Annotated in this window: 104 protein-coding genes and 3 tRNA genes (2 of these 107 cut by a window edge); 38 read left to right on the plus strand and 69 right to left on the minus strand. The window is 35.4% G+C overall.

Annotation, left to right across the window (positions count from 1 at the left end):
• The 6 genes from ACFQ1K_RS03880 to ACFQ1K_RS03905 all read right to left on the minus strand — a co-directional run.
• Positions 1–2,526, minus strand: partial view of a sensor histidine kinase gene (locus tag ACFQ1K_RS03880; RefSeq protein WP_320555097.1) — the 5' portion only. 165 nt of this gene lie to the left of the window's left edge; only the first 2,526 of its 2,691 coding nucleotides appear in the window; its start codon is at positions 2,524–2,526; its stop codon lies off the left edge, out of view.
• Between the two features lie 361 nt (positions 2,527–2,887).
• Positions 2,888–4,663: a sodium:solute symporter family protein gene (locus tag ACFQ1K_RS03885; RefSeq protein ID WP_320555098.1), complete on the minus strand. Its 1,776-nt coding sequence runs from the start codon at positions 4,661–4,663 to the stop codon at positions 2,888–2,890.
• 29 nt (positions 4,664–4,692) lie between these two features.
• Positions 4,693–4,953 (minus strand): DUF4212 domain-containing protein, encoded by a 261-nt coding sequence (locus tag ACFQ1K_RS03890; RefSeq protein ID WP_320555099.1) that lies wholly within the window; start codon positions 4,951–4,953, stop codon positions 4,693–4,695.
• A gap of 11 nt (positions 4,954–4,964) precedes the next feature.
• Entirely contained in the window at positions 4,965–6,206 is a 1,242-nt protein-coding gene (locus ACFQ1K_RS03895; protein ID WP_320555100.1) for a hypothetical protein, read from the minus strand.
• Positions 6,207–6,315: 109 nt separating this feature from the next.
• Positions 6,316–6,735 carry an IS1/IS1595 family N-terminal zinc-binding domain-containing protein gene (locus ACFQ1K_RS03900; RefSeq protein ID WP_320555101.1) on the minus strand — a complete coding sequence of 140 codons (420 nt, stop codon included), beginning with the start codon at positions 6,733–6,735 and terminating at the stop codon, positions 6,316–6,318.
• Positions 6,736–6,841: 106 nt separating this feature from the next.
• Positions 6,842–8,209 (minus strand): alanine/glycine:cation symporter family protein, encoded by a 1,368-nt coding sequence (locus ACFQ1K_RS03905; RefSeq protein WP_320555102.1) that lies wholly within the window; start codon positions 8,207–8,209, stop codon positions 6,842–6,844.
• Between the two features lie 116 nt (positions 8,210–8,325).
• On the opposite strand from ACFQ1K_RS03905, the gene ACFQ1K_RS03910 reads away from it, so the two are divergent.
• The 4 genes from ACFQ1K_RS03910 (at position 8,326) to ACFQ1K_RS03925 (ending at position 12,308) form a co-directional block, all read left to right on the plus strand.
• On the plus strand, positions 8,326–9,498 hold the full coding sequence (locus ACFQ1K_RS03910) for an alpha/beta hydrolase-fold protein (protein WP_320555103.1): 1,173 nt from the start codon (positions 8,326–8,328) through the stop codon (positions 9,496–9,498).
• A gap of 86 nt (positions 9,499–9,584) precedes the next feature.
• Positions 9,585–11,033, plus strand: coding sequence for a glycosyl hydrolase 53 family protein (locus ACFQ1K_RS03915; protein ID WP_320555104.1), 1,449 nt, complete (start codon positions 9,585–9,587; stop codon positions 11,031–11,033).
• Positions 11,034–11,569: 536 nt separating this feature from the next.
• Positions 11,570–11,941, plus strand: a complete 372-nt coding sequence (locus ACFQ1K_RS03920; RefSeq protein WP_320556632.1) for a DUF2200 domain-containing protein — start codon at positions 11,570–11,572, stop codon at positions 11,939–11,941.
• Between the two features lie 16 nt (positions 11,942–11,957).
• Positions 11,958–12,308, plus strand: a complete 351-nt coding sequence (locus tag ACFQ1K_RS03925; RefSeq protein WP_320556631.1) for a ribose-5-phosphate isomerase — start codon at positions 11,958–11,960, stop codon at positions 12,306–12,308.
• Here ACFQ1K_RS03925 and bshA read toward each other — a convergent pair.
• The 10 genes from bshA to ACFQ1K_RS03975 all read right to left on the minus strand — a co-directional run bounded on the left by bshA (position 12,301) and on the right by ACFQ1K_RS03975 (position 24,041).
• Positions 12,301–13,440 carry an N-acetyl-alpha-D-glucosaminyl L-malate synthase BshA gene (bshA, locus tag ACFQ1K_RS03930; RefSeq protein WP_320556630.1) on the minus strand — a complete coding sequence of 380 codons (1,140 nt, stop codon included), beginning with the start codon at positions 13,438–13,440 and terminating at the stop codon, positions 12,301–12,303. The genes ACFQ1K_RS03925 and bshA overlap by 8 nt on opposite strands.
• A 141-nt stretch (positions 13,441–13,581) precedes the next feature.
• The gene (locus ACFQ1K_RS03935; RefSeq protein ID WP_320556629.1) at positions 13,582–16,539 is read right to left on the minus strand and encodes a glycoside hydrolase family 3 N-terminal domain-containing protein; all 2,958 of its coding nucleotides are present in this window, start codon (positions 16,537–16,539) and stop codon (positions 13,582–13,584) included.
• Between the two features lie 112 nt (positions 16,540–16,651).
• Positions 16,652–17,872, minus strand: coding sequence for a phosphoserine phosphatase SerB (gene serB, locus ACFQ1K_RS03940; protein ID WP_320556628.1), 1,221 nt, complete (start codon positions 17,870–17,872; stop codon positions 16,652–16,654).
• A gap of 162 nt (positions 17,873–18,034) precedes the next feature.
• Complete coding sequence (locus ACFQ1K_RS03945; RefSeq protein ID WP_320556627.1) at positions 18,035–18,520, minus strand: ABC transporter ATPase; 486 nt, start codon at positions 18,518–18,520, stop codon at positions 18,035–18,037.
• 1 nt (position 18,521) lies between these two features.
• Positions 18,522–19,157 (minus strand): hypothetical protein, encoded by a 636-nt coding sequence (locus ACFQ1K_RS03950; protein ID WP_320556626.1) that lies wholly within the window; start codon positions 19,155–19,157, stop codon positions 18,522–18,524.
• 11 nt (positions 19,158–19,168) lie between these two features.
• A complete protein-coding gene (locus ACFQ1K_RS03955) occupies positions 19,169–19,951 on the minus strand; it encodes a (Fe-S)-binding protein (RefSeq protein ID WP_320556625.1) in 783 nt (260 codons plus the stop codon).
• 1 nt (position 19,952) lies between these two features.
• Positions 19,953–20,600, minus strand: coding sequence for a hypothetical protein (locus ACFQ1K_RS03960; protein WP_320556624.1), 648 nt, complete (start codon positions 20,598–20,600; stop codon positions 19,953–19,955).
• Position 20,601: 1 nt separating this feature from the next.
• Complete coding sequence (locus tag ACFQ1K_RS03965; RefSeq protein ID WP_320556623.1) at positions 20,602–21,915, minus strand: (Fe-S)-binding protein; 1,314 nt, start codon at positions 21,913–21,915, stop codon at positions 20,602–20,604.
• Between the two features lie 5 nt (positions 21,916–21,920).
• A complete protein-coding gene (locus ACFQ1K_RS03970; RefSeq protein ID WP_320556622.1) occupies positions 21,921–22,862 on the minus strand; it encodes an MlaD family protein in 942 nt (313 codons plus the stop codon).
• Positions 22,863–22,916: 54 nt separating this feature from the next.
• Positions 22,917–24,041: an N-acetylmuramoyl-L-alanine amidase family protein gene (locus ACFQ1K_RS03975; protein ID WP_320556621.1), complete on the minus strand. Its 1,125-nt coding sequence runs from the start codon at positions 24,039–24,041 to the stop codon at positions 22,917–22,919.
• A gap of 110 nt (positions 24,042–24,151) precedes the next feature.
• Here ACFQ1K_RS03975 and ACFQ1K_RS03980 point away from each other — a divergent pair, with 110 nt between their 5' ends.
• Positions 24,152–26,956 carry a putative LPS assembly protein LptD gene (locus ACFQ1K_RS03980; RefSeq protein WP_320556620.1) on the plus strand — a complete coding sequence of 935 codons (2,805 nt, stop codon included), beginning with the start codon at positions 24,152–24,154 and terminating at the stop codon, positions 26,954–26,956.
• 28 nt (positions 26,957–26,984) lie between these two features.
• Positions 26,985–27,368 (plus strand): Rid family detoxifying hydrolase, encoded by a 384-nt coding sequence (locus ACFQ1K_RS03985; protein WP_320556619.1) that lies wholly within the window; start codon positions 26,985–26,987, stop codon positions 27,366–27,368.
• 142 nt (positions 27,369–27,510) lie between these two features.
• Here ACFQ1K_RS03985 and ACFQ1K_RS03990 read toward each other — a convergent pair whose 3' ends face one another.
• The 3 genes from ACFQ1K_RS03990 to ACFQ1K_RS04000 all read right to left on the minus strand — a co-directional run bounded on the left by ACFQ1K_RS03990 (position 27,511) and on the right by ACFQ1K_RS04000 (position 29,581).
• The gene (locus tag ACFQ1K_RS03990) at positions 27,511–28,317 is read right to left on the minus strand and encodes an alpha/beta fold hydrolase (RefSeq protein ID WP_320556618.1); all 807 of its coding nucleotides are present in this window, start codon (positions 28,315–28,317) and stop codon (positions 27,511–27,513) included.
• Between the two features lie 191 nt (positions 28,318–28,508).
• Entirely contained in the window at positions 28,509–28,937 is a 429-nt protein-coding gene (locus ACFQ1K_RS03995; RefSeq protein WP_320556617.1) for a hypothetical protein, read from the minus strand.
• Positions 28,938–29,227: 290 nt separating this feature from the next.
• On the minus strand, positions 29,228–29,581 hold the full coding sequence (locus ACFQ1K_RS04000; RefSeq protein ID WP_320556616.1) for a 4Fe-4S dicluster domain-containing protein: 354 nt from the start codon (positions 29,579–29,581) through the stop codon (positions 29,228–29,230).
• Positions 29,582–29,656: 75 nt separating this feature from the next.
• On the opposite strand from ACFQ1K_RS04000, the gene ACFQ1K_RS04005 reads away from it, so the two are divergent.
• The 9 genes from ACFQ1K_RS04005 to ACFQ1K_RS04045 all read left to right on the plus strand — a co-directional run bounded on the left by ACFQ1K_RS04005 (position 29,657) and on the right by ACFQ1K_RS04045 (position 38,156).
• The gene (locus ACFQ1K_RS04005; RefSeq protein WP_320556615.1) at positions 29,657–30,715 is read left to right on the plus strand and encodes an acyl-CoA reductase; all 1,059 of its coding nucleotides are present in this window, start codon (positions 29,657–29,659) and stop codon (positions 30,713–30,715) included.
• A gap of 114 nt (positions 30,716–30,829) precedes the next feature.
• A complete protein-coding gene (serC, locus tag ACFQ1K_RS04010; RefSeq protein ID WP_320556614.1) occupies positions 30,830–31,891 on the plus strand; it encodes a 3-phosphoserine/phosphohydroxythreonine transaminase in 1,062 nt (353 codons plus the stop codon).
• Between the two features lie 29 nt (positions 31,892–31,920).
• Complete coding sequence (locus ACFQ1K_RS04015; RefSeq protein WP_320556613.1) at positions 31,921–32,871, plus strand: D-2-hydroxyacid dehydrogenase; 951 nt, start codon at positions 31,921–31,923, stop codon at positions 32,869–32,871.
• Between the two features lie 101 nt (positions 32,872–32,972).
• Positions 32,973–33,608 (plus strand): DUF937 domain-containing protein, encoded by a 636-nt coding sequence (locus ACFQ1K_RS04020; protein ID WP_320556612.1) that lies wholly within the window; start codon positions 32,973–32,975, stop codon positions 33,606–33,608.
• Between the two features lie 191 nt (positions 33,609–33,799).
• Positions 33,800–34,237: a DUF6146 family protein gene (locus ACFQ1K_RS04025; protein WP_320556611.1), complete on the plus strand. Its 438-nt coding sequence runs from the start codon at positions 33,800–33,802 to the stop codon at positions 34,235–34,237.
• Between the two features lie 28 nt (positions 34,238–34,265).
• Positions 34,266–34,760, plus strand: coding sequence for a DUF6787 family protein (locus tag ACFQ1K_RS04030; protein WP_320556610.1), 495 nt, complete (start codon positions 34,266–34,268; stop codon positions 34,758–34,760).
• On the plus strand, positions 34,757–35,101 hold the full coding sequence (locus tag ACFQ1K_RS04035; RefSeq protein WP_320556609.1) for a hypothetical protein: 345 nt from the start codon (positions 34,757–34,759) through the stop codon (positions 35,099–35,101). Before ACFQ1K_RS04030 ends, ACFQ1K_RS04035 begins: the two co-directional genes overlap by 4 nt.
• A gap of 114 nt (positions 35,102–35,215) precedes the next feature.
• Positions 35,216–37,570, plus strand: a complete 2,355-nt coding sequence (locus ACFQ1K_RS04040) for a TonB-dependent receptor (RefSeq protein WP_320556608.1) — start codon at positions 35,216–35,218, stop codon at positions 37,568–37,570.
• Positions 37,571–37,598: 28 nt separating this feature from the next.
• Positions 37,599–38,156, plus strand: coding sequence for a type 1 periplasmic binding fold superfamily protein (locus tag ACFQ1K_RS04045; RefSeq protein WP_320556607.1), 558 nt, complete (start codon positions 37,599–37,601; stop codon positions 38,154–38,156).
• Positions 38,157–38,201: 45 nt separating this feature from the next.
• Here the strand turns inward: ACFQ1K_RS04045 and ACFQ1K_RS04050 are convergent, their stop codons facing one another.
• The gene (locus tag ACFQ1K_RS04050) at positions 38,202–38,468 is read right to left on the minus strand and encodes a hypothetical protein (RefSeq protein WP_320556606.1); all 267 of its coding nucleotides are present in this window, start codon (positions 38,466–38,468) and stop codon (positions 38,202–38,204) included.
• A 222-nt stretch (positions 38,469–38,690) separates the two neighbouring features.
• Here ACFQ1K_RS04050 and ACFQ1K_RS04055 point away from each other — a divergent pair, with 222 nt between their 5' ends.
• The 4 genes from ACFQ1K_RS04055 to hutI all read left to right on the plus strand — a co-directional run bounded on the left by ACFQ1K_RS04055 (position 38,691) and on the right by hutI (position 45,186).
• A complete protein-coding gene (locus ACFQ1K_RS04055) occupies positions 38,691–41,204 on the plus strand; it encodes a DUF5916 domain-containing protein (RefSeq protein ID WP_320556605.1) in 2,514 nt (837 codons plus the stop codon).
• A 56-nt stretch (positions 41,205–41,260) separates the two neighbouring features.
• Positions 41,261–41,923: an ABC transporter ATP-binding protein gene (locus tag ACFQ1K_RS04060; RefSeq protein WP_320556604.1), complete on the plus strand. Its 663-nt coding sequence runs from the start codon at positions 41,261–41,263 to the stop codon at positions 41,921–41,923.
• 503 nt (positions 41,924–42,426) lie between these two features.
• Positions 42,427–43,824, plus strand: a complete 1,398-nt coding sequence (fumC, locus tag ACFQ1K_RS04065; protein WP_320556603.1) for a class II fumarate hydratase — start codon at positions 42,427–42,429, stop codon at positions 43,822–43,824.
• Between the two features lie 93 nt (positions 43,825–43,917).
• A complete protein-coding gene (gene hutI, locus ACFQ1K_RS04070; protein WP_320556602.1) occupies positions 43,918–45,186 on the plus strand; it encodes an imidazolonepropionase in 1,269 nt (422 codons plus the stop codon).
• Positions 45,187–45,212: 26 nt separating this feature from the next.
• On the opposite strand, the gene ACFQ1K_RS04075 is transcribed toward hutI, so the two are convergent.
• A complete protein-coding gene (locus ACFQ1K_RS04075; RefSeq protein WP_320556601.1) occupies positions 45,213–46,100 on the minus strand; it encodes a chromosome partitioning protein ParA in 888 nt (295 codons plus the stop codon).
• A 109-nt stretch (positions 46,101–46,209) separates the two neighbouring features.
• Between ACFQ1K_RS04075 and ACFQ1K_RS04080 the strand changes: the two genes are divergently transcribed.
• Positions 46,210–47,223, plus strand: coding sequence for a formimidoylglutamase (locus ACFQ1K_RS04080; protein ID WP_320556600.1), 1,014 nt, complete (start codon positions 46,210–46,212; stop codon positions 47,221–47,223).
• Entirely contained in the window at positions 47,213–47,677 is a 465-nt protein-coding gene (locus tag ACFQ1K_RS04085; RefSeq protein WP_320556599.1) for a GNAT family N-acetyltransferase, read from the plus strand. The genes ACFQ1K_RS04080 and ACFQ1K_RS04085 overlap by 11 nt, the downstream gene beginning before the upstream one ends.
• Here the strand turns inward: ACFQ1K_RS04085 and ACFQ1K_RS04090 are convergent.
• From ACFQ1K_RS04090 to ACFQ1K_RS04130, 9 genes are all read right to left on the minus strand, one after another.
• Positions 47,666–48,073: a hypothetical protein gene (locus tag ACFQ1K_RS04090; RefSeq protein WP_320556598.1), complete on the minus strand. Its 408-nt coding sequence runs from the start codon at positions 48,071–48,073 to the stop codon at positions 47,666–47,668. The genes ACFQ1K_RS04085 and ACFQ1K_RS04090 overlap by 12 nt on opposite strands.
• A gap of 114 nt (positions 48,074–48,187) precedes the next feature.
• The gene (locus ACFQ1K_RS04095) at positions 48,188–49,843 is read right to left on the minus strand and encodes a SulP family inorganic anion transporter (protein ID WP_320556597.1); all 1,656 of its coding nucleotides are present in this window, start codon (positions 49,841–49,843) and stop codon (positions 48,188–48,190) included.
• A gap of 14 nt (positions 49,844–49,857) precedes the next feature.
• Positions 49,858–51,558, minus strand: coding sequence for a hypothetical protein (locus ACFQ1K_RS04100; protein ID WP_320556596.1), 1,701 nt, complete (start codon positions 51,556–51,558; stop codon positions 49,858–49,860).
• Between the two features lie 123 nt (positions 51,559–51,681).
• Complete coding sequence (locus ACFQ1K_RS04105; RefSeq protein WP_320556595.1) at positions 51,682–52,230, minus strand: hypothetical protein; 549 nt, start codon at positions 52,228–52,230, stop codon at positions 51,682–51,684.
• 41 nt (positions 52,231–52,271) lie between these two features.
• Positions 52,272–53,528, minus strand: coding sequence for a DUF6638 family protein (locus ACFQ1K_RS04110; protein WP_320556594.1), 1,257 nt, complete (start codon positions 53,526–53,528; stop codon positions 52,272–52,274).
• Between the two features lie 27 nt (positions 53,529–53,555).
• Positions 53,556–54,140, minus strand: a complete 585-nt coding sequence (locus ACFQ1K_RS04115) for an NUDIX domain-containing protein (RefSeq protein WP_320556593.1) — start codon at positions 54,138–54,140, stop codon at positions 53,556–53,558.
• Between the two features lie 2 nt (positions 54,141–54,142).
• Complete coding sequence (locus ACFQ1K_RS04120; protein ID WP_320556592.1) at positions 54,143–56,104, minus strand: AAA family ATPase; 1,962 nt, start codon at positions 56,102–56,104, stop codon at positions 54,143–54,145.
• Positions 56,105–56,174: 70 nt separating this feature from the next.
• Complete coding sequence (locus ACFQ1K_RS04125) at positions 56,175–57,218, minus strand: hypothetical protein (protein WP_320556591.1); 1,044 nt, start codon at positions 57,216–57,218, stop codon at positions 56,175–56,177.
• A 79-nt stretch (positions 57,219–57,297) separates the two neighbouring features.
• Positions 57,298–58,638, minus strand: coding sequence for a microtubule-binding protein (locus ACFQ1K_RS04130; RefSeq protein ID WP_320556590.1), 1,341 nt, complete (start codon positions 58,636–58,638; stop codon positions 57,298–57,300).
• A gap of 174 nt (positions 58,639–58,812) precedes the next feature.
• Between ACFQ1K_RS04130 and ACFQ1K_RS04135 the strand changes: the two genes are divergently transcribed.
• Positions 58,813–59,586 (plus strand): MBL fold metallo-hydrolase, encoded by a 774-nt coding sequence (locus tag ACFQ1K_RS04135; RefSeq protein WP_320556589.1) that lies wholly within the window; start codon positions 58,813–58,815, stop codon positions 59,584–59,586.
• A gap of 204 nt (positions 59,587–59,790) precedes the next feature.
• The gene (locus ACFQ1K_RS04140; RefSeq protein WP_320556588.1) at positions 59,791–60,015 is read left to right on the plus strand and encodes a hypothetical protein; all 225 of its coding nucleotides are present in this window, start codon (positions 59,791–59,793) and stop codon (positions 60,013–60,015) included.
• A gap of 151 nt (positions 60,016–60,166) precedes the next feature.
• On the opposite strand, the gene ettA is transcribed toward ACFQ1K_RS04140, so the two are convergent.
• The 5 genes from ettA to ACFQ1K_RS04165 form a co-directional block, all read right to left on the minus strand.
• The gene (gene ettA / locus ACFQ1K_RS04145; protein ID WP_320556587.1) at positions 60,167–61,858 is read right to left on the minus strand and encodes an energy-dependent translational throttle protein EttA; all 1,692 of its coding nucleotides are present in this window, start codon (positions 61,856–61,858) and stop codon (positions 60,167–60,169) included.
• Positions 61,859–61,888: 30 nt separating this feature from the next.
• Positions 61,889–62,071 (minus strand): CAL67264 family membrane protein, encoded by a 183-nt coding sequence (locus ACFQ1K_RS04150; protein ID WP_243472163.1) that lies wholly within the window; start codon positions 62,069–62,071, stop codon positions 61,889–61,891.
• Between the two features lie 104 nt (positions 62,072–62,175).
• Positions 62,176–62,901 carry a pirin family protein gene (locus ACFQ1K_RS04155; protein WP_320556586.1) on the minus strand — a complete coding sequence of 242 codons (726 nt, stop codon included), beginning with the start codon at positions 62,899–62,901 and terminating at the stop codon, positions 62,176–62,178.
• A 23-nt stretch (positions 62,902–62,924) separates the two neighbouring features.
• Complete coding sequence (locus tag ACFQ1K_RS04160; protein WP_320556585.1) at positions 62,925–63,362, minus strand: MarR family winged helix-turn-helix transcriptional regulator; 438 nt, start codon at positions 63,360–63,362, stop codon at positions 62,925–62,927.
• A gap of 2 nt (positions 63,363–63,364) precedes the next feature.
• Positions 63,365–63,898: an NADPH-dependent FMN reductase gene (locus tag ACFQ1K_RS04165; protein ID WP_320556584.1), complete on the minus strand. Its 534-nt coding sequence runs from the start codon at positions 63,896–63,898 to the stop codon at positions 63,365–63,367.
• A gap of 155 nt (positions 63,899–64,053) precedes the next feature.
• Here ACFQ1K_RS04165 and ACFQ1K_RS04170 point away from each other — a divergent pair, with 155 nt between their 5' ends.
• Complete coding sequence (locus tag ACFQ1K_RS04170) at positions 64,054–65,697, plus strand: acyl-CoA carboxylase subunit beta (protein WP_320556634.1); 1,644 nt, start codon at positions 64,054–64,056, stop codon at positions 65,695–65,697.
• Here ACFQ1K_RS04170 and ACFQ1K_RS04175 read toward each other — a convergent pair.
• The 7 genes from ACFQ1K_RS04175 to ACFQ1K_RS04205 form a co-directional block, all read right to left on the minus strand.
• The gene (locus tag ACFQ1K_RS04175) at positions 65,694–67,037 is read right to left on the minus strand and encodes a M24 family metallopeptidase (protein ID WP_320556583.1); all 1,344 of its coding nucleotides are present in this window, start codon (positions 67,035–67,037) and stop codon (positions 65,694–65,696) included. The two genes, ACFQ1K_RS04170 and ACFQ1K_RS04175, sit on opposite strands and share 4 nt — an antisense overlap.
• A gap of 76 nt (positions 67,038–67,113) precedes the next feature.
• Positions 67,114–67,293, minus strand: coding sequence for a hypothetical protein (locus ACFQ1K_RS04180; RefSeq protein ID WP_320556582.1), 180 nt, complete (start codon positions 67,291–67,293; stop codon positions 67,114–67,116).
• Positions 67,294–67,395: 102 nt separating this feature from the next.
• Positions 67,396–67,758, minus strand: coding sequence for a methylglyoxal synthase (locus tag ACFQ1K_RS04185; protein ID WP_320556581.1), 363 nt, complete (start codon positions 67,756–67,758; stop codon positions 67,396–67,398).
• 2 nt (positions 67,759–67,760) lie between these two features.
• Positions 67,761–68,624 carry a BadF/BadG/BcrA/BcrD ATPase family protein gene (locus ACFQ1K_RS04190; protein ID WP_320556580.1) on the minus strand — a complete coding sequence of 288 codons (864 nt, stop codon included), beginning with the start codon at positions 68,622–68,624 and terminating at the stop codon, positions 67,761–67,763.
• A 78-nt stretch (positions 68,625–68,702) separates the two neighbouring features.
• On the minus strand, positions 68,703–69,704 hold the full coding sequence (gene gap / locus ACFQ1K_RS04195; protein ID WP_320556579.1) for a type I glyceraldehyde-3-phosphate dehydrogenase: 1,002 nt from the start codon (positions 69,702–69,704) through the stop codon (positions 68,703–68,705).
• A 13-nt stretch (positions 69,705–69,717) separates the two neighbouring features.
• On the minus strand, positions 69,718–70,704 hold the full coding sequence (gene pfkA / locus ACFQ1K_RS04200) for a 6-phosphofructokinase (RefSeq protein WP_320556578.1): 987 nt from the start codon (positions 70,702–70,704) through the stop codon (positions 69,718–69,720).
• Positions 70,705–70,841: 137 nt separating this feature from the next.
• A complete protein-coding gene (locus ACFQ1K_RS04205) occupies positions 70,842–75,221 on the minus strand; it encodes a translocation/assembly module TamB domain-containing protein (protein WP_320556577.1) in 4,380 nt (1,459 codons plus the stop codon).
• Positions 75,222–75,415: 194 nt separating this feature from the next.
• Here ACFQ1K_RS04205 and tsaD point away from each other — a divergent pair, with 194 nt between their 5' ends.
• The 7 genes from tsaD (at position 75,416) to ACFQ1K_RS04240 (ending at position 81,663) form a co-directional block, all read left to right on the plus strand.
• Entirely contained in the window at positions 75,416–76,438 is a 1,023-nt protein-coding gene (gene tsaD, locus ACFQ1K_RS04210; RefSeq protein WP_320556576.1) for a tRNA (adenosine(37)-N6)-threonylcarbamoyltransferase complex transferase subunit TsaD, read from the plus strand.
• A gap of 103 nt (positions 76,439–76,541) precedes the next feature.
• Positions 76,542–77,171, plus strand: a complete 630-nt coding sequence (locus tag ACFQ1K_RS04215) for a peptidylprolyl isomerase (RefSeq protein WP_320556575.1) — start codon at positions 76,542–76,544, stop codon at positions 77,169–77,171.
• A complete protein-coding gene (locus ACFQ1K_RS04220; protein ID WP_320556574.1) occupies positions 77,171–77,875 on the plus strand; it encodes a 16S rRNA (uracil(1498)-N(3))-methyltransferase in 705 nt (234 codons plus the stop codon). The genes ACFQ1K_RS04215 and ACFQ1K_RS04220 overlap by 1 nt, the downstream gene beginning before the upstream one ends.
• A gap of 1 nt (position 77,876) precedes the next feature.
• Positions 77,877–78,518 (plus strand): DUF4159 domain-containing protein, encoded by a 642-nt coding sequence (locus ACFQ1K_RS04225; protein WP_320556573.1) that lies wholly within the window; start codon positions 77,877–77,879, stop codon positions 78,516–78,518.
• 224 nt (positions 78,519–78,742) lie between these two features.
• Complete coding sequence (locus tag ACFQ1K_RS04230) at positions 78,743–79,243, plus strand: TrmH family RNA methyltransferase (protein WP_320556572.1); 501 nt, start codon at positions 78,743–78,745, stop codon at positions 79,241–79,243.
• Between the two features lie 142 nt (positions 79,244–79,385).
• Positions 79,386–80,474 (plus strand): AI-2E family transporter, encoded by a 1,089-nt coding sequence (locus ACFQ1K_RS04235; RefSeq protein ID WP_320556571.1) that lies wholly within the window; start codon positions 79,386–79,388, stop codon positions 80,472–80,474.
• A 7-nt stretch (positions 80,475–80,481) separates the two neighbouring features.
• Complete coding sequence (locus ACFQ1K_RS04240; RefSeq protein WP_320556570.1) at positions 80,482–81,663, plus strand: class I SAM-dependent methyltransferase; 1,182 nt, start codon at positions 80,482–80,484, stop codon at positions 81,661–81,663.
• Here the strand turns inward: ACFQ1K_RS04240 and ACFQ1K_RS04245 are convergent.
• The 6 genes from ACFQ1K_RS04245 to ACFQ1K_RS04270 form a co-directional block, all read right to left on the minus strand.
• On the minus strand, positions 81,650–82,063 hold the full coding sequence (locus ACFQ1K_RS04245) for a hypothetical protein (protein ID WP_320556569.1): 414 nt from the start codon (positions 82,061–82,063) through the stop codon (positions 81,650–81,652). The genes ACFQ1K_RS04240 and ACFQ1K_RS04245 overlap by 14 nt on opposite strands.
• A gap of 119 nt (positions 82,064–82,182) precedes the next feature.
• Positions 82,183–82,830, minus strand: a complete 648-nt coding sequence (gene pdeM / locus ACFQ1K_RS04250) for a ligase-associated DNA damage response endonuclease PdeM (protein WP_320556568.1) — start codon at positions 82,828–82,830, stop codon at positions 82,183–82,185.
• Positions 82,831–85,284 carry a ligase-associated DNA damage response DEXH box helicase gene (locus ACFQ1K_RS04255; protein ID WP_320556567.1) on the minus strand — a complete coding sequence of 818 codons (2,454 nt, stop codon included), beginning with the start codon at positions 85,282–85,284 and terminating at the stop codon, positions 82,831–82,833.
• Positions 85,281–86,870 carry an ATP-dependent DNA ligase gene (locus ACFQ1K_RS04260; RefSeq protein WP_320556566.1) on the minus strand — a complete coding sequence of 530 codons (1,590 nt, stop codon included), beginning with the start codon at positions 86,868–86,870 and terminating at the stop codon, positions 85,281–85,283. The genes ACFQ1K_RS04255 and ACFQ1K_RS04260 overlap by 4 nt, the downstream gene beginning before the upstream one ends.
• Positions 86,867–87,904 (minus strand): ligase-associated DNA damage response exonuclease, encoded by a 1,038-nt coding sequence (locus ACFQ1K_RS04265; protein WP_320556565.1) that lies wholly within the window; start codon positions 87,902–87,904, stop codon positions 86,867–86,869. Before ACFQ1K_RS04265 ends, ACFQ1K_RS04260 begins: the two co-directional genes overlap by 4 nt.
• Positions 87,905–87,965: 61 nt before the next feature.
• Positions 87,966–88,559: a hypothetical protein gene (locus ACFQ1K_RS04270; protein WP_320556564.1), complete on the minus strand. Its 594-nt coding sequence runs from the start codon at positions 88,557–88,559 to the stop codon at positions 87,966–87,968.
• 143 nt (positions 88,560–88,702) lie between these two features.
• On the opposite strand from ACFQ1K_RS04270, the gene ACFQ1K_RS04275 reads away from it, so the two are divergent.
• From ACFQ1K_RS04275 to ACFQ1K_RS04300, 6 genes are all read left to right on the plus strand, one after another.
• Positions 88,703–88,786: transfer RNA gene (locus ACFQ1K_RS04275), tRNA-Ser, on the plus strand.
• An 18-nt stretch (positions 88,787–88,804) separates the two neighbouring features.
• Positions 88,805–88,879 (plus strand) — tRNA-Pro (locus tag ACFQ1K_RS04280).
• 6 nt (positions 88,880–88,885) lie between these two features.
• Positions 88,886–88,959, plus strand: a tRNA-Arg gene (locus tag ACFQ1K_RS04285).
• Positions 88,960–89,226: 267 nt separating this feature from the next.
• The gene (locus tag ACFQ1K_RS04290) at positions 89,227–90,459 is read left to right on the plus strand and encodes a tyrosine-type recombinase/integrase (protein ID WP_320556563.1); all 1,233 of its coding nucleotides are present in this window, start codon (positions 89,227–89,229) and stop codon (positions 90,457–90,459) included.
• Positions 90,456–91,292 (plus strand): hypothetical protein, encoded by an 837-nt coding sequence (locus ACFQ1K_RS04295; RefSeq protein ID WP_320556562.1) that lies wholly within the window; start codon positions 90,456–90,458, stop codon positions 91,290–91,292. Before ACFQ1K_RS04290 ends, ACFQ1K_RS04295 begins: the two co-directional genes overlap by 4 nt.
• Positions 91,293–91,353: 61 nt before the next feature.
• On the plus strand, positions 91,354–91,584 hold the full coding sequence (locus ACFQ1K_RS04300) for a hypothetical protein (protein WP_320556561.1): 231 nt from the start codon (positions 91,354–91,356) through the stop codon (positions 91,582–91,584).
• A gap of 33 nt (positions 91,585–91,617) precedes the next feature.
• Here the strand turns inward: ACFQ1K_RS04300 and ACFQ1K_RS04305 are convergent, their stop codons facing one another.
• From ACFQ1K_RS04305 to ACFQ1K_RS04400, 20 genes are all read right to left on the minus strand, one after another.
• Positions 91,618–94,110 carry a UvrD-helicase domain-containing protein gene (locus ACFQ1K_RS04305; protein ID WP_320556560.1) on the minus strand — a complete coding sequence of 831 codons (2,493 nt, stop codon included), beginning with the start codon at positions 94,108–94,110 and terminating at the stop codon, positions 91,618–91,620.
• A gap of 23 nt (positions 94,111–94,133) precedes the next feature.
• Positions 94,134–94,838 carry a ribonuclease HI gene (gene rnhA, locus ACFQ1K_RS04310; RefSeq protein WP_320556559.1) on the minus strand — a complete coding sequence of 235 codons (705 nt, stop codon included), beginning with the start codon at positions 94,836–94,838 and terminating at the stop codon, positions 94,134–94,136.
• 25 nt (positions 94,839–94,863) lie between these two features.
• A complete protein-coding gene (locus ACFQ1K_RS04315) occupies positions 94,864–97,737 on the minus strand; it encodes a type I restriction endonuclease subunit R (RefSeq protein WP_320556558.1) in 2,874 nt (957 codons plus the stop codon).
• The gene (locus ACFQ1K_RS04320) at positions 97,737–98,855 is read right to left on the minus strand and encodes a DUF4268 domain-containing protein (RefSeq protein WP_320556557.1); all 1,119 of its coding nucleotides are present in this window, start codon (positions 98,853–98,855) and stop codon (positions 97,737–97,739) included. The genes ACFQ1K_RS04315 and ACFQ1K_RS04320 overlap by 1 nt, the downstream gene beginning before the upstream one ends.
• A gap of 9 nt (positions 98,856–98,864) precedes the next feature.
• A complete protein-coding gene (locus ACFQ1K_RS04325) occupies positions 98,865–99,071 on the minus strand; it encodes a hypothetical protein (RefSeq protein WP_320556556.1) in 207 nt (68 codons plus the stop codon).
• Positions 99,072–99,192: 121 nt separating this feature from the next.
• The gene (locus tag ACFQ1K_RS04330) at positions 99,193–99,483 is read right to left on the minus strand and encodes a hypothetical protein (protein ID WP_320556555.1); all 291 of its coding nucleotides are present in this window, start codon (positions 99,481–99,483) and stop codon (positions 99,193–99,195) included.
• A 21-nt stretch (positions 99,484–99,504) separates the two neighbouring features.
• On the minus strand, positions 99,505–100,908 hold the full coding sequence (locus tag ACFQ1K_RS04335) for a Shedu anti-phage system protein SduA domain-containing protein (protein ID WP_320556554.1): 1,404 nt from the start codon (positions 100,906–100,908) through the stop codon (positions 99,505–99,507).
• Between the two features lie 14 nt (positions 100,909–100,922).
• The gene (locus ACFQ1K_RS04340) at positions 100,923–101,138 is read right to left on the minus strand and encodes a hypothetical protein (protein WP_320556553.1); all 216 of its coding nucleotides are present in this window, start codon (positions 101,136–101,138) and stop codon (positions 100,923–100,925) included.
• A 10-nt stretch (positions 101,139–101,148) separates the two neighbouring features.
• Entirely contained in the window at positions 101,149–102,390 is a 1,242-nt protein-coding gene (locus tag ACFQ1K_RS04345) for a restriction endonuclease subunit S (RefSeq protein WP_320556552.1), read from the minus strand.
• Positions 102,391–102,446: 56 nt separating this feature from the next.
• Positions 102,447–104,009 (minus strand): type I restriction-modification system subunit M, encoded by a 1,563-nt coding sequence (locus ACFQ1K_RS04350; RefSeq protein WP_320556551.1) that lies wholly within the window; start codon positions 104,007–104,009, stop codon positions 102,447–102,449.
• A 21-nt stretch (positions 104,010–104,030) separates the two neighbouring features.
• The gene (locus ACFQ1K_RS04355) at positions 104,031–104,531 is read right to left on the minus strand and encodes a hypothetical protein (RefSeq protein ID WP_320556550.1); all 501 of its coding nucleotides are present in this window, start codon (positions 104,529–104,531) and stop codon (positions 104,031–104,033) included.
• Between the two features lie 251 nt (positions 104,532–104,782).
• A complete protein-coding gene (gene maoP / locus ACFQ1K_RS04360) occupies positions 104,783–105,151 on the minus strand; it encodes a DUF413 domain-containing protein (protein ID WP_320556549.1) in 369 nt (122 codons plus the stop codon).
• Between the two features lie 42 nt (positions 105,152–105,193).
• Entirely contained in the window at positions 105,194–105,613 is a 420-nt protein-coding gene (locus ACFQ1K_RS04365; protein ID WP_320556548.1) for a hypothetical protein, read from the minus strand.
• Between the two features lie 51 nt (positions 105,614–105,664).
• A complete protein-coding gene (locus ACFQ1K_RS04370; RefSeq protein ID WP_320556547.1) occupies positions 105,665–106,315 on the minus strand; it encodes a hypothetical protein in 651 nt (216 codons plus the stop codon).
• A gap of 319 nt (positions 106,316–106,634) precedes the next feature.
• Positions 106,635–107,117, minus strand: coding sequence for a thermonuclease family protein (locus ACFQ1K_RS04375; RefSeq protein ID WP_320556546.1), 483 nt, complete (start codon positions 107,115–107,117; stop codon positions 106,635–106,637).
• A 22-nt stretch (positions 107,118–107,139) separates the two neighbouring features.
• Positions 107,140–108,150: a DUF4407 domain-containing protein gene (locus ACFQ1K_RS04380; protein ID WP_386133879.1), complete on the minus strand. Its 1,011-nt coding sequence runs from the start codon at positions 108,148–108,150 to the stop codon at positions 107,140–107,142.
• Entirely contained in the window at positions 108,125–108,652 is a 528-nt protein-coding gene (locus tag ACFQ1K_RS04385) for a hypothetical protein (RefSeq protein ID WP_320556545.1), read from the minus strand. Before ACFQ1K_RS04385 ends, ACFQ1K_RS04380 begins: the two co-directional genes overlap by 26 nt.
• A gap of 537 nt (positions 108,653–109,189) precedes the next feature.
• Positions 109,190–109,855 carry a DNA-binding response regulator gene (locus ACFQ1K_RS04390; RefSeq protein WP_320556544.1) on the minus strand — a complete coding sequence of 222 codons (666 nt, stop codon included), beginning with the start codon at positions 109,853–109,855 and terminating at the stop codon, positions 109,190–109,192.
• Between the two features lie 2 nt (positions 109,856–109,857).
• Entirely contained in the window at positions 109,858–111,504 is a 1,647-nt protein-coding gene (locus tag ACFQ1K_RS04395; protein WP_320556543.1) for an ATP-binding protein, read from the minus strand.
• Between the two features lie 26 nt (positions 111,505–111,530).
• Complete coding sequence (locus ACFQ1K_RS04400) at positions 111,531–111,698, minus strand: hypothetical protein (protein ID WP_320556542.1); 168 nt, start codon at positions 111,696–111,698, stop codon at positions 111,531–111,533.
• Positions 111,699–112,060: 362 nt separating this feature from the next.
• On the opposite strand from ACFQ1K_RS04400, the gene ACFQ1K_RS04405 reads away from it, so the two are divergent.
• Positions 112,061–112,738 (plus strand): hypothetical protein, encoded by a 678-nt coding sequence (locus ACFQ1K_RS04405; RefSeq protein WP_320556541.1) that lies wholly within the window; start codon positions 112,061–112,063, stop codon positions 112,736–112,738.
• A gap of 891 nt (positions 112,739–113,629) precedes the next feature.
• Here the strand turns inward: ACFQ1K_RS04405 and ACFQ1K_RS04410 are convergent.
• Positions 113,630–115,343, minus strand: the 3' end of a protein-coding gene (locus ACFQ1K_RS04410; protein WP_320556540.1) for a BspA family leucine-rich repeat surface protein. Its footprint extends 3,152 nt past the window's final position; only the last 1,714 of its 4,866 coding nucleotides appear in the window; its start codon lies off the right edge, out of view; it ends in the stop codon at positions 113,630–113,632.

Here is a 115,343-nt window from a genome sequence, read left to right on the forward strand (position 1 = left end):
GAAAATATATGGTAGATCCTGAGCAGGTATTCCCTTTCCATTGTCATTTACCGTGACTTCTAAATAGCCGTCACCATACTTATAATCTACAACAATTTTACCTCCTTTTGCATCACAAAACTTTATAGCATTAGAAATAAGGTTAGTTAAGACTTGTACTATGCGGTCTTCATCATACTGGGCGTTGAGATCACTTTTATTTGAATTAATAATTTCCACCTGTTTTTTATCGGCAATATGACGCAAACTTTCAACCGTCTTTTCTATAGTTTCCCTGATATTATATTTTTTGATGTTTAACTGTGTCCTACCTTTTGAGAGTTTTTCAAAATCCAGTATATTATGAATAAGCCTTGATAGCCTATCGCTATCTTGAAGCATATTTTTTAAGAACTGCGTTTTTATTTCCAATGGCATATCATCATCGTCGTCCATAAGTAATTCTGTTGTAGCCCGTATCCCAGTAATTGGTGTTTTTAATTCGTGAGCTACGGTGTCTAAAAACTCATCTTTCTGCCTATCCTTTTCTATGAGCTCTTGGTTAGCATCCTTAAGTTTATTTGTAAGTACGGTAAGTTCCTTTGATTTTTCTCGCAGCAGTTTGTTTCTACTTATTGTTTCTTTGGATTCTTCAAGAATTTTAAGGACCTCAACCAAGCTCACTTCATCCTCCTTAACCACACTTGAGATTAGGATTTTCGCAGAAGCACTTCCAATACTTCCTGTTAAAAGCTTTTCTGAAAAATTAATCAATCTGGCATCTGCCATCTGGGTATCCAATGGCAGTTCATATTTCCTAAAGAAAAGTTTTAAAGCACGATCAGTCCTGGCTTCACCTAAAAACTTAACTAAAACCTTCTTAATATCTGCCACATAAGCTTCACCTTTCCACACCAATGCACCATCCTGTAAATCCGTATAATTTTTGCTATCTACAAACATCTCAGCGTAATTTCGTTCTCTATAATTACCCTTCTCCAAAACAGAAAAGGTTACATAGCAAAATAGATTGACTAACATACTCCAAAAAAAAGCGTGTGCTGGTGGACTTAAAAAGTCTATGCCGAATAATGCATATGGTTTTAAAGAGGTTATCCCTGCCAACCCATATTGCACAAGATCATCTGACCCATTTAAGGCATGAAGTGAAAACGGTAATATTAATGTATAGAAGACAATACCCAGACCTGCTATAATTCCAATAATAGTTGCTTTGGATGATCCTCTATTCCAAAACAAACCGATAAAAAATGAAGGTGCTAATTGGGCTATAATTACAAACGCCATTAAACCAATTGAATACAAAGACAACTCAAATGAAAAGTTTACATAAAAGGCATAAGCGATAATGATAATGGAAAAAATTGAAATACGACGGATGTTCTTAATGTATTTCGCATTTCGTTCAGGATGACTTTTTATAAAATAATCTAAAAAACCATAAGGAATTATTAAGTTGTTACTTACCATAGTAGATAATGCTAACGTGGCAACAACCACCATTGAAATTACAGCTGAAAATCCACCTAAAAACACAAGTACTGAAATAAAAGTGTTACCGTTTTGCAGTGGCAATAGCAAGGCATAGTATTCAGCCTGTGAAGGATTACCGATGGTAAGATTACCAGCCCAAGCAATGAAAATGACAAAAATATTAAACAGCAACAAATATAAAGGGAACATCCAAATGGCATTTTTTAAGTGTTTTTCCCTAACATTTTCTACTACTGAAACTTGAAATTGTCTCGGTAGTAAAAATATAGCCATAAACGATAGCATAATAGTAAACAACCAATTAAACCCATCTTCAAAACCATTAATTGTGGTGAGTGCTTCAAAATTATCTGCCATTGACATTTTTGTATAGATTGCTTCTGTCCCATCAAATAATATGTAAGTAACATAGACACCAACAAACAAAAAGAAAACAAGCTTTAAAATAGACTCAAAGGCCACTGAAATCACAATACCCTTGTGCTTTTCGGAAGCATCCGTAGTTTGGGTGCCAAAAAAAGTAGCAAACACAGCTAATAATAGGGCAATATAAAAGGTAGAATCATCATAAACAGAAGTAGAAACATAACTGGTATCATCTGATAAAATCTGAAACGTTTCTGAAACTGCTTTAAGCTGTAGTGAAATGTAAGGCACGATTGCCATAAGACATACAATGGTTACCAAGGCTCCCAGAAAACGATTGTTCCCATAACGCAAAGAAATAAAGTCCGCAATAGAGCTAATCTTCTGTTGCTTAGAAATTCTTATGATTTTTCGCAACAACAGTATCCAGAGTGGCGCAGCAATAACTGGTCCTAAATAAATAGGTAAAAAATTAACACCTGAATTAGCTGCAATGCCTATACTACCATAGTAAGTCCATGCGGTACAATATACTGCCAATGACAAAGTATAGACTACCGAATTGTTTACCCATTTGCTTTTAGCATTCTTTTCGGCTACGTAGGCTATAAAGAATAAGGCTGCCAGATAGGTAACTATTATGATAAATAGAATATAATTACTCATAATGACGCTTTAACACAATATATGACACCAAAATTACCACTAGCCAAATACAAAAAATAGAAAAGTAAAATATGGGAATACCAAATACGTGACCATCACTATTAAAAACCAGTAAAAAAGGTAAATTCAATAATACTAAGGCCGTAAATGAAAGAATAACTAACTTCTGTTCGTGTCGCTTTTTCAAGAGTAAATTTTATAATTGAAAATTAAGAAAAACATTTTAAACTAAGCATTAGATTAATGAAGAACACTTCTTTATTCCAGTTTAATATTTTGTATTAACAAATCTTTACTACATAAAAAACAGTGCTGTAAAAAACAGCACTGTTTTGCTACTAACCAATTAAAACCAATTCAACTAATGATCATGGGCTTCGCCAGCACCTGATGGTATCCTTATGTTTTCAACAATTTCCTGCACGTGTTGTGGTGGTGCTTGAGTCATACGAGACACTACCAACGAAATAACTACATTAACAAGCATTGCGATGGTACCGAAACCTTCTGGTGAAGTACCAAACCACCATTCACTTGCTGGTCTCGGATCGAACGTCCCAATTAACCCTGTTTTATACCTAATCATATAGAACAACATTAAAGAAATTCCAACCACCATACCTGCAATGGCCCCTTGTTTATTCATACGCTTATCAAAAATTCCTAAAATTATGGCAGGAAAGAAGGATGCTGCTGCCAGTCCAAAGGCCAAGGCTACAACTGCAGCAACAAAACCAGGTGGCTTAATACCTGCTAGTCCAGCAATGACAACTGCAAATACGATTGATATTCTTGCCCACATTAACTCACCTTTATCAGAAATATCTGGTTTGATCTGTTTCTTGATTAAGTCGTGAGATATGGATGTAGAAATTACAAGCAACAATCCAGCAGCCGTAGATAATGCAGCCGCTAATCCACCTGCTGCAACTAAGGCAATTACCCAGTTAGGTAACTTGGCGATTTCAGGATTTGCCAATACCATAATATCTCTATCGACATACAATTCATTTTCACTAGCATTTGCATTTGAAATCATTCGCTCTCCAAAAGCACCTCTCGCATCTGTGTAGACCGGTTTTTTCCCATCAATAGCGCTTCCTGCGACATACTGAATTTTACCGTCACCATTTTTATCTGACCAAGCGATTAAACCAGTATCCTCCCAGTTTTTAAACCAATCAGGTACTTCTGTATACTCGGTATTACTTACGGTTTCGATTAAGTTTGTTCTTGCAAATACTGCAATAGCGGGTGCTGTTGTATAAAGGATAGCAATAAATAATAATGCTAATCCAGCAGATTTACGTGCATCCTTTACTTTAGGTACTGTGAAGAACCTGACAATCACATGAGGCAAACCTGCAGTACCAACCATTAAGGCCAAGGTAATGGCGAAAACGTCCCATGTGGACTTACTTCCATCTGTATATTCTTTAAATCCAAGTTTGGTATGTAATTGATCTAAGTGATCTAGTAATGGGACACCTTTCGATATGTCTCCACCCATTCCAATCTGGGGAATGATATTTCCGGTCATTTGCATAGAAATGAAGAATGCAGGTACCATAAATGCAAAGATTAAAACACAATATTGTGCTACTTGCGTATATGTAATACCCTTCATGCCGCCTAAAAAGGCAAATACAAGAACAATAGCCATACCAATGACCACACCAATATTAATATCCACTTGTAAGAACTGGGAAAATACAACTCCTACTCCACGCATTTGCCCTGCAACGTATGTAAACGACACCAATAAAGCGCAGATTACAGCTACTGTTCTTGCTGTATTAGAATAGTATCGGTCACCAATAAAGTCTGGTACTGTAAATTTTCCAAATTTCCTCAAGTAAGGTGCGAGTAGCAAGGCGAGTAAAACGTATCCGCCTGTCCATCCCATAAGATAAACCGAACCATCATAGCCCGTAAAGGATATAATACCAGCCATTGAAATAAACGATGCCGCACTCATCCAGTCTGCAGCTGTTGCCATACCATTTGCAAGTGGAGATACACCACCACCAGCAACATAAAAGTCTTTAGTTGAGCCTGCTCTAGCCCAAATTGCTATTCCGAAATATAGTGCGAACGTGACGCCTACTAATATCCATGTCCAAGTTTGTACACTCATAATTTTATTTTTTTGGTTATTAGTTAAGACTATTCGTCGTAACCATATTTTTTATCTAGTTTATTCATAATGCGAACGTAAACGAATATTAAAATCACGAATACGTAAATGGAGCCCTGCTGCGCAAACCAAAACCCTAGTTTAAAGCCGCCAAGTCTTATTTCGTTTAAAGCATCCTTAAACAAAATCCCACAGCCATAGGACACTATAAACCAAATGGCTAGTAATATGGAAAGGTACTTTACATTCTCTTTCCAGTACGCTGTTGCGTTTTTTTGTTGATCTGACATAGTTTTAAGTTTTAAAGGAAAATATGTGTTTGAAGTCTAAAAATATTGGAAGACTCAGCACCTGTAGCACCTCGAGTACCCGTAGTAAATTCAGCTGTTATTTTAGCAAAATGACCATTGATAAAATAGTTAAGTCCTAAACCAAATTCATTACTTGTCTCTGGCGTGAATTCTAAGTCTGCAGTATTATAGGTTACATAGGGCATTAGTTTCAAGTTCTGAAACAGTACGCCTACCTGACCATGAATCACACTTCCTGATGAAGGCACTAAGCCACCAGAGGCAAAGCCATCGGTACTTCCGTAATTATAGTTGTAATAGGCTGTCAAAGCACTAACTGCAATGTTATCATTGATTGGTGCATCATAAAACGCATCGAGGGCAAAGTGCGTTACAGATTCTCTATCGTTCAAATTATTAACAGCCAATGCATCAGGATGATATAAAAAGCCAGCACCAACGCTAAACACCTTCTTTTTACCTAAATATGAACCTACGAAATAAGGCAGCTTATCGGATTCCTTATCAAAAAAGTCATATTTAAAATAACCTGCATAATTCCAAAGACCTGTCCCAATTGAGTTGTCTACTTGATATGATGGTACTGAACCAAGAGCACCAATATTATTTCTGGCATTATTTGCAGATACGCGGTAATGAAAATTACCCAAAGATCCTTTTGCGTAAATCCCCAAGTGGCGCGCAAACTGGTCGCTGGTGGTAATATTGTTCCATGGAAATAATCGAACATCTGAATTACCAGCACCAGGGTTATCTAGAGTCATCATATTAAGCGTACTCTGGTTGGTTAATCGTGATATTCCATTCCAGTAATGCAACCCTGTACCAACATGAAATTTTTCAGGAATTACTGCAAATTCACCCCAAGCATCATGAAGAAAAAGCAAACTGCTTTGATTGTCTGATTGTGTGTTAGGGTTGGCACTTAAATTACCCGCATTTAAATTGTTTAAACCAAAATGTGTTAGTATTAAAAATCGTGGTGAAATTTGAGCATATGCCAGTAGACGTGATCTTCGTATAGAATATCTCAAACTTTTTTGGTTAGAATTTGCCTCTAGCCAAAGTTGATGCCAAGTAATAAACCTTATATACTTACTCCCATCCTCATTCAGCTTCACTTGCATTGGTTTGTAAGAATGATCGGGTTCTGCATCTTCCTGTTGACTCCAGGATGTTATAGGTATAAAACCTAAAGCCAAAAGACATAAAAAAAGACGTGTTTTTTTCATAAAGATTAGTTGTTTAGTTAGTTATACATCTGTTTTGTGTGCGATACTAAGCTCTAAAAAACTATCTCTAAAAAAAAAGTTAATATAGTTTATTGGTAATTATATATATTTAATCCCTAAAACGTTCCCATTTTATTAGCATAAACTTATCTCCTAATTCAGTAACAAGTGTTCCGGCACCTGATAAATTTTGGGCATTTGAAAAATAATTTGAAAGTTCTTGGGCATTGAGAATTTTATAGGTAGGATGGTATTTTGAGTTGTAAGGTCTTTTGATGTTATACTTCTTTACCCAGTTCATAATACTTACGTGAGATATACCTAATATGCGTTCTATTTCCCTATAGGTCAAACCCTCTAAATATAACTGCAACGCCTTGTTCACATAATAGTCATCAATCTTTTTACCCAGTTTATTTACAGTAAAATAGTAATTGCAAGACTTACATTTATAACGCTGTCTGTTATTAATAACTCCGCTTTTAATATAACGGTCAGAACCACAATTTGGACAAAGATCTATTTTCATATATACTTATTTAGCATAAATATACTAATTTAGCACAATATATCCGATTTTAATCATTTTGTTATAGCAATGGTAAACAAAAGATTAACAATTTATTATCTAGATTTTACCTTAACGACTTAAAATAACGTTTGGATTCCTCGAGAACTTTTGGTGCTAAAAGAATTGTAGCAATCATCGTTGGAAATGCCATGAATGCAAACACACCATCGATAAAATTAATCATAGCTTCAAATGGTGTGGTTGCCGCAAGAATAATACTCAGAATGTAAAAATAATTGTAGTAGTGTTTGTTATCAGCACCAATTAAAAAAGATAAACATTTTGTACCATAGTACGAATAGCTAAATAAGGATGAAACACTGAAGAAAAACACGCAAACCATCAATAAATACTGTCCATATGGTAATGCTTGTTCAAAAGCCGAAGCTGTAAGACTCACACCATTATCCGTTGTTGTTTCCCAAACTCCAGTAACCAAAATTGCCAGCGCCGTAAGCGTGCAAACAATCAAGGTATCAATTACGGGACCTAACATAGCAACTAAACCTTCACGAACAGGTTCATCCGTTTTTGCTGCACCATGTGCCATAGGAGCAGTTCCTAAGCCCGCCTCGTTAGAAAACGCTCCGCGCTTAATTCCATGCAAAATTAAAGCCCCTAAAACACCACCTAAAAAGGGTTGGTCCTTTGGAAAATAATCCGCTGCAAAAGCATCAGTAACGATCATTGATAAATATTTTGGTACTTCATCTATATATACACCAAGAATCATTAATACCAAAACAAAATACAGCATCACCATAGCTGGTACCATTTTGGAAGCCCAATGACTTATACGTTGTATGCCTCCAAGAATCACTATACTAGTCACTATCACTAAAATTGCAGCAATAATCAAATTACTTCCAAGGGATACTTCTACTCCATTTGGGATTAATACAATATCATTAATGGCTTGTTTGAGCTGATTGACATTCACCACAGGTAAAGCTCCCAGCATACCGAACAGACTGAATAATACCGCCAAGAATTTCCATGGTTTACCAAGACCCTCTGTAATAAAATACATAGGTCCACCTTGTATGTCACCATTACTATCCTTACCTCTATATAAAATAGCTAAAGTGGAGGTAAAATATTTAGTGCTCATCCCAACGATTGCACTCACCCACATCCAAAACATGGCACCAGGTCCACCAACCGAAATCGCCAATGCGACACCTGCAATATTTCCCATACCAATGGTGGAAGATAAAGCCGTTGTTAAAGCTTTAAAATGCGAAATCTCACCAGCATCATCAGGATTATCGTACTTACCTCTGAGCACACTAATGGCGTGGCCTAAATACCGAAATGGTAAAAATTTCGACCGTATTAATAAATATATCCCACCTCCTACCAATAAAATCAGTAGCGGTAAACCCCAAGCAAAGGAAGAAAAGGCAGCTGTTAAATCCTCAAGTGTTTTCATGAGGTTAAAAATAACGAATCCTTCACAGTGTTAATAATCTATTGAAAGTATTAAACCTAATCCGCTTATTTTACTAACTTCGCTCACCTACTACTAGTCATACAGAAACTAACAGAATGAACAAGAGTATATTTATAGCACTATTTTTTCTAATCGGACTTCATACCTTAAAGTCCCAAAATATTGGAAACATAGTCATTGGCACCAAACACCAAATCCATTCCGATATTTTAAATGAAAAAAGAGCATATTGGATTAGCCTACCTGATTCCTATTATGACAAATCATCATCCTACAAGAGCTATCCCGTACTTGTTGTTCTTGATGGAAATATACACTTTAAAGTTATTTCCAGTATGGTTAACTACATGAGTTCCGATTTATACCGAAATCGTAAAATTCCAGAGATGATAGTCGTTGGCATTCAAAATGTTGACAGAAGGCGCGACTACACACCAGACAAAATCATTACGGTTAGGGAAAATAACACTGGTGGTGGAGAAATGTTTCTGGACTTTTTGGAAAATGAGCTTTTAACTACGTTAGACCAAACGTATAGAACAACTTCATATCGAATACTTTATGGGCATTCCTTGGGAGGGTTATTGGCCACTCACACTTATATGAAAGAAAAGACAAATTTTAATGCATTTATTGCGGTTGATCCAAGTTTTGGAACATGGGATTCAGAAACCATGGATAAAAAATTAGATGCACTGACCGAACATTCATTTAACCGTTTTATTTATATCGCCACGGCCAATTGGAGAAAACGTAATATCAGAAATCGTGACCGTCATGTAAGGCTATACGAAGCATTGAATAGTAAATGTAAAAATGAATTACCTGCAAAATTAGAATACTTCGAAAATGAAGACCATAGCTCAGTTCCAATCATTGCTTTTCATAATGGTATATCAGAAATTTTTAAAGGTTACGGAATCTCCTATCGTGATATTGAAAGTATAGAACAGCTCACTCAGCACTATAAAAAACTTTCAGAACGGTTGTCATGGGATTTTCGACCTCCTGAATATCTCGTCAATCAACTAGGTTATCGTATGCTACAAAGCAGCGATCCCAAAGATCAATCCAAGGCATTGGAATTCTTTATATTAAATGTAAAAAATTATCCAAAATCTTATAATTCCTATGATAGTTTGGGTGAGGCTTATGAATTATTGGGTGATTCCAAAAAAGCAATCGAGAACTACGCAACATCTCTTGAACACAACCCAAATAATGAACATGCCAAAATGAAATTAAAAGAATTGAACAAAAACGAGTAGCCGACTGGAAAAGACCTAAATTACTATGAAAACAGTTATCACACATCGCTAAAAACGATTAATACAACTCACAAATGCCAATAACAATGAATCACAATATATGTCTTAGCCTTTTAATTCTTCTAGTTTTTTCCTCATGCACCGATAAGGCGAAAGAAGCTACAAACGTCACTGAACTTCCTGTTAAAGATTACAAATCATGGTATCAGGTCGAGACTGGTAGACCTAATGCGCTTATATTTGCCAGTTACAAAACCACGATGATTGCCAATGGCAAAGACCAATCCTTATTACGGATAAGTACCGTAGATAGTATAGGAATGGAAATAAAAGACGCATCCTTGCCTTTTGAGATTAGCGTTAAAGGTGATGCTACTATTATTGATATTGATAGTTCTGAAATTGAGCCTGTATTAGAATCCGATACCCTTTCTATCTGGAAATCCAACATCAATAATGGTGTAAAACAATTATGGCTTAGAGCTGGTAATACAACTGACAAAATTACGGTTAAGGTATCCACTGATAGTTTTTGGCCTGCCTCTCATGAGATACATACTATTCCTGCTGATATAAAATTGCTTCAACCAACAAAAGAACAAATCACACCAGGACCAAAAATTGAACCAGAAATGTTGGGCGCCGATATTTCCTTTTTACCACAATTGGAAGCCAGAGGAGCTAAATTTCACGATGATGGTTTAGAAAAGGATGTCATAGAAATTTTAAAAGATCACGGTTTTAATTACATACGCTTACGCGTTTTTGTTAACCCTGAAAATGAACAGGGTTACTCGCCCAATAAAGGCTTTTGTGGACTCGATTACACCTTGCAAATGGCAAAACGCATTAAAGATGCAGGACTCAATCTCTTACTTGATTTTCATTACAGTGATACATGGGCAGATCCTCAAAAGCAATTTAAACCCAAAGCTTGGGAAGGCTTAACATTTAATGAACTCACCAGCACCTTAAAAGAATACACAAAATCCGTGCTTACACAACTAAAAGACCAAGGCACCATGCCAGATATGGTACAAATTGGTAATGAAGTTAATCATGGTATTGTATGGCCAGAAGGCCATGTTTCTAATTTAGACAATCTCGCTGCCTTGTTAAAAGCAGGCACTGAAGCCGTTAGGGAAGTCGATGCCAACACCTCGGTAATGATGCATTTGGCACTTGGTGGCCAAAATGAGGAAACTACTTTTTGGTTTGATAATATGATAGCTCGTGGTGTGGACTTTGATATTATAGGTCTCTCCTATTATCCTATTTGGCACTGTACCTTAGACGACCTTAACCACAATATGCTAGACTTAATTCAACGCTATCAAAAAGATGTAAACGTTGTAGAATATAGTGCGTTTAAAAAAGCAGTGAACGATATGGTTTTTAATTTACCAAATGACAGAGGCAATGGCACTTGTATTTGGGAACCATTGAACACCTGGAGCAAAGTCTTTGATGAGAATGGTCAGCCGTTAAAGGAACTCGATTACTACGACGAGATACAAAAAGAGTTTTTAGAATAAGTTGAAACGTTTTACTTAAATACTAAATTGTAACATTTAAGAAATGTTGATAACATCTTGAAGGTAAAACACTTAAACAATTGATTTTCAAAAATTAAAATCCTAACTTCGCTTATCGGTGAATATAAATCATTACAACGGATTCATATTCTTAACATTAGAGCACATTCAGCTGAAGCTGACTTGTGTTGCTACGTTCTTCGAACTCTCACCCCACAAGAATATGTGCTCTAACGCCCTGCTAAACCAAATTGCTTGATCATTCCTTGCCAAACACAGCTCCAGCTGACGGACTCAAGTCCTTATCGTGCCATAACAATCGCTAAAAGCAATTTGGTACTGGTTCTTGAATTCCCAATCTAATAAATTCCACAATCTATCCTTCGCTTACGCGAAGCCGATTGACGATCAATAATTAGAGAGTATAAGGAAGTTCCCTTCTCTAATTATTGATAGGGAATTTATTATCTTTCCATTCGCAAACCAGAACTGCGTTTAGCAGGGCGATAAGCGTAATTCAAATAAACTAAACCAAAATGAGCAAATCCGATACCAGCCATCATGATGAGCGCATTGCCAATATGAGCTTTGCGTCCGTATATCCGCATTATGTCACCAAAGTAGAAAAGAAAGGTAGAACCAAAGAAGAACTACACCAGGTAATTGAGTGGCTCACAGGTTATGACGAATCTAAAATTAATGCACTTATTGCACAAAAAGTGAACTTTAAGGACTTTTTTGCCAGTGCCAAGCTTAATAAAAACGCCCATCTTATAAAGGGTGTAATTTGTGGCTATCGCGTTGAAGATATCACCAATCCTACGACCCAACAATGTAGATATTTAGACAAACTTATAGACGAGTTGGCCAAAGGTAAAAAGATGGAAAAGATTCTGCGCCAACCTTAAATATTATCTTTGGAAAATGCCTAAAACGCTATACCGTATTTATGTTGTAGAACTCTCAAAACGCGTTTATACTGATAACACAAAGTTCAGGACGGCAAATCCACAATATAATGGTGTTTTAGAATGTTTATACGTGGGTATGACGAGTAAAAACCCTAAAGAACGATTTGAGCAACATAAAACTGGTTATAGAAATAAAAAAGGACACAAATTATCCTCAAATATTGTAGAAAAATATGGCTTGTATTTAAGACCAAGCCTTTATAATCATATCGATCCTTTTTTAACACGAAAGGAAGCACTAATTGCCGAAAAAGAAATTGCATTAGAGTTACGCAGAGCGCGCTACGCCGTTTGGTTTAATTAGATACCATTAGTTTATCCAAGGTTTCTTCATAGATGGCTTCGTATAAGGGAACGATGTTATGAATATCAAACTTTTTGGACTGTGCTTTTGCGTTTGCCTTAAAAGTCTTCAAGGTATCCGAATCCTTAAGAATTTTAATGGCATTGGCAGACATATCTGCAACCGCATTGACATCACTTAAATATCCTGAATACCCATCTATGTTTACTTCTGGCAAGCCACCTGTATTAGTAGATATTACCGGTACTCCACTGGCCATGGCTTCTAAAGCCGCTAAACCAAAACTTTCGGTCTGTGAAGGCAATAAAAACAAGTCGCTAAAACATAATATTCGATCTATTTCATTACTATTCCCAAAGAATATAACCTTTTCACTTATACCCAACTCCTCGACCATCATTTCAGCACCTTCTTTTTCTGGTCCCTCTCCTACTAACATCAGTTTAGCTGGTAGTTCCTTCTGAATATTATAAAAAATCTTAATCACATCGGGAATTTGTTTTACTTCACGCATATTACTGATGTGGGTAATGATGAACTCATCATCATTGGCCATCATGGCACGTTGACAATCCGTAAAATTATTCACATGCTTGTCCAAATCAATAAAATTAGGGACCACATGGATATCTTTTTTAATATTAAAAAGTCGTAAGGTATCCTTCTTTAAACTCTCTGAAACCGAAGTTACTGCATCAGATTTATTAATACTAAAGCTAACAGCTGGCTTGTAAAACGGATGGCTACCAACTAAGGTTATGTCCGTACCATGTAGCGTGGTGACTATAGGAACAAGTATACCTTTTTCTAATAGCATTTGTTGTGCCATATAAGCCGCATAGGCATGAGGGATGGCATAATGCACATGTAAAAGCTCAATCCCATATAGCTGAACCATATCAACCAACTTACTGGATAATGCCAACTCGTAAGGCTGGTAATGAAACAATGGATATTCCGGTACGTGCACTTCGTGAAAATGGACATTGTTACTCAACAATTCCAAACGTACAGGCTGGCTGTAGGTTATAAAGTGAATCTCATGTCCACGTCTAGATAGTTCTAAACCTAATTCCGTGGCCACCACACCACTACCTCCAAACGTTGGGTAACAAACGATTCCTATTTTCATCTAAAGCCTAAGACTATTTAAAGTTAATACGTATAAAGTCCTTAATTGCTTAAAAACCTTACAACTTCCATACAAATGTTAAAATTAATGAATTAGAAAAGTCCCGACCTACTTTTAGCATTTTTTAACGTAAATGAAAAATCAATCAACAATGGCTTCGTAGATCAATCTCTGGATTTCTGTTCTGATATTTTCTCGTAATAACAAGTTTTTACCAGCTTCTGGATAGGTCCTGTTTGCTAAAAATACATAAACGATGCCTTCTTCAGGATCTGCCCAAGCGTACGTACCCGTAAATCCTGAATGCCCAAAACTTGTCATGGAAATACAACCACAGGTTGGACCTTCTTCACCAAGTTGTGGTTTATCAAAACCTATACCTCTTCTATTGTCACTTTCACAATAATAACAGGTGTTAAATCTATCTATAGTTTCTGCTTTAAAATAGCGTTTACCTCCATAAAAACCTTTTTGCAAAAACATCTGCATGATCTTGGCGACATCATTGGCATTACTAAAAACACCTGCATGGCCTCCGATACCACCTTGCATGGCTGCTCCCATATCGTGTACATATCCATGGACTTTTTTATATCTGTAGTAATTATCTTCCTCAGTAGGTACAATGTCCTTTAAACTAAATGATTTTCGAGGGTTGTAAGTGGTGTAGTTGGCACCAAGCGATTTGTAAAAACGGTCTTGGGTAATCTCATGTAAAGATTTATCATAGAATCCTTCCAGATATTTTTTAAGAATATAATAAGGCAAATCACTGTAGCGGTAACGTAAACTGGATAATAGCTCACTTTCTTTTATAATCTCTTGAATTGAATCTTGATAATCGTTTCGCATAAAAAGTGTATTGGTCACTTCTACGTTAAACGCTTTAGAAGGCTTACTTCTGTAATATTTAGAATCTGGCTTTTTTGTCACCGAATCCAGTGTTGCATAATAAAATGGTATCCAAGGTTTTAACTGGGCGTAATGGGAAAGCATCTTTTTTAAGGTGATGTTTTTCTTATTCGATTTTTTGTACTCTGGTAATAAATCTCCTAGTTTAGAATCTAAAGACAAGGATCCCTGTTGCTCCAATTCCATCAATACTGGCAACGTGGCAATAATTTTTGTTAAAGATGCCACATCATAAATATCATCAAAATCTACTTTATTCTTCTTGGCATAGGTATGGTAACCAAAGTTCTTATTATAAATTACTTTTCCATGTCTTGCTACCAAAAGTTGTATTCCTGGTGTCATCTTATTTTTAACAGCATAATTGGCTACGGAGTCTATTCTGCTTAAAAGTTTCGAATCCATTCCTACGCGCTCTGGTAAACCGTAGCTAAGATTTGAAAGAGCGTTAAACATTATTCCTGTTCCCTCTGGAAAAAATTCACCAGCACTAACAGGTAATTTTCCTTTTGCATCAATACCTCCAAATACCAATTGAGCAGATTTCTGTTGCGCAATATCACTGTTTTGATAACTCATTACTATCGCCTCTATATTCTCTATTGAACGCAAATCATTTAAAGCATAGGGCCTCGCAAACACATCTAAAATAACGGTATTACTTCTTGCAATCTCATATAACCATGCCAATTCCTTTTGAGAGAATTTATAGTCTTTCCAAGGATTATCATTGGACTTATGAAACCCAACTACTACGGTATTGTAGTTGTGAATTTTGGTCATAATTTCGTCAAGTTTTTCGCCTTTAATATGATGAACCTTAGTGTACTTTTTTAATTCCTTGTAGAAAGTAGACCCACTATCATCCCCTAATTGAATATAAGCTACCTTTTTGGTTTGTAAATCTCTAAGAGGCAACAAATTGTTTTCGTTTTTAATAACTGTGATAGCATTCTCCATAAGACTTTCATAAAGGACATCATCTTTAATTCTGTTTAAGTCGCTATCTAATCCATATAGGCCAACTGGTGAGTAGTTATGCAACCCAACCTTGTATTTAGCCATAAGGATTTTCTTAACGGAATGCGATAGCCGTTCTTCAGTTATTTTTTGGTCTTCAAAAGCTTCAATAATTCTATCAATACCCTTCTCAGGATCTTCAGACATTAGCAGCACATCATTACCAGCAAAAAACGCCATTAAATCAATTTCACCACCTTTACTGAAAGTATTTGTTGAAATACCATCGAGATTCTTTTCAACATAATCTGCTGCTCCTTTCATGGTGAGGGCATCTGTAAAAATCAGCCCTTTAAAACCTAATTCCCCTTTTAGAATATCAGTAACAATGTGTTTGGACAATGACGAAGGAAAGCCTCTGCGCTTTTCTAAGCTAGGAATATTGAGATGAGCCACCATAACACTGGATAAGCCATTCTTTATCAGTTTACGATAAGGGTATAACTCTATGGAATCAATTCGTTGCTCACTAAAAGATACCGTCGGTAATGTTTTATGGGAATCATCTTCAGTATCTCCATGGCCTGGAAAATGTTTGGCGTTTGCTAAAACACCGGCACTTTGCATACCTCTCATAAATGCCAAGCCTTTTGCGGTTACATTATCTCTATCTTCGCCAAAGGAACGGTTCCCGATGATAGGGTTTTTGGGATTTGTATTAATGTCTACCACTGGAGCAAAATTAAAGTGCACACCTAAACGTTTGCAATGCTCCCCTATGAGACGTCCGGTTTGTTCAACGAGACTATCGTTACTAATGGCACCAAGGGTCATATTCCATGGGAATGCATATGTTGAGTCTAAGCGCATACTCAAACCCCATTCTGCATCCATACCAACCAATAATGGCACTCGTGATGTAGCTTGCAATAAATTATTTAATTTGGCTTGCCTATTAGGTCCACCAGTTGAATAAATGACACCACCTATATGCTGATTTTGGATTAAATCTACGATCTCCCTATTAGCCTTTTCGTTATTTTTTGAAAATACCTGAACCATAAACAACTGACCCACACGCTCTTTTAAGGTCATGCCGTTGTAAATACTGTCTACCCACTTTTGTTGTTCGGTAGCATCTTTGGTTAACAAGGGATGAGGAGTTGCTTCTTGGGCAAAATAAAATTGAGTACAGAAAGCTATAAGAATAAGGGACAAATATCTCATGAACGACCTTTTCGCGTTTATTAATTAATTAACGAATACTATGCCAAAATAGCATATTTAATATGAAGTTAAAAGACTTTAGGATAGATTTATAAACTGTCTAATTAACAGTTTAGACTAAATCGATATGACGATCGTGGTAACCTAACAAATATAAGACTCCATCTAACCCAATACTGGAAATTGAATTTTGGGCATTATCCTTAACCTTTGGTTTTGCATGAAAAGCAATACCCAAACCTGCTAAATTAAGCATTTGCAAATCATTGGCACCATCACCAACGGCAATGGTTTGCTGAATGTCTATACCCATATCATCGGCCAATAATTGAAGGTATTCTGCTTTTTTATTACCATCTACAATAGGACCAATATAACCACCTGTTAAGACTCCATCCTTAATTTCTAACTCATTGGCGTACACAAAATCAATATCCAACTTTTGCTGCAAATAGTTACCAAAATAGGTAAAACCACCTGAGAGTATCGCTGTTTTGTAACCATAATTATGCAAGGTATCTATAAGACGTCTGGCACCTTTAGTGATGGGTAAGTTCTCGGCAATTTCCTTTAAAACATTCTCACTTAAACCCTTTAAAAGTTTCATGCGCTTTTTAAAGCTCTCCTGAAAATCGATTTCACCCTGCATGGCAGATTCCGTAATGGCCTTAACTTGAGCTCCCACTCCAGCACGTTCTGCGAGTTCATCTATGACTTCCGTTTGAATTAATGTAGAATCCATATCAAAGCACACCAGACGTCGATTTCGTCTAAACAAGGTATCTTCTTGAAAAGCAATGTCTACATCAAGTTCATGGGATATGTCCATAAACCGAGATGTGAATTCGGATTTATCTGTTAATTTGCCTCTTATGGATAATTGCACCGATGCCCTTGGATATTCTTCGGTTTTAATTAAAGAAGTACGACCTGTTAATCGCTTTATGGAATCAATATTGAGGTTTTTCTCTGATATAATTTTAGTAACTTCTGAAATTTGTTCGGCTTTAAGCTTTTCTCCCAAAATGGTAACAATATATCGGTCCTTACCTTGCATACTCACCCAATGCTCATAATTTTCTAAGGATATAGGCGTGAATTTAGCCGTAATACCCAACTCATAAGCTTTAAACAGTAGGTCTTTAAGAACAGCTGCCGACTTCTTCCCGGATTTTATTTCGAACATCATTCCTAGGGATAAGGTATCGTGAATATTGGCCTGACCTATGTCTAAAATTTTAGCATCATACTCAGCCAAAACACTAGTTAATGAAGAGGTTAAACCAGGTTTATCCTGTCCGGAAATATTCAATAAAAAGATATCAGTGCCCAATTTTAATGACGATTTAAGAATTGAGAATGTTTTACAGAGGGTAAAACATCTATAAATTTCTCACTGTAAAAATGAACATTCTTTCTTAGAAATGAAAATAATTGAATGCTCAAATACTACAATTTTTCAACGGTTTTTATGAGAATTTTTCAATAGGAAAGACTACTTAACAAAACGACTATGCCAACTCTCACTGGCAGGAACTTCCCAATTTTCTTTAAATTCTGCAATATTGGTTACCAGATTATTAAAGACAATGGTATTTTTAGAGACCGACTTATTTTTTGCCATTTGTTTAAAATCAACCAATGGTTTGTAGGCAATAAATTCTCCTTGTTTGAAAGACACATTCATTTTATCCATTAAGTCGACGTTATAAGCATTCTCTAATTCTTGGATAAAACGTACCGAAGCATCAATAGAGCAACCTGTAGCCATATTAAGGTTTTGATTTAAAGCGATAACAATAAATCTTTTATAAACAATTTTAAAACCCGCTTGCAAATCTTTGCCATGAGCCGTCCAAGCTTCAATAAATGTTTTGAGTTTAGACTTTATTTCATTGGTTTCATCTTCGGTAAACGACCGATTGGCTTGGTATATCCAAACTCTTGATTCTTCCGGTAAGGTTTCAAAATCTACTAGCATACTAAAGTGTTTCTAGTTTGGTAATGACTTTCTTTGTCACATATTGCTTTTCACTCAGGTCAAACAATTCTACTTCCTTAAATGTCACTGTAAAGAATTTTTTGAAGTTGGATCGTTTAAGGAGTTCATAGCCTTCAAACTCTTCTGTGATTAAGAACACATGTGTTTTGTCAAAATCGTCTTTGGTTTCAATGTAGGAAATAACATCATTATTCATAGCTATCAATTCTACCTCAATTGTCAATACCGTTTCAACGGCATTTTCTAAACCAATGTCATCGTCCTCATCACTTACAATGTCTACCAATTCTTCTGAAGAAAAAATTGATAAAAAATCATCAGCACACATACCTGTCATGGCCACACCCACATCCTGACCGATTTCCTCAATATCATCTAATGACTTTTTACTGTAATACCTGGACTTATTTTTGTGTTTATTAAAATTCTCAATTAAACAAAGCCCTAAAGCCATTTCTTTTTCTTCAGTTTTATCACTTTTGCTGATTTTTTTGTTTGAGATACACTTACAGGTATCTTCAGCAATAAGATCAACAACTTCTTGTTTAGATTTGTTTTGGGCATAAGCACTTATACCAAGGAATAATGCTAAAATCAGCAGGGTGCTATTTTTCATCTATAATTTTGTTAAGAATTGGCAATAAGTTCAGCGATATCCATAACTGAAATTTCACTTTCCTTTTCTTTGGCTTTGACGCCATCTGTCATCATGGTATTGCAGTATGGACAACCCGTAGCAATGATATCTGGTTGGGTTTCAAGAGCGTCCTGGGTTCTTAAGATATTGATGTCCATATTCCCTTTTTCTGGCTCTTTAAACATTTGAGCACCACCAGCACCACAACATAATGCCGTAGATTTGTGGCGTTTCATTTCAACCAAATTTGCATTGGTTTTTTTAAGCACCTCTCTTGGTGCGTCATATTCACTATTGGCGCGGCCTAAGTAACACGGATCATGAAAGGTAATACGCTTTCCTTTATAAGTATTGCCTTCTAAGGTAAGGCGACCAGAACTTATAAGTTCTTTGATGAATTGCGTATGGTGTACCACATCGTAATTACCTCCAAGACTTGGATATTCGTTTTTTAAACAATTGAAGGAATGCGGATCGCAAGTCACAATGCGCTTCACTTCGTAAGCATTCAGGACCTCAATATTCATCATGGCCTGCATCTGAAACAAAAACTCATTTCCGGCACGCTTTGCCACGTCTCCGGTATTGCTTTCTTCTGTTCCTAGAACCGCAAAATCTACCTTGGCTTTGTTTAATATCCTAACAAAGGCTTTGGTTATTTTTTTTGCCCTATCATCATAACTTCCAGCAGAACCTACCCAAAACAAAATTTCGGGCTGTTTCCCTTCTGCCATATATTCTGCCATGGTTGGCACTTTAAGTTCTTCGCTCATGTTATTCCTTTTTCTTTTGCGCTATCATTAAATCTTGATAATACGATTTTGCTTTTTCAATTACAGGTGCTGACAATAACTGAAAAAACAATGGCGAATCTGGATCATAATTAATCATAGCCCATCTATTTTCTGTCGACTCATCCTTAATAAGAACTGTCATTCTATTTAACATTTTGAGGTTTACGGTATTATCTGACTCAAAAGTCGCTTCCATACCTTGCATTTTCATCATTTTTATCATGGTATCCTTTCCCGCTTCATCAAAACTTTCATTTTTAAAAGTCATAGCCATTTCCATATCATAAGTTACAAAAGCAAAATCGGATTTCTCTTCGTCATCTTTAAATACTTCTGAAATATTGAATTCAGGAACTTCATCAGGAATTTCAACCGAAAACTCATCATTTCCTTCTAACATAGATTTAAAGGCAGAAATCATTGTTTCCTTTGGAACCAAGTCAAAAACTTTTGGATGAGTCATATCCATAATCGCCGCATAATCACGATTATTCATATCGACGAACATTTTCGTTGCCAAACTATCAATCATTTTTTTGCTATCATTGGAATCTTGAGAGAAACCTAATGATGAAAAAAAGATAATTGTGAGTACTGCGGATATGATTCTAAATGTAAATGCTTTCATTCTATTCTTCGTTAGCCCAGTTTAAACGGTCCATTTGATTGTAAGGCCAAGGTGCCCCATTGTTTTCGATATTGGTCATCATGTTATTAAGCTCCATTGGTGCAGCACTCTGCTCCATAACCAAATAACGACGCATATCTAAAATAATGGATAATGGATTGATACTTACAGGACATTCTTCTACGCAGGCATTACAGGTTGTACATGCCCATAGTTCTTCATGGGTTATATAATCACCCAATAACTGTTTGCTATCGTCTTTAAATTCACCTCCATTGGCATCGATATTTTTACCAACTTCCTCCAAACGATCACGAGTATCCATCATAATCTTTCGTGGTGACAATTTCTTGCCCGTAAGATTCGCAGGACATGCAGATGTGCATCGTCCACATTCTGTACATGTGTAAGCGTTGAGTAATTGAATTTGGTTTAAATCCATGACATCACTCGCACCAAACTTAGCGGGTTCCTCATCTTCAGCTCCTTCTGGTGCCGCCGCAAACGGATCGGCACTAGGATCCATCATTAACTTTACTTCGTTGGTAACGGCTTCTAAATTGTTGAATTTCCCTTTGGGTTCAACACTACCAAAATAGGTGTTTGGGAATGCTAAAAGAATATGTAAATGCTTTGAGAAATACAGATAATTTAAAAACACCAAAATACCTACAATGTGCAACCACCAGGCGGTGCGCTCTATGATATGCAATGTCTCAGGATTATCTCCAAACCATGGTGCAATGAATTGCGATATTATGTTACCATGACCTAAATTCTGAAATGTTGTATCCGTTGCGTTCATTATTAAGAACAAACACATTAAAACTACTTCAAAATATAAAATAATGTTACCATCGTTCTTTGGCCAACCTTTCATTTCTGCACTTAAGAAACGTTTTAACTTAATCACATTTCTTCGAAGCCAAAACACGACAACAGCTGCTAAAACCAAAACAGCCAAAATTTCGAATGCACCAATTAGAAAACCGTAAACAGACTCTGGTAAAACTTTAAGTCCTATACGATGTGTACCAAAAATACCATCTATGATGATTTCCAATACTTCAATATTAATAATGATAAAACCAATGTAAACAACAATATGCATGATACCTGCAATTGGTCGTTTTACCATTTTGCTTTGTCCCAAAGCTATTCTGGCCATATTTCGCCAGCGCTCACCCTTATGATCGCTTGTGTCTACTGCTTTACCAAGTTTAATATTGCGAATAAGTTTCTTAATATTTCTTGCAAAATACCCGATACCTAATACTAGGATGGCAGCAAAAAGTAAATTTGGTATATATTCCATAAAAATTAATTCTTTTGGTCTTCGGTTGGTGGTTGGTACGGAATCTCTTTCTTGGACAGAATTCTTCTGTAACGCGCAGGATGCAATTTGATATCTAACAACAGTTCTTCCATTTCTTTTGAGGCTGCTTCCAAATTATTGTAAAGCGCGTCATCATTAAGCAGTTTGCCAATGGTCCCATCGTTATTGTTAAGACTTGCCAGCAAATCATTGATGGACGTCAATGATTCATCAAATTTTGCAACGGTTTTGGCCAACTCTATATCCTTAATGTCCTCAGACAATTTTGTTAAGTTTTGGCTGGTTGTATTAAAATTGTTCAGTATTGAATCTATTTTATTGTCATTAGCCTTAATCACGTCCTGTACCGAATAGGACAATGATTTAAAGGATTTTAGTGTAAGATTTAACTCTTCAATGGTACTTTTTAAACCAGCCTCAGACTCATCAACTACCAACTTATTAATATTGGTCATTAAGGTATCAGCTGAGCGAATAGTACTATCCAAATCTGAACTGATTCCTGAAAAATTACTTTTAAGAGAGGTGATCAACCCTGGCTGGACTTCGGAAGCAATAAAATCTCCTGGTTCAGCAAGTTCACCTTTATTTGAGTTAACAATCGCCAGTGCATTTCCACCCATTAAACCTGTTTCGTACAACCTGATAACACTACTTTTTGAAAACTTTAAATTTGGGTTTACAGAAAAATAAACCTTGGTTTTCCCTGTTTCAAAATCGTACTTTATCTCTTCAACCTTACCCACCTTATTACCACGTATGGTTACCGAAGAAGATGGACTTAGTGCGTTGTAGTCAAATTCTGTATAATAAGTATTGGTATTAGAGAAAAGGTCATCTCCCTTTAAATACGAAAACAAATAAACGAAAAGTGCAATACCAGATAATACCAATACTGCTGTTTTAACTTCTCTTGTAACTTTCAATGGGCTAAGTTTTGATTGAAAACAAAATTAGGAATAAAATTATTAATAATGTTTCTAATTAGTGGCAGATTTTAAAGCCTCAGCGACGTCTATCTGTTCACCATTTTTATAAGCCACTACAAAGCTAGAAGTATACCCTTTGGATTTCGCTTCCTCTTGAAGTTGTTTTACCTTGTTGTAATCTGAGGTGCTTCCGTAAAAATACTTGTATAGCTTACCAACTTTTGCTTTGCTTATATCAGACAAGCCTTTGAAGTTATAGGGCTTCGCCGCTAGGTCTCTCGAACTTGCGGCTATTTGTACTTTAAAGGTCACATCCTCATAAATTAAAGGCATGGTCTCTAATACTTCTACCGTGTCGTCATCAACTTTTTCAATGCCCATTATACTTTTACCCACGTTCTGATCAATCTCTTCCTTGTAAGCTAAAATGGCGTCTTTAATAGCCTTTGCCATTTTGGATTGACCTGATTTACTGTTGAGATAAGGTCCTTCTTTATTATTGGATAAAAACCCTAATTCTACCAAAACACTTGGCATATAGGTGTTTCTTATGACCAGGAGGCTGGCTTGTTTGAGACCTCTACTCTTACGCTTGGCGTTATTAATAAAGTTATCTTCTATTTTTCTGGCGAGGACGATGCTTTGCTCTACATAAACTTCTTGCTCAATACCAATGGCAATAGTAGATTCAGGGGAACTTGGGTTAAACCCTTCATAATGTTGTTCGTAATTGTCCTCCAGAAATATTACCTCGTTTTCACGCTTGGCCACTTCAAAATTCCGTCCTGTGTTTTTTTCACCTAATACAAAGGTCTCTGTTCCTGAAGCTTGCGAGTGATGTGCGTTACAGTGAATAGACACAAACAAGTCCGCATCGGCCTTATTGGCAATATTGGCACGTTCGTGAAGTTCTATAAAAACATCCGTTTTTCGTGTGTATATAACTTTAATATCCTTGATTTTTTCCAACTCCTTACCAACTTCCAAAGTCACTTTTAAGGCAATATTCTTTTCCTTAAAACCATTACCCATATTTCCGGGATCTCCTCCTCCATGACCAGCATCCAATACCACCACAAACTTTTCGTCTTGTGCCTGCAGCGGACTTACCCATGTTAAAGAAGTGATAAAAGTGAGAACTAAGAATACTATTATATAATTTCGCTTCGTTTGCATATGTAATTTAACGGTTTATCAACTCGAATTATTACGCCTTACGGCACGTAATTTCTATTTTTAAACTATTAGAAATTTAATAAGATAATCACAAAAAAATATCTGTACTTTTGGCGTTTCAAAAACCGAGCCATACTTTTACAAAAATACATCTAAAAGGATTGCGTACAAATAGCTTACACATACTTTTTGCCTTGAGTTTTACAGTGCTTATCAACACTTTTAGCTTGGCTCAGGAATTACCAAAAAAAAACGAACGGATTCCTTCTGAGCAAAAGAGCGATACTACTATTGTAGCTCGAGACCAAGTAGAAATTATAACCGACTCCATACTCAATCCTCCTACCAATACTAAAGTTGTAGATTCGGTCAATAATGATTCCGTAAAAAAAGAAGGGTTTTTAAAAGACATTGTGACATACAAGGCTAAGGATTACGTCGCCGTAAATCAACGAAAGCAACAGATTAGATTATTTAACGAGGCCGAAGTACAGTATGAGGATATGGAAATTACCGCTGGAGTCATTGTTATTGACTACAGTAAAAATTTGGTCTACGCTGGACGCTTAAAAGATTCGACTGGTTATTCTCAAAAGCCGGTCTTTAAGCAAGGTGCCAATGTGATTGAGCCGGATTCCATCATTTTTAATACCGACTCCAGAAAAGCCCTGATCTTTAACTCGGTGACCGAGCAAAGTGGTGGTACTGTCATTGCAGAACGCACCAAACGCGAAAACGATTCGGTTTACTTTATATCACGAGGTAAGTTTACCACCTCAGAAAACCTCGATGACCCCGAATATTACATCTTAATGAACAAGGCAAAGATTGTTCCTAATAAGAAAATCGTCACTGGGATGAGCCAAATGTACATCTACGATGTGCCGACGCCTATCGCTATTCCGTTTGCCTACTTCCCTATGTCAAAGAAGCAAACCTCAGGGATTATTTTTCCGTCCTTTGGTGAGGATACGGGTAACGACAGAGGGTATTTTTTACAAAACGGAGGGTATTATTTTGCCATTAGCGATTATGTAGATTTAGCCGTGCTTGGTGATTATTATACCAACGGTAGTTATGGTGTACGCGTTCAAAGTAATTATGCCTATCGTTATAAGTTTAGAGGTAATTTTGGGTTTAGATATGAAAACCTTCTCAATAGTGAACGTGGGTTTCCTGATTTTAGGCAAAGTACCATTTACAACATCAGATGGTCGCACACACAGGATGCCAAAGCCAATCCTAACTCTAGATTTTCGGCATCAGTTAACCTGGGTAGTAGTCAGTTCTTTTCACAGTCCATTAACCAGGCTAATTTAGCCAATACCCTAACCAATACCTTAGCATCATCGGTATCGTACTCAAAGACCTTTCAAGGGGAACCACAGGTTAATTTAAGCTTATCGGCAACCCACAACCAAAACACCAATACGGAAGCCATTAACCTCACCTTGCCAACCATGCAGGCCTCTATGACAAGGGTATTTCCGTTTGCTCCAAAATCTGGAGCTAAAAAGGGAGCCATTCAAAACATTAACTTTCAGGTGAATACCAGAGGTGAGTATCGTATTAACACGACGGACTCGCTATTTGGTAGAAGCGAAATGTTTGATGATGCCCTAGCCGGTATGCGCCATTCTATTCCTGTTACAACAAATTTTAAGGTGTTTAATCATTTCAGTGCGAGTGTTAATGCCAATTTTGAGGAAACCTGGACGCTCAAAACCATAAGACGCTTTTTTGACCAGAGCACGCAGGAGGTGGTGACTATAGACCAAAACGGTTTTGATCGGTTTTTAACCTATAATTTTGGAGGAAGTATAGGTACCACACTTTATGGTATGTATAATTTCCAGAAGAAAGGTAAGAACCCAAAAATACAGGCCATACGGCATGTGATGCGACCGAGCATTAGCTACAGTGTTGCTCCGGCTTTTGACCAATATTACGAAACCTATGATGTGATTGATGCCGATGGCACCACAAGCGATCAGGTGGAATATACACGGTTTGAAAATTCGCTATTCGGAAGACCTGGCAACCGTTATTCCAGTAACATTGGTATTGCCATTGGTAATAATTTTGAAGCCAAAGTCAGAGCCAAGGATTCCACGGATACCGAACCCAAAAAGGTCTTTTTATTAAACAACCTTAACCTTTCAACGGGCTATGATTTAGCGGCCGATTCCTTAAACTGGAGTCCATTGCGTGTTAATGGTGGAACGCAAATCCTCAATAAAAAGATGAACATTAACTTTGGGATGACCCTCAACCCATATGCCCTAGACAATAACAATAATATCATCAATACCTTTAACATCAATAATGGTGGCAGTCTATTTAGATTGACTTCTGCCAATTTAAATATTAGTTATAGCTTAAATAATGATAGTTTCTCCAGCAATGACAAGGAAGAGAAACGCGATGAGGAAGCCGAACGACGCTCGGCAACGGCCAATGCAAGGGCCGATGATCTCTTTGGTATCTCACAGGATTTTGCAGACCAGCGTCTAGGAGACCGACAAAAAGATAAAAGCAAGGAAGAGGAAGAAGAAAACAACGATTTTTACAATTACAAAATGCCGTGGAGTCTCAGGCTCTCCTATGCGGCCAATTATACCAATACCAGACGACAAGACCAGATTACCTCCCACTCTCTCATGTTTTCTGGAGATGTAGAGCTCTCGCCACGTTGGTCTATTGGTGCCTCTTCGGGTTACGATTTTTTAAACCAAGGCTTTACCTTTACCCAATTGCGTTTTGAGCGTGATTTATTGAGTTGGAGAATGAATTTTACCTGGATTCCCTTTGGAAGAAACCAATCCTGGAACTTCTTTGTGGGTATTAAATCCAACCTGTTAAAAGACTTAAAATACGACCAGCGTCGCCAACCCGACCGCCAGTTGGGCAACTAGACGACTTCATACAATACACATAGCCATCATGAAACAAATCATCAACACACCAAACGCACCAGCACCTATTGGCCCTTATAACCAAGCCGTTTTAATTGGCAATACCTTATACACCTCTGGACAAATCGCTTTAGATCCCAAAACGATGGACTTGGTCATGGATAGCATTGAAGCCGAAACCAAACAAGTAATGGACAACCTCAAAGCCGTTTTAGCAACCGCAGACATGACCTTTGAACATGTGGTTAAAACCTCTATTTTTATTAGCGATATGCACAATTTTGCTAAGATTAATGCGGTGTATGCGACGTATTTTAATGAAGACACGGCACCAGCAAGAGAAACCGTAGAAGTGGCCAACTTACCTAAGTTTGTAAATGTAGAGATTAGTATGATTGCGGTAAAGGCATAACCATTGCGCTTATCGGTTTAGGCTATGATTTCGTTGTGGAATCATCCGCAGGATTATTCCGCCGAAATCCAGCCGTTTGATTTATACATTTATTTTGGTGTGGCTAAAAACCACAATGAATTATAGCCATTGTTGGCCACAGTTATTTTTCGTCAAGAAATTCAACAATCGATTCCGCGAAGTCCAATGAGTTAAATGTACTCATATGGTCTCCACTTACGAGACTCAATCTGCTATTTGGTAATTGTTCTTGTAATTCTCTCGGATTTCCATTGTCCAAATCCTTATCTCCACAAATTACCAAAGTTTCTATGTCAATATTATTAAGTTCTGCAATTGTTGTTTCAGGTTGATAGTCTTGTAAGAATCCCATGATTTTGAAGTCAACATCAAGATTTTTCGCAAATTCTACAGCTCCTTTTGTCATTTCGTTAGGTTCAGTGCGTCCAGAAAAAACATTTCCAAATTCAATTCGATTGTACCAATTTGGATTTGTAAATCCAATGCCCATTCCTCCTAATACGGCTTTGGTTATTCGTTTATCTTTAGTAAGTAAATTTGCAAGTACAATTGCACCTCTCGAGTATCCAACAGCCATATAGTCGTCAGCTTCTAAATGGTCAATTAGGGCCATTAAATCTTTCACTTCCGCATTATTTTTATAGGCATCTTCATTTTGTGGTTTATCAGAATTACCGTTACCTCTCAAATCTGGTATAATGACTCTGTATCCTTGATTAACTAACTGTTTTTTTAATTCCGATTTTCCCCAATTTGCATTTCCATCTACTATAAATCCGTGAATCAGCAAAACAACTTTGCCATTGCCATTATCAGAATAAACAATTTTTGTTCCGTCAAACGAGATGAAATCTTTCTTGCTTTCTTCTTGTGATTTGCAAGAGATTAAGAATAAACTGACTATTAATATTAATTTAAATATTTTCATTTTCTTAATTGTGGCCAACGTTAAGGATATGAATTCGTTTTAATAATTTATATCCACCGATAAGCGAAGGTCGGGTTTTTCATACAAAAAGTCAATACGTAACTTTACGTAGTTTTCAAAAAAAATCCCAAGCGCTAGTCTTGGGATTATCTATAGTTATTTGTGTTTTGTAATTAAAAAATAATCATTTTCTAATTTCCTGCACTTAAAGAATAACTTCCATTGCCATCAAAGGCTTCCAAAATTATAGTAACTGTCCAGTTTCCAGGCTCTCCTGTAGCAGTAACACCTCCGATAGTATCTGGCTCAGTTCCACCGTTAATAGTTCTGTCAAGGACCACATTACCACTGGCATCTGAAATTACAATCTGAAAAGTACCAGATGACGCGCTAGTAATATCAGCATTATAATCGGCTGTGGTTAAACCATTTGTCCAATTAATAGTTCTTGAACCGTTACCACCATCGCCAGTAAAATCACCTCCTATATCTCCATTTGGCCCTTCATTGACAGTTATATTTACCGTTGGACCATCGTCATCCGAACAAGATGTAAATGTGCCTATGAAAATTGTAAACGCAGTTAAAATTGTAAGTAGTTTGAAATTTGGGGTTTTCATTTTAAAAAATTTAATTATTAATCTAATTATACAACAACAAACCCATTGAAACTCCTTAAAAATTTATGCTTTTTTTAAAAAATAATATTTAAAGTACTTGAAATCAGCATGAAATAGGCATTTTATTAATCAATAAATTTTAGGTATTTAATCCAATTAATACTTTAAATACACTTGGAAATGGTGTTCAGGTTTTGATTCACCTATTGCATTACCAAATCAGTATATAAAAAATCCCAAGCGAGCGCTCAGGATTCTTAGTTTTTATTTAAATGGGATGTGTTCCGTTGTTAGTCTTCAGGATGCATAAAGCGTTGCTTACCCAATAACTCTTCTTCGGTTTCTACATGGTTGTCGTCCGGCACACAACAGTCTACTGGGCATACGGCCGCACATTGTGGCTCTTCGTGAAAGCCCATACATTCCGTACACTTATCTGGGGCGATGTAATACACCTCATCGCTGATGGGTTCTTGGGTTTCATCAGCATCGACTTCCTTTCCGTTGGGTAAAACTATTTTTCCTTTTAGACTTGTACCATCAGAATAGCGCCAATCATCTGCACCCTCGTAAATAGCGGTATTAGGGCATTCTGGTTCGCAAGCTCCACAGTTGATGCATTCGTCAGTGATTATAATGGCCATGGTAATTTTTCTTTTTTATTATGTAATTTTGCGTGAGCAAAAATAAAGCCTAAAAGGCGTTTTACCAAACACTACATGGATTTACAACAAAGAATTAACGCTTTCGCAAAATTAGGTCAGTTTATTCGTCAATTTAGCACCAAAGGCCTTCAAAACGATCCTAAGGTTGAAGCTAATGACCTCTTTTTTGATGGGTTTAAGCATCAAATAAAACTGGCTAAGGAACACAACGGATGGTTTACGGAAGCCAATGTACTGTTTAGTTTAGAGTCTTGGGCAAACGCTTTAACCGAAGCCAAACTCAACCAATGGGTCCAACCGTATAACTTTAAGGATCTAGAGCCAAAAACCGTAGGTATTATCATGGCTGGTAATATTCCTTTGGTAGGCTTTCACGATTTTTTGTCTGTGCTTATTTCTGGGCATCAGGTTTTAGTAAAGCAATCCTCAAACGACAAGCACCTACTCCCCTTTTTGGCCAAATATCTTGAAATTGTAGAACCTGGTTTTAAGGGAAAAATAAGCTTTACAGAAGATAAGCTGGAGCATTTTGATGCGGTTATTGCTACGGGTAGCGATAATACGGCACGCTATTTTGAATACTATTTTAAAAACAAGCCGTCTATCATTAGAAAGAATCGGAATTCCATCGCAATTCTAACTGGGAAAGAATCACCAGAACAACTTGAAGCCTTATCTGATGATATTTTTAGATACTATGGCCTGGGCTGTAGAAATGTGTCCAAGCTCTTTGTCCCTAAGGATTACAATTTTGATGCATTTTTTAATGCGGTTTACAAATGGCATCCGATCATCCATGAAAACAAATACGCTAACAACTACGACTATAATAAAGCCGTTTATCTCATGAGCGAATTTGATATGCTCGAAAATGGGTTTTTGATGATTAAGGAAGATGAGAATTACGCCTCACCCATTGCGACGGTATTTTACGAGTTTTACAATTCTGAGGACGAGATCAAACAAAAAATTAAAACGGATAGCGAGAAGATACAATGTGTCGTGGCCAATGGCTTTACTGCTAACGAAGTGGCGTTTGGGTATACCCAGAAACCAGAATTATGGGATTATGCAGATGATGTGGATACTGTTGACTTCCTGTTAAAAATTTGATTCAAAAATTAGCAATTAATTAATGCTTTATAGGCAATTAATTAGCACCTTTGTAATCGCTCGAACTGAAAAACAACAAATTTCTGAGCCATCGGAAATAAAACTATATTCTTCATGAAAAAACATAATTTTAGTGCCGGACCATGTGTACTACCTAAATCCGTTATACAAAAAGCCTCTGAAGCCCTTTTAGACTTTGACGAAGGATTATCACTGATTGAAATCTCGCATCGTAGTAAGCCTTTTGTAGACGTGATGGAAAAAGCAAGAGCTTTAGCTTTAGAACTATTAGGTTTAGAAGGTAAAGGCTACAAGGCGCTATTTTTACAAGGTGGCGCCAGTACACAGTTTTTAATGGTGGCATTAAACCTTCTTGAAAAACGAGCAGGTTACCTGAATACGGGAACCTGGAGTGATAAGGCCATTAAGGAAGCTAAGATTTATGACGATATTTATGAAGTCGGCTCTTCTAAAAGTGCCAACTTTAATTACATTCCTAAAGGCTACGATATCCCAGAGGATTACGATTATTTTCACTGCACCTCTAACAATACCATTTTTGGAACACAGATGAAAAGCTTCCCAGACTCACCAATACCTATGGTTTGTGATATGAGTAGTGATATTTTTTCGAGACAGTTGGATTTTTCAAAGTTTGATTTGATCTATGCTGGCGCTCAAAAAAATATGGGTCCTGCAGGTGCAACGCTTGTAGTGGTTAAAGAAGATATTCTGGGTAAGGTATCACGTAAAATTCCATCCATGATGGACTATAAAGTGCACATTAGCAAAAGCAGTATGTTTAATACACCTCCTGTTTTTGCAGTTTACGTATCCATGCTTACCATGCAGTGGCTTAAAGATTTAGGTGGTATTAAAGCCATTGAAGAAGAAAATGAAAAAAAAGCACGTTTAATCTATTCAGAAATAGATTTAAATCCGCTCTTTAAAGGCTATGCCGTTAAGGAAGACCGCTCAAATATGAACGCTACTTTTACATTAGAAAACGAAAACCTAAAAGAGACGTTTGATGCCATGTGGAAGGAAGCCGGAATCAACGGTCTTAATGGACACAGAAGTGTTGGTGGTTACAGAGCCTCCATGTACAACGCCTTAACCTTGGACAGTGTGAAAGCGCTTGTTGAAGTGATGAGCGAATTAGAACGAAAAGCTTAAATTATAAAAATCCAAAGAATTCCTATTTCATGAAAGTACTAGCAAACGATGGTGTTTCTCAAAGTGGTATTGATGCTTTAGAAGCAGCTGGTTACGAAGTGTTAACAACTACCGTTGCACAAGAACAATTACAAAACTATATCAATGATAACAACATATCCGTACTTCTAGTTAGAAGTGCGACCAAGGTTAGAAAAGACCTTATTGACAATTGCCCTGGCTTAAAGATTATTGGTCGTGGAGGTGTTGGTATGGATAATATCGATGTGGAGTATGCACGCGAAAAAGGACTTCATGTAATAAATACACCTGCAGCCTCATCCCATTCTGTAGCCGAATTGGTATTTGGCCATTTTTATGGATTGGCGCGTTTTCTTCATAACTCTAATCGCGATATGCCGTTAGAAGGTGACACCAATTTTAAAAGTCTTAAAAAAGCGTATGCCAAAGGTGTAGAATTAAAAGGAAAGACCTTGGGTGTTATTGGTTTTGGTAGAATTGGACAAGCCACGGCCAAAATTGGTATTGGCGCTGGCATGACAGTCGTTGCTTATGATCCTTATATAGAAGAAGCTACTTTAGACCTGGACTTTTTTGATGGTCAAAAAGTGAGTTTTAATATTAAAACGGTTTCTAAGGAAGAGGTTTTAAAACAAGCCGATTTCTTAACGCTTCACGTACCTGCTCAAAAAAATTACGTGATTGATGAGGGTGATTTTAAATTGATGAAAGATGGAGTCATCATTGCCAATGCTGCCCGTGGTGGTGTGGTTAATGAGATAGCCTTGGTTAAAGCTATAGAAAGCGGTAAAGTCGCCAGAGCAGCATTAGACGTATTTGAAAAAGAACCACAACCTGAAGTGCAGTTGCTTATGAACCCTTCGTTATCGCTGACTCCTCATACCGGTGCTGCAACTAATGAAGCACAAGATAGAATTGGTGTGGAACTTGCAGATCAAATCATAAAAATACTGGGTTAATAAAACTAATGTGACCTAATGATTAAAACGGAGTCCTGTATCATATATAGGGCTTTTTTTGTACCTTACTAAATGAAACATATAACCTTAATTTTATACTCATGGAAGGAATTTTAGACTTATTAAATAGTGATCTTGGTAAAACCATCGTTAGTGGAGTGTCTGGCTCTACAGGAACCGATCAAAACAAAACAAGTAGTGTATTAACCATGGCGTTGCCAGTACTCATGAAAGCCATGGAGCGCAATGCCTCAACACCAGAAGGTGCGCAAGGGCTTATGGGAGCACTCAATAATAAGCACGATGGTAGTATTTTAGATAATTTAGGCGGTTTGTTTGGTGGCGGAGTTGATGATGCCGTTAAAACGGATGGAGACAAAATTCTTGGCCATGTTTTAGGACAAAAAAGGCAAGGTGTTGAACAGATTATTGGTCAAAAATCTGGCTTGGATGCAAGCTCAGTTAGCAATATTTTAAAAGTGGCTGCACCTATACTTATGGGTGTTTTAGGAAAACAAACGCGACAAAGTAATGTGAGTTCCCAAAACGATTTAACCAGTATGTTAGGCGGATTACTTGGCGGTAGCAGTGCAAGGCAAGAACAAAGCTTTTTGGAGAGCATATTGGATGCTGATGGTGATGGCAGCGTTATAGACGATGTAGCAGGAATGGTTCTTGGTGGCTCCAAGAAAAAAGGAGGCCTTGGCGGTCTTTTAGGAGGTCTTTTTGGAAAATAAACAGCTTATCATTTTATAGTAGATCAAGCAGCTCAAATGAGCTGCTTTTTTTATTATCGTGTAATGGCATATTCACTCATTCAACACTTAGGATTACTCATTACTTGTTTAACGATGCAGTACTTATTCTTAATTTTGAATTAACTAATCATCATAACAGATTGACTAAAATTATTTATACCTTTAGTATCATGAAAAAGATCATTCCATTTATAGTCTTAATCGTTTTAATTGCAAGTTGTAAATCTTACAATACGAGTCCTACCATTAACAATGGTAATGATAGTGCTCTTGTGGAAAACGATACGGTATCTATTAGCAGTGACGAAACGGATTACGAAATCATTATTATAGAACCAGGTTTTAACGCTTGGTTGGCAAGCACTGCAAGACCAAGAGGATTTCATTCTCAGCGTTGGCTAGAAAATAGAAATGCCATGTTGGTGCAAGCATGGAACCAAAGAAACCTTCAACCCTACACTTACGACCCTAACCTCTATGAAGTCAGGATAGATTACGACACACGGACGGATTATGGTTACGAGGTTAACTATAAGCTCTACAACTACTTCCTATACTTTCAGTTAAAATATAAACAGCAACTGACTTCCATCATTCCTAGAATTTAACGTAAATTTGCAGCACTTTAAAAGTGCTATGGAAAAGTTTAAAGAACGTTGGGAAATTCAACAGAATTGGCAATTATTGTTCCCGCTTTTAGGTCTAATAGTCCTTGGGTATTCGTCCTATAAGCTATCGGTTGCCTTATTTCAAAAATTCGATATTGTCATAGTCTTGATTTTTACAATCTTATGCTTTATAAGTTTACTGGCAATTACACTCAAGCTATTCAAATTTCTTGAAAAACGTTGGGTACTTCAATACCGCTGGGAAATGATTAGAGTGTTTATGGTTTTTGCCGTTACGGGATCGTCATCGCTATATGTTGGCAGACCAATTATCAAGCTGTTGGGAATTACTAAAGAAAACTTAAATCCTATACTTTACTGGATATTATTTATTATCATTGGGCTCATTTTTTATCAAATTCTACTGGTATTCTTTGGCTGGTTATTTGGTCAGTTTCAATTCTTTTGGGAATTTGAGAAAAAAATGCTCAAACGATTTGGCCTAAAGCGATTTTTGGATTGAACTTAAAATCTATCATATCATCCGTTTTTAAAGTACTATCATTAGTACTGGTGCTTGCCGTGTTATTGCCTTCGGCAATTAAATTAACACACGTATTTAATCACCATAACCATGAGGTTTGTGAAAATGACGCAACTGATAATGCGACGCATTTCCACCAATTGGATGTAGATTGTGAGTTTTACAAGTTCAAGCTCAACACCAACTATTATTCTGGTGTCTACACTATTGAGACACCAAGTGAAGATAACTTTTGCAAGAATGACACTTGCTTATATTTATTCTTAAGAACCCATCAGCAAAATACAACCCATCTCAGAGGACCACCAACTCTAGCCTAATCTCCATTACACACACTTAACGATTGCCACCATTAATATAATGCTGGTAAAAACACGTAATACGTCATAGTTATGAGGCTTAGGGCTTTCTATATGTTTTTAACTTTATTTAATTTGACTTTAGCTCAGGAATGTGGTTATACCTTTCTAGGCGAAGTGAAAGACTTTCACGACAATACTCCTATTGTTGGTGCGACTATATTTATGCAAAATTTGAATAAATATACGACCACTGATGTCGATGGAAAATTCAAAATCGAAAACCTTTGTAAAGGTGAATTGACCTTAGTGATATCTCATATTGGTTGCGAAACAAAAACCATAGTGTTTGATATTACTGGTGACCTATTTAAGAGCATAGCTTTAGAACACCATATCGAAGAACTCGATGAAGTCTCGTTAAAAGCAAAGGAAAAGAAAACAACGGCCACAGCACAAGAAACAGTTATTAAAGAAGATATTTTAAGACAATACAGCAGCTTTAGTTTAGGCGATGCCCTGAAAGAGGTGCCTGGTGTCTCTTCCATTAATACTGGTAATGCCATTGTAAAGCCCATGATTAATGGTTTACATAGCAGCCGACTTTTAATACTTAATAATAATGTGCGCTTACAGGATCAGGAATGGGGTATTGAACATGCTCCAAACATTGATATCAATAGTGCCAACAATATATCAGTGATAAAAGGCTCAGGTGCTTTAGCTTTTGGTGGTGATGCTGTTGGTGGTGTTATCGTTTTAAACCCAACTCGCGTGTTTAGAATAGACACGCTGTATGGTAAAACCATTGTGAGTGGTCAAACCAATGGAAGAGGTTATAGTATTTCCTCTTCGCTGCATAAAGGGTTTTCTTCAGGTTGGTATGCTAATGTTCAGGGTACATTAAAACAAAATGGTGATTTTAGAGCCCCTGATTATTATTTGACCAATACGGGATTAAAATCCAATAGTTTTTCGGTAAGTGGTGGACGCAAAAATTTTGAAAGCGGTTTTGAAGTTTTTTATAGCTATGTAGATAATGAAATTGGTATTTTACGTTCCTCACATATCGGTAATGTGAATGATTTAGTGAACGCTATTAATTCGCAGCAACCAGCCGTAATAGAGGACTTTAGTTATGATATTAACGCGCCACGACAAGATGTGACGCATCATCTGGTTAAAGCCTCCTATTATAAGCGATTCAAAAACTTTGGAAAGTTAAGTCTACAATACGATTATCAAAACAACCATCGTTTGGAATTTGACATCCGTGTGGGAGATGATAGAAATAAGGCGGCTTTGGATTTGAATCTTCAGACCCATACTCTTATGGCCGATCTTAATCTAGATGCTAGTGCAGACCGAAAAATAAATATTGGTGTACTTGGGCGTTATCAAGATAATTTTGCCAATCCAGATACAGGAGTACGACGACTCATCCCAGATTATGAAAAGTTTGATTTTGGGACGTACGTCACCATGGAATGGAATTTAAATGACAATACCACCTTGGATGCTGGCTTACGTTACGATTACAATAAAATTGATGCGAAGAAATTTTATCGTACCTCGCGTTGGGAAGAACGTGGTTATGATGTAGACTTTTCCGATATTATTATCGAAGATTTGGGCACACAGTTATTGACGAATCCCATTTTTACCTACCATAATATTTCAGCGTCAGCAGGTATTAACTACCAAATCAATGACAAGAGTTCGATTATTGGTAATTATGCCTTGTCCAGTAGACCTCCAAATCCTTCAGAATTGTTTAGTGACGGCTTACACCATTCGGCGGCCAGAATTGAGCTTGGGGATTTGAGGCTAGATCAGGAAATATCCAATCGTATTGCCGCCACCTATAGTTATAGCCAATCTAATTTTAATGTTTTGGTAGATGTCTTTTATAATCACATAAATGATTTTATGTATTTAAGACCTACTGGTATTGAGCAAACGATAAGAGGTGCATTTCCAGTTTGGGAATACCAACAAACCAATGCAGCGCTTTATGGTATTGATATTTCCTCAAATTTTAGGTTTACAGACCATTTAGAGTGGCAACACACATCATCGTACACCAAGGGAAATGACATTAGTGAAGGTATCGATTTAATTGATATTCCTGCGTTTAATACCAATAACACCATAACGTTTAAAAAAACAGAGTGGAAAAACTTTAAGGCAAGCTTAAAGTCGGAATGGGTGTTTGAGCAAACAGAGTATCCTGATTTTAACTTTGAGACTTTTATAGCCTCATCACAAGAAAATGTATTGGTAGATATCAGTACACCTCCTGATGCCTTCCATTTATTACATTTTTATAGTGAAGTGACCTTGCCATTGAACAATAACAATAATTTAAATATTGCATTGAGTGTTAACAATATTTTCGATACAAGCTACAGAGCTTATCTAAACCGACTACGTTATTTTGCTGATGACTTAGGAAGAAATATCATGTTACAAATTCAACTCAATTATTAATAAACTTTTTTTAAAAAAAACAAATCAAATGAAAACAATAAAACACATTTTAATTTTATTTTTAACTCTAGGCTTAATCACTTCATGTTCAGATGATGACACTCCGACAAGTGTTAACGAAGAAGAAGTTATCACCACATTAACTTTAACCCTTACACCTTCAGGAGGTGGCACTGCAGTTGAATTTAAATCGCAGGATTTAGATGGTGATGGCCCTAATGCACCAGTGGTTACAGTAAGTGGTGCTCTAATGGCTAATACCCAATACAGTGGAGTTGCAAAGTTTGAAAATGAGCTTGAAGACCCTGCTGAGGACATCACTTTAGAAGTTATAGAAGAAGATGTTGAGCACCAAGTATTTTATGGTTTAACAGGTACGTCGGGTAGCACAATTACTTATAACGATCAAGACGCTGATGGTAATCCATTAGGTGTAAGTATTGTTTTAGATGCGGGAACTGTGTCTGTAGGAAATACGTTAACCGTGGTATTAAAGCATGAGCCAACGAAACCAAATGATGGAACCATTGCCAATGCAGATGGTGAGACTGATGTTGAAGCTACCTTTACGTTTGACATTAACTAATAAAAGTATCTTTAGTAAAAAAAGCACTCTATCGGAGTGCTTTTTTTATGCTTTTTTTGGTGTTGTTTTGGGCTTAAATATAAACGTATAGATCCACATTAATGTAAATGTTGGTATAACGTCAAAATATGGTAATGCCTCTTCTACAAAGGCTATAATTGCGGCAACTTTACCTTCCCTACCTTTGTATAGCTTAGTCATTAAATAGGCCGATAATGGTGCCCAAATAAAATCGAAAGGAGGAAAAACAAATGACACATAACCCAACGCATCACATATTAAACTTAAGACCAGTTTTTTATAGATATTCATATAATGGTTTTAGTATTAATTCCTTAACTAATGAACAATAAGCGTTCCAAAATTAAAACATGCCACTTCGTCCATATTTCATTTCTTAACATCCCTTAAGTCTTTTTAACGTTTAGTTAAGAGCCTTGTTGGGCTTGGCAACTTAGCTTTGCAATGCTTCAATGCAACTATCATAAACTAAACATATTTTAAACCTTACTAAGCGTTATCATTCTACCGTTCATGAACCTACGTTTTGTCATCATTCTATGTCTTGTTTGTTGTTGCAGTATTGCATGGTCACAAGATAATTCCGTTTTAACCAAACCAAAAAAAACACTTCAAGTCACCAGAGCTTCGGTAAAACCTAAAATTGATGGTGTTTTGGATGATGAAGTCTGGCAAAATGCAGAAATCGCCACAGGCTTTATTCAATTCAGACCAGATATTGGTAACACACTTCCACAAGAACAGAGTACGGAAGTGAAAATGACCTACGACGACAACGCACTTTACGTGGCCGCTTACTTATATGATGATACTTCAAAAATTCTAAAACAACTCACCAGTCGGGATAATTTTGGTCAGAGCGATTTTTTTGCTGTGGTCTTAAATCCTAATAATGATGCCCAAAACGATACACAGTTTTTCGTATTTAGCTCAGGACAACAAGCAGATGCTATTGCTAACCCAAGTATTGGTGAAGATTTTAGTTGGAATGCCGTTTGGCAAAGTGCGGTACAAATTATGGATGATGGTTGGATTGTAGAAATGGAAATACCCTATAGAACATTGCGTTTTCCAGAACAAGAGGAACCAACTTGGGGACTTCAATTTCACAGACAATTTAGACGAAGTCGAGCACAATACACTTGGAATGAATTAGACCCAACCCAAGGAAATGTAGGTCTGTACCATGGAGAATTAAAGGGGTTAAAAAATTTAAAGCCGCCCATAAGACTCAACCTGTATCCATTTTCAACGGGAATTGTAAACAGTTTTGATGGTGATGTAGAAACCGATTTAACCTTTGGAATGGATGTTAAGTATGGTATTACTGATAATTTCACCCTAGATGCTACCCTCGTTCCCGATTTTAGTCAAGCTGGTTTTGACAGAGTGGTTCTTAATCTTGGTCCTTTTGAACAAACCTTTTCGGAACAGCGCCAATTTTTTACCGAAGGAGTTGATTTGTTTTCAAAAGGAAACCTCTTTTTTTCAAGACGTGTAGGTAATGCGCCCAGTGGTGAATTGGATTTAGCAGAAAATGAGGAAGCCGATATCCCAAATGAGGTAAAAGTATTGAACGCCGTTAAGGTATCTGGTAGAACCAAAAAAGGGCTAGGTGTAGGTGTGTTTAATGCCTTCACCGAAAAAACCTATGCTACTATTACCAATATGGCCACCAACGAAAAGCGCGAAGAATTGGTCGAACCGTTTACCAATTACAATATTTTAGTTGTAGACCAGCAATTCAATGGCAACTCTTCTATTAGTTTAATCAATACTAATGTTATGCGTGAGGGGGACTTTAGGGATGGAAACGCCACGGCATTAGTTACAAATCTTCAGAATAAAAGAAACACCTATGTAATTAATGCAGAAGCTAAAATGAGTAATGTTAATTACCAAAATACTGATAGTGAGACAGGATTTAGCTCATCATTTTATATTGGCAAAACACATGGTAATTTGCGTTATAGTTTTGATCACAGTTTTGCCGACACTAAATTTGAAATCAACGACTTAGGACTTAACTTCAGAAATAACTTCAATAATTTCGGAGCCGATATTTCGTATCAGATTTTTGAACCCAAAGGCAATCTCAACCGCTATCGCATCAATGCTTGGATAAATTATCGAAACCTAGCTAATCCTGGTGTATTTACTGGAATGAATATTGGTGGACGTTATTTCGCTGAAACCAAACAATTAAATGCATACGGTTTCAATTTCAATATAGAACCTGGCAAACAGTATGATTATTTTGAATCTAGAGATGGCAGACCCTTTATTTATGAAGATATTGTAAGTATTGGTGCATTTTATTCTTCTAATTATAACAAGACCTTCGCCTTAGATATCGATGGTGGTCTTTTTAAGATTTTTGAAGATGGACGAGACCTCTTTGGTTATAATTTTTCATTCAGACCAAGAGTAAGACCTAATGATAAATTGCTTTTGGTTTATAGTTTTAATCTAAATATGGCGAATGGTCAACGTGGGTATGCCACTTTTGTAGATGACCAACCTATTCTTGGTGAACGTAACCGAAAAATTATTACCAATACCATTTCTGCCAACTATACCTTTAATCCTTTTAATTCCGTAGCACTTAGTTTTAGACATTATTGGGATACCGTGAACTACGATGATGAATTATTTACACTTCTCGATAATGGTCGTCTCACCACGGAAGCAGGCTACACTGTTAATAACATCGGAGATTCTCCAAATATTAATTTTAGTACCTGGAACATCGATCTCAGTTACTCCTGGCAGTTTGCGCCAGGAAGTTTTTTAACAGCACTCTACAGAAATCAGCTGTTTAATTTTGACAGCTTGTCTGAAGATAATTTTTCTCAAAGTTTAGGTACTTTATTTGATCAGCCAATACAGCATACCATTTCAGTGAGATTGCAGTATTTCCTTGATTTTAAAGGCTTAAAATCCATCTTTAAAAAGAAGGATCAACCACAGGACAGACATGCCAACCATTTTATTGCTCCACGACATAGATTTGGAATCAACTCTTAGTAATGTTAAGTATAAGTGGCTTAAAATTTAATAAAATATAGTATTTTCGCTTTGCTATGATAAAAGCCACCAATATACATAAATCCTATGGAGACCTGCACGTTTTAAAAGGCGTGAACATCCATATTACAGAAAGTGAAATCATCTCTATTGTGGGTGCGTCTGGCGCTGGAAAAACGACCTTATTGCAAATCTTAGGCACACTCGATAAGCCTGATTTTAAATATGATACGACCTTAGAAATTAATGGTCAATCCATTACAGCATTAAACGATAAAGCCTTGGCAAAGTTCAGAAACCAACATATTGGCTTTATATTTCAATTTCACCAACTGTTGCCAGAGTTTACTGCTTTAGAAAATGTCTGTATTCCTGCATTTATCAACAACACACCAAAAATAGAAGCTGAAAAACGAGCTAAGGATCTATTGGATTATCTAGGTCTAAAGGATCGTATACATCATAAACCAAATAGCCTGTCAGGAGGTGAGCAACAACGTGTGGCCGTGGCCAGGGCTCTAATTAATCAACCTAATATTATTTTTGCAGATGAACCTTCTGGTAATCTAGATAGCGAATCTGCAGAACAGCTGCACCAGCTCTTTTTTAAGCTTCGAGATGAGTTTAAACAAACCTTCGTCATCGTAACCCATAATCAGGAATTGGCCAATATGGCCGACCGTAAATTAACTATGGTCGATGGGAAGATTTTGGAATAATTTATAGAGACAATTATCTATTTTGACAATGTTTTTTTCTTGATATGTGAATATAATTCTGCTGTAAGGAACTATAGTCGTCGTTTTAAACTGTTTTTATATATTAATTTTTATTTCGGTAATGGATCTCCTTCTCCAGGTTTGACCATTGAAAATGTCCAATCTGCCGATTTTGGTACATTTAATTTTTGAAACCATTCTCTACCCAATCCAGCTACTTGAATTTTATTGTTAATTACATCTAACCCTTCTGTTTCCTAATAAAACAACTGAACTCCGTTGTCAAGCGCAATACCCTTGATGTCAAACATTTTAAACAAATAGCTCTCGTTTGGCTAAGTTTGCGGTTGTGATTTACATTGGAAAAAGAAAGGTTTTGGCTTTTTTGTTTTGAAAGCTGAGAGTTGTTTGGCTATACAAACCGATAGACAAAACCACAATTTTAATAGCAATAGACCTTCAAAATCTGTAATTTTGCATAGCGTAAAAAATCATACAATATCATGACATACAGAATAGAAAAAGACACCATGGGTGAGGTTAAAGTACCTGCCGACAAACTTTGGGGAGCACAAACAGAGCGTTCTCGAAATAATTTTAAAATTGGTGCACCAGCCTCTATGCCTTTAGAAATTGTTTATGGCTTTGCCTATCTTAAAAAGGCGGCGGCCTATGCCAATTGTGAGTTGGGCGTTTTAGATGAAGGAAAGCGTGATCTTATTGCCCAAGTCTGTGATGAGATTTTAGAAGGTAAACATAACGATCAATTTCCTCTTGTCATATGGCAAACAGGCTCTGGTACACAAAGTAACATGAACGTGAATGAGGTCATCGCCAATAGAGCACATCAAATTGCTGGTAAGGTCATTGGTGAGGGCGAAAAAACCATACAGCCTAACGATGATGTAAACAAATCGCAATCCTCTAACGATACCTTTCCCACCGGAATGCATATTGCAGCCTATAAAAAGGTAGTAGAGACCACAATTCCTGGTGTGATTCAATTAAGAAACACCCTGCATAACAAGTCTTTGGAGTTTAAAGATGTGGTAAAAATTGGTCGTACGCATTTAATGGATGCTACTCCCCTAACCTTGGGTCAGGAATTTTCAGGTTATGTTTCACAATTAGACCATGGCTTAAAAGCCTTAGAAAATACCTTAGCACATTTGAGTGAATTGGCTTTAGGAGGTACTGCTGTAGGTACCGGTTTAAATACACCAGAAGGGTATGATGTGTTAGTTGCGAAATACATTGCTGAATTCAGTGATTTACCATTTGTTACGGCTAAAAATAAGTTTGAAGCTTTGGCGGCTCATGACGCTATTGTTGAAACGCATGGAGCCTTAAAACAATTGGCTGTATCTCTTAATAAAATTGCTAATGATATTAGAATGATGGCCTCTGGTCCACGTTCTGGTATTGGTGAGATTATAATTCCAGCAAATGAGCCAGGAAGTTCTATTATGCCAGGAAAAGTAAACCCAACACAATGTGAAGCATTGACAATGGTATGCGCGCAGGTAATGGGTAACGATGTAGCTGTAAGTGTGGGTGGCACACAAGGGCATTACGAACTTAATGTGTTTAAACCCATGATGGCGGCTAATATTCTGCAATCGGCACAATTACTTGGTGATGCCTGTGTGAGTTTTGAAGAGCATTGTGCGAGAGGTATCGAACCTAACCATGGGGTTATTAAACAATTATTGAATAATTCCTTGATGTTAGTAACTGCTTTAAACACCAAGATCGGTTACTATAAAGCTGCTGAAATTGCTAATACCGCCCATAAAAATGGCACCACACTTAAAGAAGAAGCTATTAATTTAGGCTACGTTACTGCTGAAGACTATGACGAATGGGTAAAACCAGAAGATATGGTTGGCAGTTTAAAATAATATAATTTACATCTTAAAAAAGCAAACGCTAGTTGGGTAACTAGCGTTTTTTTTATTCAAAAAAAATAAGCAACTTTACAAAAAGCCAACCTTATGTCAATTCTTATAAAAAACATCAAACAACTCGTACAGGTTTATGATCACAACGTTATGATTGTTAAGGGTGAAGCTATGAAAACGCTTCCCGTACTTAAAAATGCCTATCTCTACATAGAACATGATACCATTATAGAATACGGAGAAATGGAATACTGTGAAGGTATTGAAGCCGAAACGATTGTTGATGCTACTGGCAAATTAGTCCTTCCGTCATGGTGCGACTCACATACACATATCGTTTATGCTGGTAACCGAACATCTGAGTTTGTGGATAGAATAAATGGGTTGAGTTATGAGGATATTGCAAATCGCGGTGGAGGTATTTTAAACTCTGCCAAACTATTGCAAGAGACCTCTGAAGAGGACTTGTATAATCAATCAATCAATCGCCTTGAAGAGCTCATACGAATGGGCACGGGTGCTTTTGAAATAAAAACGGGATACGGCCTTACTGTTGAAGCAGAACTAAAAATGCTAAAAGTTATAAAACGTATTAAACAAGAAAGTTTGGCCAAAATCACACCCACACTTTTGGCAGCACATGCTATTCCTGCAGATTATAAAACCAAAAAAGAAGACTACATAAAACTTATTACAGAAAAACTTATTCCCAAAGCTGCTAAGCTAAATGTAAGCCATTATATTGATGTGTTTTGTGAAGAAGGCTATTTTGACCTTGAAGACACGGAAACCATCCTAAAAGCTGCTGCGAAATATAAAATGCAACCAAAGATTCATGTCAACCAGTTTAATATTCTAGGGGGAGTTGGTCTTGGTGTAAAATATAATGCGTTATCTGTTGACCATCTTGAAGAGCTGAATAACGATGATATTGAAGCTCTAAAGAAAAGTGAAACCATGCCTGTAGCATTACCTGGTTGCTCATATTTTCTAAGTATTCCTTATACTCCTGCTCGACAAATTATTGATGCAGGTTTACCTATAGCCATTGCTACCGACTATAATCCTGGCTCTGCGCCTAGTGGGAATATGAATTTTATTGTAAGTGCCGCTTGTATTAAGCTTAAAATGACACCAGAAGAGGCGATTAATGCCGCCACCATAAATGGTGCTTATGCTATGGGTATTAGTAGTATGTACGGAAGCATTACAAGAGGTAAAAAAGCAAACCTTATCATCACCAAACCTCTTAATGATTATAGTGAAATTCCTTACGCATTTGCTCATAACCCGGTGGATCAGGTTATTATTAATGGTCAATTAAAGGACATAAAAAATCCGGAAGAAAACTTCCGGATTTAGCTATCAATCAATCAAATTACGGACTCTTATTTCAGTGTAAATTCTGAAGTAGAAATCAATTCTTTGTCGTTAAATACGTTCACTTGGTAGCGTCCTTTTTCAAAATCTGAATCTTCAGGTTGTGATATATACTCACAAATGTTCAAGTTTCTGTTCTCGTAGTTAAAACGGCTGATTAAACTATAGTTTAATACCTGATCTTCAAACTGTACTTGGTTATTAGCACCTAATACGTTGTTTTTTGGATCTATCACTTGCACATACAGTTCTTTATCACCTGCTTCAGTCAATGTATTTTTTGCAACCGTAAAACATACTTTTATCTTATCGCTACGTCTCGCTCTTTCTGTAGGTATCTGTCTTCCACTTCGTCTTTCTATTACTCCCATACCTTTTAAACCAACGGTTTGTAATGCAGCAGCATCTTCTACAACATTAGCTAATTCTGTATTTTGCACTAATAGAGAATCCGTAAATACAGTACGCTCTGCCAATTGTACTTGGGTACTATCTAAAGACGTTGCTAGGTACTCGTTCTCTACTTTTAAACGATCGTTTTCAGCTAACAATTCGTCCATCTCCTCTTGTAGTGCTAAAAATTTCTTTTTGTATCTCCATAAGCTATTTACACTGTTTTGAGATACTTTTAAAGAATCCATAAGCCCTTGGATACGCTCTCTTGCTTCGATCAGTTCTTGATCCTTAACCTCGCTGGCTGCAATGGCTTCATCGTATTGTTTTGCCATATTGCTAAGATCGTTCATGACTTGTTCTTTCTCCGAGATTAACTCTTTTTCTGTTTCTTTACCATCTGAATATAATTTAGACGCATAAAAAGCGGTACCTAAAAATAGTACTAAAAGGATACCTAATCCTACTTTTAGTCCGATGTTTGATTTTTGTGAACCTTCCATAAAATTTGTGTTTAAGTTATTTGTTAATTCTTGTTTTTTTAATCTTGTCGTTAAGGTAAATAATTAAATAAAATGTACTTTTATTTCTATCTTTCAAATAAACATCCAAATGCAAAACCTCACAGTATTCACTTCAAAAGATCGCGATACACTTTTAAAGCCTCGTAAAGGAGAATCAAAATTTGGAGAACATGTTCAGTTAATATCTAACCTCACTACCATATACGATGATATTGTTAATTTAGACGTTGACTATGTGATTTTTGGTATCTGTGAAGATATTGGTGTTTATGCAAATTACGGACAAACAGGTACTTACAAGGCATGGGAAGCTACAATAAAAGTTTTGTTAAATATACAGAGTAACCAGGCTACTAAGGCAAATCGCGTTTTAATTTTGGGTCATCTAGACTATTCTGAGATAAGAGACCTAGTGAATAAAAAGCCTTCAAAAAAAAATATTGCCAAAGCGAGAGCTTATGTTGAGGATATAGATAAGGATGTCACCTATGTAGTTGCATCAATCGTTAAAGCTGGTAAAATACCTATTGTTATTGGTGGAGGACATAATAATGCTTACGGTAATATAAAAGGATTGGCACTAGCAAAGAATGATAAGGTTAACGTCGTCAATTTTGATGCACATTCTGATTTTAGACCTGAAGAAGGTAGACATAGTGGCAACGGTTTTAGTTACGCCTATGCTGAAGGATTTTTAAAAAATTATTTCATTTTTGGATTGCACGAAAATTATACTTCAGATAATATTTTTAAAACAATCAATAAGGTGAAGGCCATAAAATATGTCACTTACGAATCACTAGAGGTGAGAAAAGAAGTGAAATTTAAAACTGAACTGGAGCACGGCCTTGATCATATCAATTCAAAATATTTTGGCATTGAGATAGATTGTGACACCATTGAAAATATTCCAAGCAGTGCTGCTACACCAAGTGGATTTAGTACTAAACAAGCCAGGCAATTTATCCATTTCTTTGCTAAACATGGTAATGCAAGCTATCTACATATTTGTGAAGCATCGCCTACAAAGAAATCTGAGACTAAAATTGGTAAACTGATCACTTATTTAATCACCGACTTTATTAGAGCAAATGCCCATTAAAATTGTAGGTTATAAAACTGAATATGCTAAAAATTTCTATGATTTGAATATAGAATGGTTAAAACACTTTTTCTATGTTGAACCCTTTGATGAAGAAGTTTTAAGTCAGCCAGAAAAATACATAATCAACAATGGTGGTTTTATTTTCTTTGCGCTTAAAAATAACGCTATCGTAGGTACCGTTGCGCTTATGCCAACACATCATTCCAATATATTAGAACTCACCAAAATGGCCGTTTTACCAAAAGAGCGTGGCCATAAAATTGGACAACAGCTACTTCAATATTGTATTGATATTGCCAAAACCAAACAACTTAGTGCACTTTTGCTCTATTCTAACACCAAATTAGAAAATGCCATTTATCTTTATAGAAAGTATGGTTTTAAAGAATTAGCTTTAGAAGCTAACAGTCCGTATAAGCGGTCGAACATAAAAATGATATTAGAATTTTAAAGTATCGTATTCTTGACAATAGCTTATATTTTCCTCACATAGCATTCCAATAACTTCTAATAACAATTGATTAATTTCTTTTGAATTTGGTCTAATATTTCTGGCAAGTTTAAATTCTGATAAGGCCTTTTCATAATTACCAAGTACAAACTGTTTTTCTCCTGATTTCTTTAAAAAAGCATAAAATTGATTATCTCTCGTGGTCGTATGAGTGACTTCTTGTTTATGTCTTACTCTAGCATATTCCATCCATTGTGGTATTATGGTCAGAAGTATAAAAACAATAACGATGAATACTATACTGCCAATATGTAAATGATCTTTATGCTTTGACGGCTGAATTTTAAAGGTTCTCTCATATTTAGGAACGACCGTAAAAGCCTTCTTTCTTTTCATAGAAAAAGGCTGTCGTGGTCTCATGGTGTAGATCCACTTTTGCATTCCCAAACCCATATAGCCCATAATAAATCTTTATTTATGGGTATAGAATAATGCCTAAATGTTACAGTTTTAGAGTTTAAAACGCTTTTTTAAATGATCAAAAGCTTGCTGAATATTATCGAAAATATGTGCTTCTTGGATTAAATCCGGTACAATATCAATAGAAACCAACTTATCTTTTGGTTGTTCCTGAACTGCTGTTAACAATACCTGCACTCCACGTTGCTCAAGGTCTAGCACTGCATTTTCTAGAGCGTATAAACCTGATTGATCTATATAGGGCACGCGGTCCATTCTTATGATGAGTGCCTTAACTTGTTCTGGAATATTCTTTATTTCGTCTTGAAAGTGAGAAGTAAATCCGAAAAATAAGGGCCCATATAAGTGTTTGATGTACACTTTGTCTTTGTACTCTTCATAAAATTCAACCTCATCCTGCCAAGGTTTTTCGCCATCAAACCCAGCTATTGTTCCTACTTCTAATCCCTTTTCACCAATATCACCAGCACGTTTCATAAATAATAAAGATGCTAACAACAAGCCTATACCAACCGCTTGTATCAAACTACCAAACGTTGTTATTAATAAAACAATAATTAATACAACGGCATCAGCTCTAGGAACCACGAGTAAATGTTTTAGTCCTTTTACATCAATTATTTTAAAAGCGATAGGAATTAATAAACCAGCTAATACTGACAGAGGAATATAAGCTGCCAATTTTCCTAAACCGAGTAACACAGCCAATAGAAATAAACCATGAATGGCACCTGACACTCTTGTTCTCCCACCAGAATTGATATTAATAACCGTTCCCTTGGTTGCACCAGCACCTGGAATACCTCCAAAAATGGCGGCTATGGAATTTCCTATACCTTGACCAATTAGTTCTCTATTACTGTTGTGCTTGGTTTTGGTCATATTGTCGGCAATTACCGAAGTTAATAGGGAATCAATAGATCCTAAAACGGCCAAGACTAAGGCGTATTCTAAAATTAAAGAATAGGTGCTTGCATCTACAGAAAATAATCCGGAGACTTGTAGACTAGGTAATCCTGAAGGAATCTCTCCAATAATCGGCACATCCCAATTTAAAAAGTAACTGGCTACTGAAGCCAAGATCAATGCGACTAAAGCACTAGGAATAGCTTTGGTGATATATGGGAATACCACATATATCAGAACAGTTAGTATACCTAGCACTAGGGCCTGCCAATTAAAATCTGTAAATAATCTCGGTAAATCCTGAATGACCAACCATGTCGATTTTTCTGAACCCAAACCTGCAAAAGGAAATAATTGCAGAATAATGATGATAAGCCCTACTCCACTCATAAAACCTGAAACCACAGGATAGGGAAAATACTTGACATAGCCTGCGATATTAATCAATCCAAAAATAATTTGAAATACTCCACCTAATAGAAAGGTTAGAATCACTATAGGCATTGCAGCTTCTAAACTACCTGTTATTTCAATAGAAGCTGCCACCAATGCTGCAGAAACAACCGTCATGGGACCTGTTGGTCCACTAGCTTGTGTTGCAGTACCTCCAAAAATAGCCGCAAAAATCCCTACGGCAATGGCACCATAAAGACCTGAAATAGCTCCTAATCCAGATTGTACCCCAAAAGCTAATGCTAATGGCAAGGCCACAACTCCTGCGACTAAACCACCTGTTAAATCCCCTTTTAAATTTTTAAAATCGTAGAATTTTGAACTCATATATCTTGAATTTGTTATGGTTTAGTTTGAAGTGCTTTTAAGGAATCTATCTGACGTTGCAGTGCATCTATCATTTCAGAATTCTCATCAACCTGCGGAATGATTTTTAGAGAATCGATTTGCATTTGCATTAAATCTTCGTCCTTGGGCTGTTCTTGATAGTAATACCCAATACCCTCACTAGCTCTCCAAGCTTCATTAAGTTGGTTGTAAACTGTTTCGTCCCAAGAACTCGGATGTTTAACATCTATCCAAATCACATCACGATATTCGCTATCAATAAGCACTAAATCAGGTGTTGCAGAACCATCAAACTGTTGAGAATTAGTTGCACTTATTGATGAAATTGTTCCCAAGAAGAACATGCGCTTTCTACCTGCAATATCTTTAATATACGGTCTAAACTCAACTGGTGTGCTGGCATTCCAATCGTATTCCTTTCTGGATTCTTTCACTTTTAATGGCATCGCCGATACACCTGCATAGCCTTGTTTTTTTGTGGCATGATCATAATAATACAATCTATCCGTACCATCTGCAGGCACAAATACACTATAGCTTAAACTGGTACGCTCCTCACCTACGGGTTCTAAGCCAAACCAATGGTATAATCCACTATAGGCATCAGAATTACTACCTACAAAATCAAAATCCGTAACATAAGGTTGTTGATTTTGATCCTTGGGCATTACAGGAATTTTTACAGCTGTTTCCATATTCCAAGGTAATGGGTCACTGAAACCTCCCAAGAATTTTAACGATTCTGCTTGCAACTGAGAAACGCTTTCTGCTAATGTATTTTGTTTTTGTAAAAATTTATAGTTCTTTATTTCATCTGGTCCTACAAAGGTACCTTTCCCGATAGTGATCCGTTCTAAGTAATCATTAAAATCATGTACGCCACTTTCTATAATCATCACACCACCAAAGGTTGGATATGGAAAGAAGAAGCCCTTCCACTTGATTAAACTCACTACCTGCACCCATTCACCATTATCATTTTTCATATAAAAGGTGTCACTTGGTTCATAGTTAAATAACATCCAAGGGTTAAAACGCTGTACAACTGCGTTGTAGGTATTTCTACTGAATTTTAGGGACTCACCAATTGAAAATGTTACGGGAATTCTGTTTTCATTTGAAAATCTTGGAAAAGGAGTTGTACTGCTCACTGCAAAAACTTCTTCGGTATTATCGCTTATGCGCTGCATAATGTACTTTTCACTAGGCTGAATGGCCATAGTCCATTTATTTTCAGTGCCAATTCTTACCAAATGTGGCAATGACACATCCTTAGTCTCACCAACACTTTCATTGGCCATTGAAAATATGTTTCGCAATGGTTGTATACGTTCATTTTGAGTTAGTGGTAACTCATCAATTTCAACCTTATTAAGGCTGTTAAATACATTGTAGGTTTTCATGTAGTCGTACAAACCTTGATTCCAACCTAAAAAATAAAGCAACCCAAAAAACACAATGAGCATGCCCAAAATTCCTAAACGACCACCTGTGCTCGCCGTTTTTCTAAATTTTCTAAGACCTAAGACCAGCACAATCACACTTAGCAGAATTACAAAAATGTATTTTCTGAAAAATAATAAAACAGGTTGGTAATCGTCCCTGAAAAAAAAGAGTAAAATAAGCAATAGTAAGCCTAAAAATATGGTAATTCGTTTTTGCTTTGCCCCTTTATTCCAATAGTTTTTTATCATAGTTTTTGATGTCCTTCTGAGTTAGTTTCAGAACATGAATTTATAATTTCAATGCGTTATTATATCCTGAATATTATCCTTTCAACTTGGTAAAGTACAACAAATTCAGGATGTCTCTCAACGTTACATTAGACCCTTATCCTTTAAGCGTTCTCGAGCTGATTTCTTCTCTACTTCCGGCTCCTGTTTTTCTGCAATCTCATTTTTTGCTTCTTCTATAGCTTTATTGTCCTTGTTTTTTAAATCCTCAATAAGTCCCTTCCCTTTTTCTACAGCATCTCCTACCAAATCCCCTAAAGAATCACTTTTCTCCTCTACTACCTCTGTAGTCTTAATTACAAAATTGGCCAAATAGGTTCCTATTAAAGTACCTGTTGCAAACGTTGCAAATCCTGATAGTGCAAAGTAATTTGAAAATATTTCTATCGGAGTTAGAAACTGTAATACTAATCCAATAATTAATAAAGAAATCACCACAAAAAGCAATCGAGGAATAAAAGGTTGTTTGTAAATAAATCCTTTGGGATTTTTAGCATCCATTTGCAACTCCTTGCTGTTCATTATTTTATTAATAAAACGATATGCACCATTGCCATTTGACTCTCTCCAATACAAAAAGATACCAAATAAAATAGCTGATACGAAAATGATAATGTCTATTCCTAATCCCATGTTGTTTGTATTGAGGTTTCTATAAAATTAGTCTAAAAAACTTAAATATTGTTACGTATCGTCTCAATCACCCAATCTTGAAACGATTCATCCCAAGTTTCATAATTCTTGTAAAATTGTTCTTTGTCGTACCAATACAGAAACAAGACGTCTTTTGGTGCGATATTAATTAACAATTTGTGTATTAAATCCCGGTGCTCTGCGGATAAAGACGAATGTGGCTGATGTAGTGCAAAATAGACGGACTGATCTACCATGTCTTCAATTTTATAAGCATTACTGCGTTCTAGTTTTTCTAAATACAATTCAACACCCATTACCTTCTTGCGCGCATTAATATCTATCTTATTTAGGTAGCTTTTAAACAATGGCTTTCTGTTTAAAATATCTTTAATGGGATGCTCTGGGTTTTTTAATTGGGTGTATAATTCGTACTTTTTTATTCGGTCATAATTGGGTGTATTTACCATGTATTCCAAATCGCACTCAACAATAATATGGCTTTTTAGTTTTTCAATCAGTTCTGGCTGGTCTATATGATAAATTAGCACATCATGAACCGTATCTTTAATAGCTTGCTTATAGGATTCGTTACTCTCAAAAACTAAAATAGGCTGAATAAAATCCCTTAAGACGTAGACTCCATCAAAGGCACGCGTATAAAACGAATTTGTTGTAAAATGCAAGGAATGAAGTTTAAGATCTCGATCTCTTAAATCGCCATAGGATTTGGCAGAATCTAGTAGTTTTTTATGGATGCTTTCATCTATAAAATTATTGTCTGTTCTAAATTTTTCAATGAGTCTTAGCTGTTCTTGCTGTTTCTCTTCAAGGTTGTCTATGAGTCTGAACGTAATGCTAATATCCTCATATTTTAAGACATCCAAAGGTTCATAGAACACATCAATATCCTGATCAAAATCTATACAGATAGCAGAATCCCTTGTAATATCATTAATCTTTCTACCATGCGTTCTGAAAATATGCTGCATCATCTCCCTATCAAAAGAGTGGAACGGTAAGTAAACAGGTTTTCCCTTTTGCAATGGCGAAATGATGATACCGTGGGGATTGGCTTCACCATGATTTAGATAGTGGATGTTATTTTTCTCTTCAGCTATTTCAGGACTCCAACCCAACCCATCTATCGTAAACGATTGTAGCTTAGTTTCTTTAAAACCAAGGGTTTTTAAACACTTATTATAGCGTTCTACCAGCTTACCACTTACAGGTATAAGTTCACTTCGATATAGATTTGCTTCTTTTAGTTTGTTCATATAAGCCGACCCTGAATCCATTTATAGAAAGGACTTTAAGTTGTTTCTTTATAATAGTCTATTTATCTGTGCGTATTGCAATAACATTATGGTTTTTGCATCTAAAATTTTACCGTTTGCCATGAGCTCAGTGGCTTTCGCAAATGGCATCTCTACAAGCTCAATATCTTCATTTTCAGTTTCCAAACCACCTCCATTGTGGACTTTCATTCCATCCGAATACTCAGCAACAAAACACGAAAAACGTTCTGTACTGCTGCCTGGTGTTGCAAAGGCACTATAAACCTTTTTTAGTTTTGGTACTTCATAGCCGGTTTCTTCTAATACTTCTCGTTTCATGGCTTCTTCTGCCGAACTATCATCATCTTCTAAGATTCCTGCTGGCACTTCTAATAAAAAACCATCTTCTACTCCATTCATATAAGCAGGCAAACGGAATTGCTTTACTAAAATGACCGTTTGTTTTTTGGTGTTATACAACAAAGCTGCCGCTGCATTGCCACGCTCTAAAACTTCCCATTTGTTTTCAACCCAATTTCCATCTTTTAGTTGATAATTAAACTTTACCTGAGATAAAGTAAAGTACTTATCTGACAGAATTGTTCGGTTGATATTTTTGATGCGTTTGGTCATGGTTAATCAGTCTTACCAAATTGTTCCCTGGCTTCAGCTTCAATATTTAATTGATCGATTCTGGCATCAACCTTACGTTTAAAATCGGTATCTGCAATAGTCGCCACATTATCCAAGTAACGTACCACCTCTTGTCGCCTGATATCACTAAAATCTAGCCCTTTCATGTTGGCACGCATCAATTCCTGAAGCATTCCGAATTTGGTTTCGTAATCCTTTTTGAAATACACTTCAGGGTTATTGAACCAATCATCTTCTAAATCAAAATCGGTCAAACGCAACGAAACTGCCTTTTGAATGTTTCGTACGTCACGTGATGAAAAGAACGGAAATATTTTCTGAATTTCAGTATATAAATGGGCATAGAACATATGCTCGTCATCTTTGTATTTACTCGATACTTTCTCAAAGGCATCTAATACACGCTCTTCTGTTGGTTTATCTATCTTCTCTAATATTTCACCCAAATTCTTTGCTACCTTTTGTGCATCTAAATAGATATAATCGTTGGGATTATTCATGTTTATAAAGTTGGGCATGGTATCCTCGAGCTTTTTCCACCACAGATAATCCTGATCTACAAAATCTTTTTCATTACGAGCACCGTCAATTTTAAATCGGCCTTGTACACGTGAAATCACGGCCTTATCCAACATTTCTGGTAAGTTAGTAAACAAGCCTATTGAACTATTGCCATAATTAACAGCATAAGCACCTTCGGTATATCTTAAAAATACACCAATCACCTCTTTCACACCTGCTGAAACTCCCTGCGCAGTTCGTTCTTGCAGGTTGTTCTCTGCATCATCAATTGGTGCAAAAATGAGTCGGGTTGGGTCTTGTAATGGTTTCATCCATTCTACCATCTTTTCTGCAGAACCACCTTGAAAGGTTGAAATCAAAGTATCTGGCATGGGGTGAAACAAGAATGGAATGTTTAAATGTTCACTATGTTCTTTTAGCCGTGTGGCAATCGCAGCAATGAGCATACTTTTTCCAGTTCCTGGAATTCCATAACCCATAAATACTGGCATAAATCCACCAAGCTCTTGAAATGGGTTTTTCTTTGCTTCAAAATCGTAGCTCAATAGACGTTCAGTTAAACGTCTGGCAAAGTGTTTAGCATCCTTATTTCCAACGATTTGCTCAAACTGTACTTTATTAAATTCTACACTAACCGCTGTACCAGCAAATACATTATTCCAACCATCAATCGTAAAGTCTGAATTTTCTAACTTAAACGAACGGTCTTCAATCGTATCTGTATATTCTAAAGTACTTTTTCTAAGTTGGATTTCGTCAATAAGGGCTTCAAAATAAACCACTGTAAAATCGATAACATCTTTATCTGATTTGATGATATCCGGATGTCCTAAATACTTATCATAATAGAATAATTGGCACGAAATACCTTTTAAAGGAGATAAAAACGATACTTCTGGAATACCAGCAAACTTCTGCTTCATCACCGATAAATCGTCCGACGCATGCGGTTTTAAATCGTGTAATATTTTATACGCTGTAGCAAACAACATAAAGGCTGTTGCCGTAAGCATTTTGCTCTCATACTCACGCTTTCCTGAATTATCTAAAGCCGATTTATTTTCACTTAACGTCGATAATCCCGAGGCGTCATAGTAACTGTCCTTAATCCAAATACCCATGGTAATGCCCTCTTGAACGGCATATAATGTTTGATTGAGGAACAGTGGAATGGCAACCGACTCCGGTAATAATCGCTTTTTTAAGCTTAAAATAGTTTTTGAGACTGAGGTTACCGAAACATTACTGCCATTATTAGCACGAGATAGATACAATAAAATAGATTCGTCTTTACCATCATTATCTCTATTCTTGGCACGTTGACTTTGTTCCCACTGAATAGATTTTAAGTAAGACGTTGCTTCATCACGAAGCATATCGAGTTCCTTTTGCTTTATAGGGAATGTTGAGTTGTGTTGCATGGTTTTAGTCTTCCGTTTGCAGTCTCAGTCTCAGTTAGCAGCAACTGAATACTGCGACTGAAACTGTAACTTATTTTATTTTTAAATCAGAAACCTGAACTGGCGGAATCTCCAAATCGTTCATAATTTCTGGTGTTTTGTTATATAAGAGCTGTATGATTCGATGTGGTGCGAATACATAACGCTGTCTAAACGGACTCGCCCACCTCTGAAAGGTCTGTTTACTAAAAAATCCTCCTTCCTTAAACTCGCTCTGCGATTTCAGTTCATCTACCTTAAAAGAAATAACATAAGACTCTAGTGGTATTGTTTTTTTGGCAATACCATCTAAGATGTCGTGCGTTATTTCGTTTTCGTCTTTTGCAAATACGTTATGGATTGGTCCTAAATCTATTCGCTTAATGAGCTTGGGCAACACTTTTGGCAAACGCTTGTCTATAGCGTAGGCCATGGTGTCTAGATTCATTTCGCGATCAGACGTATTTTTTAATACCAAATAGATTTCATCTTTATAGGCTTGCACATCTCTCCCGTCATAGTTAAAATACATATAACAGATAAAGGGTCTATTATGGGTAACATCATAAAAACTCCAACTTACCAAATGCTCTGCAGGTGAAGCCTCTGGTGCAGTGATTATCTTACCTTGTACAAATCGGTTAAATATGTATTCCTTTCTCGCCGATGTATAATAAACAATGGATGCTGCCTGGAACAATTTACGTTTGGATATTGGCTTTTTCTTTCTAAGTAGTGTATCTAGAAACTCGTCTTTTAACACTTCAATATCCGTAAGCTTTGTTAAAAATTCCTCCCGCAATTCGAGATCATTAAATAGATACCTGAATTCTAAATAATTTGGAAAACTAGAATCCGTGAGATCTACTTTCATATTTTCCTCCTCGTCATACATGTATTTTACACGCATGGCTTCGATAGAATACAATAGCAAATCTGTATACTGCTTAAAAAGCAATATTTCTTGTTGATTTAATATTTGTTTAGCCTGAACTGCCGTAATTAGTTCTTTCAGTGTGAAATCTATCAATTTATGATAGAACACATACTGTTCTTTAGAATCTAATACAGCCGAATCTAAGGGGGTTACAATCATCTTTGAGTTTTCAGTTTACAGTAACCAGTATTCATTTAATTTAAAACTTTCACTGAATACTAGTTACTGAAGACATGATTTACCCAAGTAAATCATCTTCATTAGCTTCTGGTTTTGGTTCACCTGCTGGTTCACCATCTCCTGAAGGTGCATTGGAATCTGCGCTATAATATTCATCAAAAATCTCTTTCATGTCGATGCCATAACGGTCTGCAAAGTTTTTCTGAATTTCAGCGTCTTTAGATCTAATATCCTTTAGTGCCTCTGCATAACTACCATAAATACCTTGCATTACTTTTTCGTGAACTGGTATATTATCCATCATTTCCTGACGTGCTTTAGCACTAGCTGTATGCATGGCAGCTAAGGTTTCACCTATGTGCTCATCGGTCTTAACACCCAAGTGCTCTAATATTGCTGCAAACTCTTGATCTGTACGTGCCTTTAAAGCTACTACATAACCATCATAATATTTTAAACGCTCATCGGTATCTGATTTTAATTTAGCACGATGCGTTTGTAAGTTGCTACGTAAAGACGTTAGTACTTTTATGGTAAGGTTATGTTTGTGTACAAAGCTATCTTTTGAAGCCGCTAGAGTGGTGTACGCATTTTTAAGACCTTCTAATTCTTCTACCTTTTGCTCTAATTGAGTAACTTTTTCCAAAGCTTCAGAATATTCAGGAGATTGCTTATCGGCCACTTCTTCTAAGGCTTGTCTGGCTTGCTTTAACAAAGCATACTGCTCTTCAAGTTTAGCTTCAACTTCCTCCTTCTTTTGAAGTGCTTTGGTGTGGTTATTACTTGCTTCAACGATGGCGGATTTTAAGCTCTCTTCAACTTCTTTGATTTCAAGCTCTCTGTCCTTAAGTCGTTTGATTGCTGCCTGACTTTTAAATGACAATTCATTTAATAAGGTCTGCACATCAGCCGTTTCTATACGTTGTTGAAACATGGCTTTGGCTTTATTATCAGCACCATCACGTTGTTTTTGAGCCGCAGCTAATTCATCTTCGGCCTTTTTAATCTTAGTCTTACGTCCCCAAAGATTATTCCACCAAGTATCTGGTTTTGCTTTGGCATCTTCCAATTCAACCTTAGCACGCTCTAAACGTTTAACGGCGTCATCGATGATTTTTTGTTCAGCAGCATTCAGGGCTGAAAACCCTTCGAACATAATACCTACCTCATCTTGATAATCTGTTAAATCCTTTATGGCATCAAGAAGCGTTGTTCGGTCTTTCTCAGCCATATCCACAACATTATCAAGAGTTGCATTTAATATTTTCTGACGACTTTCCGGATCATCTTCCTGTGCCAATTTAGACTTCATTTGGTCTATGGCCTTGCCCCAGTTTACATCTACTTTCTCAGGTTTCTCCTGTGAGTTGGTTTCTAATAAATCAAAATCATCAGACATGTGGTATCGTATTATTTAGTTGAACAAATTTTAGGATAAGCAATTTCGGTAATTTTTTAAGACTACAAAAACTTTACCATCAAATTATAGGTAGCAAATGTTATAAAAATGTTACAACATTTTAATGACCGATAATTGTTAAATATCTTTAAACCAACTAAAATAACATTAGCTATGAAACTTTTAAAAATTACACTACTTACATCTTTAATTGTGACAGTATTAAGCTGTAAAAATGAAAAAAAGGAGGCAGACATTGCTGTTAATGAAACTCAAAATGAAATTAATGAAGGTGTTAATGTAATTCCAATCTCCCATGGTACTCTAGTGCTGGAATCAAATAACGAAGTCATTTATGTAGATCCTACTGGAGGTTCAGAAGCTTTTAAAGGACAAAAATCACCTACATTAGTATTGATTACTGATATACACGGTGATCATTTAAGTGTACCTACACTAGAAGCTTTAAACCTAAGTAATGTTAGAATCATTGCCCCTAAAGCGGTGACCGACAAAATAGCCACTACAATAAGTAATGACATTATAACACTTAATAATGACGAAACTATGGACCACAACGGCATTAGCATTAAGGCCATACCTATGTATAATCTGAGGGAAGAAGCATTGAAGTTCCATACCAAGGGGAGAGGAAATGGTTATGTTTTGGATATAAATGATGAACGAATCTATATTTCTGGTGATACAGAAGATATTCCTGAAATGCGTAATTTAAAAAATATCGACAAGGCGTTTGTGTGTATGAATCTACCCTACACCATGCCTGTTGAAAGTGCTGCAAGTGCTGTTTTGGACTTCAAACCTAAAACGGTGTATCCTTATCATTATCGAGGTTCTGACGGATTAAGTAATATAAATTTATTTAAAGAAATTGTAAACAAAGGAGACAAGTCTATTGATGTGCAACTTTTAGGCTGGTATAATTAGAATAAAAGTGTTAAATTTTTGAGTTGTTAACAACTTTCCGAAAGTTGAATTATATCCGAAAACACCGCTATTCATCGAACTTTTAACCCACTTTAACGATGTTATTGTTTATAAAAGTGACGTAAATTATTTATAATTAGGTAATTGGAATAGCTTTTTTTTCTATATTAGCACCATAGAACCCAAATCTAATACACAGTAACCATGCTTAAGATACTGCTGTCCAAAGCTTTATTAGTGACTACAACTCAACTTACAATGATACTTATCGCAGTGGCTTCGATATTTCTTGTTTTCATCATAATAGCGATAATTAAGATGTACAAATTAAAAGCAGAGAATAAGAAGTTAATGGAGACTAATGCATTTAAGGATATCGACGAAACTTATAAAGATTTCACGGGTGGCCATCTTTATGGTGACAACTAGAACTATATAACTTTTGCCGAATTAATTATATTCGATTTAAACTTTAATGACCTTTCACATATCATAAAAAAAGGTGTGATTACAATTTAAGTGGTAATCATCTTTATGAAAATATAAAAAGCCTGCATTGGCAGGCTTTTTATATTTTCAATTATCGCACTAATTTCTTATACTTAATTCGTTTTGGCATGATATCTCCACCAAGGCGCTTCTTTTTGTTTTCTTCATAGTCACTAAATCCTCCTTCAAAAAAGTAAACTTGAGAATTGCCTTCAAAGGCTAAGATATGTGTACATATTCTATCTAAAAACCATCTATCATGACTAATCACCACAGCACAACCTGCAAAGTTCTCCAAACCTTCCTCAAGAGCTCGTAAGGTATTAACATCTAAATCGTTAGTAGGTTCATCTAAAAGTAATACATTACCTTCTTCTTTGAGGGTCATGGCCAAATGTAAGCGGTTTCTTTCGCCACCTGATAGCAACTTAACTTTTTTATTTTGTTCATTACCCGAAAAGTTAAATCGACTTAAATAGGCCCTAGAATTCACCTGACGATTACCCATCATTATTAACTCTTGCTCATCACTAAAGTTCTGCCAAATGGTTTTCTCAGGATCAATATTTGAATGCTTTTGATCTACATAAGCAATCTTGGCTGTTTCACCAACCACAAACTCACCCTTATCAGGAGTTTCCTCTCCCATAATCATTTTAAAAATGGTTGTCTTTCCAGCACCATTTGGTCCAATTACACCAACAATCCCTGCTTGTGGTAAATTAAAGTTTAAGTCTTCGTATAATAACTTATCACCATAAGCCTTACTAACACCGATGGCTTCAATCACATTCGTGCCTAAACGCGGTCCATTAGGTATATAAATTTCAAGTTTTTCATCTAATTGTTTCTGGTCTTGGCTCAATAATTTATCGTAATTCTTTAAACGCGCCTTTTGTTTCGTTTGGCGTCCTTTAGCTCCTTGTCTTACCCATTCTAACTCACGCTCTAATGTTTTCTGACGTTTGGATGCCGATTTACTTTCTTGTGCCAAGCGTTTTGACTTTTGGTCTAACCAAGATGAATAATTTCCTTTCCAAGGAATACCTTCTCCTCTATCGAGTTCTAGGATCCAACCAGCAACATTATCTAAAAAGTACCTATCGTGGGTTACAGCAATAACAGTTCCTTTATATTGTGCTAAATGATGCTCCAACCAATGGACTGATTCTGCATCCAGATGGTTGGTTGGCTCATCTAATAGCAATACATCAGGCTCTTGTAAAAGTAGACGGCATAATGCTACTCGACGACGTTCACCACCAGATAATACACCTATTTTCTTATCACCCTCTGGCGTGCGCAAAGCATCCATTGCAATTTCCAGCTTAGTATCTAATTCCCAAGCATTAGTTGCATCTATCTGGTCTTGCAATTCTGCTTGACGATTCATAAGCTTTTCCATTTTATCTGGATTGCTATAAACCTCTTCTAAACCAAATTGATCATTAATACTATTATATTCATCTAGGATAGCTACAATCTCGGCTGCACCCTCCTTGACAACTTCCATAACTGTTTTTTCATCATCTAATTGTGGTTCTTGCTCTAAGTAGCCAACGGTATAACCCGGTTTAAAAACAACATCACCTTGATAGTTTTTGTCTACACCAGCAATTATTTTTAGTAAGGTAGATTTACCTGAACCATTAAGACCCAAAATCCCAATTTTTGCTCCATAGAAAAAACTGAGATAAATATTTTTTAAAACTGGTGTATTTGCCGATTGAAACGTCTTAGTTACACCAGACATTGAGAAAATTACTTGCTTATCGTCGCTCATATAAATTTAATCTTTAGAAATTTAGATTAATTAAACCCTTCCCTTTAAGGCATTAAATACCCATGCTATTGCAAAAAAGCCAATTCCAACTGCGGCAAAGCCCCATCCTGCAACCTCATCGTAGCGAAATGCCCCAAGTGCAATTAATCCAAGTCCAACAATAATCATAATGGTTGTAGCCCAAGCTAAAACCGTGTTTTTATTCATCGCCATAATCGTATTCTTAATTTTAGATAGTTAGTTGAAAACAAATATCGGTATTTTAAAATAAAAAAGCACCACAATTTGTGGTGCCTTATTCTAATTAAAACTTATTCCTATAGACTAATCATTGGTACCTCAATAAATAGCAATTCAGAGTCTTCAGTTGCATTTATATCAAAGTCAGGTGTTTCTGAAATCCCTAAAGCATCCCTGGAATTTAATTGATTATTTGCAATCGAAACTTCTCCACTAATGTTCATAACATAAACACCGTGATCTTTACTTTTTAAGTCATAAGTAAATGATTCGCCACCTTTTAAATCTATACGTGACAATCTAGCATCTTGATGTATTTTTAAACTATTATCATCACCATCCTTAAAAGAGGTTACCAAAGTTTGTAATTTTCCATTCCTGTCCTCGGCACTAAATGTTTTTTGATCGTAACGCGGTTGAACACTTCGTTTTTCTGGTATAATCCATATCTGAAACAAGCTTAAGTATTCATCTACGGAACCATTAATCTCTGAGTGTTGTACACCAGTTCCTGCAGACATGACCTGGACTTCTCCTGGTACAACTGGTATCCAATCATCTCCCATATTATCACGATGTTTTAACACCCCTTTTAATGGAATGGTTATTATTTCCATATTATCATGTGGATGTGTCCCAAATCCCATTTTTGGCGCAATAATATCATCATTTAATACTCTTAACGCACCAAAATGTACTTTTTCTGGATTATACCAACTTGCAAAACTAAATGAATGATTGGCCTGCAACCAGCCGTGGTTAGCAAATCCCCTATCTTCTGCTTTGTGAATTATTGTTTTCATCTTATTGTTCCTTTCTTTAGTAATTATCTTAGTTTATCTAATAAATCGCTTAATTGTTTAGCCTCTTCCTCTGAAATATTTTTAAGTAAATCCTTATTCAAATTGTTTGGTATTGACTCTAGAAGCGCCAACCCTTCTTTTGTTATTGCTACTTTTACCACACGCCTGTCATCTTCCGAGGGCAAACGTTCAATGTAGTTCTTGGCACATAATTTATCCATTAGCCTAGTGGCATTTGGGGAACGTTCTAACATCCTGTCTTTAATAGTCTGTACTTTGAGTGGTCCGCCTGCGCCTCTTAAAATACGTAGGATATTATACTGTTGCGGCGAAATACCAAAATCCTTAAAAAATTCATTCTGGCAATTAGCAATCCAATTCGCTGTATATATAATATTTAGTAAAGCTTTGACTTTACTATTTGGAAATGTTGAATTGATATCTTTTGCTAAATCTCCCACCTTTATAAAGCCTTTTGTAACTTTTCTACTTCTTCTAAAAGTTCTTTATTTAATTCCTCATTAGAAATTCTACCATTCTCAAAATTCGTATGGAACGACGGCAATGAAAATGTTCCTACTATATTCCCATCATGCCAAGGAAATCTAGCCTTTGCAATAGACAAAACGGTTTGTCCGCCTCGGGCTCCAGGTGAAGTTGCCATTAACAACATTGGCTTTTTAAATAGAAAGTTACCTTCTATTCTAGACATCCAATCGAAAAGGTTCTTAAATACCGTAGCATACACTCCATTATGCTCTGCCAAGGATAATACAATTCCATCTGATTCTTTAATTAGATTTAATAGCTTGTGGGCGTTTTCAGGCGCTTCTTTTAATTCGTCTTCAAGATCAACGCCAAAGAGTGGTGCATCAAATTCATTTAAGTCGATAAGATTAACATTTACGTCCTTTAGTAACGAAGACGCATACTTCACTAATTGTTTATTGATCGAAGTAGAACTATTACTTCCCGCAAATGCCAGTATTTTTTTCATGAGGTTTAAATTTCGTTTGAACAAAATTAAGGTATTAAATTTTATTTTCCAAGGAATATATTTCCATGTTATATATATTTAACTTTTCATTTAGATTTTACCCCTAACAACTAATAGTAATGTTTCGTAAATTCGTAGCCACAGAAATAAAATTTATGGACATTCAATTCAACAAAAACGAAGATCACAATAAGCTATTAGTCTCTGAATTAAAAAAACGACTAGTTAAAATAAAACTTGGTGGTGGTGAAAAAAGTATAGCCAAACACCATAGCAAAGGAAAAATGACAGCTAGGGAACGTATAGATTATTTATTGGATCCTAAATCTAAATCTATAGAGATTGGTGCTTTTGCTGGTGAAGATATGTATCCGGAATATGGTGGATGTCCGTCTGGTGGTGTTGTTGTAAAAATTGGTTATGTCAAAGGCAAGCAATGTATTGTTGTTGCCAATGATGCAACGGTTAAGGCTGGTGCTTGGTTTCCGATTACAGGTAAAAAGAATCTGAGAGCTCAGGAAATTGCAATTGAAAACAAACTTCCAATTATTTATCTTGTAGACAGTGCAGGTGTATTTTTACCCATGCAAGATGAAATTTTCCCTGACAAAGAACATTTTGGGCGAATCTTTAGAAACAATGCCGTGATGAGCAGTATGGGTATTACTCAAATTTCTGCGGTCATGGGCAGTTGTGTTGCTGGTGGGGCCTATTTGCCCATAATGAGTGATGAAGCGCTTATTGTAGATAAAACCGGAAGCATCTTCCTTGCTGGAAGTTATTTAGTAAAAGCGGCTATCGGAGAAACCATCGATAACGAAACCTTGGGTGGTGCAACCACACATTGTGAAATTTCTGGTGTTACCGATTATAAAGCTAAAGATGACAAAGATGCCCTAGATACTATAAAGAATATCATGGATAAAATTGGTGACTTGGATAAAGCTGGTTTCAATAGAACAAAACCTGTTAAGCCTATAGAAAGTCCGGATGACATCTATGGAATATTACCAAAGAGCAGAGCAGACCAATACGATATGTATGAGATCATAAAGCGATTGGTAGACGATTCTGAATTTGAAGAATACAAAGCTGGTTATGGTCAAACAATAATTACTGGTTATGCACGTATTGATGGGTGGGCTGTTGGCATTGTAGCCAATCAAAGACAAATTGTAAAAACCAAAGGAGCAAAAACAAAACCCAGTGAAATGCAGTTTGGTGGTGTCATTTATAATGATTCTGCAGATAAAGCTACGCGATTTATTGCTAATTGCAATCAGAAAAAAATACCCTTGGTCTTTTTACAAGATGTTACTGGCTTCATGGTTGGCAGTAAATCAGAACATGGAGGTATTATAAAAGATGGTGCTAAAATGGTAAATGCTGTGAGTAATTCTGTGGTTCCAAAATTTACTATTGTAATTGGTAATAGTTATGGTGCTGGTAATTATGCGATGTGTGGCAAAGCTTATGATCCAAGATTAATTGTAGCTTGGCCAAGTGCAGAACTCGCCGTAATGAGTGGTAAATCCGCAGCTAAAGTGCTACTTCAAATAGAAACAGCTTCTTTAAAAAAGAAGGGTGAAACCATAACCAAGGAAAAGGAAGAGGAACTCTTTAACAAAATAAAATCGAGATATGATAACCAAGTGTCTCCTTATTATGCTGCTGCAAGATTATGGACCGATGCCATCATAGACCCTCTAGATACGAGAACTTGGATTAGCATGGGCATAGAAGCTGCTAACCACGCTCCTATTGAAAAACCTTTTAATATGGGTGTGCTGCAGGTTTAATTGCGCGTTTGCGCATTTATTCTTGGAATAGTTAACAGCTTTGTCTGTCTACCATTAACATATCTGAAGCCATATGGTCCCCAAAATCCAGCTTCTTCAAGCATAATACGTATATCTCGTTGCCATTCTGGAATATTAACAGTGGTATTTAGTTCAATGGCATAAACTGTATTTTCGTGCAACGGATAGTCGCCATTGACTGGCACTCCATCCTGAGCGTCCCACATGCCTAATGTGGTTCCTGAAGAGTGACCATAAGAGCCCAATGGATGTGTATAAATAGCTGGTCGTAACCCTTCGTTTTTAGCCTGTTCTAAGGATTCAAGTAGAATAGTATTTCCGGTTTTTCCTGTTTTAAAATTGAATGTAAAAATGTCTTGTACCCTATTCCCTTTTTTAAGAGCTTCCATCAAGAAATCTGGAGCTTTTGTTTCCATTGGCTTTAAGACATAAGCTAATTCCTGGCAGTCTGTATTTAACCGTAGGTAGGTTATTCCTATATCGCAGTGCAATAAATCTCCTGGAAGAATAACCATATTTTCTGGCCTGTTGGAAAACGCATACAAATGGTTGCCTAATTCTTCTGCAGTACGCTGAACATCAACCGTAGGATGAAACCAAGTTTTTAATCCTAAAGCTGTTATTTTATCGCGCATCCACCACTCTACATCTGTGGTTGTGGTTACGCCTGGAGTTATCACTTTTTCCGAAAAGGCTTCTGCAATGATATCATGAGTAATATCAACCAACTGGTTATAAATAATCATCTCTTTTTCGGTACGTGTTTCGATCCACGATATAGCTAATTTTTCAGCTGATTTTACCCTAGGTTTATAATCGCTCGGTAGATTCTCCATAAAGGTTTCATAATCCATTTTTACAATGCCATCGCAGATATTAAAATGTTCAGAATAATTAAGCCCTATGGATTTTGGCTCCCTTTCTTCAATGATTTCCATCAATCGCTTCCATTGGTCAGGTTGTTTTTCCTTGTCCCATGCCGATATGATATTTTCCCCAAAATTATAGCGGGCAACAGCTAGTTTTTCAAGGGTGTTATTGTCTTTATTTCTATAAAAAACGAGGATAGTGCGTCTTCTGGCATTCAACCAAGTTGCAGGTAACATGGTTTTAAGTACCGGATCTTCATTATATTCCCTTGATATTAAAATCCACATATCAATGTCAGAATCGTCCATCAATTTTGGTAATAGATGTTCAAATCTTTCTTTTAAAATAGCATCTATAACCTCAGCGCGTTGCCGCTGGGGAAGGATTTGTTGGGCGTTTAAATAAGAGATTGAAATTAAAAGGAACGCTAAAATATGTTTTATTTTCATATCAATTTTTTTTAAAAATAGTAATAAAAAAAGAGCACCAATACTGGTGCTCTTAAATTTTATATCTGTTAGGAAGTTATAAACCCGCTTCACGCTCGGCTTTTTTTTCTTCTCTTATTTCTTTGAAACGCTCAATTGCTGAACCAAATACCCAATAAGGAATGACAAAGGTTAAAAGGAAAATCATTAACCAAAAACCGATAGTTAATATGGTTAAGAATGCTAAAAATCCTAAATATTGATCAAATTCAAACATAATTTCGTTTCATTATTTTAAAGACGCTACAAAGATATAACCAAAATATAAGTTTTACAATAGACTTCTTGAGTTTTATTAACACAAAATAAACAATGGTTTTTAAACAGCATTGATCAATAACTTTGCAGTTGCTGGATTTGTGGCCAGAGGCACATTATGAACATCGCACAACCGCATTAGCATTAAAATATCAGGTTCATGAGGATGCTTATCCAAAGGATCTCTGAAAAAGATAACCATGTGGCACTTACCCTCAGCAACTCTAGCCGCAATTTGTGCATCTCCTCCTAAAGGTCCAGATAGAAGTGCATTAACTTCAAAACCAGCGCTCTTAACTTTCTCACCTGTGGTACCTGTTGAGATTAATTGGATTTTTTTTTGATGCAAAATCTCACTATGCTCATTTAAAAATTGAACCATCTCTGCCTTTTTCCCATCATGAGCTATGATTGCAATTTCCATTATTATAGATTTTTAATATGGTAATCTACCAATCCCTCAATTGGTCTGCGCACGAAATTACCAACCTTATAGCCATATTCCTCAGCCACTTCTTTTATTTCTTCTTGAGAAAAATAGGCTATGGAACCCGCAAAATGAACTGGGATTCCAGTATTTAATTCTTCCTTAAACTGAAGAATCATATGTTCCGTAAACTTACGAAGTCCAGATTTAATGAGCTCTTTAATATAGTCTGAATCTTTATTTAAAAACATAAATTCTGCAAAACTCGCTAGGTAAGCATTGGGATTGGGTTGTTTGTAGAGATTATACTTTATATAATCCGCGTCAAGATTGTATTTATGGCTAAATGCTAGCTTCAAGGTATGTGGCATGATATTGAAATAATAATCGCGAATCAATTCCTTACCATAATAGTTACCACTGGCTTCATCCATTAATGTGTAACCTAAACTTTTTACACGCTGGTGTAGTGTCTCTCCATCAAAATAACTGCAGTTGGAACCAGTACCTAGAATACAGACTACAGCAGCTTCATTATTGCTATTTATAGTAGATCTAACAGCTGCCATGGTATCTTCTTGAACATCTACTGTTGCATTAGGAAAAATCTGCTCCAAAATTTCTTTGAGCATTTCCCTAGGGTTGTCAGTACCACATCCAGCACCATAAAAAAACACATACTCAACCTCAGTGCTCATAGCCATGAGCTCTTTACTCTTTCTTATGATTTTATTGAGTTTCTTCTCACTTAAAATAGCAGGATTTAAGCCTTTAGTCCTTATTCTTTGATCAACTTGATTGCCATTTTTATCAATCGCAATCCAATCGCATTTTGTTGAACCACCATCAGTAATTAAAATCATAACCTTAAATTAAAAATTCCGTAGGATAACTATTATATTATCAATCCTACGGAATTATTGAATTAATAATTTTTAAAATTATAGTGAATTTATCTTCTGAGCTAAATCTACTAATTTATTTGAATATCCAAATTCATTATCGTACCAAGATACTAGCTTAAAGAATTTTGAATTTAATTCTATACATGCATCGGCATCAAATATACTTGTACGAGCATCACTAACAAAATCTTGAGATACTACAGATTCTTCGGTATAACCTAGCACACCGTTCATGCTTCCTTCAGAAGCCTTTTTGAATGCCGCCTTAATTTCTTCAAGAGAAGTCTCTTCTTTTGTTCTTACTGTAAGATCAACCACAGACACGTCTGCTGTTGGCACTCTAAAAGCCATACCAGTAAGTTTTCCATCTAACTTTGGAATTACCTTACCTACAGCTTTGGCAGCACCTGTAGAAGCTGGAATAATATTCAATAATGCACTTCTTCCGCCTCTAAAATCTTTTCGAGAAGGACCATCTACCGTCAATTGTGTAGCCGTTGTAGCATGCACTGTAGTCATAAGGGCCTCTTCAATACCAAAATTATCATCTACTACCTTCGCTAAAGGAGCTAAACAGTTGGTTGTACAAGATGCGTTAGAGACGATTTTATGTTCACCTGTTAATTCATTATCATTAACACCCATTACAAACATAGGAGCGTCCTTACTAGGAGCAGAAATTACCACTTTTTTAGCACCTGCATCGATATGGTACTGCGCTGTTTCTAAAGTAGTAAAAATACCTGTACACTCAGCCACAATATCAGCACCTACCTCATCCCATTTAAGATTTTTTGGGTCACGTTCTGCTGTTACCCTTACAATTTTACCATCGACCACCAAGTGTCCATCCTTAACCTCTACCGTACCGTCAAAACGACCATGTACTGAGTCATATTTTAATAAATACGCGAGATGTTCTACATCTAATAAATCGTTAATAGCAACCACATCTACATCTGGACGTTTTACCGTTGCTCTAAACACTATTCTTCCTATTCTTCCGAATCCGTTAATTCCTAGTTTTAAGTTTGACATTTTTCTATTGTTTTTAAATTGTCATTATATCTGAAACCCTCAATAGTTCCATGTTAATTTTTGATTTTCCTTTTACTGCTTGGTCAAATGGTGTTAAGTCCATAATATCATTTTTAAGACCTACCATATAATTGCTCTTACCTGTGATGAGGCTTTCAACAGCCTTAACACCCATTCTACTCGCTAACACTCTATCAAAACAAGACGGTGAACCACCACGTTGCATATGACCAAGTACCGAAACCCGCACTTCATATTCACCCTTATTTTGTTCCACGTAATCTGCTAGTTCAAATACATTTTTACCTATTTTATCACCTTCGGCAACAACGACTATACTAGATGACTTACCTGAACGTTTACTTCGTCTCAACGACTCTAGTAATCTGTCTAAACCAAGGTCCTCTTCTGGAATTAAAATTTCTTCTGCACCAGCCCCAACACCAACATTTAATGCTATATGACCAACATCCCGTCCCATAACTTCTATAAAGAAGAGTCTGTTATGCGAACTGGCCGTATCTCTAATTTTATCAATGGCTTCTACTGCAGTATTTAAAGCAGTATCGTAACCCAATGTATGAGTTGTTCCGAATATATCATTGTCTATAGTGCCAGGAATACCCATTACAGGGTAATCAAATTCTTGATTAAAAATCATTGCACCAGTAAAACTACCATCACCACCAATGACCACAAAAGCATCTATACCAGCCTTTTTAAGGGCGTTATACGCTTTCTGTCTCCCCTCCTTAGTTCTAAACTCTTGGGATCGTGCAGATTTAAGGATAGTTCCACCTTTGTTGATGATACCTTTAACACTACGGGCATCCATTTTTTCAAAATCGCCCTCAATCATACCTTGGTATCCCCTGTAAATACCAAAGCATTCGATACCATGATAGACACAGGTTCTAACTACAGATCTTATGGCAGCATTCATACCTGGTGAGTCACCACCAGAGGTTAAAACACCTACTTTTTTAATTGAATGTAGCATATTTAAAATTATTCATTACGGTAAAATTAATAAACAAAAGGCGTAATAATGTGACTATTATCATAAAAAAATATAACGAAAAACAATTCAAACGTTTTCGTTAATAAGTATTTTAATAAAAATAGTGAAACTGAATTTTAAGACTTCGTTTTTGTCTTCTTTTTCTTCATGGAAATATACTCAGGCATCAAATCATCTTCTTTATTTTCTTCTTTATTCTTATCCCTTGTAATCTTTTTATCCTTGCGGTTTTTTCCAGAAAAAATAATGTCTAGCAATTCTTTAAACGTATCAAATTCTACACTGTAAGACATACCAATACCTTGAGTGTAACCGATCTCTTCCCCAAAGTTTCTAATTGTATTTTCTCTATTAAATACCTTAGCACGCAATGTTCCATCTTCATTTAATAACCAATCAATTTGAACATCGCCTGTTATGGTGGTTTGTTGTGCACTACCAAATGGCACACCAACCTTTCCATTGACCAGTACTTTTTCAGAAATTTTTGTTTGCAAGGTTAGTCCAAATCTATTATCGGTTTGAAGGTCTGGTGTATTCTCACCAAGCTCTACATCAATACCCACGTTAAGATTTTCATTATCGCCGCCTAAAATATTATTTACAATACCTGAAAGTCGTTCTGATATTGTACCTGTAAAATTGACCCCTCTAATCCCATTTGAAAAACCTCCAGTGCCTAATAAAGTCAATGCCTGATTGTTTCTTTCATCTTTGGATGACAAACGATAATCCAGCTCTGATTTAACCGTGGAAGACACATTTGGAAAGCGTAAATCGAAATCTGGTTGCGGTTGCTCTAAGTCACCCGTTAAGTAAATATCTACCTCAACAGGTATTCTTTGCGTAATAGGATTATCTAATAAAACGGAAGGGTTTGCCGTGGTCTTATAAATAGCCTTTAGATTGATTTCTGCTCCCATCGGATCTCCCTCCCATACAATACTTCCGCCTTGCTCCACTTCGAAGCGCTTCTCAACAAAACCTCCGTACTTAAAATTATAAATACCTTCAAAAACCAAGAAATCGCCCCACATATTGAATGTCCCATTGGTGTTAATTAAGAATACAAGGTTACCTTCTCCCTTACCCTTAATTGTACTTCCTGCTTCTTTATCAATAACTATCTCTATGGTGGCATTGGTATTAACATCCAAGTCAAAATTTAATTCCAGGCCTTTTACCTCAATTGCCTCCGTAACTTCACCATTAAGCCTGGCTTTCTTTTCTTCTGGACTTAAAAAATGGATAAAGGAGTTGTCACCAAAACTTTCAGAATCATTCAAAGGAATGTTAAAAACCGTACCCTGTGCAGTACTACCTTCTACATCAATGATTAATTGATCTGTTGGTCCTTTTATCGTTGCTCCGCCGGAAACAAAAGCTGTTCCGTAGTATAGTTCGTCTTCAGATTCTTCTGTATTTAAAACTAACAAACGGTTGGTACTTAAATCCAACCCAAGTTCCCAATCTGAAAAGTTATCATGTTCTATGTAACCATTTAAAAAACCCCTAGAAAAATACTTTGAGTCCGTCATGGCGACATTATTAAAAATGAATTGTTGATTTCTTAATGATACTTTAGAGTCAAAATCAAAACCAAAATCTACATTAAGGTATGGAATAGACAGACCTGCTCGATCCATTAAGAGTTCACCATCAATACTTGGTTTATTGAGACTACCTGTAACTTTTGCACTACCAGAGACTAAGCCTCTGATATTACTTATTACCCCTTCGCCAAGAGGGTTCAAAGGATCCAATAAAAATTCTTCAAAGACGACATTCAAATTAATTGTAGGTTTCTGTTCTGCTACATTAATACTGCCTTTTGCCAATAAGGACGTCAAATTATCATTAACCAAGGACACATCGATATCATAATCTGTTATAGAGTTGTTGCCTTCAATATTAGCACTTAAATTACCGAGACCGTAATCGTTTACAAAAAGATTAGTAATCTCTAAACTAGACTTTGGTAAATAAACGCCATTATTCTGAACAAGATCTAGCTTCCCATTTACGACACCAGCTAAATCTAGACTATCAATTCTTGGAGTAATTTTAACCAATTCTACATCTTTGAAATCAACCCTGAGATTTTTATTAATACTGTCATTAATAATCCCAGAAACTTCAATAATTTCATTTCCTTGGTTTATGGTGATGGGGAAGATATCAAACGCGGATAGCGTTCTATCGAATCTTACTTTATTGAAGCTATTCTTTTCTGAATTAATAAACCATTCATAACCCTTAAATATAATGTCCGATTTTCTGAAACCAACAACGGATTTATTGGCTTCATCAATGGTATAGAAAATATTGAGATTAAATTCATCCTTATTATCTCTTCCCCCCTTAAATTCTGTCTTCACAAGAAGCGTATCTCTTTTTGTAACATTGATTAACGTAAAATCCGAAGCATTGTAAACACCTGCACTGAGTGAATCAATTTCCAAGAAAGTGTTATAAAGCGGATTTCCATTGTTTACATTGAGATTGATATTATTAGCAAAGTAGTCCTGAAACTTTATTTCTGGTGAATTAAATTTAAGTTCAAATCCTCTTTCGTCGGTTTCTATTCGCCCTTCGATAAAGGTATTTTTTCCTAAAAATAAATCCTTGTAAAATACAGTTGCAATTTTAGAGTAAATATTGAATCTAAAATCTAAGTACTGCCCTTCCTCAATCACAAACGGTTGATAATTTGTGAAGATACTTCCAACTGAATTTTCTATTAATTTTGGTAAGTCCTGTATTTTAAATCGTCCTTTTATATTTCCATTTATGATATCGGGAGAATTTATTGTTACCGTGCGGTCCTTACCATCAAAAGAAGATACAATATCAAAATCCCCGAAGACATATCTATTATCTTGATTCTTATAAGTAGTATTTTTAATGTTTACGGCACCACTAGCATCATCTATACTTGCCCCTATGGCAGTCATATTTACAATACCCCTAAATTCAGAAATACTGTCTCTGGTAACGAAATTGAGTATGCCTAGATTAGCATAACCAACATTAGCTTTAAAATCAAATTTCTTTTTTTCCTCAGTAAAATCAACAAGCCCATTAAAGTTCATTTGAAGATTGGGATCATCGGCAATCAAATTACCATTAAAGACTTTATTACCTAAATCCCCAGACATGGTAATACCATGATAGATGTAACCATTATAATCTAAATCAAAAACTTCACCTTTTACATTAGATCTTAAGTTCGCCAAAGTGAATCCTTTACCATCAACGTCGAGATTTGCTGAAACAAATTTAGCTTTCGGGTCGTTGATGAGTTTACCAATATCAAATTCATCAAAAACTACATTACCAATATAGCTTGCTTTGTCAATATCATCTATCTCGGTAAGCTCTAAATTGGATTTTATAAACCCTAAATCCGTATCAATGGCGATATCTGCACGAATTCGATTGGTATTTATTTGAGAAGTTCCTGCTATTTTAAAATTACCTACCTTGGATAAAACCGTTGGGATTGCATTACCAAGTATTCTGGGCAATAATGCTGTTAAATCGTTGTAATTTGAAGCTAAATTTTGAAAATTACCATATAAGGCAAAATTGTCATTTTCATTGTTAAACAGATTTTCAAAAGTTATATCCCCAATAATTCTGGTATTTCTGGTCGTACTTACATTTAAGTTCTTAACTTGAAGATTGTTTAGTGTTCCCGAAAGATCTGCGTTGAAGTCTGCACGTTGGTTAATTCCAAATTCATCAAAAAACACATTAAGCTCAGTCAATGATATCTCAGAATCTCTAAAACTTGCCAATACATTTACTTTATCTGTAAATTCTTTTAAGTCTTCTCTTTTATAATTAAATCTTAAATCACCTTTTAACTCCGATTTTTCGGTTTCAATACTTAAATCCCCAAAAGTCATATGGTCTAGGGTATACTCAAAATTAGCTTTTAAGTTATCCACAGTTATTCCTCTGCTATCCTTAAAACTAAATTTGTTTATCCGCGAACTAACCTCTGGACCATTAATTAAAAAATTGGTTGTATTTGCATTTAGTTCCGTAAACTCAAAAACTCTTGGAGATTCGAGATTTTCATCCTTTAATCTAAAAATTGCATCTTCTATTGAAAGATCACTAGAGGAAAACAAAAAGCTGCTTGGCCCTTCCCGTGGGTTATCATCTTCAAACTTTGCTACAAAAATATCAAGATTGGTATCTTCTTCTCCTTCGTAAGTTTTTAAATTAAAAACTAAGCCCTGAATATCAATATCTCCTAAATTAAATTTTCCACTGTAGAGATTCTTAAAACTTATAATAGAACTGTTTAATTCTCCGATACTTATAAGTGTATCCTTTTTGTAATCCCTTATAAGGATTTCTTTAAGTTCTATATCTCCATTAAGCTGAAGACCAACCTTGCCGATATTAATATTGGTTTTAAAGTCTTCGTTTAGCTTTTGTGTAGCGTATTTACCAAGCTTGGTTTGAACAGCGGGAATACCCAAAATTAAAAAGACAATTAGAAACAAGAGCAGAACAATACCTGCTATTTTACCTATTATTTTGAGTACTCTTTTGATAAGAATTAGGATTACTAATTGATGAAAAATTCATGTACTTTTGCCCTTACAATACGTTGTTAAGTACCATATAAGACTATGACAGGTAAAATTAACAATAATTGTGCCCAATAACGATTATGAAAAAAGAAAATATTTACATTCTTGGAATAGAATCGTCATGCGATGATACCTCAGCGGCAGTATTATGTAACGATGAGATTCTGAGTAATGTTGTGGCCGACCAAAAAATTCATGCTGAATATGGCGGAGTGGTTCCAGAATTAGCCTCGAGGGCACACCAACAGAACATTGTGCCAGTTGTACACCAAGCTTTAAGTGGCGCCGGTATTTCTAAAGACCAATTAAGTGCCATTGCCTTTACGCGAGGTCCTGGCCTAATGGGATCGTTATTGGTAGGCACATCATTTGCCAAATCTTTGGCCTATGGATTAGGTATTCCTTTAATTGACGTTAACCACATGCAAGCCCATATTTTGGCCCATTTTATTGACGAGAAAGGACATCAAAAACCACCGTTTCCATTTTTAGCCATGACCATATCTGGTGGTCATACCCAAATTGTAAAAGTGACTAACTATTTTGAAATGGAAGTCCTCGGCGAAACAATTGACGACGCGGTTGGCGAAGCTTATGATAAAAGCGGAAAAACCCTAGGTCTTGGCTATCCTGCAGGTCCAGAAATAGACAAACGAGCGCAATTAGGAAACCCAAAAGCCTATAAGTTTACCAAACCAAAAGTAGAGGGTCTTAATTTTAGTTTCTCAGGTTTAAAAACTGCTATACTTTATTTTATACAGCGTGAAACCAAAGCCAATCCTAAATTTATTGAAGAAAACTTAAATGATATCTGTGCGTCCATTCAATACACCATTATTGGTATTTTAATGGACAAACTAAAACTTGCTGTAAAACAAACAGGGATTAAGCACATAGCCATTGGCGGTGGGGTATCTGCGAATTCTGGCATTAGAAAAGCCCTCAAAGATGCCGAAAAGAAACATGGATGGACCACTTACATTCCAAAATTTGAATATACCACAGACAACGCTGCTATGATTGCCATTGTTGGTTATTTAAAATATTTGGAAAAAGACTTTTCTGATTTTGATGTTATGGCTACGGCTCGGTTGAAGATTTAAATTGTTAAAACATCTGTTGATAACAGATAGCATAAGGCTTCATATACACTTTAAAATTTAGTTGTTTTGTAAGTATCCCAAACTAGACTAAATCAAACACGCGATGAAACAACTTTTTTTTCTATTACTCTTTATTCCATTTTTAAGTTTTTCACAAGATTCTTTAGAAACTGAGCTCGACTCCATAAGTTCCATTGAAGACGCTGAAACTTTTGTGAAGGCCCATAAAAGATCTAATAAGAGCAAGGTCTTTACCTTTAATAAAGAAAAGCATAAAACTCGTTTGGCTGATGAGCTTTTTCAATTATCTAAAGGTGGAAAGAAAGTTGTAAAAAACGAATACAAGAAAACCTACTATAAAATTATTGATAAGAAAGAAACCTTGCATTACAGAGCGAGCTATATCTATTTTGATGGTAACAAAATGACGCTAGAAGACATTAATGAAAAGCGAGACAAAATCATTTCACAATACCAACAAGGTTATAAGTTCAATAAATTAGCCCAATTACACTCCATGGACTTAAACGCAAAGCGCGGTGGTGATTTAGGATGGTTTTCCGAAGGTGAAATGCACCCAATGTTTGAAGAAGCCATAAAAAATCATCACACCGATGATGTGTTTACCTTAGATATAAAAGAAAGAAATTGGTACTATGTTATCCTAAAAACGCACGAGCCTAAAATTATTGAAGAAATAACCGTTTTACAATTCTCAGAATCCATAGATTAATGCAATTATTCTACAACCCCAAAATCTCAGAGAGTGATACTGCCTTTGATTTCGACAAAGACGAAAGTAGGCATATCGTAAAAGTACTTCGAAAAAAAGTTGGCGATCAACTTCATATCACCAATGGATCAGGTTGGCTGTTTGTTGCTGAATTAGTAGTAGCAGATGCCAAGCACTGCTCAGTAAACATCTTATCTCATGACCTACAACCAAAGCGTCCCTTTAACCTGCACTTGGCTGTAGCCCCAACTAAAATGAACGATAGGTACGAGTGGTTTTTAGAAAAAGCAACCGAAATAGGTGTTGAAGAAATTACACCAATCATATGTGATAATAGTGAACGTAAAGTGATAAAATTAGAACGGTTTGAAAAGATTATTCAATCTGCTATGAAACAATCATTGCAATGCTATTTGCCAAAGCTAAATGATGCCGTTACGTTTAAAGACTTCTTAAGTCATACCTTTTCTGAGGATAAATATATTGCCCATTGTGAAGAAACTGATAAGAAATCATTAAAGTCGCAAATAAAGCCAAATAAAAATGCGTTAATATTAATTGGTCCAGAAGGTGATTTTAGCGTTAAAGAAATTGAAATGGCTTTGGCAGCAAAATATATTCCAGTAACTTTGGGTAACACACGTCTACGAACAGAAACTGCGGCCATTGCAGCTTGTCATTCGGTAGCATTTGTAAATGAGTAAAATGGATAAATTTTTCGCTTTTTGTTTTATACTAATAACGTCATTAGTATTTGCTCAAGATATGGCGGTACTAAAATATAAAGGTGGTGGTGATTGGTATAGTAATCCAACGGCATTACCTAATTTGGTTAAGTTTTGTAATGATAATATTGACACCAACATCAATGAGAATATACAAACTGTTGAAGTTGGAAGTATAGATATTTTTCAGTTTCCATTCCTACACATGACGGGTCATGGTAATGTGTTTTTTAGTGATGATGACGCCGAAAATCTTAGAAAATATCTCATCTCTGGTGGGTTTTTGCATATCGACGACAATTACGGGATGGAGCCTTATATTACCAAAGAGTTGAAAAAAGTATTTCCAAATAAGGAATTGAAAGAAATCCCTAGAGACCATGAAATATTTAGTACGGCTTTTGAATTTCCTAATGGTTTACCTAAAATACATGAGCACGATGGTAAAGCACCTCAGGCTTTCGGTATTTTTCATGAAGATAGACTGGTATTACTCTTTACCTTTGAAAGCGATATAGGTGATGGTTGGGAAGACCCAGAAGTACACAACGATCCGGAAGATGTGCGTGAAAAAGCGCTTAAAATGGGAGCGAATATTTTGAAATATGCATTTACCAATTAACGCATATTGCACAACCTAAAATTATGGGAGATATTGTAGAGATAATCTTCAATATTGTTGAAGGCTTTTTCGAGTTTACTTCAAATGAAAACAGCTCTCAAAAAGCTAGAAAAATTATTTTGGGTATTATTATTTTTCTAATGTTAATATCAATTTTAATTTTCTACATAATATACTCTTCTAATCCTGAAATAGTATCTATTAAAAGATAAAACAATATTTAATTGCAGCTCACACACTATACTTCAAATTTTAAAAAGCAAAAACATCCTATTACTTTAGTTTGTGATAATATTACCAATGCTCCTAATATTGGCAGTTTATTCCGCATTGCTGATGCCTTTAATATAGAAGAGCTTATTTTTTGTGGGGAATATATTCCTATTGGCAGGCGTATGACTAAAACTTCACGCTCGACCGAAAACTATGTGAGTTACAGAATTGAAAAGAAAATTGATGCTATAATAGGTCAATTAAAACAAACACATCAAATCATTGCCTTAGAAATTACCAAAAACAGTACTGAATTAACTAAATTCAAGCTAAACAACAACCAACCTATAGCGTTAATTCTTGGTGATGAGAACTTTGGGATTTCAGAATCCGTTATAAAACAATGCGATGCCATAGTACATATTAACATGTACGGCCATAATAGCAGTATGAACGTGGTACAGGCGACGAGTATTGCACTTTATGAATTGACTAAACAACTTAATCAGTAAACAAAATCCATTAAATTCAAGTGGCAGTTCCATAACTTCCTTTTAAAAACATAAACTAATCTCAGATATCAAATCTTAGTGCTTAATTAAAATTTGATGTACTGAATCAGCAGGTATCGATTTTTTTCAGGATATTTGAAACATGAATTCAAAAGTTATAGCAAACGGCATTCTTAGAGCTTTAGGTATCCTTCTAGCTATTGTATTGGTTTTATTTTTTCTGTACAAAATACAATCAGTTATCGTTTATGTTGCTATTGCTGGTGTGATTTCATTGGTTGGGAGACCTATAGTAATGTTTTTAAGAAGACGATTAAAATTTAGGAATACCTTAGCCGTTGTTGTAACTATGGTTTTGTTTATTGGTCTGCTCAGTGCCTTAATAGGGATGTTTATTCCTTTAATTACAGACCAAGGTAAAAATCTTGCTTTATTAGATTTTAAGCAGCTAGAGAGCAATTTAGATAATTTGTACCAACAAATTGTTACCTATTTTGAATTCAACCATATTGATGTAGAGCAATCCTTAAAAGATTCAAACATACTTTCTAAACTCGATTTTTCCTTAATACCAAACTTCTTTAATAGTTTAGTAAGTGGATTAGGTAGTTTTAGTGTTGGACTGTTTTCTGTTTTATTTATTTCTTTTTTCTTTTTAAAAGACAGCAAATTATTCGAGGATGGCATCATGACTTTTGTCCCTGCTGGAAATGAAACACGTTCTAAACGCTCTTGGAATAAGATCAAAGACCTTTTGTCGCGTTATTTTGTCGGGTTGATATTTCAAATTTTAATCCTTTTTGTTATCTACACTATTGTACTGCTCATTTTTGATATTGATAATGCAGTGGTCATTGCCTTTTTGTGCGCGCTTTTAAACCTTGTACCCTATGTTGGCCCATTGGTCAGTGGTTTTTTGATGCTTATTTTGAGCATGTCTAGTAATCTTGGGGAAAGTTTTAGCCAAGTTATACTGCCCAAAACTACTTATGTGATGATTGGGTTTGTTTTTGCGCAATTGGTCGATAACTTTTTTAGTCAACCGTTTATCTTCTCTAAAAGTGTAAAATCACATCCATTAGAAATCTTTTTGGTTATCATTATTGCAGGTATCCTTTTTGGTATTGTAGGTATGATTGTCGCCATACCAGCTTACACTGCGATAAAAGTAATTTTAAAGGAATTTTTATCCGGATACAAGATTGTGGAAAAGCTGACTAAAAACCTTTAGAAATAGTTTGGATAAAACTATATTAAATATTGAAATACAGGAATTTATAAACTCTAATATAAAACCCGACGTTTCAAGTTTATTGCTCAGAGGTATCCCTTTTGATACGCCAGATCCAAAGCTTATCATAGAACAGATTGAAGCTAAAAAACGATGTGAAAAAAAGTTGCCAACTTGGTTTCGAACCAAAAATATTTACTATCCAAACAAACTAAATATTGAGCAAACATCATCAGAAACTACAGCCCACTATAAAGCAGGTTTAGTCAATGACAATACTTTAATAGATCTTACAGGTGGTTTTGGTATAGATGCTTATTACTTCTCAAAGAGGGTGAAAATGGTGACCCATTGCGAAATAAGCAGTAGGCTTTCAGAAATCGTAAAACACAATTTTAAAGTACTGGGTGTTGATAACGTTGAATGCGTAAATGCTGATGGTATTGAGACATTGAAAGGCATTGATAAACATTTTGATTGGATTTACATTGACCCATCACGAAGAGATGACTCAAAAAACAAGGTGTTTTTGCTGTCAGACTGCACACCCAACATCAAAACACTACAAAGTTTATTTTTAAAATATGCGAAGCATGTGATGATTAAAACATCACCACTATTAGACATCACAGCGATAAAAAATGAGTTAAAACATATAAAAGAACTTCATGTTGTAGCTGTAAATAATGAAGTAAAAGAACTGCTTTGGATTTTAGAGCGTGATTTTAAAGGAGACCTAAAGATAAAAACTATAAATATTACTAAAAACGGAATCCAAGATTTTGAGTTTAACTTTGAAGATGAACTCAAAGCGACAGTAGAATATGCTTTACCCCTCACCTATTTATATGAACCTAATTCGGCTATTTTAAAAGCCGGTGCATTCAATTATATCTGTTCTTCCCTAAATATTAAAAAACTGCATAAGCATTCGCATTTATACACCTCTGATGAATTGGTAAATTTTCCGGGGAGGCGATTCCGTATAGAAAAGGTTATGCCCTTCAATAAGAAAGTATTTGCCAAAGCAGGTATCCAAAAGGCAAATATTACTACGCGGAATTTTCCACTATCGGTGAATGATATTCGAAAAAAGTTAAAAATAAAAGATGGAGGTATGTCTTATCTGTTCTTTACGACAGATAAAAACAACACTAAAATCATTATCCTATGCTCTAAAGATATATAGGCAAGTACGATACAACTTCATTATTAGTGTTAATCTCAATCTCATAAGCCATACAGGATTCCATGTTAAGCTCTACCTTGTCGTCACTGACCAATGTTTGATTGGTGTCGATTGAAAATAAGACCACTCCTTCGTCAAAACTGGCCCAAGATGTTGTAGTATTGGCTGGAATACTCGGAATATCAACTAATACAACTCCATCACTGTCTATAACTTTAAAATCAATAGAAACCGTTCCATTGTTAATGACTCTTGTAATAGGTAGTTGTCCTACACAAGGTTCATTTAGTTGACTCGGGTTTAAATCTAAAGACAATTCATTTTCTGCAGAATCCGATGTACAGGTTAGTAGTGTTAAAACAAAACACATCACAAACGTACGTTTAAGTAGGTTATTCATTGGTTAATAGTTTCGTTGCTATGGTGAAACATCATAACAATCAATTTGGGACTACAAACATAGAAATTAATTTTAAATTATCGATAAAAAGTGTAATTTATTCGATAAAAAGCATTTTACTACAACTTGAAAATAGCATTATCTGTAAATGTATAACTAATAACATCATTTGAATTCGCTTTGGTATTTAATCCTGTAAACAAACTGAAAGCAGGCAAAATAAGTTGTTGCTTCGTTACCTGATAACAAGGAAGTTTTACCTTTTGCTTACCCCTTCCCTTAATGAGCACACCTGGATGAATATGACCCGAAATGGTAAATTCATGCAAAGAATCATTTTTGGGTTCATGTATAAAGTAAAATGGCTCAACGAACAACTGAGACTCTACCTTTATCCCAAGCTGATTCATTAACCGATTTGATTGCCGATCGTGATTTCCTTTTATTAAAACTATGTGTAGATTTTCAAATTGGCTTACCCACGATTCAAAAGTTAATATATTTGAATTATTCTCAGCGTGAAATAAATCACCAACAATAATGAGTTGCTGTACTTTAAAATGACGTATTAACTGCTTTAAACGTTCCAAATCTTTTTGAAGAATGTCGTCAGGCACTGGTATGCCGTGTTTACGAAAATGGGCCGTTTTTCCAATATGAAGGTCCGACAGGATTAAAGCCTTTTCGTCAGGCCAATAGATGGCACGTTGGTTGGTCAAGCTTAACCTTTCATTAGCTATGGTAATATGTTCAGTGACTATATTCAATTAATCAATCTTAAAAGCTTGTTCTTTAATGCGCTGAATGCGTTTGTCTAAGTTCTCATTACTAATGGTACCTCGTAGGCTATCCACTTTTAATGGAAAACTCAATGGTGTGAACGACTTGGCTTGTTTAACGATTATTTTGCTTTTGGTAATACGTTCAAAAGCCTGCTGCAAACGAGCCTCTTCTAAATGCTGATTGAACACTTCGGTATACGCCTGACGAAGCAATAGATTATCAGGCTCGTAGTCTTCCAAAACTCTAAAAATCAATCCAGATGACGATTGTAAGCTTTTGTTATTTTTTCGTGTTCCTGGTTGTGATTGCACCACTAGACCTGCAATCACTGCAATATCCCTGAATTTTCTTGAGGCCATTTCTGAAGCATTAATACTCGCAATGACATCATCCATCAAATTTTCCTTACTTAACAGGTCTTTAATTGTTGTGTCATCTACAGGAATGGGCTGGTCACTTAACAATTCGAAACCGTAATCGTTCATAGCTATGGTAAATGTAATCGGTTTGATTTTACTGATTCTGTAGGCAATTAATGCCGAAAACACTTCATGCACCAAACGCCCTTCAAACGGATACATAAATAAATGATGTCCATCCCTGGTTTCTATGAGTTCCACTAAAAATTCATCAGCTTTAGGGATATGGGAATGCTGATGTTGCCGACTCACCAAAGGGTTTAAAAATCGTAATTCTTTTTCCAATCTGCTTGGTTCTAAAGCATGTGATAATTGCAATCTTAAAAAATGACTTAAGTGCGACGTTAAAGGCAGTCGGCCACCAAGCCAACTCGGTGACACTGCTTTTTTAGCCTTACTCTTTCTCACAAGCGCAGTCATATCCTTAATTTGTACCAAATCTAAAATCCGACCGGCGAGAATAAAGCTATCACCAGGTTTTAATTTGGAAATAAAAAATTCCTCAATCATACCAATATAACCGCCAGAGATGAACTTAACCATCATATGGGCTTCACTCACAATAGCACCAATATTCATGCGGTGTAACATACTTATGCGCCTACTTTTTACTTTGTACTTGCCGTCATCATCCAAAATTACCTTGTGAAATTCTTCATAAGATTTAAGGGTTTGACCACCTTGGGTAATAAATTGTAGACACCACAACCAATCGTCTTTAGTAATGTATTGAAACGCATGTACTTGTTGTATTTGCTGAAACAATCGCTCAGCATCAAACCCTTCACCAACCGCCAAAGTGACCATGAATTGCACCAGCACATCAAAGGTCAGTACCATGGGGTCGCGTGCTTCCACCTGCTTATTTTTAATCGCTTCTTTTAAAGCTGAAACTTCTACTAATTCTAAGGAATGTGTTGGCACAAAATAAATTTTAGAGCGTTCAAACGGTGAATGACCACTGCGTCCTGCGCGCTGCATAAACCGAGCTATACCTTTTACCGAACCGATTTGAATCACACAATCCACAGGTTTAAAATCGACACCCAAATCCAATGATGAGGTGCAAACGACGGCTTTTAAATAACCTGAAGCAATATTATCCTCAATCCAATTTCGTAGTTTTTTATCTATAGACCCATGATGAATGGCCAATAGGCCTGCCAAATCGGGTTGAGCGTTTAAAAGCACCTGATACCATAATTCAGCTTGACCTCGTGTATTGGTAAAGATTAAAGTCGTGGTATGCGCTGCTATGATGGGTAGGATTTTATCAGCCATTTTAGCACCTAAATGACCTGCCCAAGGCAATACTTCAATCTCATCTGGTAAAACCGAAATAATATCTAATTTCTTTTTATGCTTCGCGGTAACCTGGGTAATTTTTAAATTGGGATAAGGCAACAAGACCTGTTTGGCTTCGTCTAGATTTCCAATAGTGGCTGTGATGCCCCAAATACGTAGTTTTGGTGCATACTGTCTCAATTGAGAGAGCGCTAATTCGGTAAGTACACCACGTTTATTTCCTAGAAGTTCGTGCCATTCGTCAATAGCCACGCATTTAACGCCTTTAAACCATTTGGAATTTTTCTTTTGGGAAAACAACAAATGCATGGTTTCTGGTGTGGTAAGCAAAACATCTGGCATGAGACGCTCTTGTTTGCGCCTTATGGCTGTTGGTGTATCACCATTTCTTACTTGTACCGACCAATCCAAACCTATGTCCTCAACAGCCTCGGTCATGGCTTTGGCCAAATCTTTAGCTAGAGAGCGCAACGGACTAATCCAGAGTAATTTTAATCCTTTGTTGTAGTTCTCAGGATGATTAAGATAATCAATGACTACTGCTAAAAACACCGAAAACGTCTTACCATATCCCGTTGGCGCCACTACCATACCAGAATATCCATTAGCATAACGCTGCCAGGTTTGCTCCTGAAAGGTAAAAGGTGCCTGACCCTTTTCTGCCATCCAGTTGTTTATGATACGAAGGCCATTGCTATCTTTAAATGAACTCAAGGTGCTGTGATTAATTGTTTTACGGATTCAATAGTATCAATATCATCTACAGGTTTATCCTTTCTCCATCGAGCAATACGTGGAAAGCGCAAGGCTACACCCGATTTGTGCCTATTGCTCAAGGCAATTCCTTCAAAAGCAATCTCGAAAACCAATTCAGGTTTTACGGTTCTCACCGGACCAAATTTCTCAATGGCATTTTGGTTGACCCAACGTGATATTTCGGTAATTTCTTTGTCTGTAAGTCCAGAATAGGCTTTCGCCACGGTTACCAATCCATCATCTTTTTTTACCGCAAACGTATAGTCTGTATATTTTGAACTACGTCTTCCACTACCCTTTTGAGCATAAATCATAACCGCGTCTATGGTTAATGGGTCGACTTTCCATTTCCACCAATCGCCTTTTTTGCGACCTGTATGGTAGGGTGATTTTTTTTGCTTCAACATTAAACCTTCACTATTGATGACCCTGCTATTATCCCTAATAGCATGAAGTTCTTTCCATTCATTAAAATTCACAATAAAAGATAGTTGAAGTATTTTAGGTAAAGTGATACTTGTAAATATTTTCTCTAAATGTTGACGGCGTTTTTCAAAAGAAATGACCCTAATATCATCACCATTTAACTCTAAAATATCGTAAGCCTTGAAGCCTACAGGTACGTCTTGCAATAATTTTTTGGTGACATGTTTTCGATTTAGACGTTTCTGTAAATCGTTAAATAGCAACACGTCGTTATCCTTCATGGCTAGAATTTCCCCATCAATCACAAAATCATCCTGAAAATTGGATATGGCCTCTACCAATTCCGGAAATTGTTTGGTTACCAACTCTTCACCTCTAGACCAAATATAAATTTCGTTATTCCGCTTTACAATCTGTCCTCTTATCCCGTCCCATTTTTGCTCTACCATCCATTCATTGGGCTCTCCCAATTCTCCTAAATTCTTTTCCAAAGCATAGGCCAGACAAAACGGATAAGGCTTAGAGTTATCATAATTTATATGACTACCATTTATAAGGGCTTCAAAGGACATCATCTCAACCTCCCAGTGACCAATAATACTATGCATGATTTGGTTAGCATCAATTCCTGTAAGTTTAGCCAAAGCATTGACCAATGTTTTTTTGGATACACCAATTCTAAAGCTGCCACCAATGAGTTTATTAAAAATAAGCCGTTCTTGTTGGTCCAGACCAGTCCAAGCCTCTAAAACAAAAGCTTTTTTCACTTCATCGGATTTTGATTTTAAAGCCTTTAGTTCCATCATCCATTCGTTAAGGCTTAAATCCAAGTGATGTGTAGGTTTGGGCAACAGTAAGGCCAAGGTTTCCCCTAAGTCACCAACGGTACTATAGCTTTCTAAAAACAGCCATTCTGGAATGTTCGTTAATTCCATGCACCATTCTTTCATTAAAGTAGTTTTTACAGGCCGTTTTGGTCGTTTTCCTGTAAATAAAGCAATAAGCCATAACTTATCCTTATCTGGTGCTGTAGCAAAATAATGGACCAAAGCGTCCATCTTAGCATTGGTTTTATTGGTGATTTCTATAGCACTGATGAGTTCTGAAAACTGCTTCATTTGGATTCTAGTTTTTCAGTTTCTGATTCGGCCGCTTCTAGTGCTTCATCACCATATTCAGTTTTCAATTCCTTGGCTTTAATACCAATTTCATTCAAATATTTTGAAAAAACCGCTTGAGAACCGTGGGTAACATATACCTGCTCGGCTTCCGTAGCTTTTACTGCGGATATTAGACCATTCCAATCCGCATGGTCACTAACCACAAAACCTGCATCTACAGCTTGCCAGCGTCTATTGCCTCGAATTTGCATCCAGCCAGAACACAAGGCTTTAGCGGCATTAGGGATACGTTTTAACATGCGCGAACCTAACAAGGCAGGTGGTGCAATAATAATTTTATTCCGTAGTTTTTTTTTATCGAGGTCTGCCGACCATAATTTAGTCTTTGGCAATTGGATTCCTGAATTAGTAATGGTTTCGTTTAAGTTGTGAATAGCCCGATGCACATAAATGTCCTCAATTCCTTCCAACAAAGACATCAAGCGCTGGGCTTTTCCTAAAGAATAGCCGAAAAAAACCGATGTTCTATTGTTAGCTTGATTTGCTGTTACCCAAGAATGTAACTGCTCTCGAAGTCTATCTTCGCTTTGCCAGTTGTAAATAGGTAATCCAAAAGTACTTTCGGTTATGAAGGTATGGCATTCAACTGGTTCGAATGGTGTGGTAATAAAATCGGGTTGTGTTTTATAGTCACCCGAAAACACCACGACATAGCCTTTATATTCCAAACGAATCTGTGCTGAACCAATAACATGACCAGCGGGATGAAAACTTAAATTTACACCGTTTATGGTTAACGTTTTGTGGTAAGGGATACTTTCAACTTTAATATCTGCTCCTAAGCGATGTTGTAAAATAGCTTTAGAATCATCGGTGCATAAATAGCGTTTCATACCCCAGCGTGCGTGGTCTGCATGGCCATGAGAAATTACTGCGTAATCCACAGGATACCATGGGTCGAGATAAAATCTTCCCTGTGGACAATAAATCCCTTTTTTCGTGAATTTAACAAGTTGGTTTTCCTGAGACATAGCATAGCGAAACTATTGAAAAAGTAAAAGGTTGCGTAGTAAAATTTCGTTAAATTTTGAATTACAAAAAACCTTTTTCCGCAATAACCATACGTTCACCCCATAATTTAACAAGAAAGGCTATATCAATAGGAAAAAAGGAAGAAGAACCATCAGAATTATACTTAACTGGACATTTTATCCTATTTCCATCTACTATTTCGCAGACTTTTTTACCATCATCTAAGATAAATATATTTTTCTCGTCTAATTTCTCATATACACGCTTTAAATCGATTATAGCATACTTTATAAAATCCTTGGCACTTTTGAAATCTGACTTAGAACTATCAATAATGCCATAAGTGAAGTAATGTGCTTTCATTTTATAATATTCAGATTTATGGCGATCTTTTATTTGATTTAAATCTCTTCTATACCTTATTGTGAAATCGGTATAATTTTGATATTTCTTTTCTCTAAAACGCTCTTGTACGGTCATGATTTGATTACCGTTTTTAAAAATATAATCAATACCATCTACCATATCAATGTACTTCGCATAGTCCTGTTTCAACTGAATTTCTTTCCAATCTATTGGCTTATAAATCAACGGGACGGCCAAGTTTTGATGCACATAGTCTGAAAAGCTCCTATCTATTTTGTATTTAGACATCGTTTTATAAATGTAACCCTAAGATCAACACTATCAAAGTGATGTAAAGTTTGATATAAAAAACTAATAATTTTTTTGCGTTCTTTAATATGAAAAGTTACATTTGCATCCGCAATTTAAGAAACGTTCTTTAATTGATTATTGGAGAGGTGCCAGAGTGGTAATGGAGCAGATTGCTAATCTGTCAACGCGTAAGTGTTGCCCGGGTTCGAATCCCGGTCTCTCCGCATCTAGATAACCAGTTTCGGGGTGTAGCGTAGCCCGGTTATCGCGCCGCGTTTGGGACGCGGAGGTCGCAGGTTCGAATCCTGCCACCCCGACTTAATGGTCGCGTAGCTCAGCTGGATAGAGCATCTGCCTTCTAAGCAGACGGTCACAGGTTCGAATCCTGTCGCGATCACTTTTTATTATTCACTATTTTTCACTTCCCCGCGTTACGCCAGTAACGACGGGGATTTTTGTTTCTCATGGTTTCGGTGAAGTTCATTTAAAACCACTAAAATGATTCACCTTGGATTCACCAAAAATGAAAAGATTCACCAAAAATGGAAAATCGACGCCATTCAAATCATGATTGGCTTTTTAAATTCTTTTGACTTTTCCAATGTCATTTTTTTGTTCCGCTGTGGATTATCAAAATCAATAGTTTAACCAAAAAACAATTATTATGAACACATCATTAAAGTTTTTCATTAATAAGGCTAAGGAAAACAAGAAATTAGAGAGAAGCTCAATTTGTTTGCGCATTGTACAGAACAAAAGCAAGGCTGAAGGTAAACTTAGTCTTGTGCCAGTGCATAAAGAAGATTATAAGTTTTGGAATATTAAAACACAACGTTTTGATTCTAAACAAAAGCGATTTAATAGTTATAACTTAATGTTAAACGCCTTAGAGAACGAATTCCATAATTATTTAAGAGAAAACCGTCACGATTTAGCGAGTATTAGACCTAAAGCCATTCGAGACCATTTACTTGATAGGAATAATGGAGACAAGAACTTGAATCTTCTTGAATCTATTAAATCATACTATGTTAACGACATTTTACCAGACCGAGATAAAGCAAAGGGGACTAAGAAGAATTACAATAAATCGATTAATCACTTTTCAAATTTTATAACCAAGTCCAATTTATTTCATTTGACTCCAGAAGAATTTAAGCGTCAACACGCTCATAAGTTTCTGGACTATTTGAAAAAGCCAGACAATAAAACAGGTAAAATAGCCTTGAAGGGCCAATCGATAAATGCTATTGTAAAAAACATCAAACCTTATTTTAATAAATTACAACTTGAAGAACGCATTATTTCAAATCCTTTTGAGGGTGTTAGAGCTATTGAAAAGAAATCCATTAAACCTAGATTATCTAATGAGGACTTTCTACGCATTATTGAACTAAACCTAGGTAATGACATTAAACTAGAAGCTTACAGGGATATATTTTTATTTCTTTGTTTCACTGGGCTGAGCTACTGTGATGCGATTGATTTAACTTCCTCTGATGTAAAAAACGGTTACATTGAACTATGTCGCAGAAAATCTAAAATCAGGGTGAAGCAATACCTAACCAAACAGGCAAAATCTATAATTCAAAAGTATGAAGGGGAACAACCAGAAAATCGTATTTTACCAAAGCGTAGCCTAGATAAATTAAATCTAAACCTGAAGATCATGGTTTTAATGGCGGGAATAGACTATAACGTTAGTTCGTATTCTGCGCGTCGTTTTTTCAGGCAATCAATTTATGAAGCTGGAATTAGAGAGAGTTTAGTGGTCAAAACATTGATGGGACACACAACCACAAAAGATATGGATAGTCATTATTTATACGTAAATGACTCCATTTTGAAAGACGCTCGGAAAAAACTAAACAAACATTTTAAAAAATTAATGCTATGACATACGATGAATTTAAACAGGAGAATAAAGCTTGGTGGCAAGACTACTTTCCGAAGTTAAAAGCAGAGAAGGAAAGAATTCTTAATGAAATTATCGAAGATAGAATTCAAATACTTGAAAATTCTAATGTAGACAAACTCAATTATTTAGTCAAAAATATTTTTGAATTATCAGTCTTTAAAGACAACCGCACCTATGATATTTTGGAAAGTATTGGGATAGGTAAATTGGTAACAAAGTTTTTCGTTGATGCTGAGGTTATTTTCCATAGTCTCGAGAAGCATTATGATAAGTCTATTTATAGGTTCCCAATAAAAGGGATATGGATTTATTATAAAGCCTTGAGTCAAGTTTTTTTCTTTAAGCAATTAGTTCATGAATTAGGACTAGACTTTGACAAGGAATTGGATAAATTACGTCGACAAGAAAAGAACGGCAATGTTAGCGAAGCGATTCTAGAAGATTTGAATAAACTAGGCCAAAATTATATTGAACTAAAAGAAGAAATTCCAGAGCTAAGATTAATGGTATCAGATAAATATATTTCATCGACATTAAGGAAAGTAGTTAATAAGCCACACAAAACAGTTCTATTTAACTTACTTATTACAATTCAAGAATTCAGTTTAGCATCACCTATTGACTACAAGGATTTAGATAAGTTTTATGCTAGATTTTATGATCTTATGGAGATATTATCTAGAGACCTAACATATCTATGGGACGATACAAAAGACAGAGATGTAAGGTCTAAGTATGATTCAGATGATAGTTTTAAGGCAAAGCGTGTAAAAAGCTTGCTTAAGCTTAAAGGATATCAAAAGGCTAAATGATGTAATTTTTTTGTTCCGTTGATAGTCAATATTGTTTGGATATTAGCAAAAAAAAAGAATCATGAAAAAAAATAACAAAAACCACAAAAACCTTAAGGAATTTCCAATTATGGGTGATTGGGTTCCTCGCATTGTTGTAAAAAAATTTTTTAACTACGGAAACACTAAAATGGCATCATTTGCAAGAGACCATGATATAAGGGTATCTAGAATTGGGAAACGAATTTTTTATAAGTATTCTGATTTGCTTAGATTAATTGAGGATAATACAGAAATCGAAAACTTATACTAAGCTTTTATGAGCCTTTTATTAAAGAACATAAGTTTAATCTTCTAATATTGGTTTGCGCATACTTGTTTTTCCGTTAGATAATTTACCCGTTTTATGACAATACTTTTCGGGATAATCCGGATTTTCAAATTGAACCCAACTTTGAAAAGCATTATAACACATAGGACGATCTGGATTAAAAGGAATCTCCTTTCCTGTTCTAATACAATATCCATTCAATCTCGCATTTTTACTTTTATTTGTTTTATAATTAGTTGAATACTTATAGTTAATATTATGTTTAGAAGGGGCTTCATAATCTTTATTTGGGGTAGATACATGGATATTTGTTAAATTATCATAATCAAAATCAGATGTTTCGCCTCTATTTTCAGAAGTATGAAGATTGATGGACTTACCACATTCAGGACAGAACTTATAGTGGTCTTCAATTTTAGAATCACAGTTGGTGCAAAGTACCAAGGTATTTGTAATAGCTATTTTTTCTTTCTGTTCCCGCTGAATAAAGTCATTGGGAATATCTCTAATAAAATCAGAAACTGCACCCTTTTGAGATATCAAATACAAATAATCTTCCGCTCTAGTTAAAGCTACATAAAATAATCTTCTCTCTTCTTCTAATAAGTGATCGTAGTCTGTAGGTTTTATAACTTGATAAATTTTGTCTTGTAACCAAGGATCAGGAAAACCACCTTTATTAGAATGTAGCCCTAAAATAAATACGACTTTAGCCTCTAGCCCTTTAGCACTATGTATTGTTTTAAACTGAATTTTATGCCCACTATCCTTTAGCGCTTGTTTTAAATCAGATGCCATAGCCGAACGTCTATAAAGCACCAGTATTTCCTCGGGACTGATTCCTTCATCGATATGCTTTTCAATGGTTTCCCATATAAAGGAATTAGACTGTCCTTCTTGCTCTTCGTAAAATATTTTAATCTTTTGCCCACCACGCTTTACTGCTTTGATGTCCTTAGGAATTTGAAACTTATTTTTCTTTATAGCTTCTGTGGATGCATTTACTATTGAATCGGTGCTTCTGTAGTTTAGATTAAGAGTTAAAAGCTCTGAATCTGAAAAATGCTGTTTGAAATTAACTATATAGCCTATTTCAGAACCTCTAAAACCATAAATGCTTTGCCAATCATCGCCTACACAAAAGAGCTGTGTCTCCTTTTTAGTAAGTAAATTAAGCAACTTTACTTGAAGATTGTTGACATCCTGGAACTCATCAACCAAAATAAATTTATACTTATCCTGGTATCTTTCTCTGATATTGGGATATTGCTCCAAAAGTTGAATACTCTTTGTTAATAAACCATCAAAATCTAAATATGATCTATTGATACAATACTCATTGAATGCGTCAATGATTGGAATGGCGAGTTCATAGAACATACGCACTCTTTCAAATTCACTTTTAGAAGCTTCTTCTAAAATTTGACCAATTGGTTTTTCTGAATTTACAATTTTGTTCCGTACTTCATTAACCTCCCTAAAGAAACGTTTAATTTCTTTTCTGAAATTTGAAAACTCTTCATCATAATGCAAAACAGTGGCTGAACTTAAATCGTCACTTATTCTCCCCTTAATAACACGATCTAATACTTTATTGAAAATCGCTGAATTATGGGTAGCATCATCATAAGTTTTAATGCATGTATTACCTGCAATCTTCATTTTACCTTCTTTCCAAAACGAAGGATGGCTTTTATTACTAATATGCTCTAAATATACATTAGCTTGAGGTATAAAAAAATCAGGATGAAAGGTTGATCTGTCAACCTTCACCTCTGGTTCATAAACGTAATCTATACTATTACGATACAGCCAATCTGCAATATACTGTTCCGATTTAGATCGTACTTCATCGCCTTTTAAACTTGTGAAATACTTTCCTTCTGGCCTAAACTCTTCCTTTTCTTTGGTATCAGGAATAAAATCAACAAAATAATCTAGAATGTACCGCTTCAATCTTAGGAGAAACTCTTTATTTTGTGAAAGATTGATTGTTACTTTTTCAATTATTTCACTTACTGTTTCTTCGGCGGTATTTCCAATAAACTCGTTGTTACCTTTCTTATCTGCGACTATTTTGAACTTATTATCAAACACATGAACACCGTCATTCTTGATAATCTGATAACAAAGACTATGGATAGTTTTAATAGTCAATTTACTTAACCAAGGAAATTTATTTAAATAGTTCTGACGTTCTTTATTTCTCTCAATAACTGTAATTCCTTTAGTTTTTAAAAACTTTTCATAATATCCCGTTTTGTCTGAAGAGACAATCATTCTGTCCAACATTTCATTAGCTGCATTTTTTGTAAAAGTTACAGCAAGAATGTTTTTTGCATCCACGAGCTTATCATCCATAAGGTAGTTAATTTTGTGAAGCAAGGTTTTTGTTTTTCCAGAACCAGCACCTGCTAGAACTAGAAGACGCTTACATTCTGAAAGTACAGCTTTAAGTTGTTGCTTGTTTAATGTTGATAAATCAGTTTTGGTTGAAAGGTTTTTCATTAAGTAAATTTGATATTGGGGTTTTAGAATAAGGTGTTATTATTGTCTAATAATTCTCGTTTTGCATCTTCGACCATATACATAGCTTTGCAATTAGGACAATATAAATAATATTCAAAATAATACGTTTGGTGTTTCTTAACCTTACGTTTATTAGGCACTTTTTTTATTGTAGGTGTATTACATTTTCTGCATAAATCGCCTTCTTTTGTAATACTTTTTTCTTGATAGTCTTCTATATTTTCTAAATAATCCAAATAACCATCATCTTTTACCTTATTTTCAGAATGGATTCCTAAATTGGCTAAATAATCGCAACGTTCGTTTTCTATGTGACCAGCGTGGCCTTTCACCCAATTAAAGTTAACCTCATGTTTCTCTAAAACCTCTAATAAACGTTCCCAGAGATCTTTATTTAGAACGTATGCATTTTTCCTGCGTATCCAATTATTTTGTCTCCATTTTAAAGCCCATCCTTGTTCAATACTATCAATAACATATTTTGAATCGGAGTACACTGTAACTTTAGCTTTTGTTTTTATTTTTTCCAAACCAAAAATTACAGCCATTAATTCCATTCTATTATTGGTTGTAAATTCATAGCCACCAAAAAATTCTTTTTGTCTGCCCTTATGCTTTAATATGGTACCAAAACCTCCTTTGCCTGGGTTTGGTTCAGCACCACCATCGGTAAATAATTCTATGTATGGAATTTCTTTATCTTTCAATTACAATTCGTTTAAATATGGTTAATTAACCTGTCATACCATTGACAAATACCTCAACAAACTCCTTCATTTTTAAAATAATACGTTCACCTATTTCGCGTGCTTTTAAAATACTGGGTCTATTATCCAAACATTTAAAAACTTCATTTCTTATAGGTTCTTGACCACTATAGATATAACTGTCCATTAAAGCATTAAACTGGGCCTTATCTAAGTTTTCTTCTTCACATAATTTTGCTAGGGCTAAAACTTTTTGTTCTTGCCAATAGTTTTCAAACTCATCCTGAATAGCATCTACATCCTCAATATAAGGTAAGTTTTCTTCTATAAATTTTTCTATGAGTTCACGTTTGCTACGCAATTCAATTTCACCTGCTAATAGGTCAACAATAGCTTTTTTCTGTGCTTGTACTTCGGATTGTTTAGCCTCTTTCAACTTTGCTAATAATTTAAGAATGTAGGCGACATTGATCTGATCACGATGAATGAGTTCTAGCTCAAAATCTATATCGTCTAATATGGAAGTCTTATGCTTTTGACGATCCATTTTGACTTTATCATGCAAGTCTAAATATTTGCTCTTATAATTCTCAAATGTTTGCTCGTCGATATCCAAATCATCCCAATCAAAATCTACATAAGATTCCAACACATTTCTAGCGCGCAATAACTTTCTAAAAGCCTGAACAAATTCTAATTCTTGGTCCTCACCTCTCAAATCATCCACGCTTTGATAAGTTGGTGTGATTTGCAACAGATTTTCTAAAGCGTCATCAAACTTTGATGCAATGGCTTCGTATGGTGGTATGATGATATCTTCTTTCGCATCCTTATTTGAAAACAAGGTTATGGCCTCATCCGTGGCTTTTTTAAGATTACGAAAACACAAAATATTCCCTTGAGATTTTTTCTCGCCTAAAATTCGATTAGTTCTTGAATACGCTTGAATTAGCCCGTGGTAACGTAAATTCTTGTCCACGTAGAGCGTATTCACTTTTTTGGCATCAAAACCTGTCAGCATCATATTGACCACAATAACCAGGTCTAAACGGTCTTTAACATCATTGAATGTTGCTTTTTCCCTATCCTTTAAACGCTTACTGATATCTTTGAAATAGTTCTCAAACTGCTGACTGTCTTTAGTAGAAAAATTAGTATTATACATGGCATTATAATCTGCAATGAACTCATCTAGTTTGTCTCTCGTATGACTGGTTTTATATTTTGAAGGTGGCTCTGCGGCAATATCAAAGTCGTAATCTGGCAGGTAATCTTGGGCATCCTTATCTTCTTCATTAGCACCATAAGAGAATATCGTTGCTATCCGCAAATTATGTTCTCCGGCTTCTTTTTTACGTTTAAAGATGTCATAGTATTTAATCAAGGTATATATACTGCTTGTTGCAAATAAGGCTGAATATTCTTTGTTAAAGGTCTTCTGACCATGATACGCAATAATATAATCCGCTATTTTTTCTAGTCGTCTTTCAGCGGCGAAGACTTCGGCTTTGTCAATGTCTTCTACTTCAATATCGATGAAGGTATTGCCCTTTTGTTTGTATTTGCCCACATATTCAATACCAAATTTCAACACATTTTGGTCTGCAATGGCGTCTGTGATGACATATTTGTGCAAGCATTCGCCAAATAAATCTTTAGTAGTACGTTTCCCTAAATCGTTTTTTGAGGCATTGTCTGCAAATATTGGTGTACCTGTAAATCCGAAGAGTTGATTGTTGGTAAAGTATTCGGTGATGCGTTGATGGGTTTCGCCAAATTGAGAACGATGACACTCATCAAAGATGATAACAACTTTCTTGTCTTTTAAAGACGCTAACCTCTTTTTATAATGGTCCTTGCTTATAGCATTGTTGAGCTTCTGAATGGTGGTAAGTACCAATTTAGAATCATCTGTGAGTTGCTTTACAAGATTATTGGTGTTGTTGGTTACATCTACACTATCCTTTTTAAAGCTATTAAACTCCTTCATGGTTTGGTAGTCCAAATCCTTACGGTCTACAACAAATAGTACTTTATCTACCGAAGGCAAATCCATAATGATTTGACTCGCCTTAAAAGACGTCAAAGTTTTACCAGAACCTGTGGTATGCCAGATATAACCATTATCTGTAGAAGTTTTTACTTGCTCTACCAATTTTTCAACAGCATAAAACTGATAAGGACGCAAAATCATAAGAATTTTGTGCGTCTCATTTCGTACAATGTACTTGGCGAGCATCTTGCCCAGATGGTCCGGATGTAGAAACGCATTTGTAAAATCCGGAAGTTCCTTTATGTTTTTGTTATGCTCATCAGACCAAAAGAAGGTTTGCTTTACAGATTGCAAAGCGTTATTGGCTAAATATTTAGTGTTTACGCCATTACTGATGACAAAGAGTTGCACATATTGAAATAAACCATGATTAGACCAAAACGAATGGCGTTGGTAGCGGTTAATTTGATTAAAGGCTTCTTTGATTTCTAAACCACGACGTTTAAGCTCAATTTGAACTAAAGGTAAGCCATTGACTAAAAGTGTGACGTCGTAACGGTTTTTATAAGTACCCTCTTGGGTAATTTGATGGGTGACTTGGAACCGATTTTTGGTCCAATCCTCCGAATTAAAAAAACGAATATAGGTTGGCTCACCTTTATCATTTGTGAACTGAAAACGCCCTCTTAAAGTGTTGGCTTTTTCAAAGACATTGCCTTTGGCTAAATGATTAAGGATGGTCTCAAACTCTTTATCTGAAAATTGTGCTTGATTAAACGCCTCTAATTGGCTTTTTAAGTTATTTACCAAAGCCGAACCATCCGGTATAACAACAGATGTATAACCCAAACCAATAAGGTGGTTAATGAGATTTTGTTCTAATATGGCTTCGGTTTGTTTCGTCATTAGTCTATTTCATTATTAACCTTCATCCAATAAGGTAAAAGAACGTCATAAAATGGTTTCATTACATCACAATACCAATTTATAATAGCTTCAGGATTTTTTCTCCAACCATCGACATCGCCGGTAATATCTAATGCTGACCTTTCAAATTTAATACGTGCTGCTTTTTTTCCATCTAGTCGTTCCCAAACCATATCGCCCAATTTGAATTCATTTTGAATTTTTAATTTATATTTGCGCATTGCATCAAAAAACACCTTGTCCTCGTCTTGACCAATATAAAGTTCTACACGATAACCGTTGCGACCAATACAAAACCCAAATGAACCTCTACCTTTCAAAGTACTTATATTAAAATAAGGTTTTGCGTTTACATTATCTAACAAATCCATTTTACGATTTCGAAGTTCTGACTTTAATTTATTCCAGAATTCTACTAGTTGTGTTTCAGTTTGAGCCACTTTTTTACTCTTAGTTTTTTCTTCCAATTCCTTTTCCATAGCATCAATCATAAACTCTTTGGTTTCTGGCAATGGGATTATCTGTTCAATTTGAAGAAAAAGTTCCTCTCCTTTACCAAAGGGAATGGCTCTAAAACATTGAATCTGAACGCTGTGCTGTAGTAACCAAAGAACAGTTGAGGTCACTTCTTTACGATAATTATTAGCGACAAAAATGATACGTTGGTCATTTCTATTAAGTAATAACCCATCTTCATCGATGTCCAAGAACTCTAGGACATTATCCTTAGCGTCTTCTTCTAAACTTTGACCATCTAAATACTCTTGATAAATTTTTAGTATCTGTGTTGTAGACAAAGTTGAACAATAAGACACATATTTTAACGCCTGCCAAACCACATGACGGCCTGTATCGTCTAGCTTGTTTTCAATTACAACTACATTACCACTTTTGTCCAATGCCAATAAATCTAAACGTTCTTGGGTATCGTTAAAGCCATCAAATTCTTTTTGAATGATGAGTAACTCTTCTCCAAGGATTTCTGGATTTTTGGCAATCCATTCCTGCAAATTTTCACGTTCCCTAAATTGAAGTTCACTGAACTTGCGTTCTTCAAGTTTAATTATGTTGTTCTGTTCTCTATTTATTCTATACATAATTCATAGTTAATCCTCTAAATTTTCTCTAGTCTCAATTGCTTTTATTTTGGCTTTTGCTAATTCTATCTTTTTTTCAAATGAATCAATTACCTCTTTTCTTCGATTATCATCAATATCGTGAAATTCATATTTGTAAGCCCAAATGGTGTTTTCAAATCCTTCTATTTCCTTTTTTAGCTTTACTATTTTCTCTTTGTCGTCCATCGGTTTCATTTTTTAAACAAACATCTTTTATAACAGGTCTTTTTTTTTAAACTGTTGGGATCATATTATTTGTCGGATTCTTGGTTCTTTAATGAAGTCAAATTAAATTAGTTTTTAAATTACTCTGACACTAATTTTCAAAAATGTATATCAATTTCTTAGGATTTACATCATTATAGTTTTCTAAGTAATTCATCAATGCCTCTCCTTGTGTTTTAGAAATATTTGAACCAAATCCCTCTAATTGGTTTATGAGTAGAGGTACAAAATTTTTACATGTCATCTTTACAGAACTGGCAGAAGTACCAATTTGCATTACAACATCTTTTTCTGTGTTTTTGTAATCTTCAGTTTTATAGCGTTTAACAAATTCTGTAATTACTAATAAACAATCTTTTTTTGTCCATTTATGTTTTGCCATAATTAAAAATTTGTCAATTGTTTAGTCATCATCATCTTTCGCAGTATCTCCATCAGAATCTATATCTTCTTTTGTTAACTCTAGTCTAGTCCTAGCATGTTCTAACAGCTCAGAATAAGTCATTATACTGATATTTTTAAGAGAGCTTTTCAATTCTGTGTAAGCTCTGTTTCCGTTTGTTTCATATTCAACTTTGGATATTTTTGCTTTGTTTGATGCAGATAATTCTTTATAGGGTTTAAAGATTGTTTTAAATGAACCCATAATGATTATAGCCTTGGGCCTTACACTTTCTATATACATAGAGCCACCTACTTCATCGTTTAAATATTCTTTAATTTTTTTTCCTTTAATCTTGAAATCATCATCATTATCCTTCAATACTGTAGTAATATATCTCTCTGATTGACCTATTGCAATAGATAAGTCCTTTGAAGGGTAGAACTTTTTTCTACTACAATCACATTCTAAAAGGAACCTGTCTGGTCTTTTTAGTTCAACCACTTCTACATCTCCAAGGTGCGTGATTAATATCAAATCGAATTGACTTCTTGATAATTCACCAGTATGAACAACATATTTATCAGTATTTAGAAGTGCGGGCACACCGAACAAAGTAGATTGTCCGTACTGTGTTAAGATTTTTTCCATTAGTTGCTCTGGACCAGTAACATCCTGTTTCAAATAACCAAAATGCTTTTTTCCTAATTCTTTTGCAATAGGAACAGTAATATTATCTTCTTCAAGTATTTTTTCAATGGTTTCAATTAACCATTTTACTTGTTTGTTAACTTGTTTTTCAATTACAACCTGTGTACAATCGCCTTCTTCTAATTCAGCGGATAGAGCAATAATGTCTTTTTGGTCTACTTTACCACTATTAATTACCTCGCGAAGCATCAAATTATAATCTTTTTCAATTTGTGTTTCTTGAATATCAAGGTCATAATTCTCATTTAAAAACGGACGCATTCTATTTTTGACACGAACAGATTTTGTTTTGCCCTCTTCCCTGTTAATTTCAACAAAATCATCATAAATCTCAGACGTTATTGAGAATACGTCATCTTCTATTGCATTTACGTCCGAACCAATAATTATTTCATTTATTTCTTGACCTGATACACTTTTCATTAATTGTATCAAAGGTCGCGCGTATTTTGGCGGATTGGGATTTGTGGAAGTAATATATTTTAAATTTTCATGCTCTAAAGGGATTCTAACTGTGAAATCGTCCTCTACAACACTTACAATACTATTTGGATAATACCTATATATTGAATACACAACTTCATTTTCATCATAGGACATAAAAATATTATCATCCAATTGGATATTACCATCGACATCTTCTAGCTCCTCACTTGTAATGTGATTTAACTTTGTTATGAGTTTCTCGTACGGTGTTTTTTTATATCCTGGCATTATTTATTTTATTTTTATCTTCCTTTAATTGCTTTATTCAATGCAGCAACAGTATCTACAGTCATTCCATTAATTTTTTCCTCATTCCAATCATCTAACTGCACAAACCAACTAGGAATTAAACATTCATATAATGTGACATTGTCCTTTTTCCTGTTATAGGTTTTCCTTTTTTTACCTACAACTTTTTTAAAGCCTATTTCTTTTAATTTTTTCTCTGTTAACTTCATTTACTAAATTTTAAACAAACATCTGTTGCAACAGTCCTTTTTTAAATTGTTGGGTTTGGGTGATTTGTTGGGCAAGGGTTTCTATTTTGGTATCTAAACCACTTAAATAGTTGGCGATTTGTTCTCTTTCTTCAAAACAAGGCATTGGAATTGGCATCTTGTAAAAATCACTATTAGTAATATTCATTCTGTCATGTCTTGCTCCAAAATTTGCGACACTATGTAAATACTTATGCCAATTCGTAGTTTCAAAGTAGTGCTCGAAATACTCCAACAAAGGCTCATTGAATCTAAATATTGAGTACAATGGTGACATTACTCCCTTTTGTAATTTGTTTCTTTTAATCGGTCCAACTGGTGCACTTGTTGAGATTCTTGGATTGTAAACAAAATCATCTTTTGAAACAATGTAATAGCCTTGTAGATTACTTTGATTGGCTATGTCTTTATCAAAATAATCTTGTTGACTTACAATACCTTGTATGGCAGAATTTGTAAGAACAAATGTTATTTGGTTATCGGTATTTTTTAATATCATGCGCTCTGCAACTTCGCCCAACTTCTTTTCTTCCCAATCTGGATAGTCACTACCATCTTTTTGTTTAAAGCGCAATTGTTGGCTAAAGAGTTGTTGCATCACGCCTTTTTTGTACTGCACAAGTAATTCTTTTTTTTGGGTGAGTTGCTGTAGTTTGGTATCTACACTACTTAAAAAACTGGCGATTTTTTGTTGTTCAGGAAGGGTTGGGTATCTAAATCTGAAAGCTGATAGTTCCTCTCGATTAATCTTAGGCATTCCAGTTCTTCGAGAAACTGAAACAGAGTATTTGTAAAACCTATTTTCCATAAGTAGACACTTTAGAAAATAAGGGGTCAATTTTTGTTTTTTACATTCAATTGGATAAGTATCAGCACTACAAACTCCTATAAATTTGGGAAAGACCACCTTTCCCAATTGTGGATTAATTTTGCCGTAAAGGACGTGATCTTCATTGAACAAATATTTTCCACTTGTTTGTTGGTCTTCTTTTGCTGTTCGGTATGCTAATAGTTCACCTGTCATTGATGACATGTTTCCTGGACCTATATGTGGATAATGACAATAGGGTTCGATTTTTGGATCCACTTGTCCATTTACAATAAATACTAAATCATCGAATAGTGAAGTTTCCCAATTTTCTTCAAATTCAGCAAACCGCAATTGCGGTACTAACTGTTTTTCGGTTTTGGTATGTAGTGTTTCGGTGTTCATATATGCATGCTACCGCGTTCTCGTCTCCGCTCGAACTGACATTAGCTTTTGTGTTTTTAAAATGGTGTATCGATTCCTAATTGCTGGCAATAGTCGGCAATGGTGGCATCGGTTTCTTTCAGGTCTCGCTCCAACTGCTGTAACTGCTGTGACACAGCTTGTAGGTCTACAGGTTCTTCTTCTTCGAAGGTGTCAACATAACGTGGGATGTTGAGGTTGTAATCGTTCTCACGTACCTCGTCTAAACTGGCTACATAGCTGTACTTGTCTTTGGTTTCGCGATTGCGGTAGGTGCTTACTATGTTATCTATATGTTTTGGCAAAAGGACGTTTTGGGTTTTTACCTTTTCAAAAGCGTTACTGGCATCTATAAATAGTATGTCGTTAGCGTTTTGCCTTTGCTTTTTTAAGACCAAAATACAGGTTGGGATGCCTGTACCGTAAAAGATATTGGCTGGTAGGCCAATGACGGCATCGAGCTGGTTGGTGTCTTCTATAAGGTATTGGCGTATATGGCCTTCGGCAGCGCCTCTAAACAACACGCCATGTGGCAGTACACAGGCCATGGTGCCGTTGGTGTCTAACTGGTAAATCATGTGTTGCACAAAGGCAAAGTCGGCCTTAGACTTTGGTGCCATTTTACCGTAAGGTGAAAAGCGCTCATCGCTAATAATAGCATCGGGATTCCACTTGGCTGAAAATGGTGGATTAGCAACAATGGCTTCGAATTTCATGTCGCTGTGCTTTGGTGATGGGTTTACCAAAGTGTCTTCGTTATAAATATCGAAACGTTTGTAATGCACATCGTGCATTATCATGTTCATACGTGCCAAGTTATAAGTCGTTGGGTTGCTTTCTTGTCCGTAAAAGCCTCCAACTTCTTTGACTTCCTTTGCTACGCGCAACAGCAGTGAACCCGAACCGCAAGTTGGATCATACACACTTTTGAGTCGGTCTTTGCCTGTAGTGACCAACTGCGCTAATATTTTTGAGACTTGTTGTGGTGTATAGAATTCACCGGCTTTTTTTCCTGCGCCTGAAGCGAATTGCCCAATGAGGTATTCGTAAGCGTCGCCCAATAAATCGCTCTCTGTATTCTGTAAATCGAAATCGATGCCTTCTAAATGGGTTAAGACTTTTACGATGAGTTCGTTTTTGGCTTCTTCGGTTTTACCGAGCTTGCTTGATGTTAAATCTAAGTCTTCAAAGAGGTTACCAAAGTCGTCCTCACTTTCGCTTCCCATAGTGCTTTGCTCTATATTGGTAAGCACCTTTTGCAAGTCTTCTAAAATGAACTTGTTCACTCCTCCAGAATTACCGCGTTTAGCGAGTTCGCTAAAAAGTTCGGTTGGTTTAAGGAAGTAGCCTAGAGCATCCAAAGCATCGCTTCTTAGCGCATCAATTAAATCGGCTTCTTGTGGATGACCCATGACTTGATCGTATGTTAAGCCATCTGGTGCCAAAGCTTTATTGGCATGCAGGGTCATTTTTCGGCTTAGGTATTTATAAAAAATAAAACCTAGTATATAGTCCCTGAAATCATCGGCATCCATATTACCACGAAGGTCATTAGCGATGTTCCAGAGGGTTTGATGTAGTTGTTGTTGGTCTTCCGACATTTAGTTAGTTCTTTGTTCGTTTTATAGTAATTCTGATAAAGATTCTGGATAGACGATCCATTTTATACCAGAACTATTTTGTTTAAATTTTAAGCCTCGCTCTTGGCCTTTAAAGGTTATTTCATCTGCATTTAAAATAAGTTCATTTTTTCTCATTATTGATATAACCTCTGTGTATGTCTTATTTTTTAATTTACCCAGACTAGTAGCAGATAAAAACTTTGATTGATCCTTATTATCTAAATTAATCTTATTTAGTGACCGCTGAATATATTTTCTGACCGGTTTACTATTCTTTTGCTTTTTATAATAAGACTTTTTGGATTTTGTGCTTATTCTAATGTCTATTAAAGATTTTAACGCCTCCTTAACTGTTTCATTTAAACAAACACCCAAATCATCATATGGTTTATTGTTTATCGGATTTATATTATTAATCAGCATAGTGACAATTTCTATTGCCTCATCCAAATCCATATGTCTACTGTAATTTGACTTTAAACTATCCTTCTTATCTTTCATAAACTATTGATTACATTCATTAATCAAAATCATATTTACAAATTCACATAGATTTCTGTAGCTACACATCTTTACAAACATTCTTTAGTTGTTTAAAAGCAAGCATTTAATTATAAGGTTCTAAAAGTCAACGAGAAATTAATTAAGGGACTTTAAAGATAAAAAAAGCCATTATTTAAACAATTAAAATTAGTTGTATTTCCGAATAAGTCTTTACGGATTACCATAACAATATGTGATTTTAAAGAGAATTAATTTCTGTTTCGGCGGTGAGGATGGAGCTTATAGTAATCTTCGCGTGTATGAAATCCTTGTTCTTCGTAACTATAATCAAGCTTAAACTTTTCCGGATTTTCTTGCTCCAGCTTTAACCGGCCTAAGTATTTAAACCATAATAACTCATGTTTGGTTTGAGGAGTCATATTTTCTGTAAACACCCTAACAAAAGACTTTTGAACTTCGGTGAAAGGTTCTAGATCGCCATTAGCTAATCCTTCAAACCAGTGACCAAACTGTTTCAATAACTCTATTTCTTCTTGGGTAAAAATGCGTAATGAGCAAGCGATTTTGAATTCACCTTTTACTTTTAAGTAATTGAGGTGGGAAGATTTTAGGGACATAGTAGGTTCAATTGGGTGCTTAAAAATAGAAAAATTGATTATTTAATCAAATATTTCATCATACCACTCCCCTACATTCTCTCTTATCTCCTTATGGTACTTATAAATGACCAAAGCCAAATCGAAAGTGGCTCTTTTACTCTTATATTCATTTACCGTAAAATAACCATAAAACCCGCCATCTTTATCTACTACAACCGGAGGATCTGAAGCATAGGTATTCCAAGGAGACGATGAACTATAATCACTGCCGTATGTTCCATACTGATTCCAAATGGAGTTTGAGTTATACCTGCTTCCATAGGTTCCGTATTCATTCCAAATGGAAGAAGAACTATACTTATCACAGTTTAAGCAACCCAAATATTCATCATGGTTTTCTCCACCATACAAATGCAACGTTTGGGCAGTACCGAGTTTAAAAGAAAATAACACGAGAATTAATATACTAGTAAGTTTCATGCATGGTAATTAAAAGATTAAACGATGTGTTATTCATTTTAATAGTTATACTTACTCCATTGAAGTCCCATCAGCGAATAATATTTTTTCTGGAGTCCAGACCACTTTAATATCCTCCAAATCTTTATTTCTTAGCCTGACGTCTTCATCCCTAAATTGATTATAGTCTGTCGTATATGTTCCTTTGAAAACAGACCCTGCATTTATAGGATCATCTATAGTAAGGCTAATCGATTTTATCTCTGAGTTAAAAAGGTCTTGTATAGAAATTGTTCCTTTAAATGCTCTAATATCTTTATTAGATTTATTCTCAAAGGCAAAACTATATGTAAGGTAATCTTTGTAATCGTATTTTTCATAGCCTTTATCATAAAGAGCCACAATCAAAACCTGCCCCATTCGCTGCCTTTTTTCTACTTCCTCTAATTTTGCCTTTTCTGTTAATAACTCTTGTTCTTTTTTGTAATTCTTTGCTTCCTTTATAATTTCGTTATAGGATTTTCCTTCAAGATTCTCCCCTTTTAATTTTGCACGTACGATCCAGCCTGCTAATGTCATTGCATCATCTTCAGATAATTTCCCATCTTCTTTAATTTCTTTTAAGTCGGCTTCAAAAGTCTCATCACTATATTTTTTATCTAATGGTGTTGAGCAAGAGAATGAAATGACGATCGTTAATATAAGTAAAAGTGATTTTCTCATAACAAAATAATTTGGTTTCAAGTTGACATTGACCAAATTAAGTAGCATTAACTTAAATACTTTATGGTATTCCGTAATTGATGAAAAAACTAGTCTTCCCAACCACAAATGGTACGGCCTATTTTTTTTGCTTCTGACAAGCTAATTTTTGAGATTTTACTTTTACAATTTGAAAGGCCTCGGCAAGATTTAGAATAATGGTACTTTGTACTGTATTTTCCATTGCATATGTAAACTGAGTCAGTATTTAATGAAGAATTTCCCGATAATAAGAAAGACAATACTATAACTGGAAAGAATAAATGAAGTGCTATTGTTTTCATTGTTGCTTCCTTTTTTTTCTTGAGCTTCTCCAATCCCATGGTGCAATTGCATCAGCTTCGATCCACAAGCCCACTTTTTCTTTTCTAGCTTTATCCTCCAAATTTTGTAACGTCTTATCATCAGAATACTTTACATAGTGCCATGCCAAACCAGCCTTTAGCAGCTCTTCACTTAAATTTTTATTATCATAAAACACATAAGCTATTGAACGTCCATAACGATCCTTTTTCAAAACCTTCAATTCAACTTGTTTATTGAATATAGCATCTGAGGTAAATTGCTTGGCCTTTTTTGAAAATGGTTGCTTACGCTCGGGACAGTCTATGTTGGCGACTCTAACTCTTATAAGTGTTGAATCATGAGTTAGTAGTTTAAAGGTATCGCCATCGGTTATGGCTACTACTTTACCTTCAATTTCCTGAGAATATAAAATTGAACAGATACATATGAAGAAAGAAATTAAATAAAATCGAAACATGATTTGAAAATATACTAAAAGGTTAACTAATCAAAGCTTCTATTGATTTAATTCTAACATCTTTTTGATGTTCAATCATCTTATCATAATCATTCTCTTTGTCACCATATTTTGAGACCAAAACAAATAATTCGATAGCAAGAAAAAATATAAACCATAAAATCCAAACACCCATTGAAATTTTGGATGAAACAAGAATTTGAAACATTACTTTTAATTCATCCAGAAAACCTTTCTTTTCCAGTAGTTCTGCTCTCAATCCTTTCCTGACATCAATCAATTGTTTTGATAATTCGCTCCTGTTGTATCTTATTTTTTCTATTTGCTCATTAATTGTAGGTATAAACTCAACCTTAGGGTTAGTCATAGACTTGGTTGTAAAGGATTTTTTGACATATGTAGTATCCTTATAAACAGTCACTTCCTGCCCATCAATTATTTGTTTAGTCTCAATTCTCTCTGGCACTAAACTTGTTGTACTAGAAGGAATTTTAATGGTTGGATTCTGTGTTATTTCTTCTATTAATAAAATACGCTCTAATTCTTTTCCATTGAGTATACTATCTAGGGCGTGAATCTGATCATTAATCTCTTTGGTTCTTTGCGGTAGCAATCGATTTACTTCATTCGCAACAGTAAATAACTTTTGTTTTTCAATATCCTCCCTAAAGATGATTTGGTCAACAATTACGGAACCCAAAACTGCCATTATAAATCCGATAATGACTCTGAACCATTTTGAATACGTATTCTTTGTACCTAATATTATTTGTCTCTCAACCTGAACAATAATGATTACCATAATTATGGCAGCAATTGAAGAACCAAAATCTCCAAATTTTAAATACTCTTTGGTAAATAAAAATCCTATTAATGCCCATAACATCATTACAATCAGTAAAGCAGCCGTATATTTTTTAACAGCTTTCTTACTTGCCTCACTACAAGATTTTAAAAGTGAATAATTATATCCACAAAGAAAGCAGCCTAATCTTATCCACCAATTTTTAAACATTTCTTTCAAGAATTTCATCCGACATTGCAGCCAAGCCACGAGAAAAGCCCCTCTGGTATGATAGACTAATACGTTCTACTAGTCCAGTACCTTCTTCAAATTCTTTTTCAATGAGTTCAAGCTCCTCAATTGCGTCATGCACTTTAGAGAGCTTTGATTCTAGAAGATTAACCGTATCAATTAAGCCAGCACTTTTTCTGGATTCTATGTGGAATTTTAAGTCTTTTATATAATCTTCATAGCATCTAAAAGCTCTTTTTATCAATATTTGAAGATCATACCTTAAGAGTTTTAAATTATCCTTACTATATGACAAATCAGGATTAACTATTGCATCATCATAACCTTTATTCTCAAAATCAGTTGATGCATAAGTGTAAATAGATTCTAGATTGACAATATTTGACGGTAAAGACTTATCAGAAACGTCCGCATCACTCTCCTCTATGAATAATTCCTTTGAGGGAACATTATCGTTTGCTTGTTTCGTTTTTCTATTAAAAAAACTAAATAATCCCATTTTTAAATGTATTTGATTGGTACTTTATAAAGTTGATGTCCTTTTTTATGACATGTTTCACATAATGTGATTAGTAGGCTATTTGAATATTCCCATGGTTTTTTAAATCGTCTCAACTTTTGATTGAAATGGTATTGTCTGTGATGAACTTGTAAGGAAGATTCAGAATTGCATACCCTACAGCAATTTTTATCCCTAGAAATAATTAAAGCTCTTTTATCTTTCCATCTTTTATCGAATAACAATGCGCCATATGAACCATGTGCACCATTAAGCAATTCAGGATTTCTTTTTTGCTGTATTTTATAAATCAATTTAAAGGATTTGTGTTTTATGCTATATTATTTATCAAACATAAATTCAAAACCAAAAATTTCCTTACGGTTTACCGTAAATCAAAAAAAGACGTGTAAGATTTACACGCCTTTTTATTCCCCTAAGAATTAATAATAATTCTAATTGAACCAATCCAAAAATTAGATTCTATTCAAATGTATGTATCAAGTTTAAAATTAAATTACGGATATCCGCACTAAACTAAATTAATCCTAAGTCTTTTGCTATTGCTACTAAATGAATTGTGTTGTTAGCCCTAAATTGAATTTTTAATTTGTTAAGACGTTTTTCAATAGTACTCAAACTATTGGGAGAGATATTTTGTTCTTTTAGATCAGTACTGATTTCGTCTTGAGAATATCCTCTGGCAAGTAAGCTTATGAGCCGAATATCGAAATCATCAATCTCCATTTTAGATTTTGGATGGAGCGCCTTACTTACTTGAGGTGAAAGATATATTTTATTGCTAGATGCAATTTTTAAAGCTTCGCTTAATTCTTTTAAACCTTTACGATCTTTACAAACGTAGGCATTGATGTGAAATTTTTTGACCAAAGTTCTTACCTTCTGTATCTGGTCTTTCATTGAATATACAATTATAGCCATATCAGGAAAATCTTGCCTGATCTTTGCTATAAGGTCTTCTCCGTTTACAAGTTCAACTGTACGATGATCAATCTTAAACGACAAATCCGTAATGATGAGATCAAATGGGTTTTGATCTAATTGGGCCTTTTTCAATTTTAAGTAGGCTTCATCGCAGTAATGCGTCTTAGCTATTTCCGAAACATCAGTTGAATCTAGAATCTGCGCTACACTTTCAACAATAGCATCATGGTCATCATTAATAAGGACTCTTTTGAACATGGTTATATAACGATTTTCACCTTAAACCCTTTATCAGGTTCTGTTTCAAAAGTAATAGTACCACCAATAGAGTTAATACGGTTTTCCGTATTATGGAGTCCGGTATGTTTAACCAGGACAGCCCCCGCGCCATTATCAGAGTAATTTATGTGTGTTTTTTTATTCTTATTTTCAAATGCAATCATGACTAAATTGGCTCTACTATGTTTTTTCATATTAATCAATAACTCCTGTAGGACCTTGTAAATAATATTCTTATTTATTGAAGAGAAGCTTTCCCAATGGATATCTTCAAAACCTTTTATGATAATATTTGTCTCATCTGATTCATAGCTTTCAAACAACATTTCTAGATTTTCTTTGAATGAAGCTTTAGAATCTATTGCTTCCAGTTGATTAGAGATATCTCTTGCCTTATAATATAAATGATTAAGATCATCTGCTAAGACACTATTTTCATATGTCCCTGTCTCAAATTTTGTCATCACTTGAAAGACATTGTTCGCTACTTCATCATGCACTTGTTTTGAAATTCTTGACTCAGTAGCCATGACCTCTTGTAATTTTTCCCTTTTATACTTCGTCCGCAAAAAGAAAAAGACTAAAATTGATATCAAACCTATGCTAAGTGCTACTATTGTAGAAATTATAGCCCTTGATCTTTGATCCTGTTCCCTTAATTGACTCTCTAAAGCCTGTCTTTTATATTCAGAGTAATCATATCGCATCAAAGCAAATTTATTTATCCTTACCCTATCCAATTTAGTCAAGCTATCATTCAAAATTTTATAAGCTTTGGCATAGGTATCAGGACTTACATCAACCATTAACCCAAGTGCATCTTGTCTATATGTTGGAGATTGAAGCTGATTGGCAAATTTTAAAGCCTTTGTTGCGTAAAATTTAGCTTTGACTATACTATCGGTAGCTAAATAGAATTTTGTGAGATTTGAAAAACTGCTATACAACGCTGTAGAATCTTGAAATTGATTTCTAAGTTCTAAGGCTTTAAATAATAGTGATCGACCTTCATCAAATTGTTTTATTTTAGTCTTTATTAGGCCTAAATTATTTGAAATTAATGCTATTGTCAAGGTATCTTTTAACCTTGGAATTAATTGATACGCCTCTAACAAATTTTTATGAGCTTTATCAATTAAATTATTTCTTTTATGAACATTAGCAATGTTGTTGTAAACTATAACACTATCCCTAGTATTACTTGCTATATTCAATACACGCTCATAAAGTTCTACTGCCTTGGTATAAACTTGTTGTTCTGTATACACTACACCCAAAAGATTATAAAAGCTTCTTCTGTAGGCTAGTTGATTTGTAATTTCTGAGTTTTTATCTAAAATATCAATCGCAACTACAGCTGCTTCTTCACTTGCACCATATGCACCTATTTTGTAATTAATACTCGATATATAATAGAGGCTATTTAATTGAGTGTGAAAATCTTTGGAGGCCTTTGAATCATCTAATCGCTTATTGAAATATTTAAAGGCAGCTATCAACTCTTCTGATTGCTTAGGGTGGAGTGCAATGGAACTGTAATGTGATAAACTATCCTCAGCCCGTTGTGAATGACATATAGCTAAAGAGAAATATAATAAAAAGAGGAATGATCGCTTTAATGGTTTCATTCCTCAAATTTAAAAACTATTTCATATTAATCACCAGACCCTGTTGGTGGCGGAGGTGGCGGAGGTGGCGGAATTTCTCCCTCTTCACCACAGCACGCGGTATTTTCAACGCGATCTACAATACTTTCAGGTGTACAAGACACAACGACGGTATTTAAAATTAGGGCAACAACAACAATATATACTTTTTTCATTGTATTAAATTTTCAGATTAAACAATAGTGTAGCTGCTCAAGTTTTCGTGAGCCTAAATTCTACTGCTACACTTGATGAGAACAGTGGAAATCCGCTGTGATCGGGAAGTACTGGGCCGATAAGTAGATCTATTTTAACTTCCCATTTAAAACAGAGGCTAGCTTCTCAACACCAGATAGAATTAAATTGCGTAAGCCTTATTACGCCTAAGGCGGTAATTAATTCTCGAACAAATGAAAAAAGATATTGCTGGAACTATTGGAAAAGGAAAGGAAACGTTTATGAAAGTTATTGGAAAATATTTTCCATGTATTTTCATTCTTAAATCTTTAATTTTAAATCCACTAATAAACGATTCAAGATGATTAAAGATTTGATAGTTGATGCTTATAAAAAAGGTAAGGAAGCTTTAATTGAACAAGGATCTACAAATCCATCTGACAATGCCATATCTGAATATATCTCCATCTTTATAAATGAAGATTGTAAAATCCAAATTAACCCAAGAACTCTCAGAAATTATTATAAGGATGCATTAGAAGATCCTGAAAAGGACATAAGTATTTCTCGAACTGATGTTATTAATTCTTTATGCCAGTTTATTGGTTATTCCAATTACCAAGACTATGTGAAAACTAAAAACAGTCATCCAAAACTAAGAGCTTCAAAGAAATACAATATCATTGGTTTAATTGTCTTAATTAGCATATTTATAGTTTCCATTTTATTTTTCAAAAAAAATGAACCAAGACTTATGATCTGGAATAATGATCATTATGAAGAAGTTGAGTTTAATTTGGAAAAATATAAGCTAAGTGACTTAAAAGTATATAAACAAGAACGGATTGATAATTTTAAGAAAATAGAACCAACTTGTGACTATCAGTTTTTTGATGCTGATGGAACTGTACTTATTTGGTACGGAAAGAATACTAATAAAGACTATGAATTTTTCACGGATTTAGGATTGCATCCAGAAACTGGTAAAACTTTGAAACCGATAACAGATTATATAATTGAAAAGCACATCTGTCCTTAAATATTAACAAAACTGATATTCAAACTTTGAAATTTCAAATAATCTAATTGCTTTTTCAAACTAAAAAAAAGTCGTACTGAAATCTCATGTATAAAATTATTTTTAAACAACAGATTTTGGTTCGACTTTTATCGTAAGATGTAAATATTTATAATTATCCTAACTCCTACAGCCAACTTTTATCAATGACATAGAAACATAAATTTACTAGTTAAAAATGTAGTCTTTTTCAAAACATATTTTTTTCAAAAAAATAGAAGAATTTGATCGTATTTTTTTTTGTTTTTTTAGTGGTAAGTGCTGCTTCTTTTTTTTTGATAAAAAGTTTGGTCTAATTCGTGAAATAACAGATTATACCTGTTAAAACTTAAATTAAAAAAGGTGGTTTAACTAGCTTTTTCTTTTGATTTGTACTAGAAATTTTGGTGTTGATTAATTATTAAGTTATTGATAACTAAAAATAGACGGAAAAAACTTGTGTCTAGGACAATTTACATAGCTTTATCAAAGCTTCAGGATATTTCATCGGTCTGTCAAAACACTACGGTAGTTAATCAAAGTGTCGCAATTGATCATAGAATCCTTCATTTTTAACGATTAATGTTTCACCAGTAACGAAGTATGTTTCTCTACTAATGAATTATGTTTCATAACAGAGTAACAAACTCGTTGCAACAATTAGTTGTACACATTAACAAAAAAGGTTGTTTTTTATTTTTATCTATAAAAAACGTGTGGGTTTACTGTATGTTAATGTTTAAATATTTATATACTATGTCACTATGCGATACAGAAAAATTCATTTCACTATAGATTCACCAGTACATACCGAACACTGTCTAGGCCCGATAAATGATGATAATGATAACAGGGTTTGACTACTTTTAGAATTTATTTAATAATTACCTTTTTAGAAACACTATTTACACCATTTTCTATTTTAATGATATAAACACCACTATTCAGTCCGTCTAATTTTAAGATGTTGCGTGTTATAGAGATGTCTAATTTTAACAATGATACATTTCTTCCGAGTAAGTCATAAATATTGGCTTGTGTTCCGTTTTGCAAAGTGCCTTCTATGATAATAGTGCCCTCTCCTGGATTACTGTATACATTCAATTTGTTAATGTTGTTATTCTCCAGAGATAAACTACTTTCTGTAAAATGAATATAAAAACGCCCTGTACCATTAATTTCCTCGTTTGCTGTTATTGTATATGTAGATATGTTTAACAAAGTGTACGTACCATTCAAAGCATCCTCTAGATATACCTCTACAGAAGAAGGTAATGATATAGAACTTAAAATGAAGTTTAATTCTTGTCCTTGATTGGCCTTTACACCTATGGGAATTACAACATTATTTAAAGCACTAGTATTTAAAGTTTGAATTGCCATTGCCATATCTTCATTGTCTTCAACCAAATGAGAATATATTGAAAATTCAGGTGGAGTACCTCCAAATATTCCGGCATCATAGCCTGCATCCAAACCTGAACTTGCAATATCGTTAAAATAAAACGCTGTTGAATAGGAGCTGTCAGCGTTGTTCATTGTCAAATCTATTGAGTGACTCGGACTTGATGAACGTCCCAAAACAAAATCGTCTGCATTACCATTGACCTGCATATTAGGCGTAAACTGAATATTGGCAGAACTATTACTAGATGAAACAAAAAAGCCCTGTCCTGGGGCAATAAGTTCTGGTCCGGCAACTAGGTTAGTAATAGTCCATAAACTTCCATTTGTGTCATTGGCATTGTAGCCATAAATTGCTGCAGTAGGACCAGATAATAAACTTAAGTTAGTTACTCCTGGGCTTACTTCATGGTTTAAAAATGTATTAATATCTATATAAGCCGGATAGGGATTGCCGATGAGGTTCCATTCTGGGAAGTTTCCTGAAACATCATTAATAATTGGAACATCAACGTTACCAGTTAAAATAGACCCTGTAAATATTAAAGGCTCACCATTACCATTCACTTGTTGGGTATTAGTAGCCGACCTGTAACCTCTACCAGATATCAATGTGACGTTATCCTGATAATTATAGACAATGTAGTCATCTGTGGCTCCTTTTTCAAACGGGCCAAATAAATAGGTCGTATTTGGTATATCCACGCCATCGTTAAATAAAATAGCTGCATTATGGTTGTTATCGTTAGTTAAAAAAGAGGACCAACTCTGTCCCGATAAAGGCGGTGAAATTAAATCGTTTCTATTCAATTGTGCATTTGTATACCTATGATAGCGTGTATTACCTGATACGGAAATGTTTCCATTAACCAACAAACTGGAAAATGTATCCGATGTAGAATAAAGGTCTAAATTACCATTAATGTTTAAGGTTGCTCCATTGGGTACTGTCATACTGGATCCACTATTAAGTTGTACGTTTTGCACTTCTAATGTGCCGCTAATAACTAAAGGGTTAATGGTACCTGATGGTATTATTATGTTTGCACAATCCTCAGGCAATGCGTTAGTTGACCAGTTTTCTGCGGTATTCCAGTCGGAGGACACCGATCCGTTCCAAACAACCTGCAAACGCCCACCATCCGTAATAGACCAACCAAATGTAGTTTCTAAGAGTTCCCTA

Origin of the sequence: Winogradskyella aquimaris, assembly GCF_042676105.1 — a bacterium.
GTDB classification, from domain to species: domain Bacteria; phylum Bacteroidota; class Bacteroidia; order Flavobacteriales; family Flavobacteriaceae; genus Winogradskyella; species Winogradskyella aquimaris.

Excerpts from the sequence above, each read along its gene's own strand:
- ACFQ1K_RS03885 (WP_320555098.1), bottom strand. The coding sequence starts at position 4,663 with ATGAGTGTACAAACTTGGACATGGATATTAGTAGGCGTCACGTTCGCA.
- ACFQ1K_RS03890 (WP_320555099.1), bottom strand. The coding sequence starts at position 4,953 with ATGTCAGATCAACAAAAAAACGCAACAGCGTACTGGAAAGAGAATGTA.
- ACFQ1K_RS03895 (WP_320555100.1), bottom strand. The coding sequence starts at position 6,206 with ATGAAAAAAACACGTCTTTTTTTATGTCTTTTGGCTTTAGGTTTTATA.
- ACFQ1K_RS03900 (WP_320555101.1), bottom strand. The coding sequence starts at position 6,735 with ATGAAAATAGATCTTTGTCCAAATTGTGGTTCTGACCGTTATATTAAA.
- ACFQ1K_RS03905 (WP_320555102.1), bottom strand. The coding sequence starts at position 8,209 with ATGAAAACACTTGAGGATTTAACAGCTGCCTTTTCTTCCTTTGCTTGG.
- ACFQ1K_RS03910 (WP_320555103.1), top strand. The coding sequence starts at position 8,326 with ATGAACAAGAGTATATTTATAGCACTATTTTTTCTAATCGGACTTCAT.
- ACFQ1K_RS03915 (WP_320555104.1), top strand. The coding sequence starts at position 9,585 with ATGAATCACAATATATGTCTTAGCCTTTTAATTCTTCTAGTTTTTTCC.
- ACFQ1K_RS03920 (WP_320556632.1), top strand. The coding sequence starts at position 11,570 with ATGAGCAAATCCGATACCAGCCATCATGATGAGCGCATTGCCAATATG.
- ACFQ1K_RS03925 (WP_320556631.1), top strand. The coding sequence starts at position 11,958 with ATGCCTAAAACGCTATACCGTATTTATGTTGTAGAACTCTCAAAACGC.
- bshA (WP_320556630.1), bottom strand. The coding sequence starts at position 13,440 with ATGAAAATAGGAATCGTTTGTTACCCAACGTTTGGAGGTAGTGGTGTG.
- ACFQ1K_RS03935 (WP_320556629.1), bottom strand. The coding sequence starts at position 16,539 with ATGAGATATTTGTCCCTTATTCTTATAGCTTTCTGTACTCAATTTTAT.
- ACFQ1K_RS03945 (WP_320556627.1), bottom strand. The coding sequence starts at position 18,520 with ATGCTAGTAGATTTTGAAACCTTACCGGAAGAATCAAGAGTTTGGATA.
- ACFQ1K_RS03950 (WP_320556626.1), bottom strand. The coding sequence starts at position 19,157 with ATGAAAAATAGCACCCTGCTGATTTTAGCATTATTCCTTGGTATAAGT.
- ACFQ1K_RS03955 (WP_320556625.1), bottom strand. The coding sequence starts at position 19,951 with ATGAGCGAAGAACTTAAAGTGCCAACCATGGCAGAATATATGGCAGAA.
- ACFQ1K_RS03960 (WP_320556624.1), bottom strand. The coding sequence starts at position 20,600 with ATGAAAGCATTTACATTTAGAATCATATCCGCAGTACTCACAATTATC.
- ACFQ1K_RS03965 (WP_320556623.1), bottom strand. The coding sequence starts at position 21,915 with ATGGAATATATACCAAATTTACTTTTTGCTGCCATCCTAGTATTAGGT.
- ACFQ1K_RS03975 (WP_320556621.1), bottom strand. The coding sequence starts at position 24,041 with ATGCAAACGAAGCGAAATTATATAATAGTATTCTTAGTTCTCACTTTT.
- ACFQ1K_RS03985 (WP_320556619.1), top strand. The coding sequence starts at position 26,985 with ATGAAACAAATCATCAACACACCAAACGCACCAGCACCTATTGGCCCT.
- ACFQ1K_RS03990 (WP_320556618.1), bottom strand. The coding sequence starts at position 28,317 with ATGAAAATATTTAAATTAATATTAATAGTCAGTTTATTCTTAATCTCT.
- ACFQ1K_RS03995 (WP_320556617.1), bottom strand. The coding sequence starts at position 28,937 with ATGAAAACCCCAAATTTCAAACTACTTACAATTTTAACTGCGTTTACA.
- ACFQ1K_RS04000 (WP_320556616.1), bottom strand. The coding sequence starts at position 29,581 with ATGGCCATTATAATCACTGACGAATGCATCAACTGTGGAGCTTGCGAA.
- ACFQ1K_RS04005 (WP_320556615.1), top strand. The coding sequence starts at position 29,657 with ATGGATTTACAACAAAGAATTAACGCTTTCGCAAAATTAGGTCAGTTT.
- serC (WP_320556614.1), top strand. The coding sequence starts at position 30,830 with ATGAAAAAACATAATTTTAGTGCCGGACCATGTGTACTACCTAAATCC.
- ACFQ1K_RS04015 (WP_320556613.1), top strand. The coding sequence starts at position 31,921 with ATGAAAGTACTAGCAAACGATGGTGTTTCTCAAAGTGGTATTGATGCT.
- ACFQ1K_RS04020 (WP_320556612.1), top strand. The coding sequence starts at position 32,973 with ATGGAAGGAATTTTAGACTTATTAAATAGTGATCTTGGTAAAACCATC.
- ACFQ1K_RS04025 (WP_320556611.1), top strand. The coding sequence starts at position 33,800 with ATGAAAAAGATCATTCCATTTATAGTCTTAATCGTTTTAATTGCAAGT.
- ACFQ1K_RS04030 (WP_320556610.1), top strand. The coding sequence starts at position 34,266 with ATGGAAAAGTTTAAAGAACGTTGGGAAATTCAACAGAATTGGCAATTA.
- ACFQ1K_RS04045 (WP_320556607.1), top strand. The coding sequence starts at position 37,599 with ATGAAAACAATAAAACACATTTTAATTTTATTTTTAACTCTAGGCTTA.
- ACFQ1K_RS04050 (WP_320556606.1), bottom strand. The coding sequence starts at position 38,468 with ATGAATATCTATAAAAAACTGGTCTTAAGTTTAATATGTGATGCGTTG.
- ACFQ1K_RS04055 (WP_320556605.1), top strand. The coding sequence starts at position 38,691 with ATGAACCTACGTTTTGTCATCATTCTATGTCTTGTTTGTTGTTGCAGT.
- ACFQ1K_RS04060 (WP_320556604.1), top strand. The coding sequence starts at position 41,261 with ATGATAAAAGCCACCAATATACATAAATCCTATGGAGACCTGCACGTT.
- fumC (WP_320556603.1), top strand. The coding sequence starts at position 42,427 with ATGACATACAGAATAGAAAAAGACACCATGGGTGAGGTTAAAGTACCT.
- hutI (WP_320556602.1), top strand. The coding sequence starts at position 43,918 with ATGTCAATTCTTATAAAAAACATCAAACAACTCGTACAGGTTTATGAT.
- ACFQ1K_RS04075 (WP_320556601.1), bottom strand. The coding sequence starts at position 46,100 with ATGGAAGGTTCACAAAAATCAAACATCGGACTAAAAGTAGGATTAGGT.
- ACFQ1K_RS04080 (WP_320556600.1), top strand. The coding sequence starts at position 46,210 with ATGCAAAACCTCACAGTATTCACTTCAAAAGATCGCGATACACTTTTA.
- ACFQ1K_RS04085 (WP_320556599.1), top strand. The coding sequence starts at position 47,213 with ATGCCCATTAAAATTGTAGGTTATAAAACTGAATATGCTAAAAATTTC.
- ACFQ1K_RS04090 (WP_320556598.1), bottom strand. The coding sequence starts at position 48,073 with ATGAAAAGAAAGAAGGCTTTTACGGTCGTTCCTAAATATGAGAGAACC.
- ACFQ1K_RS04095 (WP_320556597.1), bottom strand. The coding sequence starts at position 49,843 with ATGAGTTCAAAATTCTACGATTTTAAAAATTTAAAAGGGGATTTAACA.
- ACFQ1K_RS04100 (WP_320556596.1), bottom strand. The coding sequence starts at position 51,558 with ATGATAAAAAACTATTGGAATAAAGGGGCAAAGCAAAAACGAATTACC.
- ACFQ1K_RS04105 (WP_320556595.1), bottom strand. The coding sequence starts at position 52,230 with ATGGGATTAGGAATAGACATTATCATTTTCGTATCAGCTATTTTATTT.
- ACFQ1K_RS04110 (WP_320556594.1), bottom strand. The coding sequence starts at position 53,528 with ATGGATTCAGGGTCGGCTTATATGAACAAACTAAAAGAAGCAAATCTA.
- ACFQ1K_RS04115 (WP_320556593.1), bottom strand. The coding sequence starts at position 54,140 with ATGACCAAACGCATCAAAAATATCAACCGAACAATTCTGTCAGATAAG.
- ACFQ1K_RS04120 (WP_320556592.1), bottom strand. The coding sequence starts at position 56,104 with ATGCAACACAACTCAACATTCCCTATAAAGCAAAAGGAACTCGATATG.
- ACFQ1K_RS04125 (WP_320556591.1), bottom strand. The coding sequence starts at position 57,218 with ATGATTGTAACCCCCTTAGATTCGGCTGTATTAGATTCTAAAGAACAG.
- ACFQ1K_RS04130 (WP_320556590.1), bottom strand. The coding sequence starts at position 58,638 with ATGTCTGATGATTTTGATTTATTAGAAACCAACTCACAGGAGAAACCT.
- ACFQ1K_RS04135 (WP_320556589.1), top strand. The coding sequence starts at position 58,813 with ATGAAACTTTTAAAAATTACACTACTTACATCTTTAATTGTGACAGTA.
- ACFQ1K_RS04140 (WP_320556588.1), top strand. The coding sequence starts at position 59,791 with ATGCTTAAGATACTGCTGTCCAAAGCTTTATTAGTGACTACAACTCAA.
- ettA (WP_320556587.1), bottom strand. The coding sequence starts at position 61,858 with ATGAGCGACGATAAGCAAGTAATTTTCTCAATGTCTGGTGTAACTAAG.
- ACFQ1K_RS04150 (WP_243472163.1), bottom strand. The coding sequence starts at position 62,071 with ATGGCGATGAATAAAAACACGGTTTTAGCTTGGGCTACAACCATTATG.
- ACFQ1K_RS04155 (WP_320556586.1), bottom strand. The coding sequence starts at position 62,901 with ATGAAAACAATAATTCACAAAGCAGAAGATAGGGGATTTGCTAACCAC.
- ACFQ1K_RS04165 (WP_320556584.1), bottom strand. The coding sequence starts at position 63,898 with ATGAAAAAAATACTGGCATTTGCGGGAAGTAATAGTTCTACTTCGATC.
- ACFQ1K_RS04170 (WP_320556634.1), top strand. The coding sequence starts at position 64,054 with ATGGACATTCAATTCAACAAAAACGAAGATCACAATAAGCTATTAGTC.
- ACFQ1K_RS04175 (WP_320556583.1), bottom strand. The coding sequence starts at position 67,037 with ATGAAAATAAAACATATTTTAGCGTTCCTTTTAATTTCAATCTCTTAT.
- ACFQ1K_RS04180 (WP_320556582.1), bottom strand. The coding sequence starts at position 67,293 with ATGTTTGAATTTGATCAATATTTAGGATTTTTAGCATTCTTAACCATA.
- ACFQ1K_RS04185 (WP_320556581.1), bottom strand. The coding sequence starts at position 67,758 with ATGGAAATTGCAATCATAGCTCATGATGGGAAAAAGGCAGAGATGGTT.
- ACFQ1K_RS04190 (WP_320556580.1), bottom strand. The coding sequence starts at position 68,624 with ATGATTTTAATTACTGATGGTGGTTCAACAAAATGCGATTGGATTGCG.
- gap (WP_320556579.1), bottom strand. The coding sequence starts at position 69,704 with ATGTCAAACTTAAAACTAGGAATTAACGGATTCGGAAGAATAGGAAGA.
- pfkA (WP_320556578.1), bottom strand. The coding sequence starts at position 70,704 with ATGCTACATTCAATTAAAAAAGTAGGTGTTTTAACCTCTGGTGGTGAC.
- tsaD (WP_320556576.1), top strand. The coding sequence starts at position 75,416 with ATGAAAAAAGAAAATATTTACATTCTTGGAATAGAATCGTCATGCGAT.
- ACFQ1K_RS04215 (WP_320556575.1), top strand. The coding sequence starts at position 76,542 with ATGAAACAACTTTTTTTTCTATTACTCTTTATTCCATTTTTAAGTTTT.
- ACFQ1K_RS04220 (WP_320556574.1), top strand. The coding sequence starts at position 77,171 with ATGCAATTATTCTACAACCCCAAAATCTCAGAGAGTGATACTGCCTTT.
- ACFQ1K_RS04225 (WP_320556573.1), top strand. The coding sequence starts at position 77,877 with ATGGATAAATTTTTCGCTTTTTGTTTTATACTAATAACGTCATTAGTA.
- ACFQ1K_RS04235 (WP_320556571.1), top strand. The coding sequence starts at position 79,386 with ATGAATTCAAAAGTTATAGCAAACGGCATTCTTAGAGCTTTAGGTATC.
- ACFQ1K_RS04245 (WP_320556569.1), bottom strand. The coding sequence starts at position 82,063 with ATGAATAACCTACTTAAACGTACGTTTGTGATGTGTTTTGTTTTAACA.
- ACFQ1K_RS04260 (WP_320556566.1), bottom strand. The coding sequence starts at position 86,870 with ATGAAGCAGTTTTCAGAACTCATCAGTGCTATAGAAATCACCAATAAA.
- ACFQ1K_RS04265 (WP_320556565.1), bottom strand. The coding sequence starts at position 87,904 with ATGTCTCAGGAAAACCAACTTGTTAAATTCACGAAAAAAGGGATTTAT.
- ACFQ1K_RS04270 (WP_320556564.1), bottom strand. The coding sequence starts at position 88,559 with ATGTCTAAATACAAAATAGATAGGAGCTTTTCAGACTATGTGCATCAA.
- ACFQ1K_RS04290 (WP_320556563.1), top strand. The coding sequence starts at position 89,227 with ATGAACACATCATTAAAGTTTTTCATTAATAAGGCTAAGGAAAACAAG.
- ACFQ1K_RS04295 (WP_320556562.1), top strand. The coding sequence starts at position 90,456 with ATGACATACGATGAATTTAAACAGGAGAATAAAGCTTGGTGGCAAGAC.
- ACFQ1K_RS04300 (WP_320556561.1), top strand. The coding sequence starts at position 91,354 with ATGAAAAAAAATAACAAAAACCACAAAAACCTTAAGGAATTTCCAATT.
- ACFQ1K_RS04305 (WP_320556560.1), bottom strand. The coding sequence starts at position 94,110 with ATGAAAAACCTTTCAACCAAAACTGATTTATCAACATTAAACAAGCAA.
- ACFQ1K_RS04315 (WP_320556558.1), bottom strand. The coding sequence starts at position 97,737 with ATGACGAAACAAACCGAAGCCATATTAGAACAAAATCTCATTAACCAC.
- ACFQ1K_RS04320 (WP_320556557.1), bottom strand. The coding sequence starts at position 98,855 with ATGTATAGAATAAATAGAGAACAGAACAACATAATTAAACTTGAAGAA.
- ACFQ1K_RS04325 (WP_320556556.1), bottom strand. The coding sequence starts at position 99,071 with ATGAAACCGATGGACGACAAAGAGAAAATAGTAAAGCTAAAAAAGGAA.
- ACFQ1K_RS04330 (WP_320556555.1), bottom strand. The coding sequence starts at position 99,483 with ATGGCAAAACATAAATGGACAAAAAAAGATTGTTTATTAGTAATTACA.
- ACFQ1K_RS04335 (WP_320556554.1), bottom strand. The coding sequence starts at position 100,908 with ATGCCAGGATATAAAAAAACACCGTACGAGAAACTCATAACAAAGTTA.
- ACFQ1K_RS04340 (WP_320556553.1), bottom strand. The coding sequence starts at position 101,138 with ATGAAGTTAACAGAGAAAAAATTAAAAGAAATAGGCTTTAAAAAAGTT.
- ACFQ1K_RS04345 (WP_320556552.1), bottom strand. The coding sequence starts at position 102,390 with ATGAACACCGAAACACTACATACCAAAACCGAAAAACAGTTAGTACCG.
- ACFQ1K_RS04350 (WP_320556551.1), bottom strand. The coding sequence starts at position 104,009 with ATGTCGGAAGACCAACAACAACTACATCAAACCCTCTGGAACATCGCT.
- ACFQ1K_RS04355 (WP_320556550.1), bottom strand. The coding sequence starts at position 104,531 with ATGAAAGATAAGAAGGATAGTTTAAAGTCAAATTACAGTAGACATATG.
- maoP (WP_320556549.1), bottom strand. The coding sequence starts at position 105,151 with ATGTCCCTAAAATCTTCCCACCTCAATTACTTAAAAGTAAAAGGTGAA.
- ACFQ1K_RS04365 (WP_320556548.1), bottom strand. The coding sequence starts at position 105,613 with ATGAAACTTACTAGTATATTAATTCTCGTGTTATTTTCTTTTAAACTC.
- ACFQ1K_RS04370 (WP_320556547.1), bottom strand. The coding sequence starts at position 106,315 with ATGAGAAAATCACTTTTACTTATATTAACGATCGTCATTTCATTCTCT.
- ACFQ1K_RS04375 (WP_320556546.1), bottom strand. The coding sequence starts at position 107,117 with ATGTTTCGATTTTATTTAATTTCTTTCTTCATATGTATCTGTTCAATT.
- ACFQ1K_RS04380 (WP_386133879.1), bottom strand. The coding sequence starts at position 108,150 with ATGAAATTCTTGAAAGAAATGTTTAAAAATTGGTGGATAAGATTAGGC.
- ACFQ1K_RS04385 (WP_320556545.1), bottom strand. The coding sequence starts at position 108,652 with ATGGGATTATTTAGTTTTTTTAATAGAAAAACGAAACAAGCAAACGAT.
- ACFQ1K_RS04390 (WP_320556544.1), bottom strand. The coding sequence starts at position 109,855 with ATGTTCAAAAGAGTCCTTATTAATGATGACCATGATGCTATTGTTGAA.
- ACFQ1K_RS04395 (WP_320556543.1), bottom strand. The coding sequence starts at position 111,504 with ATGAAACCATTAAAGCGATCATTCCTCTTTTTATTATATTTCTCTTTA.
- ACFQ1K_RS04400 (WP_320556542.1), bottom strand. The coding sequence starts at position 111,698 with ATGAAAAAAGTATATATTGTTGTTGTTGCCCTAATTTTAAATACCGTC.
- ACFQ1K_RS04405 (WP_320556541.1), top strand. The coding sequence starts at position 112,061 with ATGATTAAAGATTTGATAGTTGATGCTTATAAAAAAGGTAAGGAAGCT.